Annotated in this window: 106 protein-coding genes and 6 pseudogenes (2 of these 112 only partly in view); 54 read left to right on the top strand and 58 right to left on the bottom strand. The window is 60.5% G+C overall.

Going from position 1 to position 111,804, the window contains the following annotated elements:
• The 3 genes in view from AC4LE2_RS10905 to AC4LE2_RS10895 are tightly spaced (at most 31 nt apart) and all read left to right on the top strand, a layout consistent with a single transcriptional unit that may run on beyond the window.
• Window positions 1–119, top strand: partial view of a RidA family protein gene (locus AC4LE2_RS10905; RefSeq protein WP_491825781.1) — the 3' portion only. Its footprint begins 280 nt before the window's first position; 119 of the gene's 399 nt are visible here — the last part of the coding sequence; its start codon lies off the left edge, out of view; its stop codon occupies window positions 117–119.
• 31 nt (window positions 120–150) lie between these two features.
• Window positions 151–915 carry an IclR family transcriptional regulator gene (locus AC4LE2_RS10900; protein WP_491825780.1) on the top strand — a complete coding sequence of 255 codons (765 nt, stop codon included), beginning with the start codon at window positions 151–153 and terminating at the stop codon, window positions 913–915.
• 17 nt (window positions 916–932) lie between these two features.
• On the top strand, window positions 933–2,138 hold the full coding sequence (locus tag AC4LE2_RS10895) for an amino acid deaminase (protein ID WP_491825779.1): 1,206 nt from the start codon (window positions 933–935) through the stop codon (window positions 2,136–2,138).
• Here the strand turns inward: AC4LE2_RS10895 and AC4LE2_RS10890 are convergent.
• Both AC4LE2_RS10890 and AC4LE2_RS10885 read right to left on the bottom strand, forming a co-directional pair.
• A complete protein-coding gene (locus AC4LE2_RS10890) occupies window positions 2,103–3,128 on the bottom strand; it encodes a dipeptidase (RefSeq protein ID WP_491825778.1) in 1,026 nt (341 codons plus the stop codon). The two genes, AC4LE2_RS10895 and AC4LE2_RS10890, sit on opposite strands and share 36 nt — an antisense overlap.
• A complete protein-coding gene (locus AC4LE2_RS10885) occupies window positions 3,125–4,222 on the bottom strand; it encodes an NAD(P)H-dependent flavin oxidoreductase (RefSeq protein WP_491825777.1) in 1,098 nt (365 codons plus the stop codon). The genes AC4LE2_RS10890 and AC4LE2_RS10885 overlap by 4 nt, the downstream gene beginning before the upstream one ends.
• Before the next feature lie 148 nt (window positions 4,223–4,370).
• On the opposite strand from AC4LE2_RS10885, the gene AC4LE2_RS10880 reads away from it, so the two are divergent.
• Window positions 4,371–7,136 carry a HopW family type III effector protein gene (locus AC4LE2_RS10880; protein WP_491828110.1) on the top strand — a complete coding sequence of 922 codons (2,766 nt, stop codon included), beginning with the start codon at window positions 4,371–4,373 and terminating at the stop codon, window positions 7,134–7,136.
• Here AC4LE2_RS10880 and AC4LE2_RS10875 read toward each other — a convergent pair.
• Window positions 7,120–8,037: an MFS transporter gene (locus tag AC4LE2_RS10875; RefSeq protein WP_491825776.1), complete on the bottom strand. Its 918-nt coding sequence runs from the start codon at window positions 8,035–8,037 to the stop codon at window positions 7,120–7,122. The genes AC4LE2_RS10880 and AC4LE2_RS10875 overlap by 17 nt on opposite strands.
• 229 nt (window positions 8,038–8,266) lie before the next feature.
• On the opposite strand from AC4LE2_RS10875, the gene AC4LE2_RS10870 reads away from it, so the two are divergent.
• Window positions 8,267–10,228 (top strand): putative bifunctional diguanylate cyclase/phosphodiesterase, encoded by a 1,962-nt coding sequence (locus AC4LE2_RS10870; protein WP_491825775.1) that lies wholly within the window; start codon window positions 8,267–8,269, stop codon window positions 10,226–10,228.
• Here the strand turns inward: AC4LE2_RS10870 and AC4LE2_RS10865 are convergent.
• The 6 genes from AC4LE2_RS10865 to AC4LE2_RS10840 all read right to left on the bottom strand — a co-directional run bounded on the left by AC4LE2_RS10865 (window position 10,194) and on the right by AC4LE2_RS10840 (window position 14,494).
• Window positions 10,194–10,811, bottom strand: coding sequence for a cyclodeaminase/cyclohydrolase family protein (locus tag AC4LE2_RS10865; RefSeq protein WP_491825774.1), 618 nt, complete (start codon window positions 10,809–10,811; stop codon window positions 10,194–10,196). The two genes, AC4LE2_RS10870 and AC4LE2_RS10865, sit on opposite strands and share 35 nt — an antisense overlap.
• 60 nt (window positions 10,812–10,871) lie before the next feature.
• Entirely contained in the window at window positions 10,872–11,057 is a 186-nt protein-coding gene (locus tag AC4LE2_RS10860; protein WP_491825773.1) for a DUF1289 domain-containing protein, read from the bottom strand.
• A 108-nt stretch (window positions 11,058–11,165) separates the two neighbouring features.
• Window positions 11,166–11,438, bottom strand: coding sequence for a DUF6555 family protein (locus AC4LE2_RS10855; RefSeq protein ID WP_491825772.1), 273 nt, complete (start codon window positions 11,436–11,438; stop codon window positions 11,166–11,168).
• 106 nt (window positions 11,439–11,544) lie between these two features.
• Window positions 11,545–12,339 carry a sulfite exporter TauE/SafE family protein gene (locus AC4LE2_RS10850; RefSeq protein ID WP_491825771.1) on the bottom strand — a complete coding sequence of 265 codons (795 nt, stop codon included), beginning with the start codon at window positions 12,337–12,339 and terminating at the stop codon, window positions 11,545–11,547.
• On the bottom strand, window positions 12,336–13,583 hold the full coding sequence (locus AC4LE2_RS10845; RefSeq protein WP_491825770.1) for an NAD(P)/FAD-dependent oxidoreductase: 1,248 nt from the start codon (window positions 13,581–13,583) through the stop codon (window positions 12,336–12,338). Before AC4LE2_RS10845 ends, AC4LE2_RS10850 begins: the two co-directional genes overlap by 4 nt.
• The gene (locus tag AC4LE2_RS10840) at window positions 13,580–14,494 is read right to left on the bottom strand and encodes an MBL fold metallo-hydrolase (RefSeq protein ID WP_491825769.1); all 915 of its coding nucleotides are present in this window, start codon (window positions 14,492–14,494) and stop codon (window positions 13,580–13,582) included. Before AC4LE2_RS10840 ends, AC4LE2_RS10845 begins: the two co-directional genes overlap by 4 nt.
• Before the next feature lie 200 nt (window positions 14,495–14,694).
• Here AC4LE2_RS10840 and AC4LE2_RS10835 point away from each other — a divergent pair.
• The 3 genes and pseudogenes from AC4LE2_RS10835 to AC4LE2_RS10825 form a co-directional block, all read left to right on the top strand.
• A pseudogene (locus AC4LE2_RS10835) lies at window positions 14,695–15,828 on the top strand (sigma-54 interaction domain-containing protein); the annotation flags it as partial.
• A 57-nt stretch (window positions 15,829–15,885) separates the two neighbouring features.
• Window positions 15,886–15,975, top strand: a pseudogene (locus AC4LE2_RS10830) (helix-turn-helix domain-containing protein); the annotation flags it as partial.
• A gap of 122 nt (window positions 15,976–16,097) precedes the next feature.
• Window positions 16,098–16,643 carry a hypothetical protein gene (locus AC4LE2_RS10825; protein ID WP_491825768.1) on the top strand — a complete coding sequence of 182 codons (546 nt, stop codon included), beginning with the start codon at window positions 16,098–16,100 and terminating at the stop codon, window positions 16,641–16,643.
• Window positions 16,644–16,671: 28 nt separating this feature from the next.
• Here the strand turns inward: AC4LE2_RS10825 and AC4LE2_RS10820 are convergent, their stop codons facing one another.
• A complete protein-coding gene (locus tag AC4LE2_RS10820; protein ID WP_491825767.1) occupies window positions 16,672–17,103 on the bottom strand; it encodes a hypothetical protein in 432 nt (143 codons plus the stop codon).
• A 140-nt stretch (window positions 17,104–17,243) separates the two neighbouring features.
• Between AC4LE2_RS10820 and AC4LE2_RS10815 the strand changes: the two genes are divergently transcribed.
• From AC4LE2_RS10815 to AC4LE2_RS10805, 3 genes are all read left to right on the top strand, one after another.
• Window positions 17,244–17,486, top strand: coding sequence for a hypothetical protein (locus tag AC4LE2_RS10815; RefSeq protein ID WP_491825766.1), 243 nt, complete (start codon window positions 17,244–17,246; stop codon window positions 17,484–17,486).
• A 99-nt stretch (window positions 17,487–17,585) separates the two neighbouring features.
• The gene (locus AC4LE2_RS10810) at window positions 17,586–19,001 is read left to right on the top strand and encodes an iron-containing redox enzyme family protein (RefSeq protein WP_491825765.1); all 1,416 of its coding nucleotides are present in this window, start codon (window positions 17,586–17,588) and stop codon (window positions 18,999–19,001) included.
• A gap of 2 nt (window positions 19,002–19,003) precedes the next feature.
• On the top strand, window positions 19,004–19,966 hold the full coding sequence (locus AC4LE2_RS10805) for a methyltransferase (protein ID WP_491825764.1): 963 nt from the start codon (window positions 19,004–19,006) through the stop codon (window positions 19,964–19,966).
• A 20-nt stretch (window positions 19,967–19,986) separates the two neighbouring features.
• On the opposite strand, the gene AC4LE2_RS10800 is transcribed toward AC4LE2_RS10805, so the two are convergent.
• The gene (locus AC4LE2_RS10800) at window positions 19,987–20,859 is read right to left on the bottom strand and encodes a LysR family transcriptional regulator (RefSeq protein ID WP_491825763.1); all 873 of its coding nucleotides are present in this window, start codon (window positions 20,857–20,859) and stop codon (window positions 19,987–19,989) included.
• Between the two features lie 91 nt (window positions 20,860–20,950).
• Here AC4LE2_RS10800 and AC4LE2_RS10795 point away from each other — a divergent pair, with 91 nt between their 5' ends.
• Genes AC4LE2_RS10795 through AC4LE2_RS10785 form a run of 3 tightly spaced genes read left to right on the top strand, consistent with a single transcriptional unit; the run spans window position 20,951 to window position 22,405 of the window.
• Window positions 20,951–21,859 carry a DMT family transporter gene (locus AC4LE2_RS10795; RefSeq protein ID WP_491825762.1) on the top strand — a complete coding sequence of 303 codons (909 nt, stop codon included), beginning with the start codon at window positions 20,951–20,953 and terminating at the stop codon, window positions 21,857–21,859.
• A 25-nt stretch (window positions 21,860–21,884) separates the two neighbouring features.
• The gene (locus AC4LE2_RS10790; protein WP_491825761.1) at window positions 21,885–22,232 is read left to right on the top strand and encodes a nucleotidyltransferase family protein; all 348 of its coding nucleotides are present in this window, start codon (window positions 21,885–21,887) and stop codon (window positions 22,230–22,232) included.
• The gene (locus AC4LE2_RS10785; RefSeq protein WP_491825760.1) at window positions 22,229–22,405 is read left to right on the top strand and encodes a ribonuclease HepT family protein; all 177 of its coding nucleotides are present in this window, start codon (window positions 22,229–22,231) and stop codon (window positions 22,403–22,405) included. The genes AC4LE2_RS10790 and AC4LE2_RS10785 overlap by 4 nt, the downstream gene beginning before the upstream one ends.
• A 37-nt stretch (window positions 22,406–22,442) precedes the next feature.
• On the opposite strand, the gene AC4LE2_RS10780 is transcribed toward AC4LE2_RS10785, so the two are convergent.
• On the bottom strand, window positions 22,443–23,105 hold the full coding sequence (locus AC4LE2_RS10780; RefSeq protein WP_491825759.1) for an HAD family hydrolase: 663 nt from the start codon (window positions 23,103–23,105) through the stop codon (window positions 22,443–22,445).
• Window positions 23,106–23,243: 138 nt separating this feature from the next.
• On the opposite strand from AC4LE2_RS10780, the gene AC4LE2_RS10775 reads away from it, so the two are divergent.
• From AC4LE2_RS10775 to AC4LE2_RS10760, 4 genes are all read left to right on the top strand, one after another.
• Window positions 23,244–24,917, top strand: a complete 1,674-nt coding sequence (locus AC4LE2_RS10775) for a VRR-NUC domain-containing protein (RefSeq protein ID WP_491825758.1) — start codon at window positions 23,244–23,246, stop codon at window positions 24,915–24,917.
• A complete protein-coding gene (locus AC4LE2_RS10770) occupies window positions 24,914–27,205 on the top strand; it encodes an ATP-dependent DNA helicase (RefSeq protein ID WP_491825757.1) in 2,292 nt (763 codons plus the stop codon). Before AC4LE2_RS10775 ends, AC4LE2_RS10770 begins: the two co-directional genes overlap by 4 nt.
• 90 nt (window positions 27,206–27,295) lie before the next feature.
• On the top strand, window positions 27,296–28,939 hold the full coding sequence (pgm, locus tag AC4LE2_RS10765) for a phosphoglucomutase (alpha-D-glucose-1,6-bisphosphate-dependent) (protein ID WP_491825756.1): 1,644 nt from the start codon (window positions 27,296–27,298) through the stop codon (window positions 28,937–28,939).
• A gap of 214 nt (window positions 28,940–29,153) precedes the next feature.
• Window positions 29,154–31,385, top strand: a complete 2,232-nt coding sequence (locus tag AC4LE2_RS10760) for a UvrD-helicase domain-containing protein (RefSeq protein ID WP_491825755.1) — start codon at window positions 29,154–29,156, stop codon at window positions 31,383–31,385.
• Between the two features lie 11 nt (window positions 31,386–31,396).
• On the opposite strand, the gene AC4LE2_RS10755 is transcribed toward AC4LE2_RS10760, so the two are convergent.
• From AC4LE2_RS10755 to AC4LE2_RS10745, 3 genes are all read right to left on the bottom strand, one after another.
• Window positions 31,397–31,654, bottom strand: coding sequence for a DUF1652 domain-containing protein (locus AC4LE2_RS10755; RefSeq protein ID WP_491825754.1), 258 nt, complete (start codon window positions 31,652–31,654; stop codon window positions 31,397–31,399).
• Window positions 31,655–31,884: 230 nt separating this feature from the next.
• Complete coding sequence (locus tag AC4LE2_RS10750) at window positions 31,885–32,049, bottom strand: hypothetical protein (protein ID WP_491825753.1); 165 nt, start codon at window positions 32,047–32,049, stop codon at window positions 31,885–31,887.
• 10 nt (window positions 32,050–32,059) lie between these two features.
• Window positions 32,060–32,362 carry a DUF1883 domain-containing protein gene (locus tag AC4LE2_RS10745; protein WP_491825752.1) on the bottom strand — a complete coding sequence of 101 codons (303 nt, stop codon included), beginning with the start codon at window positions 32,360–32,362 and terminating at the stop codon, window positions 32,060–32,062.
• A gap of 117 nt (window positions 32,363–32,479) precedes the next feature.
• Here AC4LE2_RS10745 and AC4LE2_RS10740 point away from each other — a divergent pair, with 117 nt between their 5' ends.
• The 3 genes from AC4LE2_RS10740 (at window position 32,480) to gorA (ending at window position 35,251) form a co-directional block, all read left to right on the top strand.
• Window positions 32,480–32,833 (top strand): hypothetical protein, encoded by a 354-nt coding sequence (locus tag AC4LE2_RS10740; protein WP_491825751.1) that lies wholly within the window; start codon window positions 32,480–32,482, stop codon window positions 32,831–32,833.
• Window positions 32,834–32,976: 143 nt separating this feature from the next.
• Window positions 32,977–33,813: a UTP--glucose-1-phosphate uridylyltransferase GalU gene (gene galU, locus AC4LE2_RS10735; RefSeq protein ID WP_491825750.1), complete on the top strand. Its 837-nt coding sequence runs from the start codon at window positions 32,977–32,979 to the stop codon at window positions 33,811–33,813.
• An 82-nt stretch (window positions 33,814–33,895) separates the two neighbouring features.
• Window positions 33,896–35,251 (top strand): glutathione-disulfide reductase, encoded by a 1,356-nt coding sequence (gene gorA, locus AC4LE2_RS10730; protein WP_491825749.1) that lies wholly within the window; start codon window positions 33,896–33,898, stop codon window positions 35,249–35,251.
• 4 nt (window positions 35,252–35,255) lie between these two features.
• On the opposite strand, the gene AC4LE2_RS10725 is transcribed toward gorA, so the two are convergent.
• Window positions 35,256–35,903, bottom strand: a complete 648-nt coding sequence (locus tag AC4LE2_RS10725; RefSeq protein ID WP_491825748.1) for a response regulator — start codon at window positions 35,901–35,903, stop codon at window positions 35,256–35,258.
• A 34-nt stretch (window positions 35,904–35,937) separates the two neighbouring features.
• Window positions 35,938–36,183: a LuxR family transcriptional regulator gene (locus tag AC4LE2_RS10720; RefSeq protein ID WP_491825747.1), complete on the bottom strand. Its 246-nt coding sequence runs from the start codon at window positions 36,181–36,183 to the stop codon at window positions 35,938–35,940.
• Between the two features lie 429 nt (window positions 36,184–36,612).
• Here AC4LE2_RS10720 and ahpC point away from each other — a divergent pair, with 429 nt between their 5' ends.
• The 5 genes from ahpC to AC4LE2_RS10695 all read left to right on the top strand — a co-directional run bounded on the left by ahpC (window position 36,613) and on the right by AC4LE2_RS10695 (window position 40,311).
• Entirely contained in the window at window positions 36,613–37,176 is a 564-nt protein-coding gene (gene ahpC, locus AC4LE2_RS10715; RefSeq protein WP_491825746.1) for an alkyl hydroperoxide reductase subunit C, read from the top strand.
• 127 nt (window positions 37,177–37,303) lie between these two features.
• Window positions 37,304–38,866, top strand: a complete 1,563-nt coding sequence (gene ahpF, locus AC4LE2_RS10710; RefSeq protein WP_491825745.1) for an alkyl hydroperoxide reductase subunit F — start codon at window positions 37,304–37,306, stop codon at window positions 38,864–38,866.
• A gap of 192 nt (window positions 38,867–39,058) precedes the next feature.
• Entirely contained in the window at window positions 39,059–39,334 is a 276-nt protein-coding gene (locus AC4LE2_RS10705; protein WP_491825744.1) for a DUF1652 domain-containing protein, read from the top strand.
• A gap of 265 nt (window positions 39,335–39,599) precedes the next feature.
• Entirely contained in the window at window positions 39,600–39,935 is a 336-nt protein-coding gene (locus tag AC4LE2_RS10700) for a hypothetical protein (RefSeq protein WP_491825743.1), read from the top strand.
• A 139-nt stretch (window positions 39,936–40,074) separates the two neighbouring features.
• Window positions 40,075–40,311 (top strand): hypothetical protein, encoded by a 237-nt coding sequence (locus AC4LE2_RS10695; protein ID WP_491825742.1) that lies wholly within the window; start codon window positions 40,075–40,077, stop codon window positions 40,309–40,311.
• Between the two features lie 5 nt (window positions 40,312–40,316).
• On the opposite strand, the gene AC4LE2_RS10690 is transcribed toward AC4LE2_RS10695, so the two are convergent.
• The 6 genes from AC4LE2_RS10690 to AC4LE2_RS10665 form a co-directional block, all read right to left on the bottom strand.
• Window positions 40,317–41,102, bottom strand: coding sequence for a sulfite exporter TauE/SafE family protein (locus AC4LE2_RS10690; RefSeq protein WP_491825741.1), 786 nt, complete (start codon window positions 41,100–41,102; stop codon window positions 40,317–40,319).
• Between the two features lie 331 nt (window positions 41,103–41,433).
• Window positions 41,434–42,912, bottom strand: a complete 1,479-nt coding sequence (locus AC4LE2_RS10685) for an MFS transporter (RefSeq protein ID WP_491825740.1) — start codon at window positions 42,910–42,912, stop codon at window positions 41,434–41,436.
• A gap of 94 nt (window positions 42,913–43,006) precedes the next feature.
• The gene (locus tag AC4LE2_RS10680; RefSeq protein WP_491825739.1) at window positions 43,007–44,095 is read right to left on the bottom strand and encodes a lipocalin-like domain-containing protein; all 1,089 of its coding nucleotides are present in this window, start codon (window positions 44,093–44,095) and stop codon (window positions 43,007–43,009) included.
• Window positions 44,085–46,577, bottom strand: a complete 2,493-nt coding sequence (locus AC4LE2_RS10675; RefSeq protein ID WP_491825738.1) for an ABC transporter permease — start codon at window positions 46,575–46,577, stop codon at window positions 44,085–44,087. The genes AC4LE2_RS10680 and AC4LE2_RS10675 overlap by 11 nt, the downstream gene beginning before the upstream one ends.
• Window position 46,578: 1 nt before the next feature.
• A complete protein-coding gene (locus AC4LE2_RS10670; RefSeq protein WP_491825737.1) occupies window positions 46,579–47,247 on the bottom strand; it encodes an ABC transporter ATP-binding protein in 669 nt (222 codons plus the stop codon).
• Window positions 47,248–47,310: 63 nt separating this feature from the next.
• Complete coding sequence (locus tag AC4LE2_RS10665; RefSeq protein WP_491825736.1) at window positions 47,311–48,717, bottom strand: MFS transporter; 1,407 nt, start codon at window positions 48,715–48,717, stop codon at window positions 47,311–47,313.
• A 271-nt stretch (window positions 48,718–48,988) separates the two neighbouring features.
• Between AC4LE2_RS10665 and AC4LE2_RS10660 the strand changes: the two genes are divergently transcribed.
• Window positions 48,989–49,162, top strand: coding sequence for a hypothetical protein (locus AC4LE2_RS10660; RefSeq protein WP_491825735.1), 174 nt, complete (start codon window positions 48,989–48,991; stop codon window positions 49,160–49,162).
• 24 nt (window positions 49,163–49,186) lie between these two features.
• On the opposite strand, the gene AC4LE2_RS10655 is transcribed toward AC4LE2_RS10660, so the two are convergent.
• The 6 genes from AC4LE2_RS10655 to AC4LE2_RS10630 all read right to left on the bottom strand — a co-directional run bounded on the left by AC4LE2_RS10655 (window position 49,187) and on the right by AC4LE2_RS10630 (window position 54,074).
• Window positions 49,187–49,828, bottom strand: coding sequence for a PqiC family protein (locus tag AC4LE2_RS10655; protein ID WP_491825734.1), 642 nt, complete (start codon window positions 49,826–49,828; stop codon window positions 49,187–49,189).
• Complete coding sequence (locus AC4LE2_RS10650; protein WP_491825733.1) at window positions 49,825–51,522, bottom strand: PqiB family protein; 1,698 nt, start codon at window positions 51,520–51,522, stop codon at window positions 49,825–49,827. Before AC4LE2_RS10650 ends, AC4LE2_RS10655 begins: the two co-directional genes overlap by 4 nt.
• Window positions 51,515–52,129 (bottom strand): paraquat-inducible protein A, encoded by a 615-nt coding sequence (locus AC4LE2_RS10645; protein WP_491825732.1) that lies wholly within the window; start codon window positions 52,127–52,129, stop codon window positions 51,515–51,517. The genes AC4LE2_RS10650 and AC4LE2_RS10645 overlap by 8 nt, the downstream gene beginning before the upstream one ends.
• Complete coding sequence (locus AC4LE2_RS10640) at window positions 52,126–52,737, bottom strand: paraquat-inducible protein A (protein WP_491825731.1); 612 nt, start codon at window positions 52,735–52,737, stop codon at window positions 52,126–52,128. The genes AC4LE2_RS10645 and AC4LE2_RS10640 overlap by 4 nt, the downstream gene beginning before the upstream one ends.
• Before the next feature lie 124 nt (window positions 52,738–52,861).
• Window positions 52,862–53,749: an EamA family transporter RarD gene (gene rarD, locus AC4LE2_RS10635; RefSeq protein WP_491825730.1), complete on the bottom strand. Its 888-nt coding sequence runs from the start codon at window positions 53,747–53,749 to the stop codon at window positions 52,862–52,864.
• Between the two features lie 175 nt (window positions 53,750–53,924).
• Entirely contained in the window at window positions 53,925–54,074 is a 150-nt protein-coding gene (locus AC4LE2_RS10630) for a hypothetical protein (protein WP_491825729.1), read from the bottom strand.
• A 281-nt stretch (window positions 54,075–54,355) separates the two neighbouring features.
• Between AC4LE2_RS10630 and hppD the strand changes: the two genes are divergently transcribed.
• The gene (hppD, locus tag AC4LE2_RS10625) at window positions 54,356–55,435 is read left to right on the top strand and encodes a 4-hydroxyphenylpyruvate dioxygenase (RefSeq protein WP_491825728.1); all 1,080 of its coding nucleotides are present in this window, start codon (window positions 54,356–54,358) and stop codon (window positions 55,433–55,435) included.
• Window positions 55,436–55,491: 56 nt separating this feature from the next.
• Here the strand turns inward: hppD and AC4LE2_RS10620 are convergent, their stop codons facing one another.
• Window positions 55,492–56,163, bottom strand: coding sequence for a CSS-motif domain-containing protein (locus tag AC4LE2_RS10620; RefSeq protein WP_491825727.1), 672 nt, complete (start codon window positions 56,161–56,163; stop codon window positions 55,492–55,494).
• A gap of 332 nt (window positions 56,164–56,495) precedes the next feature.
• Here AC4LE2_RS10620 and AC4LE2_RS10615 point away from each other — a divergent pair, with 332 nt between their 5' ends.
• The gene (locus AC4LE2_RS10615) at window positions 56,496–58,550 is read left to right on the top strand and encodes a hybrid sensor histidine kinase/response regulator (protein WP_491825726.1); all 2,055 of its coding nucleotides are present in this window, start codon (window positions 56,496–56,498) and stop codon (window positions 58,548–58,550) included.
• Window positions 58,551–58,555: 5 nt separating this feature from the next.
• On the opposite strand, the gene AC4LE2_RS10610 is transcribed toward AC4LE2_RS10615, so the two are convergent.
• From AC4LE2_RS10610 to AC4LE2_RS10600, 3 genes are read right to left on the bottom strand one after another with little or no spacing between them, the layout of a single operon-like run.
• Complete coding sequence (locus tag AC4LE2_RS10610; RefSeq protein WP_491825725.1) at window positions 58,556–59,608, bottom strand: lysylphosphatidylglycerol synthase domain-containing protein; 1,053 nt, start codon at window positions 59,606–59,608, stop codon at window positions 58,556–58,558.
• The gene (clsB, locus tag AC4LE2_RS10605) at window positions 59,605–60,837 is read right to left on the bottom strand and encodes a cardiolipin synthase ClsB (RefSeq protein ID WP_491825724.1); all 1,233 of its coding nucleotides are present in this window, start codon (window positions 60,835–60,837) and stop codon (window positions 59,605–59,607) included. The genes AC4LE2_RS10610 and clsB overlap by 4 nt, the downstream gene beginning before the upstream one ends.
• On the bottom strand, window positions 60,834–61,646 hold the full coding sequence (locus tag AC4LE2_RS10600; protein ID WP_491825723.1) for an endonuclease/exonuclease/phosphatase family protein: 813 nt from the start codon (window positions 61,644–61,646) through the stop codon (window positions 60,834–60,836). Before AC4LE2_RS10600 ends, clsB begins: the two co-directional genes overlap by 4 nt.
• A 269-nt stretch (window positions 61,647–61,915) precedes the next feature.
• Between AC4LE2_RS10600 and AC4LE2_RS10595 the strand changes: the two genes are divergently transcribed.
• A complete protein-coding gene (locus AC4LE2_RS10595; RefSeq protein WP_491825722.1) occupies window positions 61,916–62,233 on the top strand; it encodes a helix-turn-helix transcriptional regulator in 318 nt (105 codons plus the stop codon).
• Window positions 62,226–63,488 (top strand): type II toxin-antitoxin system HipA family toxin, encoded by a 1,263-nt coding sequence (locus AC4LE2_RS10590; RefSeq protein ID WP_491825720.1) that lies wholly within the window; start codon window positions 62,226–62,228, stop codon window positions 63,486–63,488. Before AC4LE2_RS10595 ends, AC4LE2_RS10590 begins: the two co-directional genes overlap by 8 nt.
• 27 nt (window positions 63,489–63,515) lie before the next feature.
• Here AC4LE2_RS10590 and AC4LE2_RS10585 read toward each other — a convergent pair.
• Window positions 63,516–63,810 (bottom strand): annotated as a pseudogene (locus AC4LE2_RS10585) (NAD(P)H-dependent oxidoreductase); the annotation flags it as partial.
• Between AC4LE2_RS10585 and AC4LE2_RS10580 the strand changes: the two are divergent.
• A pseudogene (locus AC4LE2_RS10580) lies at window positions 63,794–64,018 on the top strand (hypothetical protein); the annotation flags it as partial. The pseudogenes AC4LE2_RS10585 and AC4LE2_RS10580 sit on opposite strands and share 17 nt — an antisense overlap.
• Window positions 64,019–64,152: 134 nt before the next feature.
• Here AC4LE2_RS10580 and AC4LE2_RS10575 read toward each other — a convergent pair.
• The 3 genes from AC4LE2_RS10575 to AC4LE2_RS10565 all read right to left on the bottom strand — a co-directional run bounded on the left by AC4LE2_RS10575 (window position 64,153) and on the right by AC4LE2_RS10565 (window position 65,994).
• On the bottom strand, window positions 64,153–64,506 hold the full coding sequence (locus AC4LE2_RS10575) for a type II toxin-antitoxin system RelE/ParE family toxin (RefSeq protein ID WP_491825719.1): 354 nt from the start codon (window positions 64,504–64,506) through the stop codon (window positions 64,153–64,155).
• A gap of 2 nt (window positions 64,507–64,508) precedes the next feature.
• On the bottom strand, window positions 64,509–64,799 hold the full coding sequence (locus AC4LE2_RS10570) for a type II toxin-antitoxin system ParD family antitoxin (RefSeq protein WP_491825718.1): 291 nt from the start codon (window positions 64,797–64,799) through the stop codon (window positions 64,509–64,511).
• A gap of 280 nt (window positions 64,800–65,079) precedes the next feature.
• Window positions 65,080–65,994, bottom strand: coding sequence for a LysR family transcriptional regulator (locus tag AC4LE2_RS10565; protein ID WP_491825717.1), 915 nt, complete (start codon window positions 65,992–65,994; stop codon window positions 65,080–65,082).
• A gap of 203 nt (window positions 65,995–66,197) precedes the next feature.
• Between AC4LE2_RS10565 and AC4LE2_RS10560 the strand changes: the two genes are divergently transcribed.
• From AC4LE2_RS10560 to AC4LE2_RS10540, 5 genes are all read left to right on the top strand, one after another.
• Window positions 66,198–67,229, top strand: a complete 1,032-nt coding sequence (locus tag AC4LE2_RS10560; protein WP_491825716.1) for a zinc-dependent alcohol dehydrogenase family protein — start codon at window positions 66,198–66,200, stop codon at window positions 67,227–67,229.
• A gap of 135 nt (window positions 67,230–67,364) precedes the next feature.
• Entirely contained in the window at window positions 67,365–68,009 is a 645-nt protein-coding gene (gene imuA, locus AC4LE2_RS10555) for a translesion DNA synthesis-associated protein ImuA (RefSeq protein ID WP_491825715.1), read from the top strand.
• A 7-nt stretch (window positions 68,010–68,016) separates the two neighbouring features.
• A complete protein-coding gene (locus AC4LE2_RS10550) occupies window positions 68,017–69,432 on the top strand; it encodes a Y-family DNA polymerase (RefSeq protein WP_491825714.1) in 1,416 nt (471 codons plus the stop codon).
• Window positions 69,429–72,506, top strand: a complete 3,078-nt coding sequence (locus tag AC4LE2_RS10545) for an error-prone DNA polymerase (protein WP_491825713.1) — start codon at window positions 69,429–69,431, stop codon at window positions 72,504–72,506. The genes AC4LE2_RS10550 and AC4LE2_RS10545 overlap by 4 nt, the downstream gene beginning before the upstream one ends.
• 107 nt (window positions 72,507–72,613) lie before the next feature.
• A complete protein-coding gene (locus tag AC4LE2_RS10540; RefSeq protein ID WP_491825712.1) occupies window positions 72,614–73,255 on the top strand; it encodes an HAD family hydrolase in 642 nt (213 codons plus the stop codon).
• Here the strand turns inward: AC4LE2_RS10540 and AC4LE2_RS10535 are convergent.
• Window positions 73,252–74,601: a cation:proton antiporter gene (locus AC4LE2_RS10535; RefSeq protein ID WP_491825711.1), complete on the bottom strand. Its 1,350-nt coding sequence runs from the start codon at window positions 74,599–74,601 to the stop codon at window positions 73,252–73,254. The genes AC4LE2_RS10540 and AC4LE2_RS10535 overlap by 4 nt on opposite strands.
• A 228-nt stretch (window positions 74,602–74,829) precedes the next feature.
• On the opposite strand from AC4LE2_RS10535, the gene AC4LE2_RS10530 reads away from it, so the two are divergent.
• The 3 genes from AC4LE2_RS10530 to AC4LE2_RS10520 are packed head-to-tail and all read left to right on the top strand — an operon-like array spanning window position 74,830 to window position 78,490.
• Entirely contained in the window at window positions 74,830–76,269 is a 1,440-nt protein-coding gene (locus AC4LE2_RS10530; RefSeq protein WP_491825710.1) for an ATPase domain-containing protein, read from the top strand.
• A 22-nt stretch (window positions 76,270–76,291) separates the two neighbouring features.
• A complete protein-coding gene (locus AC4LE2_RS10525) occupies window positions 76,292–76,660 on the top strand; it encodes a response regulator (RefSeq protein WP_491825709.1) in 369 nt (122 codons plus the stop codon).
• A 15-nt stretch (window positions 76,661–76,675) separates the two neighbouring features.
• Complete coding sequence (locus tag AC4LE2_RS10520) at window positions 76,676–78,490, top strand: monovalent cation:proton antiporter-2 (CPA2) family protein (RefSeq protein ID WP_491825708.1); 1,815 nt, start codon at window positions 76,676–76,678, stop codon at window positions 78,488–78,490.
• An 8-nt stretch (window positions 78,491–78,498) separates the two neighbouring features.
• Here the strand turns inward: AC4LE2_RS10520 and AC4LE2_RS10515 are convergent, their stop codons facing one another.
• From AC4LE2_RS10515 to AC4LE2_RS10495, 5 genes are all read right to left on the bottom strand, one after another.
• Complete coding sequence (locus tag AC4LE2_RS10515; protein WP_491825707.1) at window positions 78,499–78,828, bottom strand: DUF202 domain-containing protein; 330 nt, start codon at window positions 78,826–78,828, stop codon at window positions 78,499–78,501.
• Window positions 78,825–79,217 (bottom strand): YidH family protein, encoded by a 393-nt coding sequence (locus tag AC4LE2_RS10510; RefSeq protein ID WP_491825706.1) that lies wholly within the window; start codon window positions 79,215–79,217, stop codon window positions 78,825–78,827. The genes AC4LE2_RS10515 and AC4LE2_RS10510 overlap by 4 nt, the downstream gene beginning before the upstream one ends.
• A 67-nt stretch (window positions 79,218–79,284) precedes the next feature.
• A complete protein-coding gene (gene aroQ / locus AC4LE2_RS10505; protein WP_491825705.1) occupies window positions 79,285–79,722 on the bottom strand; it encodes a type II 3-dehydroquinate dehydratase in 438 nt (145 codons plus the stop codon).
• A gap of 75 nt (window positions 79,723–79,797) precedes the next feature.
• Window positions 79,798–81,846 carry a mechanosensitive ion channel family protein gene (locus tag AC4LE2_RS10500; RefSeq protein WP_491825704.1) on the bottom strand — a complete coding sequence of 683 codons (2,049 nt, stop codon included), beginning with the start codon at window positions 81,844–81,846 and terminating at the stop codon, window positions 79,798–79,800.
• Between the two features lie 184 nt (window positions 81,847–82,030).
• The gene (locus AC4LE2_RS10495) at window positions 82,031–83,095 is read right to left on the bottom strand and encodes an NAD(P)-dependent alcohol dehydrogenase (RefSeq protein WP_491825703.1); all 1,065 of its coding nucleotides are present in this window, start codon (window positions 83,093–83,095) and stop codon (window positions 82,031–82,033) included.
• 228 nt (window positions 83,096–83,323) lie between these two features.
• Between AC4LE2_RS10495 and AC4LE2_RS10490 the strand changes: the two genes are divergently transcribed.
• The 3 genes from AC4LE2_RS10490 to AC4LE2_RS10480 all read left to right on the top strand — a co-directional run bounded on the left by AC4LE2_RS10490 (window position 83,324) and on the right by AC4LE2_RS10480 (window position 85,830).
• A complete protein-coding gene (locus AC4LE2_RS10490) occupies window positions 83,324–83,749 on the top strand; it encodes a response regulator (protein ID WP_491825702.1) in 426 nt (141 codons plus the stop codon).
• Between the two features lie 485 nt (window positions 83,750–84,234).
• Window positions 84,235–85,008 carry an exodeoxyribonuclease III gene (locus AC4LE2_RS10485; RefSeq protein ID WP_491825701.1) on the top strand — a complete coding sequence of 258 codons (774 nt, stop codon included), beginning with the start codon at window positions 84,235–84,237 and terminating at the stop codon, window positions 85,006–85,008.
• A 504-nt stretch (window positions 85,009–85,512) separates the two neighbouring features.
• Complete coding sequence (locus AC4LE2_RS10480) at window positions 85,513–85,830, top strand: hypothetical protein (protein WP_491825700.1); 318 nt, start codon at window positions 85,513–85,515, stop codon at window positions 85,828–85,830.
• On the opposite strand, the gene modC is transcribed toward AC4LE2_RS10480, so the two are convergent.
• From modC to modA, 3 genes are read right to left on the bottom strand one after another with little or no spacing between them, the layout of a single operon-like run.
• Window positions 85,827–86,915: a molybdenum ABC transporter ATP-binding protein gene (gene modC / locus AC4LE2_RS10475; protein ID WP_491825699.1), complete on the bottom strand. Its 1,089-nt coding sequence runs from the start codon at window positions 86,913–86,915 to the stop codon at window positions 85,827–85,829. The genes AC4LE2_RS10480 and modC overlap by 4 nt on opposite strands.
• Entirely contained in the window at window positions 86,915–87,592 is a 678-nt protein-coding gene (modB, locus tag AC4LE2_RS10470) for a molybdate ABC transporter permease subunit (RefSeq protein WP_491825697.1), read from the bottom strand. The genes modC and modB overlap by 1 nt, the downstream gene beginning before the upstream one ends.
• Window positions 87,576–88,349 (bottom strand): molybdate ABC transporter substrate-binding protein, encoded by a 774-nt coding sequence (gene modA, locus AC4LE2_RS10465; RefSeq protein ID WP_491825696.1) that lies wholly within the window; start codon window positions 88,347–88,349, stop codon window positions 87,576–87,578. The genes modB and modA overlap by 17 nt, the downstream gene beginning before the upstream one ends.
• Window positions 88,350–88,518: 169 nt before the next feature.
• On the opposite strand from modA, the gene AC4LE2_RS10460 reads away from it, so the two are divergent.
• Entirely contained in the window at window positions 88,519–89,244 is a 726-nt protein-coding gene (locus tag AC4LE2_RS10460) for an alpha/beta hydrolase (protein ID WP_491825695.1), read from the top strand.
• Window positions 89,245–89,673: 429 nt separating this feature from the next.
• Here the strand turns inward: AC4LE2_RS10460 and AC4LE2_RS10455 are convergent.
• Window positions 89,674–91,875, bottom strand: a pseudogene (locus AC4LE2_RS10455) (glycosyl hydrolase family 28-related protein); the annotation flags it as partial.
• Window positions 91,876–92,275: 400 nt separating this feature from the next.
• Here AC4LE2_RS10455 and pvdP point away from each other — a divergent pair.
• The 3 genes from pvdP (at window position 92,276) to AC4LE2_RS10440 (ending at window position 96,668) form a co-directional block, all read left to right on the top strand.
• Complete coding sequence (pvdP, locus tag AC4LE2_RS10450; RefSeq protein ID WP_491825694.1) at window positions 92,276–93,883, top strand: pyoverdine maturation tyrosinase PvdP; 1,608 nt, start codon at window positions 92,276–92,278, stop codon at window positions 93,881–93,883.
• Window positions 93,884–94,010: 127 nt separating this feature from the next.
• Entirely contained in the window at window positions 94,011–95,393 is a 1,383-nt protein-coding gene (locus AC4LE2_RS10445) for a Fic family protein (RefSeq protein ID WP_491825692.1), read from the top strand.
• A 114-nt stretch (window positions 95,394–95,507) separates the two neighbouring features.
• A complete protein-coding gene (locus tag AC4LE2_RS10440; protein ID WP_491825691.1) occupies window positions 95,508–96,668 on the top strand; it encodes a Fic family protein in 1,161 nt (386 codons plus the stop codon).
• A 281-nt stretch (window positions 96,669–96,949) separates the two neighbouring features.
• Here AC4LE2_RS10440 and AC4LE2_RS10435 read toward each other — a convergent pair whose 3' ends face one another.
• A complete protein-coding gene (locus AC4LE2_RS10435) occupies window positions 96,950–97,306 on the bottom strand; it encodes a YajD family HNH nuclease (RefSeq protein ID WP_491825690.1) in 357 nt (118 codons plus the stop codon).
• A gap of 203 nt (window positions 97,307–97,509) precedes the next feature.
• Between AC4LE2_RS10435 and AC4LE2_RS10430 the strand changes: the two genes are divergently transcribed.
• Window positions 97,510–97,911 carry a response regulator gene (locus AC4LE2_RS10430; RefSeq protein WP_491825689.1) on the top strand — a complete coding sequence of 134 codons (402 nt, stop codon included), beginning with the start codon at window positions 97,510–97,512 and terminating at the stop codon, window positions 97,909–97,911.
• Here AC4LE2_RS10430 and AC4LE2_RS10425 read toward each other — a convergent pair.
• Window positions 97,908–99,458: a histidine kinase dimerization/phosphoacceptor domain -containing protein gene (locus AC4LE2_RS10425; RefSeq protein ID WP_491825688.1), complete on the bottom strand. Its 1,551-nt coding sequence runs from the start codon at window positions 99,456–99,458 to the stop codon at window positions 97,908–97,910. The genes AC4LE2_RS10430 and AC4LE2_RS10425 overlap by 4 nt on opposite strands.
• A gap of 212 nt (window positions 99,459–99,670) precedes the next feature.
• On the opposite strand from AC4LE2_RS10425, the gene copC reads away from it, so the two are divergent.
• Both copC and AC4LE2_RS10415 read left to right on the top strand, forming a co-directional pair.
• On the top strand, window positions 99,671–100,033 hold the full coding sequence (gene copC, locus AC4LE2_RS10420; RefSeq protein WP_491825687.1) for a copper homeostasis periplasmic binding protein CopC: 363 nt from the start codon (window positions 99,671–99,673) through the stop codon (window positions 100,031–100,033).
• A gap of 18 nt (window positions 100,034–100,051) precedes the next feature.
• Window positions 100,052–100,354, top strand: a complete 303-nt coding sequence (locus AC4LE2_RS10415) for a c-type cytochrome (RefSeq protein ID WP_491825686.1) — start codon at window positions 100,052–100,054, stop codon at window positions 100,352–100,354.
• Window positions 100,355–100,366: 12 nt separating this feature from the next.
• Here AC4LE2_RS10415 and AC4LE2_RS10410 read toward each other — a convergent pair whose 3' ends face one another.
• From AC4LE2_RS10410 to AC4LE2_RS10385, 6 genes are all read right to left on the bottom strand, one after another.
• Window positions 100,367–100,837 carry a copper chaperone PCu(A)C gene (locus AC4LE2_RS10410; RefSeq protein ID WP_491825685.1) on the bottom strand — a complete coding sequence of 157 codons (471 nt, stop codon included), beginning with the start codon at window positions 100,835–100,837 and terminating at the stop codon, window positions 100,367–100,369.
• On the bottom strand, window positions 100,837–101,439 hold the full coding sequence (locus AC4LE2_RS10405) for an SCO family protein (RefSeq protein WP_491825684.1): 603 nt from the start codon (window positions 101,437–101,439) through the stop codon (window positions 100,837–100,839). The genes AC4LE2_RS10410 and AC4LE2_RS10405 overlap by 1 nt, the downstream gene beginning before the upstream one ends.
• 208 nt (window positions 101,440–101,647) lie before the next feature.
• Window positions 101,648–102,559 (bottom strand): metal ABC transporter substrate-binding protein, encoded by a 912-nt coding sequence (locus tag AC4LE2_RS10400; RefSeq protein WP_491825683.1) that lies wholly within the window; start codon window positions 102,557–102,559, stop codon window positions 101,648–101,650.
• Between the two features lie 7 nt (window positions 102,560–102,566).
• Window positions 102,567–103,436, bottom strand: coding sequence for a metal ABC transporter permease (locus tag AC4LE2_RS10395; protein ID WP_491825681.1), 870 nt, complete (start codon window positions 103,434–103,436; stop codon window positions 102,567–102,569).
• Window positions 103,433–104,191, bottom strand: a complete 759-nt coding sequence (locus AC4LE2_RS10390) for a metal ABC transporter ATP-binding protein (protein ID WP_491825680.1) — start codon at window positions 104,189–104,191, stop codon at window positions 103,433–103,435. The genes AC4LE2_RS10395 and AC4LE2_RS10390 overlap by 4 nt, the downstream gene beginning before the upstream one ends.
• Window positions 104,188–104,313, bottom strand: a complete 126-nt coding sequence (locus tag AC4LE2_RS10385; RefSeq protein WP_491825679.1) for a hypothetical protein — start codon at window positions 104,311–104,313, stop codon at window positions 104,188–104,190. The genes AC4LE2_RS10390 and AC4LE2_RS10385 overlap by 4 nt, the downstream gene beginning before the upstream one ends.
• A gap of 161 nt (window positions 104,314–104,474) precedes the next feature.
• On the opposite strand from AC4LE2_RS10385, the pseudogene AC4LE2_RS10380 reads away from it, so the two are divergent.
• Both AC4LE2_RS10380 and AC4LE2_RS10375 read left to right on the top strand, forming a co-directional pair.
• Window positions 104,475–104,654, top strand: a pseudogene (locus tag AC4LE2_RS10380) (epoxide hydrolase N-terminal domain-containing protein); the annotation flags it as partial.
• 40 nt (window positions 104,655–104,694) lie between these two features.
• Window positions 104,695–105,144 (top strand): hypothetical protein, encoded by a 450-nt coding sequence (locus tag AC4LE2_RS10375; protein WP_491828198.1) that lies wholly within the window; start codon window positions 104,695–104,697, stop codon window positions 105,142–105,144.
• 47 nt (window positions 105,145–105,191) lie between these two features.
• Here the strand turns inward: AC4LE2_RS10375 and AC4LE2_RS10370 are convergent, their stop codons facing one another.
• The 3 genes from AC4LE2_RS10370 to AC4LE2_RS10360 form a co-directional block, all read right to left on the bottom strand.
• Window positions 105,192–105,350: a hypothetical protein gene (locus AC4LE2_RS10370; protein WP_491825678.1), complete on the bottom strand. Its 159-nt coding sequence runs from the start codon at window positions 105,348–105,350 to the stop codon at window positions 105,192–105,194.
• A 115-nt stretch (window positions 105,351–105,465) separates the two neighbouring features.
• On the bottom strand, window positions 105,466–105,945 hold the full coding sequence (locus AC4LE2_RS10365; protein WP_491825677.1) for a hypothetical protein: 480 nt from the start codon (window positions 105,943–105,945) through the stop codon (window positions 105,466–105,468).
• A gap of 269 nt (window positions 105,946–106,214) precedes the next feature.
• Window positions 106,215–109,706, bottom strand: coding sequence for a T6SS effector BTH_I2691 family protein (locus AC4LE2_RS10360; protein ID WP_491825675.1), 3,492 nt, complete (start codon window positions 109,704–109,706; stop codon window positions 106,215–106,217).
• Between the two features lie 416 nt (window positions 109,707–110,122).
• Here AC4LE2_RS10360 and AC4LE2_RS10355 point away from each other — a divergent pair, with 416 nt between their 5' ends.
• Window positions 110,123–111,379 carry a leucine-rich repeat domain-containing protein gene (locus tag AC4LE2_RS10355; protein ID WP_491825674.1) on the top strand — a complete coding sequence of 419 codons (1,257 nt, stop codon included), beginning with the start codon at window positions 110,123–110,125 and terminating at the stop codon, window positions 111,377–111,379.
• 145 nt (window positions 111,380–111,524) lie between these two features.
• On the top strand, window positions 111,525–111,804 hold the 5' end (the start) of the coding sequence (gene proP / locus AC4LE2_RS10350; RefSeq protein WP_491825673.1) for a glycine betaine/L-proline transporter ProP. It continues 1,223 nt past the right edge of the window; only the first 280 of its 1,503 coding nucleotides appear in the window; its start codon is at window positions 111,525–111,527; the stop codon falls past the right edge of the window.

The following is a 111,804-nucleotide window of genomic DNA, read 5'->3' as shown; positions in this document are numbered from 1 at the left end:
CCGAGTACTTCAGCCCTGAGCACGCGCCTGCGCGGGCCTGTGTGCAAGCGAGCATGATGGTGGACTGCAAGGTCGAGATCGATTGCATCGCCTACCGCCGCAAGGCGCCTGGGGCATAATCCCAGGCTTTACTTCAACGGACGCTACCCAATGAGCGAAGATCCGATCAAACGTCGGGCCCGTGGCCTGGACCGCGCTTTCGACATCCTCGATTACCTCAAGGCGACCGGCGTGCCCATGCGCCCCAACGAGATTGCCAGCGGCATCGGCAGCCCCAAGTCCACGGTGTACGAGTTGGTGGCGTCGCTGCTGGAGCGTGGCATCCTGCAACCAGTGGGTGCTGACGGGCACCTGTACCTGGGGCGTCAGTTGTACTTCCTTGGCCAGGCTCACTTGCGGCACTTCGATTTCACCCGAGAGGCTGAAACTGCCTTGGGGGAAATCGTCCAGCGCACCCGAGAAACCGCCCAGATGTGCTTGCTCAACGGCCGCAAGTACACCGTAGCGCTGATGAAAGAGGGGGCACGGCATTTCCGTATTTCGTCGGACATCGGCGAAGACGCCGCCATCCCATGGACGGCCTCCGGGCGCTTGCTGCTGGGGCACTTGAGCGATGAGCAGATCCTGGCACTGATCGACCCTGAGGACTTCATCCTCCCCAGCGGCGAACGCCTGCCGGCTGCTGAATTTATCGCCCAGGTGCGCGCAGCCAGCGCCGAAGGCTTCTTCTCTTTTGACAGCATCGCCGACACCTTCACCCATTGCTTCGCGGCGCCCGTACGCGATAGCCAGGGGGTGTGCGTGGCGACCTTGTGCATCGTGGCGCCTCGGGATGACGCCCGCGCCCACTACCAGACCTACCGCCAGGTGCTGATCGACTGTGCCGACCAGCTTGCCCGGCGCACTCAACATTAATTGACGTGGAGAGCCCCATGACCTTGGCCACTATCGAAAAAGGCGCCGCCCAGCCTGGCCAACGCCTGCTGCACGACGTGAGCCTGCCTGCGTTAGTGCTGCATCAAGACGCCCTGGAACACAACCTGCGCTGGATGCAGGCGTTCGTTAGCAAGGCAGGTGCCGCCCTGGCGCCTCATGGCAAGACCAGCATGATGCCAGGCGTGTTTCACCGTCAGCTCGCTCATGGCGCCTGGGGCATTACCCTGGCCACCGCCACTCAGGTGCGCGCGGCCTATGACCATGGGGTACGCCGCGTGATCATGGCCAACCAACTGGTGGGCACGCCCAACATGGCGCTGATTGGCACACTCCTCGAAGACCCTGGGTTCGAGTTCCATTGCCTGGTGGACCACCCTGATAACGCCCGCGCGCTGGGGGCGTTCTTCGCGGCGCGCGGCCAGCGCCTGAACGTAATGATTGAGTACGGCGTAGTGGGCGGCCGTTGTGGCTGCCGGAGCGAAGAACAGGTACTGGATCTCGCCAAAATGATCGCTGCCGAGCCTGGGTTGGCACTGACCGGCATCGAGGGTTACGAGGGCGTGATTCATGGCGCTGAGGCGGTGGAGGGTATCCGCGGATTCGCGGCCTCGCTGGTGAGCCTGGCCACTCGGCTCAAGGCCAACGGCCAGTTCTCGTTGCCACGGCCCATCGTCACCGCTTCGGGCTCCGCTTGGTATGACCTGATCGCCGAGGAATTCGACCGCCAGGCGGTGCGCGATGAGTTTCAGGCGGTACTGCGCCCTGGCAGCTACGTGGCCCATGACCATGGCATCTACAAAGACGCGCAGCAGGGGGTGTTGACCCGTCGTGACGACTTGAGCGAGGGCTTGCAGCCTGCATTGGAGGTGTTCGCCCATGTTCAATCGCTGCCTGAGCCAGGGTTCGCCGTCATCGCGCTGGGCAAGCGAGACGTAGCGTATGACGCAGGGTTGCCTAACCCGCTGCGCCACTACGCGGCAGGGGCCGACGCAGGGCAGGCACAGGATGTAAGCGCATGCCGTGTCACGGCAGTGATGGACCAACACGCCTTTATGCAGGTTGCGCCGGGGTGCGCGCTTAGGGTTGGCGACATCATCGCCTTTGGCACTTCGCACCCGTGCCTGACCTTCGACAAATGGCGTACCGGGTGCGTGGTGGATGCGCAGTTACAGGTGGTCGAAACCCTCAATACGTGTTTCTAGGCAGGTAGGCCAGGTGGCTTGGGCCACGCGCAGGAAGTTCTCACCATAGATTGCGGCGAGGTCCTGGGGCGTGTAACCCAGCCGCCGCAATTCAACCGCCACTTTACCCAAGGCTTCGGGCTGCAATTGGGTATGGCCGTTCACCTGCCCATAATGCGCACGCGGCCACCAGAGGTCTTCGTCCACACCTGCCGGCGTATCGCTATGCTCAGGGTGCAGCTCGGTGTCGAGCCCCAGCCCGATATGGCCGGTACCGACGCGCTCGGCCAGGTAATCGATCTGGCGCACGAAGGCGTCTACGCGAGCGTGGGGGTCGCCGAGGAATATACCGATGCCTGTCAGGCCGATCACGCCTCCCTGGGCAGCGCAGGCCAGGATCTGCTCGTCGTCCAGGGTGCGTGGGTGATCGAACACGGCCTTGACGTTGGTGTGCGAGAAAATCACGGGGCGTTGGGAGCAGGCCATGATGTCCAGGCTGGTGCGCTTGCTGGCGTGCGAACAATCCAGCGTGACGCCCGCCGTATTGGCCGCCAGGACCACCGCCTGCCCAAGCGCTGTCAAGCCGCTGCCTGCGCCGTGGCAACCGCCGGCGCACGGGTTGTCGCGGTTATAGGCCAGCAGCATCTGGCGCACGCCAAGGTGGGCGAACACCTCGACCATGGCGGCGTCCTCCAGCAGCATGTTGGCCCCTTCAAGGTCGAACGAAACCGCCAGCTTGCCTGCCTCACGGGCGCGCTGGAGGGCCTGGGGTGTACGGGCCAACACGAAGCCGTCGGCGTGCTCGGCCAGCCACTGTCGGAACCCTGCAATCACCCGTAGCACCGTGGGCAACGGGGTCATGTCCATGCCTACGTTTACCGACACGTGGTTGAAGCCCGCCGCTTTATAGCGCATCAGGCTGGCCATGCTCTGCCCTGGTATCAACGGCAGGCAGGCATGTGCCTCCCATTGAATCGAAGCGGTTGGGCTGGAGGTGCCGGATAGCATCATGGTGTCACGCTTCCCTGGCAGTTAAAGGAAGGGGTGGGCGGGGTACGCATTTCCAGTACGAGGGCTTCAACCAGCGCGGCGGCGGGCAGTGCCCTGGCCAGGGGGGCGCCTTGCCCGGCCCACTGAGCGGCAAACGCCTCGCAGCCCTTGGCGCTGGCCGCCGAATGCAGCGCCTTGGCCAGGTCATAGGCCAGGGGGTACTCAGCGGGCGGCAGTGGGGCGTGGCCTTCCAGGTACAGGCGGTTAGGCAGGCCACGGGCCGGGCGGCCCGAGAGGTAGCAGGTTACCTGGGTGAGGTGCGCGTCGGGCCCTTGGAGGGCGGCACGGTGGGCCGGGGTCGCGGCGGATTCCGGGCAGCCAATGAAGGCGGTGCCCAGTTGGGCAGCACTGGCGCCCAGGGCCAGCGCTGCGTTGATGCCTGCGCCGTCCATGATTCCGCCAGCCGCAATGAGCGGGCGCGTTATCGAATCACGCAACACCTGCAGCAGCGGCAGCAGGCCCATGCACGCGTCCTCCCCTGGGGCATCGCTGAATACCCCTCGATGCCCACCGGCCTCATAGCCTTGAGCGATGATGGCCTGCACGCCCGCCGCTTCCAGCGAGCGCGCTTCGTGCAACGTGGTCGCGCAGCCGAGGGTAACGATGCCCGCCTGACGCAGCTCGGCAATCCAGCCCGGCGAGGGCACACCAAAGTGAAAGCTCACCACGGCAGGACGTTCTTCCAGCAGCATGTCCAGCATGGCTCGGTCGGCCAGGAAGCTGGTGTAGATTTCCCGAAGCCGAGCGGGGGGCGTGGCGTCGAACTCAGCAAATACCGGCGCCAGGTGGTTTAGCCACGCGTCGTTGCGGGCCTGGTCGAAGCTGGCCGGCCGGTGACAGAACAGGTTCACGTTGAAGGGGTTGCCTGTCAGCTCGCGCGTGTTGCGAATCAGCGCGCGGCCTTGATTCGCCGTGCTGGCACCCAGGCCAATCGAGCCCAGGGCGCCTGCATTGGACACGGCGGCGGCCAGCGTAGGTGTCGAGACCCCCACCATGGGCGCCTGGATAATGGGATGGTCGATGCCCAATAGCGACGCGAATTCGGTGGTGGCCATGGCTGACTGCCTGTAGGTAGATGGGATGCTGGCACACGTTAACCGCGCCGGCGCGCGCCCGCAATGCGCCTTGTGCAACCGGGGCGCTAGGGTGCCGAGGGAACCGCTACCGCCATCACGACACACAGTGCGATCTACGTATTAAGGGCTGCCTACCATGCTTCATGTTACCCGCCATGCCGCGCTACCTACGCCTGCTGCTGCTTCGCCAGCCTCCACCAGCCCTCGCGCGGTGCCTACCCACTGGGCGGCCACGCGTAGGTTTTTGCAGACGGGAGACGTGAACACGGTATTGGGGCGTGACGCGCAGGCACCTGGCCAGGACGTCGCCTCATTGCTGAGCGTGCTGGAACGGCGCTTACAGGTAGCGCAGCCGTCCTACACCGCCATTGCCCAGCTCAGCCAGCAGTTGGCCGAGGGTGCCAAGACCGAGGCAGGCGGGCGGGCCCTGATGGATGAGCCCCATCAGCGCCAGGTGTTGGCCCTGATACGCCTATGCAATGAGGCGTTGGCTAATGCGAAGCCTTTGACCCCCGCCCACGCTGCGCTGACGCAAACGCTCAACGCGTTGAGCGTTACCCGTTTACATCAGGCCATCAGTCAATTCACCACCGACGCCAATGCACCAGTGCGGTGCCTGCCGGACTTATTAGCGCTCACTCAGTTGGCCCCTGAGGCACTGGCTGACCGGCCCGAAGGGCCTGCGCCCTATATGCTGCTAGGCAGCTTCGTGCGCATGGCCAAGCACCGCAGCGACGAGCTGATGGGCAACCTGCGGCGCAACCCTAACGCCATAAGGGAGCTGTTACGCACCCACGCCGATACGGTACACAGCCTGGGCCAATTACCTGGCGTGCTCAGCACATTAGAGGGCCACTGCCCGGACGCGAGCACAAAAGAGGACATCAATCAGTTGGGCGGGGTGGCGGGTAAGCTGCTGGATCTTTTACGCACCGCTTTGGCTGAGCAGGGGCCGGGGGAGGCCGCATCGGTCGCCCAGCCGACCCCTGTACCCCCAGCGACCTCGCGGCGTGAGGCGTTACGTACCACTGCCACTCATCTGTTGCACAAGTTCGACGCCTATGGCGCTCTGGCGCCTATGGACGACAAAGCGTTGCTCACACTGATGCGCCGACCCGCGCCTAAGCTCACCCCCGAGCAAATGCACGCGTTTCTAAACAAACACGTTATTGAGTTAACCGACGATCAGTTCGAGGTGGTGAACCGTACTACGCTGCCTGCGCCTTCGAGCGACCTTGAAGCCGGGCACCTCGCTGAGTTCGACGAAAAATTGCGAGCCGCATTAGCCAACGGCTCGCTGGTGCTGACAGACGAGCAGCGCGCCGAGCTTGGGCAGCAGGCCAAGGTAGATTCGGTTAATGCGGCGGGCCTCAAGCCTTTGTTGGAACAGCCTAGGGTGGCGTTGAGCACAAGCGATCAACAGATGCTCGATACGCTACTGTCAGCAAATGCAGCAGGGCAACTCGACGCCTGGCTGGCACATAACCAGAAGTTGCCTGAGGTGCTGGCGCAGTCTGGGTTACCAGCCTCGGTACGCGCAGAGCTCACCAGCCTCAACCAGGCGATGAATGCTGAGCTGGGCACCTTGAAAAACGGCGCATCGTTCGTCAGCCGGGTAACGGCTAGCCCCGCGATGCTACTCGGGCTTGCGCCGCTACCGCTGGCAGTCGCGTTCCTCAGCGGCGACAAACCCTACAGTTCTTCTTTGGTGGCGCATTTTTCTAAAAATGCCGTTTTCATGGCGGGCCTGATGATGAATGGGCTTACTAACAGCCGTACCAACCTTGACCACGGGCTGAACCGTTATTTCGTCACGGTGTTGGCCAACGTGATCGTGGCACAGCCGACCTTCGCCAAAAATGAGCACCTGCTGGAGAAGGTGGGTTTCGGCATGGCAACTGCCGTAGTGTCTGGCGGGGTGACCTTGGGGGTGTTTAACCGGGATGCAATCACGGCGGCCATCAAGACAGCCAAAGCCAGGTTGTTTGGCGCGCAGGTGGGTGAGGCTGACATCCCTGAGGCTGATCACCAGGCGGTGGTCCGCCATTTCGAACAGGGCGAACAGATTGCTCAGCAATTCAGGCTGGCGGTGGAACTGTTCAAGCAGCACAAGCCCATCAGCGACATCATGAACTCGAACCTGAGCCACCTATTGACCAAAAGCAGCGATATTAAAGCGGCCTATACGCGGGCAGACGCCAAGCGCGTGAACCTGGACGTTGCGGCGCCCCTGCGGACTCACGATCCAGACTTCTATCCCAAGATGGGGCTCGTGGTACTCACGGCAGGGATCAGCGCAGCGCTGGTGGTGCTGATGGAAAGCCTGGTGGGCAAGGCCGATTACGCCGCTGACGGTGCCTGGTGTACCTCGGAAATGCTCAAGCTGGCCCTTAATTCAGAAGTCGACATGCAAAAAGCCGTACAGACCTTTAAGGAGATTGTTGGCCTGAATTTGGTAATGACGGCGTTTCTGGGCGTGAACAAGGCCTGGAATTTCCTGGACAAGGGCGCACAGGGCTATGCAGCCGGGGCCGCAGTATTGACCGCTGCCAACCTTAGTGTGCCGGGCATGGTGGGTGAGGCCGCCGGGAGCGCTGCGGGCAAGGGGCTGAGCTACCTCACGGATAAAGGCAAGGCGGCCCAGGACATGGCCAGCGCTGCGGTCACACGCGCGGGTGCGTATGCCAATACCGCGCGGCGCGGCGGCCTAAGCACTGCTGTGCAGACGGCCCGCGCCCAAGAGGGGCAAGGTGCTGATGCTTTAGTGGGGCGGGCCATGGAGCAGTGGTACGCGTTGGGCCGCCGTCAATCTACGGCGCAACCCACTGCGCAGGCGGCTACTACGACCGAAGAGGCCACCGAGCAGCCGCTTGCCGCTATAAGGCCCGTTTAAGGTGCTGCTCGATCTGCTCCAGTGACTTGCCTTTGGTCTCGGGCAGGCACATGAACACGAACAGCAGCGAGCCGAGGTTGATGGCTGCGAACACAAAAAAGGTGGGGTTACCGAAAGTGCCGATGGCGATTGGGAAGGTGAAGGCCACGGCCGCATTGAACAGCCACTGCATGGCCACAGCCGTGCCCGTCAGCAACCCGCGCACCTGCATCGGAAACAGTTCGGACATCAGCAGCCAGTACACCGGCGATATGCACATCTGCATGAACAGCAGAAACACCAGAATACAGCCCAGCGCGGTGTAGCTTTGTATCAGGTTCTGGGGCATGAAGATCAGCAAGGCGCCAAGGGCCGCCTGCATCAGAATCACCATCACCAGGCCGGTCATCAGCAGGGGCGCCGGCCAATGTGGCCAATCGCCCAGATCCCGAGCAGGGGTTGCGATCACCGAAACCACCCCATTGCCAATGGTCGCAGTGAGGGCCGCATTGGTGCCCATGCCCGTCTGCTTAAGGATGATCGGGGTGTAGTACATAGAGGCATTCACCCCGGTAAGTTGGACGGTAAAGCCTAGCCCGATGCCAATGAACAGCAGCTTGATCACCCAGCCTTGACGCAACAGTTCGCCAACAGGCGGGCGTTTGTGCGCCTGCCGGGCCTGGGTTTTCATGTCCTCCAGTTCGCGCTGGGCGTCGGCCGGGATGTCGCGTAGCTGCTCCAGTACCTGTTCAGCCTCGACCAGGCGGCCTTTGGCGGCCAGCCAACGTGGGGAGGCGGGCACGAAGAAGGTGCCGATCAACAGCAACACCCCCGGCACCATCGCGATGGCCAGCATGTACCGCCAGATACCGGGCGTATGCAGCAGTGCCGCCATCGCCGCGCTCAAGACATAGGCGAGCAATTGGCACTTGCGTATCCACGAAGCGCCCCTGTGCGTGGGCCCAACCCTTACGCAACCGTCGGTTCAAAGGCCCTAGGCTCGCCAGCGAACAGAAGCACCCGCCCCTCACAGCTTGCTAAAGAAAACCCCGCGTCAGGCCGATACGTGTGGAATATAAGGCTGCGCACACTCCGCAAGCTGATGAATCTGACCGCACGGCCCTGTAGGGTCGGCGCCCGAGACGTATTAAATGAGTAGATCCCTGTTGGGCAAATTCGCCAGCCTGATCTCGGTGCCCAGCGACAACCCACGGCTGCTCACGGCTCAGTTCGTCGCGTTGTCCCGTCAGCTGCCAATGATGTACTTCGTGTTGTTAGTCAATACCTGGGCCTTGGCCTTTACCCACTGGCTGAGCGCACCGCCGCTGCTAACGCTGTACATTCCCAGTGCGCTGACGTGCGTCTGTGGCGCGCGGTCAGTGATGTGGTGGCGGCTGGCGGGCCGGCCACCCAGTGCCGCCGCCATCGTGGCCATGCTCAACCGCACCAATCGCCTGTCAATTGTCATTGCCATGGGCTTTACCGCCTGGTCCCTGTCGCTGTACCCCTACGGCAGTGCCTACGCCCAGGCCCACGTGGCGTTTTTCATGGCCATCACCGTGATCGTGTGCATCTTCTGCATGATGCACCTGTTGCCTGCCGCGTTGATTACCACCGTGGTGGTGGACGTGGCCTTTGTGGTGTTTTTCGCCTCTACCCAAAACCCGACGTTCATTGCCACAGCGGTGAATATTCTGCTGGTGTCCATGGCCCTGCTGGTGGTGCTGCGCAGCAACTACCGGGACTTCACCCGGCTGATCAATATCCAGGCTCAAACTGAACAGTTGAGCAATGACAATCTGCGCCTGGCGAACCAGGACAGCCTCACAGGCCTGCCTAACCGCCGGCAGTTTTTCACGACCCTTGAGCAGGCCCTGGCCGAGGCGCATCGCCAGGGTAACCGTTTGGCCGTGGGTATTCTGGACCTGGACGGCTTCAAGCCGGTCAACGACCTCTACGGCCATGGGGTGGGGGATAAATTGCTACAGGCCGTGGGCGACCGGCTCTCGCGGCGGGTGACCTCAGACGTGCACGTCGCCCGCCTGGGTGGTGACGAGTTCGCCCTGATCATCGGCGGTAACCTGACCTCCGACGCCGTCCAGGCGCTGGGCCAGAGCGTGTGCCAGCAGTTGCGCAGCGAATTCGTCATGGCCGGTGTGCCTATCCAGATTGGCGCCACCCTGGGGATCTCAACCTATCCTGAAACCGCAGATACCGCTGCCGAGCTGTTTGAATACGCCGACTATGCCCTGTACCAAGGCAAGCGTCAGAGCCCAGGTACCTTGTGCCTGTTTTCAGCCGCGCACCACGAGCAGTTGCACCGGGACGCCATGACCGAGCAGGCGCTGCGCCGAGCCGACCTGGACGCCGAGTTTTATGTTCAGTTCCAACCTATCGTGGATGCCTGCAGCCACGCCACGGTTGGCTTTGAAGCCTTGGCCCGTTGGAACAGCGCAGAGCTGGGCGCGGTGCCCCCTGCACGGTTTATCGCGGTGGCCGAACGCAGCGGGCTAATCAACCGCCTGACGTTGCCCTTGTTACGCAAGGCCCTGCATCACGCCTGCGCCTGGCCACCCGGCATGCGCCTGGCGTTTAACCTCTCGGCGCACGACTGCGCCTCGTGTGAGAAGGTTGCGCAGATCATCGAGGTTATCGCGGGCAGTGGCTTTGCGCCTGACTGCCTGGATCTTGAAATCACTGAAACCGCCATCGTGCAGGACCTTGGTCAGATGCAGCTGGCCATCGCCCACTTCCGGCAATTGGGTTGTGGTATTTCCCTGGATGACTTCGGCACCGGTTACTCCAGCCTCAGCCAGTTGCACGCTCTGGCGCTGACCAAGCTCAAGATCGACCGCAGCTTCGTCAGCGGCATCCACCAAAACCCGGCCAGCTACAAAATCGTCAAGTCGCTGATCGCCCTTACCCTGGACATGGGGCTGGAGTGCGTGATCGAAGGGGTCGAAACCGAAGACGAAATGGCCGTGCTCCGAAACCTGGGCTGCACCCTGGTACAGGGTTACCTGTTCAGCCGGCCCATGCCGTTCGACGACACACTTACCTGGCTGGCGCGGTCTTCGCCTACGAAGCGGTGGGCGTTTGGAGAAGGGCCTTGAGCGCCGCATCAGCCCGTTGGCACAGGGCGGCATGGCTGTGCTTGAACGCGTGCACCACAGCGGAGTCGGTGAGCAGGGGCAGGTCTTCGGCCATGTTCAGCAGCAGGGCTTGCGCGCTGGCGTGAATCAGTTGCCCCCCCGCCAGCACATCGCAGCGAAGGCCTGTGTGCACGCGCGCGCGCACCCTGGCGGCCAGTTCCAGCGCAGCCAGGGTGTCTGCAGCGGCAGCGCGCGCACCTTCGGTGATGCGGGCGACGTCAGCCTGGCGCAGGTCATCGTCGGGTACGGTTAGCGGCAGGTCAGCAATGAACCGGCCGAAGGCGCGCATGTCGGCGTCGGCGTGCCCGGCGAGCGTAGGCAGGAGTGCCTCGGCCTGGGTTAAGTCATGTGCCAGTTGAGCCTGGGGACGGCGGGCCTGGCTCTTGGTCATGGCCATCACGATCAGCGCCAGGCCCAGGTTGCCACACACCGCTGCGGTGGCGCCGCAACTGGGGACCGGAGCGTTACCGGCCAACGCATCGCGGAAGCCGGCCAGTGACCATGACCAGACACTGGGTTCGTGCTCAGAGGTGGGTTCGGCCATGGGTGATCTCCAGGGAGGGGCAGCATGGAGGCAGGCGCCGGGCCGCACGGATGGCGGGCGTTATTTCTTCTTTTTGCCACGTATCTCTTTGAGCCGCTTGCGAGCGCGTTCTACAACCGCCGATTTTTCAGAGCGCTTCAGGCCTTTCCAGCTCTTTATTTCATCTTTGGCGCGCCCGCAGCCTTGGCACACGCCCTCGCTGAGTTTGCACTTGGAGGTGCAGGGGTTTTCAACATCTTTGCTCACAGGGCGTACACCCGTAGTAGGAAGAGTGGGGCAGTGTTACGACTGAGCCTGAAGGAATAACCCCGGCGCAAGGCCGGGGTCGTTAACCGCACACACGACCCGCCAGCATCAGCCAGCGGCACGGTCCGCGACAGGCGCTTCCTGAGGCGGTTGCATGCCGGCAGCGCGCCACCGCACTTCAGTGATCCCGAACTTCTCCGCCATCGGCTTCGAGGTACGTTTGATCTTATCGTGACGGTGGCGAGGGATATGCCCTACGCCCGCGTCGCAACTGGCCCAATGCCACGCTTCGGCGTTGTCCATGCGATCAAGACGGATTACAAAGTGTTTAGGGGTGCCATGAAGGCAATAGTCGATAACAAAAAGTGTTGGGCTAGGCATTTCTAATCAGTCCCGTTGATCCTTACCGACTTAACGGAGCATTGAACCCTGCGCAAAATTCCATCGAATGTACAAACGGCGCGCAATAGGCCGATTAACGGTGCGCTCATCCTAAAAAGTGGCTACGTGCCAGCAACGCCAGCGCCGCCGCGAACCCCGCAACCGCAAACACCCGCTGCAAGGCCATGCCGCCTACCTTGGGTGCAAGCCAGCGGCCTACCAGCAGGCCGGCGCTGGTGCCTAATGCAAAGGGCAGGGCCAACGCAGGGTTTACCCAGCCGCCTGCAAGCGTAGCGCCCCCCGCTGCCAGGGCGACCAGCGCAATCACCGCCAGTGATGTGGCTACCACCGCGTTCATGGGCAAGTCAGTGAAATGGCGCAACGCTGGAACGATCACAAACCCACCGCCCACCCCTAGCAGCCCTGACAGCAACCCTGCGAAGGCGCCCGTGGCTGCGAGCGCGCGGGCACAAGGCAGTGTCCAGTGGAGGCGGTGAGTGGAAGGGTCTAGCAGGCAAGGGCAACGCGCCTGAGTGACTGGTGCTGCGCTCGCCCCTCGCCAGAGCCGCACACTGACCAGGACTTGCGCGACGCCAAAGCACAATGCCAGAGGAACCGCAGACAGCCGATGACCAAGCCATAACCCCAAGGGCGCCGTGAGCAGGCCGCATAGCCCGACCAAGCTGGCGGCCCGGTAGCGCACGGTGCCCTGTCGCAGCCCCAGGCCGGCGCCCAGCGTGGCGGCCAGCCCCACCGCAAGCAAGGCCACGGGCGCCGCCGCCGGGATACTAAGCCCCAGGCCGAACACCAGCAGGGGCAGCGCCAATACGCCCCCACCGGCCCCGGTCAGGCCCAGCACCAATCCAGCCACCAGGCCCAGCCCTGTGGCCAGCAGCGTCATGGGTGCTGTGCCACCTCGGGGCGTGCCAGCCACTCGCGGCCTTTGAGCATGCCGTGCCAATACAGCCACGGCAGCCCATTGGCTTTGAGCCACCAGGCTAGCCGAGTGGGCTCGGTGCCTTTTAACAGCCATTGGGGGAAAGAGGGCGCCAGATGGCCACCATAGGCGAACTCTGCCAACACAATGCGGCCGCGCTCGACCGTGAGGGGGCAGGCGCCATAGCCGTCGTACCGTGCGCTTCCAGTTGCACGGCCCAAGGCCGCGCTGACGTTATGGGCCACCACCGGTGCCTGCTTGCGGGCCGCCGCGACGGTCTTGGCGTTGGTGGTATTGACCACGTCGCCGAGCCCGTGAATGTTGGCGAAACGCAGGTGGCGCAAGGTATAAGGGTCTACTTCCAGCCAGCCCGCAGCGTCGGCCAGGGCGCTACCGCGCAGTACGTCCGGCGCGACTTGCGGCGGCACGACATGGAGCATATCGAAGGTGCAGGTGTAGGCGCTTAGCGCACCCTCGGCGTTGCTCACCTCGAAGTGAGCCTGACGCGACGGCCCGTCTACCGCTACCAGGCGGTGACGCAGGCGCAGGTCCACGGCATACCGTTCAATGTAACGCTCAAGCGCCGGTACGTAGGCTGCCACACCGAACAGGCTCGGGTTGGCGTTCATGAATGACGCTTTGATCGCGCCCAGCCTGCCGTGGCGGCGCCAGTGGTCGCACGCCAGGTACAGGGCTTTTTGCGGCGCCCCTGCGCATTTGATAGGCATGCCCGGCTGGGTGAACACCGCGTTGCCGCGTTGCAGTGAGCGGGTGAGTTCCCAGGTGTAAGGCGCCAGGTCGTAGCGGTAATTGGAGGTTACGCCGTGTTGCCCCAGTGTCGCTTCCAGGCCTTCGATTGCCCCCCAATTGAGTTTGAGCCCAGGGCAGACGATCAACTGGCGATACCCGAGAGGGCCTTGCGCGCCCAGCACGATACGGTTGTGGTCCGGGTCGAAGCCGGTCACGGTCGCACGCAGCAGGCGAGCGCCACGCGGTATCAGGGTTTGCGTGTCACGGCGGGTGCTGGCGGGCTCGAACTCCCCGGCGCCTACCAGGGTCCAGCCTGGCTGGTAGTAGTGCTCAGGGGCGGGGTCCACCAACGCCACATCCAGGTCGGGCAGGCGCTTGAGCAGGCTGGCAGCGACGGCGATACCCGCCGCCCCCGCGCCTACGATCACGACGTCATGAAACGGCACGGTCTGGCTCATGAAGGGTCCTTGAATTGATTGAGCGGAATTCGCAGGTAGCGTAGGCCATTGGCGTCGGCAGGCGGCAGTTGGCCGCCCTGCATATTGACTTGAACGGCCGGCAGCATCAGCGCAGGCATGGCCAGCGTGGCGTCGCGTGCCTGGCGCATCGCAACAAAGGCGGCTTCGCTCACGCCCGCATGTACGTGCACATTGTGGTCGCGTTGTTCGGCCACGGTGGTGCGCCATACCAGCGCCCGGCCGCCTGGCCGATAGTCGTGGCACAGCAGCAAGGTGGTTGCGGCGGGCAAACTCAGCACGCGCTGCACGGAGCGGTACAGCACATGAGCGTCACCGCCCGGAAAATCGCACCGTGCGGTGCCATAGTCGGGGCTGAACAGCGTGTCTCCGACAAACGCCAGCGGGGCCTGCGCCACGTCCAGCACGTAGCTGATGCAGGCCGGGGTGTGCCCGGGCGTGTGCATCACCCTTAAAGGCAGCGAGCCCACGGTCAAGCGGTCTCCCTCGTTGAACAAGGTATCGAACGGTTGACGTTCAGCACCTTCAGGCTGTGCACAGAACCAGCGGCCGAACGTTGTTTGTACCTCACGTATGTGAGCGCCAATGCCAATGCGTGCACCGAGCGCCTGCTTAAGGTAGTGAGCTGCGGACAAGTGATCGGCATGCACATGGGTTTCAAGAATCCAGGTCAGGTGCCCTTCCAGTGCGTGGATTCTGGCAATCAGCCGGTCCGCGCCCTCGGTGGCGGTATGCCCGGTGTTGGGTTGGTAGTCCAGCACGGCATCCACCACGGCGCAGGCCCGGGTTGCCGGGTCAAATAGCAGGTAGCTGAGGGTGGACGTGTGGGTATCGAAGAAAGGCTCTACGCGATACCTCGCCTCGACCAAGGGTGCAATGGGGTCATACGCCATAGGTGAACTCCTGAAGCGGTCAGAGTAGGGCGTGGTGACCGTCAGGGTATGACGGTCAAGAACCGTGCCATCCGGGTGGGAAGCCTTTAGCCCAGTGCCGCCTGCGTGTTACAGCCAGGGATGCTGCCATTGACTGCCACTTTCTGCCAGGCAATGGCAGCGGGTGGCAGTAATTGGCAGTATGCTGACGGCTTGATTCTATCGGGAGCGACCCCTTGGCTTCGTTTGATCCACTGGCCCTTGGCGCCTACCTGGAACATGACCCTCAGCCTGCCATCGTGCTGGATACGCACTACGGCATCGTCGCCGCCAATCGCGCCTATCGCCTGCAATTTGGGGTCAAGGGCGAGGCGCCGCTTGGGCAAACCTGCCATCAGGTCTCGCATGGCTACAGCGTGCCGTGTGACCGCGCAGGCGAGCACTGCCCGATGCGCAAGGCGCGCGAAACCGGGCTGCCGGAGCGTGTGCTGCACGTTCACCACACCCCGCGCGGGCCTGAGCATGTGGATGTGGAACTGCGGCCTTTGGTGGACGCCAATGGCGTGCTGCTGGGCTATGTGGAGCGTTTGCGCTCTGTCGCGGTGGCGGTGGCTCAGCCCAGCGAACATGGGCTGGTCGGCCGTGCCCCTGCATTTCAGCGCACGCTGGCGGGCCTGGAGCGCGCCGCGCCGTCGCAGATTCCTGTGCTGTTGCAAGGGGAGTCGGGGACGGGCAAGGAGCTTTTCGCACGGGCATTGCACGCCGCCAGCCCTCGATCCAGTGGCCCGCTGGTTGTGGTGGACTGCACGGGCCTGAGCGAAACCCTGTTCGAGAGTGAGCTGTTCGGCCATGAAAAAGGCGCGTTCACCGGGGCGGCTACCCGCAAGACCGGGCTGGCCGAGGCTGCGCATGGCGGTACGCTGTTCCTGGATGAGATTGGAGAAGTGCCCCTGGCGACACAGGCCAAGCTGTTGCGCTTGATCGAATCAGGCAGCTTCCGCCCGGTAGGCGGGCTGCGCACGCTGCATGCCGATTTTCGCCTGGTAGCCGCGACCCACAAACCGTTGGCCGACATGGTGGCCCAGGGCACGTTCCGCCAGGATCTGTTCTACCGCATCAACGCCTTCACCTTACGCCTGCCCGCGTTGCGCGAGCGCGCCGAGGACTTGCCACTGCTGATTGACAGCCTGCTACGCCGCCATGCTCAGGGCGGGCCCTGGCAGGTGGCCGAGGACGCTATGGCGTGGCTCGTGGCCTACCACTACCCTGGCAACATTCGTGAGCTGCGTAACCTGCTAGAGAGGGCTCAACTGCTGGCCAGCGACGGCGTGATTCGCCGCCGTGACTTGCCCGTGGACGAACTACCCGCGGCACAGGCAGGCGCGCAAGACTTCCTGCAAACCGTGGCCAGCTTCAAAGGCTCACGCAAGGCGTTGGCGCTGCACCTGGGGCTGAGTGAGCGCACGCTGTATCGACGCCTCAAGGCGCTAGGCATTGAGTAACCCCGCAGACAGGGCGCCTCATAGCTAACCCGACGCGTCAACCTGACAGCTCTGCCAGCTGTGGGAGGGGGGCGAGTGGCTGAAAATAGTGGCTGTCACGTTTCATGACGGGGTAGCGCGCCATGTATGCCTATGAGCGAATCAAGGCTTTGCTGACACTGGAGTTTGCCGTTGCGCCTCATCAGGTTGAGGCGAGCACCCGGTTCTCAGGCGATCTGCAATGGGATGCGCGGGACAAAGACGTGTTCCTGGCTCAGGTCGAGAACGCGTTTTGTCGCGCTTCGTTGCTGCGCAGGGCGCCGGCGCTGGCGTGTGTGGGCGATGTGGTTATAGCCGTCGAAGACGCCTATGACACGTCCCTGGACAGCCTCTTCGAGGCGATTCGGCCTGTGTTGGCCGCACGACTCGGCACGCAGGTGCTGAGTTTCTCCACTCCGTTGGGGCCAGGCTTCAACTGCCACGACCGCGCCGCAATCGCCTATATAGTGCAGCCACTGATCGACACGGAGGGGTTGGTCAAACGGGTGTTCAGCGCGGTGGGCGACCTGGTGTTTTACCTGGAGCAGCAGCGTTACCGCAGGCTGCTGTGTGCGGACTTGTACCCGCCAGGCTATGACGTGACTGTCTGGAATGCCCGCGTGCCGATGACAGATCGCCCGTGCCGCTGAGGGGTAGCACAGGTTTACACACCGGTGCTCATGCTTCTACCGGCATCACCAGCCTCCAGCCCTCATCCGTTTGCCGCACCAGCCCGCTGGCGGTGAGCAACGGAACCAGCCTGCTGTGAACCTCCGGCGCTACAAAGCTGTGCACGACTGCAAGGTCCAGGGGGCTACTTAGGGGCAGCTCGGCCTTGGTGTAGGACAACCAGGCTTTTTTCAACATCATCAGCACATCACTTGCGCTGCTCACCGCAAACCGCCGGTGCGCCGTGGTGCCCTCAAATTCAAAGGTATGCCGGTGGGTGTAGCCGGCGTCCAGCCCGCCACTTTGCTCGCACCGGATGCAGACGCAGGGCCCTTCGCCAAAGCTTGTACGCAGGTAGGTATTAAAATCGGCAACAGGTTTGAGGGACAGGCGCTTGTCGACCTCGAACAAATCGGCGGTGAAGGATTCTGGCACGGCCAAGGGGCCCTCCTGGGTGAAGCGCTAGGGAAGTGGGGGCGTTACCTTATCAGATAGACGCTGGCCAAACCTGGCAGAACTGTCAGGTGTGTTCGGGCACGCGCGTGCAGGAAGATAGAAGCCACCAAGGGAAGGGGAACGCCATGAGTTACGAATTCAAAAAAGTGAAGGCTGCATTGACTCAAATAATTGGCAGTGGTGTGGCCGACGTAGGCTTGGAGACCGGGCTGGTAGACACGCTAGGCTTGACGCAAGCACAGATAGAGACGCTGATCGAGACGCTGGAGGACGAGGTATTAAAAGGTCAGCGATTGGCCCTGACAGGCTCGGTGTCTACGGTAGGAGACCTGGTATCAGGGGTGAGGGCAAGCCGTAGGCGAGGCTGATCCTGGATCTCGCTCCATTCATCGCCCCTGAAACGCACAGCGGAATTCCTGCACGCAGGCGAGTTCGAACTTGCACGACAAGACGTTCTCGAGTTGCTTATGACTGCCTTGCAAAACCTTGCCTGCTCGAACTCACGCGCGCTGCCTGCGGCAACCCTCGCGCGTGATCTGTACAACGCACTGATGCGTCAGCCGGACGATGAGAGCCTGGAAAAGGCCCGCGTCTATTTAAGTGATCGCCTGGACGAAGCGGCTCAGTTGCCGGGTGGGCTGCCCGCCCGCTTCGATGACTTGGAACAGTGGGTATCGGCCAATGCTACCCAGGTCGCCGAGCGTTATGCGGCATACCTCAAGGCCCGGCACGAAGGGGCGCCTCGTCGCTACTTCACTAACCGTTCCCATGCGCTGTTCTTCCTGCGCGCGGTTGCGCCGACCAAGTTGGTAGATGGAGCATGGCTGTACGGCACCCTGGCCCACTGGAGTGACGTGCGCTACCACGGGCTGATCCGCACCTACCTGGAAGAGCTGGGGGACGGGCAGCCGGCCCAGAATCATGTGGCCCTATACCGCCGCCTGATCGCCGACCTGGAATGTGAACCTCAGGCAGACCTTGATGACCGTTACTACGAGCAAGGGGCCATTCAAATTGCCCTGGGTATGTTGGGCAAAGACCTGCTGCCTGAAATCATCGGCTTCAATCTAGGGTATGAACAACTTCCCCTGCACTTGCTCATTACCTCGTTCGAGCTCAACGAACTGGGGATTGACCCCTACTACTTCACGCTTCACGTGACCATTGACAATGCCAGCACCGGCCACGCCCAGAAGGCCGCGCAAAGTGTCTGTGAGCTGTTGCCGACGGTAGGGCGTGAAGCCTTCATGGCACGGGTACGTGCCGGGTATCAGCTCAATGAGTTGGGCCTGGGCACCCAGGACGCTATTGCCGCCTTTGATCTCGAAGAAGAGGTGATGGGCATGCTGGAGCGCAAGCAGGCCTTCGCGCAGCACATGCACTCGGATTACTGCAAAATCGAAGGCCGTACGGTCAATCAGTGGCTGGCCGAACCCGGTGGGGTCCGCCCGTTTTTAGCTGCTTTGGAGCATAAAGGCTGGATCAAGCGTAGGGCCGACCCTGCTCAGAGCCGATTCTGGCAACTCATCGAAGGGCCGGGCGCTGCCATGTTTGGCGTGTTCAGTGCCTATGAAAAGCAGCTATTGGCTGACTGGATCGCCGACGGCTTCACATCGGAAGACGGCCAGCGCCGCGGTAGCGTCAATCCCTTCCGCTTGAAGTTCCGCCAGCATCCTCTGGCCGATTCCCTCGCGCAGGGCGGTGGCCCCTCTTTGGAAGAGCGCGCTGAGGTGCAGGCTGCCTTGGCACACGCAGGCCCCAACGCTCGCCTGGAGCGTCTGATTCCTTTCCTGGCGCCCCAGTGCCATGCGACGCCTTCAGGGCTCTACGCCACGCGGCTGTTTGCTCGCGAGTTGGCCGGCGAGCCGGGGGTGGGGCGATGACCATGGCCGAACACTTTGTGCCTGCACAGCAGGCTCCCCAGGGCGCCGCACTGTTGGCGTTGGGCACGTATCTCAAGGGTCACGACTATCACTTCATTACCCCCACGCCACTGACCCACCAACGTAACCTTGATCGTTTTGCAGGCCCCGCTACAGACCTGCGCGGCGCCTTTGGTTGGAACCGCCCGTTTGCCGCAGACCTGCTGCCGACCGAGCTGTTCAACCACTTGCGCGACGCGGACGTGTTGAGGGTGGACACCCCAGGGTTCTGGCGATCCAGTGTTCGCTGTTCCAGCTTGGGTGGCGAACTGCTGTTGCATTCCGGGTACCCTACCGACGCCGCTGACGCGGTGTTTTTCGGGCCTGACACCTACCGCTTCGCTGCGGCGATTCGAGCCCACTTGGCGCGGCGCACCGCACCACCGGCCCGGGCGGCGGACATCGGCTGTGGCAGTGGGGCGGGGGCGTTGGTAATCGCCACGACGTGCCCAGGCACCCAGGTCTGGGGCACGGACATCAACGCTAAAGCCCTGGCATTGACGGCTATCAATGCCCAACTGGCAGGTGCGTATGGCCTCACGGCGCGCGCTAGCGATGTGCTCAACAGCTTGCCAGGGGAATTTGACCTGATCGTGGCTAACCCTCCGTACATGCAAGACCCCAAGGGCAGGGCCTACCGCGACGGTGGCAGCGGGCTGGGCAGTAGCCTGTCGCTGCGTATTCTGCAGGAAGCACTGGGCCGATTGGCTCCAGGTGGCACCTGCCTGCTGTATACCGGCGTTGCCATCGTCGGCGGTCAAGACCCGTTCCTGGCCGCTGCCCGCCCAAGCCTTGAGGCCTTCGATGGGCACTGGCGCTACCAAGAACTCGACCCCGACGTGTTTGGCGAGGACCTGGAGCTGCCTGGGTACGCCGAAGCCGAGCGCATTGCTGTGGTGCTGGTGGAAGCCACGCGGTCTGCCTGATGCCTTACTGAGGCGGCGGGCTACGCGTCGCCTTGCAGCCAGAACCGCTGTTGCAGTGTTGCCCTTAACGCCGCCATTGCCTCTATGGCCATCCCAGCCGTCGGCCTGCCCTCAAAAATGACGATTTCATGCAGGGGCAGCACAGGCAGGCCTTCCATCCGCCTCATATCAGCCGACATCCGCCAGGGGTCGACCACGCTCACGCCAATGCCGGCCTCGATGCAGGCCCTTACTGCTGTGCTGGAGGAGGCATCCAAGATGACCCGCCATGGTCTGCCCATGCGGTCCAGTGCCTGGATCATGACGTCCCTATAAGGACATGGGGCAGCGTACAACGCCAAAGGCAGCGGGGCATCGGGTTCGAGCATGAATCGAGCGCCGCTCACCCAGATTGGCGTGGTGGTCCGGAGTAGCGGATTGTCATGCTCCATGCCCGCTGCCTGCGCGATTACCGCCATGTGCAACGTACCTCGCTCAACCTGCTCACGCAGCGTGTCACTGGGCAGGGTGATCACTTCCAATACGACGTTTGGCCACACCTTGGTAAAGGTGGGGAGGATGTCGCGGATGACATGCACCACGTATTCATCTGGAACGCCCAGAAGCACACGCCCGCTCACCTCGGCACCCCGTAGGTCGCTGAGGGCACGGTCGTGTACCGTCAGCAGTTGCTCACTGGAGGCCAGCAGTCGGCTACCCATGGCAGTTAGGGTTACGCCTTGGTTATCCCGCTCCAGCAAGCGGGCACCGGCGATAGCCTCTAAACGCTGAATATGCACGCTGATTGCCGCCGGGCTTTTATGCAACTGCCTGGCTGCTGCGCGAAATTGCTTCAGCCGGGCAACGGCCTGAAAGGTACGCAGCAGTTCGATCTCGAGTGTTGACGTGCTCATTTAATAAATCCGAATCATAAGATCATTAAGATTTGATTTATTAAACTATGGGCGTGGGCTAGTTTCAACGTCTGCCACCAAGGAATGATCAATGATGCTCAAGCTTGGGTTGTCTCTTGCCCTGTTACCCCTTCCAGTCATGGAAGCCGGGATGGTAGTGACGTGGAGTTCAGGGTTTATCGGTGCTCGCTACTCTATCGATCAGGCACCTGCCTTTCTGGTGGTGTTCTGGCGCTGCTTATTGGTGTGTCTGGTGCTCATGCCTTGGGTGTGGAAGCCGCTACGGTCCATGCCCTTTAAGGTGTTGCTGCAACAGGCGGCCATTGGCTTGCTAGCGATGGTCGGGTACCTCGCAGGTGTCGTGCAAGGCATCGCACTAGGTGTGCCTGCGGGTTTGGCAGCCTTGATCGCCGACCTGCTACCCATCGGCACTGCGTTGATCGCCGTAGCGGTAGGCCAGCAGCGGCTACCATCTACTGCCTGGCTAGGGCTCGGGCTTGGATTGGCAGGCGTGCTGGTTGTCACGCAGGATGCCCTGCACGCCGGAACTGCACCATCCTGGGCCTATGCCTTGCCCTTGCTCGGGATGGTGTCACTGGCGATCGCCAGCGTCTGGAAAAAACACGCGGGCGATCCCGTCTCGTTGAACCTCTTGGCCAGCTTATGGGTGCAGTGTTTAGTGTCCGCGCTGTGCTTTGGTGGGGTATGCCTGTTCGATACAGGGTTACCGCCTGTCATGAGCAGAGGTTTTATCTACAGCGTAGCCTGGACCGCCTTGAGCACCTTGGGTGGCTACGGCCTGTACTGGGTGTGCCTGAAGCGCTCGTCACCTACTCGGGTCGCCAGCGTGCTGTACCTGAGCCCAGCACTTACCCTGGTCTGGGCCTGGGGCATGTTCAAAGAGCCTTTGTCCTGGATCATCGCCTTGGGGGTGTTGCTGTCCATGGCCGGGATTGTGCTGGTTATCAAGGGTGAGGGCGGGCAGCGCCGGCATGTGTAAGGGGCATCTGTCACTAGAGCAGCGCATGATGCGGTATTTATGGTTTCATGTCGGTACTGAATTGATGGACAAGGAAGGCGTGATGCGCCCCTCGGTAGTGCTTGATCTGAATCGCAGCGCGGTGCGTGAAACTGTTACACGCTTCGCTACGGCTAACCCACGTGTTTTTGGCTCTGTGCTGCATGGTACCGACCGCGATGGTAGTGATATTGACCTCTTGGTTGACGCCCTCCCTGGTGCAACACTGTTTGACTTGGGCGGTTTGCAGTTGGAGCTGGAGTCGCTGCTAGGCTTGCACGTGGATCTGCTCACGCCTGGCGATCTACCGGAGTCATTTCGGGCTCAGGTTCTGGCAGAGGCGCTGCCCGTATGATCAAAAATCGCTTAAGTGACTACCTTGGGCATATGCTGCAGGCCGCGACTGATGGGTGCGCGTTTGTAGAAGGGCTTACTTTTGATATCAATCTTGATGTGGTGTGGGAAACTGTGCAAGCAGCGCTTCCTCAGCTGCTCAGCGAATTAACCGTGGCGCAGAAGGACGCTTAACAAACCTAGCTGGGCACGTGTCTTTATCCGCTACAGATCACCTCGTACGCCGCGCCTCTACCTCTTCCCACAACCTAGGGTCGGTGAAGTCGTCGATCACCAGGTCTGCGCCCGCTGCGAGCAATGCCTGGGCGGGTTGGCTGGTGGCCAGGCCTACCGTGAACAGCCCGGCGGCCTTGGCGGCGGTCAGGCCTGGGATGGAATCTTCAAAGGCCATTGCTTCTGTGGCCTGGGCGTGCAAGCGCTCCAGGCCCGTCAGGTAGGGCAGCGGATGAGGCTTGGCCCAAGGGAGTTCTTCGGCAACCACCACGCTGGCAAAGGTGTCAGCTAGGCCCAGGGCGGCCAACATATGGTCGGCGTTGGCACGCGGCGCATTGGTAACCACGACCCGGCCAATCCCGTGCCGCTGCGCATAGGCCAGCAGGTCCATCAAACCGGGGAGCGGTGCCAGTGACTGGGACAGATGGCGAAAGCGTGCTTCCTTGCGGTCGGCAAAAGCCCGGTGTTGCGCTACGGTGCGTTCCGGAAAGAGCAGCGCGCACAGCTCGGGGTTGGCTCGGCCGCTGCACAAGGCTTCGAACTCTGCTTCGGTAAACGGCCTGCGGTCTTCTTCCCAGAGCAACTGCTGGATTGCAATCAGGTGCAGTTTGTCCGTATCGGTCAGGGTTCCGTCGAGGTCGAACAACAAAGCATTGAGCATAGGTGCGTCCCGGTAGGCAAAGCGCGGAGGTTAGCAGGCGCGCCGAGCCCACTCAAATACCGCTGACCGGGAGGATTGCCACCGACCAGCGGCACGCGGTTGTACGTGCTCAAAACTGTATGTATAAACAGCGCATAGATGACTGAGGACCCCAGGCGCGTGAACCCCCTCGACAACCCCTTCTACTACTTGCACAACTTCGAACAGGCGCTGACCTGGCTGCGCGCACGTTACATCGATGTGCTCGATGCCACCGAGCGCCAGTTCCTGGAAGATTTCGCAGGCCTGCCGCAGAACGCTCGCGCGTTGTTGGTAAGGCTGGTGATGCGCAAGGGGGATCATTTTCGAAGCGACAAGCTGGCCTATGCCGAAATTGGCGCGCCTGAATCCGCGGCGGCGCCGATGCATGCGCTAGGCTGGTTGGAAGAGCAGGCGCCGTTGAGCCTGAGTGACCTATTTACCTTGTTTGGCAAAGTTGAGTTGCGCGCCGGGTTCGCCCAGGAAGCCCTGCCAGCAGGTGATCGCAAAGCACAGTGGTATGACGCCCTGGGGCACTGGCATGAGCATCGTGCATGCGTGGGCGAGTGGTGGCCCGCCTATAAAGGGCAGGTATGGCGGCTTGAAGTGCGCCCGCTGTGCGAACGCCTGCGCCTGCTGTTTTTCGGCAACCTGCGCCAGGACTGGTCCCAGTTCGTGCTGGTAGAGCTGGGCATCCAGCGTTATGAGGCCGTGGAATTCTCCCTCGCCTCCAGGGCCTTTCGTCATCGTCGAGACCTAGAAGTGGCGCTGGGGCTGGCCGAGTGTCGGCAAGCCATGGAGGAGGGCGCAGACACTGCGGCGCTGCTGGCGGCCCTCGATACGCTGGCCTCGGATAACCCCTGGCTTGCCAGCCGCCACCAAAAAACCCTGTTCAGCCTTGGCCAGCGCTGCGAACGCGCAGGTGACTGGGCTCAGGCTGCCGAGTTGTACACGGCGTGTACCTGGCCTGGCGCACGCTTGCGGCGCCTGCGTATGTTGGAGCGCACCGAGCAGTTTCAGGCGGCCTTGACACTGGCCGAGCAAGCCAGTGCTGCCCCAGAGAGCCCTGCCGAAGCCCAAGGCCTGGAGCGGTTGTTGCCCAGGGTACGGCGGGCCTTGGGCGAGACCGTCAAGGTGCGTCGGGCCTCAGCGGCGGTGGCACGGCTGGACTTGTGCCTGGCGCACCATGGCAGTGTCGAGCGGGCAGTCTGCGAGGCATTGGGCACCGAGCAGGCGCCTGTGATGTATGTTGAAAACACCCTGTTCAACGCGCTCTTTGGGCTGCTGTGCTGGCCTGCACTGTTCGCACCCGTCGCCGGTGCGTTTTTTCACCCCTTCCAGGCCGCGCCGCTGGACCTTCATCAGGCCGACTTCGCCCAGCGTCGACACGCTCACCTGGAGCAATGCCTGGCAGCGCTCGACGATGGCCGCTACAAAACCCTGATGCTCGAGTGCTTCACCGCCAAGTACGGCCTGGCTAACCCCTTCGTGCACTGGGGGGCCATTAATGAGCCGTTGCTTGCACTGGCGCTGGCGTGTATCCCGGCAGCACACCTGCGGGTGTGCTTTGAGCGTCTGCTGCAAGACCTCAAGGCCAACCGCACCGGCATGCCTGACCTGATTCAGTTTTATCCATCCGAGGCCCGCTACCGCATGATTGAGGTAAAAGGGCCGGGCGATCGTCTCCAAGACAATCAGCTGCGGTGGATGGCGTTTTGCCAAACGCACGGGCTGCCGGTGAGCGTCTGCCATGTACGCTGGGACGCACCTGTGCCCCACGCTGAGCCTGCATGACGCTGACCGTGGCCGTGCGGGCCTTGTGTGAGTTCACCGCGCGCGAAGGGGACCTCGACCTGCGATTTACCCCGTCGCCTACCGCTCTGGAAGGTATCGCCGGGCACCGCTTGGTGGCGGACCGACGCGGCCCGGATTACCGCCGCGAAGTGTCACTGGCAGGCGAATATCAGGGGCTCAAGGTACGCGGCCGCGCCGATGGGTTCGATCCGCAGCGCCAGTGCCTGGAGGAGGTCAAGACGCACCGCGGCGATCTTACCCGCCAACCGCTCAACCAACGCGCCCTGCACTGGGCCCAGGCCAAGGTCTACGGCGCGTTGCTGTGCGTAGCCGAGGGCCTGGCGAGCGTCAACCTGGCGCTGGTGTACTGGAATGTCGACACCCACAGCGAGACCCGTTTCGACGAGGCCTACAGCGCCGAGGCGCTTACTGCGTTTTTTTACACCCAGTGCGAGGCATTCCTGGCGTGGGCCGCACGCGAGGCGGCGCATCAGGTGCGCCGCGATACCTTCCTGGAGGCGTTGGCCTTCCCCTACACGGCGATGCGCCCTGGTCAACGCCAGTTGGCCGAAACCGTCTACAAAGCGGCCAGCACCGGCCGTTGCATACTTGCGCAGGCGCCTACCGGTATCGGTAAAACCCTGGGCACGTTGTTTCCCTTGCTCAAGGCCATGCCGCGCCAAGGTGTGCAGCGCGTGTTCTTCCTGACCGCCAAGACACCCGGCCGGCAATTGGCCCTCGACGCATTGCGCCAGCTTCAGCCCCCCACGACGCTCAGCACAGTGCCTGCTAGCGCAGCGTCTGCTCAGCCGCTTCGGGTGCTGGAGCTCACCGCCCGCGACAAGCTGTGCCAATACCCAGGCACTGCCTGCCATGGGGACGCTTGCCCGTTAGCCAAGGGGTTTTATGACCGATTGCCAGCGGCACGTGTGGCGGCGGCGGATCAAGGGGTGCTCAACCAGCGCACCCTGCGCGAGGTGGCCAGCGCCCATCAGGTATGCCCCTATTACCTGAGTCAGGAAATGGCCCGTTGGGCCGACGTCATTATCGGTGACTACAACTACTACTTCGACCTCAACGGCTGGCTGTATGCCTTGGCGCAGGCGCAGGAATGGACCACTGCGGTGCTGGTAGACGAAGCCCACAATCTGGTGGACCGTGCCAGGGGCATGTACAGCGCCAGCCTGGATCAGCGCCTGCTGACTACGTTGCGTGAAGCACCTCTGGCCGGCACCAGTAGCGCGTTGCGCACCCTGACGCGGCACTGGAATGCGTTGTCACGTGCCCAGGGCGTAGGCCATCACAGCCAGCCTGGCGTGCCGGGTCAATGGCTGAACGCGTTGCAACGGTGCACGGCCGTCGTGAGTGAGTGCTTGAATCAATCGCCTGCGGGCGTGCCCCCAGCATGGCTGGAGTTCTATTTCCAGGCCCTGCAATTCATTCGCGTGGCAGAACTGTTTGACGACGGGTTTGTGTTCGATGTCGAGGTGTACGCTGTAAAGCGGGCCCTGCGTGCCACGCTTAACGTGCGTAATGTCGTACCTGCCTCGCAGCTGGCGCCTCGGTTTGCCAGTGCCCGCAGTTGCGTTCTGTTCTCTGCCACCCTTACACCCTCCCACTACTTTGCCGACGTGCTAGGGCTGCCTGCGGGCTGGGGGTGGCTGGATGTGCCATCCCCCTTCGAGGCCGGCCAGTTACGCATACGCCTGGCGAGTCACGTGTCTACCCGGTATGCCGACCGTCAGCGTTCCTTGCAGCAGGTGGCCCAAATACTGGCGCAGCAGTACGAGCAACAGCCGGGCAATTACCTGGCGTTCTTCAGTAGTTTTGACTACCTCAATCAGGTGGTGGCGTGTCTTCAGGCCTCCTACCCTGAGGTGCCTGTGCGGGCGCAGCGCAGGGCCATGGACGAAGCCGAGCGCCAGGCGTTTATCGAGGGTTTCGAGGTAGGCGGGTGCGGCATAGGGTTCGCAGTGCTGGGCGGTGCGTTCGGCGAGGGCATCGACCTGCCCGGTAAGCGGCTGATCGGTGCCTTTGTGGCCACCTTGGGCATGGCCCAGGTCAACCCTGTGAATGAGCGATTCAAGCAACGGATGCAGGCCCGCTTCGGCAGTGGGCACGATTACGTGTACCTGTTCCCAGGGCTGCACAAGGTCGTGCAGGCGGCGGGGCGGGTGATTCGTGCAGAGGCCGACGAAGGCACCATTGTGTTGATCGATGACCGCTACGCCCAGCCCCGTATCCAGCAATTGTTGCCCAGTTGGTGGCCACAGCCCGAGCCCTTGTGAGGATAACGGCGGCACGGTGGATCAATCGTTTCCCTCAGCGGTCGAAGTGTCAGTAAACTGCCACCGATTGATACCCAACTGAGGTTTTGCATGACGCACAGTCCGTTAGCGGGCAAGCCGGCGCCGGCCGAATTGCTGATCGATATTCCTGCCCTGGTGACCGCCTATTTCGCGCGCCGCCCTGACCCCGCCGTGGCGACCCACCGCGTAGCCTTCGGCACCTCTGGCCACCGAGGAACGTCGTTCGATAACAGCTTCAACGAGTACCATGTGTTGGCGATTAGCCAGGCCATCTGCCTTTACCGCAAGGCCAAAGGCATCGACGGGCCGCTGTACCTGGGTATCGATACCCATGCCCTGTCGACCCCTGCCGGTGCCAGTGCCCTGGAAGTGTTTGCCGCCAACGGCGTAGACGTGATGCTGGCCGCCGATGACGAGTACACCCCTACACCAGCGGTATCTCACGCCATCATTTGCTACAACCGTGGCCGCACCAGTGGATGGGCGGATGGGGTTGTCATCACCCCGTCGCATAACCCTCCGCAAAGCGGCGGCTTTAAATACAACCCGCCCAATGGCGGGCCTGCGGACAGCGATGTAACCAAGTGGATCGAAGCCAAAGCCAATGAGCTGCTGGAGGCAGGGCTTGCCGGCGTAAAGCGTACGCCCTACGAACGCGCACTCAAGGCCGCGACTACGCACCGCCATGACTACCTCAATACCTATGTCAACGACCTGCACAACGTGATCGATTTCGATGTGATCCGTAACGCGGGCCTGAGCCTGGGTGTTGACCCGCTAGGTGGTGCCGGAGTGCGCTACTGGCCTGCAATCGCTGAGCAGTATTCGCTGTCGCTGGATGTCGTTAATTCGCACACTGACCCTACCTTCCGCTTCATGACCCTGGACTGGGACGGGCAAATCCGCATGGACCCGTCCTCGCGTGATGCCATGCAAGGGTTGATTGGCCTCAAGGACCGCTACGATGTGGCCTTCGCCTGCGACCCTGATCATGATCGTCATGGCATCGTTACTCGCAGCGGCGGCCTGTTAGCGCCCAACAACTACCTGGCCGTGAGCATCGACTACCTGTTCCGCCACCGCCCCGACTGGCGTGCAGACGCTGCCGTGGGTAAAACCGTCGTTAGCAGCGGCTTGATCGACAGGGTAGCGGCTCGGCTAGGCCGCACGTTGTATGAAGTACCTGTAGGATTCAAGTACTTTGCCGACGGCCTGTTCAAGGGCACCCTCGGCTTTGGAGGCGAGGAGAGCGCCGGCGCGTCGTTCCTGCGCCGCGACGGTACAGTATGGAGCACCGACAAAGATGGGCTTATCCCAGGCTTGCTGGCGGCAGAGATGACCGCGCGGCTGGGTAAAAACCCGCATCAGCTGTACCAGGCGATGGTTGCCGATCTCGGGGAGCCCTATGCCACGCGTGTAGACGCCAAGGCAGATGCTCGCCAGAAAGCAGCCTTGGGCAAGTTGTCGGCTGAGCAGGTGACGTCTACTTCATTGGCGGGCGATACCATCGAACAGGTGTTAAGCAAGGCGCCGGGCAATGACCAAGCCATTGGTGGCGTAAAGGTGAGCACGGCCAATGGCTGGTTCGCGGCACGGCCGTCAGGCACTGAAGACATCTACAAAATCTACGCCGAAAGCTTTACTAGCGAAGCCCATCTGCAACAACTGGTGAGCGAAGCGCAGGCCTTGGTAGACAGCGCGATTAGCGCCTAAGCCTGCTAGCCCTTTGGCCCGGCCAGCGTGTGGTGGTCGGGCCTCGCAGGTCGGGCCGCGCAGGTCGGGCAAGGTAAGCGTGGATTACAGTAAAGCGCTTAATCTAACATCTAGAATTTCGATTTATGCGATTGAAAAATAAGATTTTATTGTGGTGATCTCGAAACTACTTCAAGTTCTAATCGGTTGGCTCTCAGGGCGTCAGGCTGAGCAGATGTCTCCCGCTATAAAGCGCAAGCCCGCCCGCCTCGCGTCGAGCACTGGTCAAAAGCGTGCCTCGGCACCCAGTAACAAGCCCTCTCCAAGCCCAGCCGTTACGGCAGGCGCGCCCCTGCTGTTCGCTGACCTTCCTCTTAACATCACGCCCGCCATACGCAAACAGATGAGGGCCGATGCCTTGCGGTATTTGCCTGAAGGCAAGCAGCCGTCCGTCGCTCAATGGAAAATGATCTTCAGTACCACCATTACCACGTGTGTGGTAGCTGGCGCGGGTTCGGGCAAATCCAGCTCGCTGGCACTCCGGGTGTTGTTGCTGCACCACTACCTGGGGATACCTATGGCAGATATCAGCGTGGTCACCTTTACCCGAGCGTCCCGCGCAGACTTCGCTGAGCGTCTGGTCGACCTGTATGGGCGCTGGCAGTTAGCGTTGTCGCTCCCTCAAGCATTGGAAAGGGTGACGACGTTTCACGCCACGGTGCTGGGTTGGGCGCGAACCATGCCGGGCTTTGGCCAATTGCAAGCGTTCGAAAGCCTCGGAGCAGGTGAGAGCAGCGGCACTCCTTTGCAGCTGCAAATCAACGCCACACAGCGCGAACAGCTAAACCGGTGTTATCACCGTTTAATGGCAGAAGACCCCGCTTTCGCCCAGTCAATACAAAGCCTTAGGCTGCGAGCTGATGCATTGCCAAAGCGTTCGCCCAGTCACCCTGACGTACAAAGGCGCTTGGCGGCGCTGATCCCCGCGTCCCAGCGTGACGCCGAACTCTGCACGCTGATTGAAGCCCACTGGCAGCAAGCCGGCCAGTGGCCGATTGCGGGTATTGAGCCCACTTCGCAACCCCATGTGATCGAGGGCCAAGTGTTCCGCTGCCATGGTTACCACGCACAAGCGGGTGCCTGGGTGATGTTAGGTGCAGAACCGGGGCTGGGCGATCGAACCCGCTCAGGGGCACGCCTTACAGCCCGCGCAGAATGGGCAGTGAAGCGAACCCTGTTTCAAGCTTTCTTCGATAAACCATTGATCTGGCTTGAAAGCTTCGAGCACGCGGCAGGTTCCTTCAATGACAGCGTGCAAGGGGCAGGCTTCGATTATCGGCTGGCGGGTGAATACGCCAGTTTGCCATTGCTGGATGCCTTTACCGCGATGGCAGGCTTTATTGAGAACCTTGGCCTAGAGGTGCCTACGGCAGCCGTCAGCTTACAGGACGGCGAAGAAGCGCTGTTTTTTAGTGCGTTGGGTACCTATTGGCGAGCCCTGGAAAAACAACTGCTGGGGAGTGTTCCTCCCGTGCTTACCTATAACCGCATGTTCGCCATCTTCTCGGATGCTGCGGGGAGCGCCCTGTCAAGGCTGCCGGATGACAAGCTCCAGGGTATCCGCCACCTGCTAGTGGACGAGTTTCAGGATGTCTCGCCGCAGATTGCCAAGTGGCTTAGCGCAGGGCTTGCAGAGCGTCTGCGGCGAGACGGTACCTCACCCGCTACCTTGATGTGCGTAGGGGACGACTGGCAGTCGATATACGGATGGAGAGGGAGTTCGCCGCGTTTCTTTATTGACTTCGCCAAAGCCTTTTCAGCGCCTTCCTACCGGCGGCTAATGCTGAAAGATAACTTTAGAAGTACGCAGCAAGTCATTGATGCTGCTGAATTAATAGTTAAAGGCGTGCCTTCGATTGAAGGTAAAAGGGCTACTGCAGTACACACCGCTGAAGCGATAAGGGGCGACCTTTGTCTTCATTGGAAAGACCCCGTTGAAATCGCTGCTACCCTTGAGGCAGCGCTTGGCAAGGGGCGGAGCGTACTGATGCTTCACCGCCAAAGTAAAGACGATCCACGGCACCTACTGCCAGTTGCCGACCTGTTGAAGGCCCAGCACTCGGGTGGGCTTGAAGCACGGCAGGTGCGCTCTATGACGATACATGCAGCCAAAGGCCTCGAAGCTGACGTGGTGATCCTGCTAGGGGACTGCGAGGCACGCTCTCAATCCTCATCGCGCAACCGCTTGTATGCATTGGCAGGCTTGGCGGACCAACAAGGTTCACAGGCCTATGACAAAGCCCAGGCTGACGAAGCACTGCGCTTGGCGTATGTTGCCGTTACGCGCGCAACCCGGGAAGTGTACTGGTTTATCGACAGGCCAACGGCGGGGCGGGAGAGTGAGAGCGGGGGTGCATCGGCACGAGTAACGGGTACAGCTGGTGCGTTTCTCGATAAACGAAGCTAGCGGGGCGTTTATCAGCAAGCTTTCAGGAGTTGGGGAGGAATAAAAGCCTCAAGCTCCGCTTCGATGGCTTCGATCATGCGCTCGACGTCTGCCGCACTCATCACGGTCGCACAGGGGATGCCCGCGATGGCGATAAGCGTCTCGCCTGAGCCACGGTCGAAAAGCCTGGCCACCATGCTACTGGGAGTGTCCATGCTGCCCTCAAACCCCAGTGGGTGGAAATGCCACCGCATGACTTGGCAGGCATTGGGAAAAGTCATTTTGTTCATTCGAGGTACCTCTGCATCATGCAGCGGCCAATTGCCAAAAGGGCACGGCCTCGACAGTCGATCAGTGATAAGAAACATAGCACCGGTACGCAACGAGCAGCGGACTATTTTGAAACGATACGGCACTTTTTGGTTGAAAATTGATCGGTGTCATTAGCTTGACGACGAACGGCGCTGGATAGCGAGCAACAGGCGCGTAGCACTCATGCTACGCCCGTGCTCCACACGCGCTAAAGCGCCTTGGTAACCTTCGTGACTTCAAGCGTTTCGGCTTCAGTGTCGCCATGAAGGGCGCGCAGCGCTTGGGCAGCTTCTTCGAATGTGCCCTGTTCAAGATGAGCAAAGTCCCAACGACGTTGCCCTTCGAGGGTGTAGTGAATCACGTACTTAGCCATGGGGCGTGCCTCAGGTAAACGAAGAGGGTGATCGACGGATCAGCTTTATTCCATGCTTGAACGGCGCCTTTTTAGCAGCCTTGTTCAAGGTACTGCCTGCCGTGTCCAAGGTAATGTTCCAAAAACCTGTACTGGGCACGGTGATGCGCGCAGGGAACTGATCGAAGGCACCACCGTGGTAAGTATGCCGCGCACCGTTTTTGAACGCTCTGAAGTTGGCATCGCTCATAAGGCGTATATTGCAGCGCTGTGAACACTCGATGACGACCACGTCATCCTCATTCAGGTGTTCGCGCTGGTGAACGAATTTCATGCTGGCTCCACGCTTGAATAATGCCCAAACATAGCATGTTGGTGTCTAGGCCCCAAGCATCACGCCGCCGAACGTTCTAGAGCGGGTACGGTCCTAGGTTCTTTTTTGGAGATAAAGATGAAAGCGGTTGGGATCTTCTTGGCACTACTTGCGTTAGGGGGTTGTGCAACGGTCGCAGAGATCGAGCAAACCCATGAAACCATGGACGTTATGTCCGGGAAGGACCCTAAAGACTACACTCAGTGCCTGGCGCGCAGATTGGCCGAAACCCGGCGGCCCGTGGCCATTGACCGGAGTGGCGGCGGCTACAAGATCGTAGTGCCACGCAAGTTAAGCTCCGGGCCAGCCGCAGTGGTGGATGTGCAAGAGCGCTCCGGGGGCAGCACGATCAAGGTGCATGAACGCTTGTCGAACTTGCCCTTGCGTTTCAAGGACGTACAGAAGGCGGCTACCGATTGCATCTCGGGGTGATTCGGCAGGAAGTTGCGGAACTATCGCGAAAGGTTTTTTTCTACTAATGCAGCAGCCGCTTCGGTACGCCATTGTAAGGCGCGAGGCGCGTGATTAGACTGCGATAAATGCGTACGAAACGCCCTAAGAACCAAGGACATTCCATGATCAAGAAATGCTTGTTCCCGGCCGCCGGTTACGGTACCCGCTTCTTGCCAGCTACCAAGGCCATGCCCAAGGAAATGCTGCCGGTGGTCAACAAGCCGCTGATTCAATACGGCGTGGAAGAGGCACTACAGGCAGGCTTGAACGGCATTGCGATCGTTACTGGTCGCGGCAAGCGTGCACTGGAAGACCACTTCGATATCAGCTACGAATTGGAAAACCAGATCCGTAACACCGATAAGGAAAAGTACCTCGTCGGTATTCGTAAATTGCTAGACGAATGCACCTTCTCCTACACACGCCAGATCGAGATGAAGGGCCTTGGCCACGCGATTCTCAGCGGCCGCTCGCTGATTGGCGATGAGCCATTCGCCGTAGTGCTTGCGGATGACCTGTGCGTCAACCCTGAAGGTGAGGGCGTGCTTGAGCAGATGGTCAAGCTGTACAACCAGTTCCGCTGCTCTATCGTTGCCATCCAGGAAGTCGACCCTCAGGAAACCAGTAAGTATGGGGTGATTGCGGGCGAAATGATCCGCGATGACATCTACCGTGTTAACAGCATGGTAGAAAAGCCCAAGCCTGAAGATGCGCCCTCCAACCTGGCGATCATTGGCCGCTACATTCTCACCCCGGATATTTTCGACCTGATCGCTCAGACCGAGCCAGGCAAGGGTGGAGAAATCCAGATTACTGACGCCCTGATGAAACAGGCGCAGAATGGCTGCGTATTGGCCTATAAGTTCAAGGGCAAACGCTTCGATTGCGGCAGCGCAGAAGGCTACATCGATGCTACCAACTATTGCTTTGAAAATTTCTACAAGAAAGGCCAGATGTAAGGCACCGACTTAACGCTATTTTCGAGGTAAGCAAACGCCGCCATTTCATGTAAATGGCGGCGTTTTCGTATGAGGATTTTTTATGACCTATGATTTTGACCTGTTCGTCATTGGCGCCGGCTCTGGCGGTGTGCGCGCAGCACGCTTCGCGGCAGGCTTTGGCGCCAACGTGGCCGTGGCCGAAAGCCGCTATTTGGGTGGCACCTGCGTCAACGTAGGCTGCGTGCCTAAAAAGTTGCTGGTGTATGGCTCGCACTTCCATGAAGACTTCAAGGACGCTCGCGGATTCGGTTGGGAGCCAGGTACGCCGTCTTTCGACTGGCGCACCCTTATCGCCAATAAGAATCAGGAAATCGAACGTCTGAACGGAATTTACCGCAACCTGCTGGAAAACAGCGGCGTAACGGTACTGGAAGCTCATGCGCGGATCCTGGACCCTCATACCGTTGAGGTGGCAGGCGAACGCTATCGCTGCGAGCGGATACTGATCGCGACTGGCGGCTGGCCTTCCATTCCTGACATCCCAGGCCGCGAGCATGCGATCAGCTCCAATGAGGCTTTTTTCCTAGACCAATTGCCCAAGCGTGTGCTGGTAGTAGGAGGTGGCTACATCGCCGTAGAGTTTGCGGGCATTTTCAACGGCCTGGGGGCCAAGACTACCCAGCTGTATCGAGGTGACCTGTTCATGCGCGGGTTCGATGATGCCGTGCGCAAGCACTTGGCCGGAGAAATGCGCAAGAAGGGCGTCGACCTGCAGTTCAATGCGGACATCGTTTGCATCGACAAGCGCGAGGGGGCACTGCACGCCACCCTCAAGAGCGGTGAAGTCGTGGTCGCCGATTGCATCCTCTATGCGACAGGGCGCCGGCCAATGGTCGATAACCTGGGCCTTGAAAACACTCAGGTAACGGTGAACGACGAAGGCTTCATCAAGGTAGATACGCTGTACCAGACTCAGGAGCCATCCATCCTGGCGCTGGGGGATGTCACAGGAGGGGTTCAACTCACGCCAGTGGCCCTGGCCGAAGGCATGGCCGTTGCCCGGCGTCTGTACAAGCCCGAGCAGTACCGCCCGGTGGATTATGATCATATCCCTACGGCCGTGTTCAGCCAGCCCAGTGTGGGCACCGTTGGCCTAACCGAGGCTCAGGCGCGAGAAGCCGGTTATGACGTGCGGGTTTTCGAAAGCCGCTTCAGGCCGATGAAATTAACCCTCACCGAGAGCACTGAGCGCACCTTCATGAAGCTGGTCGTGGACGCAGCCTCGGATAAGGTCGTAGGTTGCCATATGGTAGGGCCGGAAGCGGGAGAGATCATTCAAGGCTTTGCGGTAGCACTCAAGGCCGGCGCTACCAAGGCGGTGTTCGATGAGACCATTGGCGTACACCCTACCACCGCTGAGGAGTTCGTGACCCTTCGCACCGCCGTTGGGGAATAGCGCTTTATCGGCTGGCCGCTCGAGGTGGGTCAGGCAAAGCGTCGGCGTGCAGGCCCAGTTTGTCCAGGGCCGAGCGCCGTTGCCGGCTAATGGTTTTCTCGCTGCGCGCCAGGCGGGCGGCGACCTCGCGCCCACTGTAGCCTTGAGCGCAGAGGTTGATTACCTCCCGCTCCCTGGGCGTGAGTACGTGCTGATTGTCTACGCCCCAATACCGAGGGCTTAGGTAGTGTCGCGCCAGGATGGCTTCGAAACCCGGGCTGACGCAGCGCTTGCCTTGTGCTGCCTGCATCAGAACATGCCGAAGCTGCTCGGCATCGCCGCGTTTGTCGTAGAGCCCTTTCACCCCAAGATTCAGGCAGGCGCCCAATAGCGTAGGGCGTTGTGAGGCGGTCATGACGACCAACGCCACCTGTGGGAAGGTATGCCGTACCTGCTGCACCAGCGCGTAGCCATCGAGGCCGTCGGCAGCAGGCATGTGCCAATCGATCAGCGCCAGGTCACAGTGCCTGCCGCGTAAACTGCGCAACAGCTCCCGCCCGCTGTGCGCAAGGGCGCACACCTCGAACCGCCTGCGTGCGCTGCTCTGAAGCTGCTCAGTGAGCCCCTGTAGTACCACGGGGTGGTCATCCGCGATAACGATGCTCAGTACCATGGGGCGTCCTGTGGGGGGGTGAAGGGCAGGCCTTCTAATGGAGGTGAATCAACTCGTGTTCAAGGGCCAGCAGTACAGCGACGTGTCTTGACTTCACCCCAAATTTTCGCCGGATGTTACAGAAGTGGAAGTTAACTGCAGATTCGCTACATCCCAGTATTCGGGAGATTTCCCAGGAGGATTTGCCACGGGCGCTCCATTCCAGGGTAATGATTTCTCGCTTGGTGAGGTGAATGGGACCAGCTTGCTTGACGTAGGTGCTCAGTGCGGTACTCGGCATGGTGATACTCCCTGGAAATCCATAACGGGGTCTCATCAATTGAAAGCCAAGTACGACAAATTGTTATGGTAAATAAATATTTGGCTTGACAGGCAAGTGAAGCGGGTGGCCCGATGACGTTTTTTTTCTTAAAAAAACACAACTAAATCAAATAGATATGAAAATCCATGTAAAGCCCACAGGGTAGTCAGCCGCTTGGAAAATCTTGGTACAAAGCGGCTGGAGGCCTCAACGGTCAAAGATTGTAACGAGCTTTACGACAGGCCTGTGGTGGTATACAAAGCCTTCGCTGCCACGGTTCTTTGCATAGGCCTAAGCCATCTTCATAGGCAAAACCAATGATTAAGATGCGTATTGCCAATGAGCTTGAGCCAGGAAACGTGGCTACCATTGCTCCAGTCAGATTTACTTACCAAGGAGATTCACCCGATGCCTATCATCAACAGCCAGATCAAACCTTTTAAAGCTCAGGCGTTCCACAACGGCAACTTCGTTGAGCTGACCGAAGCGGACTTGAAGGGCAAGTGGTCTGTGGTGTTCTTCTACCCCGCTGACTTCACCTTCGTTTGCCCAACCGAGCTGGGTGACCTTGCTGACAACTACGCACAGTTCCAGAAAATGGGCGTAGAGATCTACAGCGTTTCGACCGACACGCACTTCACCCACAAGGCATGGCACGACACGTCCGACACCATCCGCAAGATCCAGTACCCAATGATCGCGGACCCAACCCACGTGATCTCCCGCAACTTCGACGTGCTGATCGAAGACGCCGGTATCGCTGACCGTGGCACCTTCGTGATTAACCCCGAAGGCCAGATCAAGGTTGTGGAAATCACTGACGGCGGTATCGGTCGTGACGCACTGGAGCTACTGCGCAAGGTCAAGGCTGCTCAGTACATTGCTGCCCACCCAGGCGAAGTGTGCCCAGCCAAATGGCAGGAAGGCGAGGCTACCCTGGCTCCGTCCCTGGACCTGATCGGCAAGATCTAACCGTGACTGAGTACGCGGCGGTGAGCCGCTTCATCTAAGCAACACCGCTGCCCACCACAACGCCCGGGCGGTCATCGCCTGGGCGTTGTGGTGTCTGAACCGGATTCAAGTAAAGGAAATCGCCCGTATGTTGGACGCCACTCTCAAATCCCAGCTCAAATCCTACCTGGAACGGGTTACCCAACCCATCGAGTTGACTGCTTCGCTCGATGACGGTGCGAAATCCCGTGAAATGCTGGAACTGCTTCAAGAAATCGAAAGCCTGTCTCCGCTGATCACCCTGCGTGATGACGGCAACGACGAGCGTCGCCCGTCGTTTAGCATCAACCGGCCCGGTGGTGACATCAGCCTGCGTTTCGCAGGTTTGCCCATGGGTCACGAATTCACCTCGTTGGTACTGGCGCTGCTGCAAGTAGGCGGTCACCCCTCCAAGGCCAGCGCAGAAACACTGGAACACGTCGCCTCGTTACAAGGTGAGTTCCATTTTGAAACCTATTTCTCGCTTTCCTGCCAGAACTGCCCAGACGTGGTCCAGGCGCTGAACCTGATGGCGGTGCTCAACCCTGCGATCAAGCACGTAGCGATTGACGGTGCACTGTTCCAGGCTGAAGTCGAACGTCGTCAAGTGATGGCAGTGCCCAGTGTCTACCTCAATGGCGAGGTGTTTGGCCAGGGCCGCATGGGTCTGGAAGAGATCCTGGCCAAGCTCGACACCAACGCTGGCGCCCGTCAGGCAGAAAAGCTCAATGGTAAAGAAGCCTTTGACGTCCTGGTGATCGGTGGTGGCCCTGCAGGTGCTGCGGCTGCGGTCTACGCCGCCCGTAAAGGCATTCGTACGGGTGTGGCTGCCGAGCGCTTTGGTGGTCAGGTACTTGACACCATGGCGATCGAAAACTTCATCTCGGTTCAAGAAACGGAAGGGCCGAAGCTGGCCATGGCGTTGGAAGAGCATGTCAAGCAGTACGAAGTTGACATCATGAACCTGCAGCGCGCTGAACAGTTGATTCCTGGCCGCAACGGTGACCTTCACGAAGTACGTTTCACGGGTGGGGCCTCGCTGAAGGCCAAATCCTTGATCATTGCCACCGGTGCACGGTGGCGTGAAATGAACGTGCCCGGCGAGCAGGAATACCGCAACCGTGGCGTGGCCTACTGCCCCCACTGTGACGGCCCCTTGTTCAAAGGTAAGCGTGTTGCGGTTATTGGTGGAGGTAACTCCGGCGTAGAAGCAGCCATTGACCTGGCGGGTATCGTGTCGCATGTGACCCTGATCGAATTCGACAGCCACTTGCGTGCCGATGCGGTGTTGCAGCGTAAGCTGGCCAGCCTGCCCAACGTCACAGTTATCAAGAGCGCCCTGACCACCGAGGTAAAAGGCGACGGTCAAAAGGTGACGGGGTTGATGTACAAGGATCGCCAGACCGGCGACCTGCATACCGTAGCCCTGGAAGGCATCTTTGTGCAGATTGGCTTGCTGCCCAACACTGACTGGCTCAAGGGCGCCATTGAGTTATCTGCACGAGGGGAGATCATGGTCGACGCTCGCGGTGAAACCGATCTGCCCGGCATTTTCGCCGCAGGGGATGCGACCACCGCACCCTATAAGCAGATCATCATTGCCATGGGCGAAGGCGCCAAGGCATCGCTGGCGGCGTTCGATCACCTGATCCGCAGTTCAGCACCCGCCTGATTGCGTAGCCTGCCAGCCCTTGACCACGAACGAGGCCGGTCACCTTTCAAGGGGTGACCGGCCTTCGTGCGTTAGGGGTAAGCCAAGCCGTTACCGGCGTGCGCTCATGGAACGGTCGGCCAGGCCGATACTGTTATAGCGGAGAAGGGCATTCGCAGATAACACCGCGCCCGTCGAGGGGAGGGAGTGTAGGTGATACCCAAGCACGAAGTACTCAAGATCATCCAGTCAAGCTTCCTGCCGCTGCACTGTACCTGCACCCCACAGGAAGGTGGAACCTTAACGATTGAAGTGACCGACCCCGCTGCCAATGGCCATATTGATCTATTGGTCGTGGGCGTGCCCTTGGCGCCACTGACCTCGATCCGGGCGATATCGAACCTGGTCGCGGAGTTGCGTCAAGAGCTTCAGGCTAACCAGGATTGGTTTGCTGTGGACCAGCGCCAGGGGCTGTGGCCCAGGCGCTAAGGGGCAAAAGCCTAAGACTTGCGGCTTTCTTTGTGAATGAGGTACATGACATAGCCAAAGGAACTCAGTGTGGCCAATACGATGACGAGCATGATAATACCGTCCATTTCGCTGTTCTCTCTTTAAAAGAAGATGTGGCCAGCGTGCGCGTATTGGGCGAGGCATAACAGCAGCAGATTGTTAATAACAAAGCGGATCAGAATAGGGTGGTGCCCAAGCGTGCGCCGCCTGCTAAAGTGCAATGACCATTGGAGAGTGAGGGAACATGATGCGCGGGCTGATAATGATAATGGGCGCTATGGCGCTGGCAGGTTGCGCTGGCAAGCCTGCGGACCCCAGGGCACCGCTGGATGCCACGAGCACTAAAAGCGCAGAAAGCTATGCGCAGTGCCTGGCCCCTAAATGGGCCGCGTTCAAGCCGGGCTTACGGCAAGAACAAACCGACACCGGCTACAAACTGACAGTAGAGGCTGCCTACACTGCTGCACCGGCTTGGGCGCAAATCGATCGCGCGGGCGAAGGCGCTCACGTACGGATATTCCTGCCACCAGAGTGGGCAGGCACCAACGGTTGGACAGACATGGCGCGCGACTGCCTATAAGCACGCCGGGCGTGTGGTCCAAGCGGTACCCCCGGCGTCACGCGCCGGGCTTCCCTCATGACGATGCCACTTGCCATAGGTAATTGGCACGTTGTGCTGTACGCTTCCCGAACACCTAGCACCACCAAGGATGGCGTTCGTGACGCCCGGCAGTGATGAAGTGCGTTCGGTGCATCAGCGCATGGCTGAAGAGCTATCGGAGTGGGGGCGTCAATGGCGGCTGGATGCCGATATGGTCCGCTGCCCTTACTGTCATGCCGTGCAGATGGCGACCCAGGCCAACCGCCCCATGCTGCATGACCCGAGCGGCGCTGCCAGCGCGCTGGGTGAGCAGTACCCCTGGCGTAGCCTGGCCTGGACTCTCAGAAGCCTGTAGCCCCATCAATACATCAACTTCACGCCGATCATCCCCAGCATGATCGCAAGGCACGGGCGTAGTACCTTGTCTGGCACCTTTCCGGAGAGGTGACTGCCCAGGTAAATGCCAGGGAGAGAGCCAATCAACAGATACCCCAACAGGCCCCAGTCCATGTTGCCCATGCCCGCGTGGCCGAGGCCCGCTACCAGGGTCAGCGGGACAGCGTGGGCGATTTCGGTCCCTACCAGCCTGCGCGTGGCCAGCGCAGGGTACAGCATGAACAACGCCACCGTGCCGAGCGCGCCCGCGCCGATGGAGGTCAGGGAGACCATGATGCCTAGCACCGCACCCGTAAGTACCGTGGAGGCGTTGAGAAGGCGAGGGGTCAGGCGGTAGCGGTCGCCCGCGTGGCGGCTGGCAAACGCCAGCAAGCGAGAACGAAAGAGAATCGCCAGCGCGGTAAGCAGCAACACATACGCCAATGCAGACTTGATAAGCTCATTCAGCACCTGGGTATCGGCGTTTAGCCCTTTGAGCAACCATAAGGTGAGGGCTGCGGCGGGCACACTCCCCAAGGCCAGCCACCCGGTGATGGCCCAGTCGATGTTTCGGTTGCGGCCATGCACCCACACGCCGCTGCATTTGGTGATCGCAGCGTAGAGCAAATCGGTGCCTACCGCCGTGGCGGGGTTAACGCCGAACCAGAGCAGAATAGGCGTCATCAATGACCCACCACCCACGCCGGTCATGCCCACAATAAACCCGACGATCAGCCCTGCCACACTAAACGCTAAACCACTGGTGTCCATGTTCACAGCCTTACTGCTTATTCCTGATCGGGCGCAGCATAACGAGAATCCATATAACCCACCATAACCTTATCGAATGTACTTATTCAGATTAGCTATATGAGCAGCAAGGAACTCCTGCTCGCTGGGTTAGCCCAACGATTAATCCCAAAGGAGTTGCCCTATGAGCGATGAGCCAGAAAAAAAGCAGGAAGACACCCCCGCGCATTCCACACCGCAGGAGCAAGAGCGCCTGAAAGACTTCAATAAGGGTGGCATTCCGCCCGGCAGTTCTTAACGCCCATACGGTACTCGGCAGCCCTGAGCCGAGTACCGCATCATGCGCCGGCGCTTACCCGGCGTGCGACAAAGGCTTGGCCACGTTCTCCAGGGATTTTCCTTCAGCCGCCACGCCCCATATCGCCTGCACTACACCGGCAATCACCATCAGCCCCGCCCCAATCAGATACCCAATAAACACATTGCCACGGTCATGGCTTTCGATCAGTTGGCCAAACAACATCGGCCCTATGATCCCGCCAAGGGCAGTGCCGAACGCATAGAACACTGCAATGGCCAGGGCCCGTATCTCCAACGGGAAGGTTTCGGCCACCGTGAGGTAGGCTGAGCTGGCCGCTGCGCTGGCGAAGAAGAAGATCACCATCCAGGCTGCCGTCTGTTCGATTACCGTCAGTAGGCCTTGTTCGAACGCATAGCCTGCAATCGCTAGCAAAACCCCTGAGAGCACGAACGTGCCGCTGATCATCACCTTGCGCCCCACCACGTCGAACAAGCGGCCTAGCAGCAATGGCCCGCAGAAATTGCCTAAGGCGAAGGGCAATACGTACCAGCCAATGTGCGTGGAAGGCACGCCGTAGAAATCGGTGAGTACCAAGGCATACGTGAAGAAAATCGCGTTGTAAAAAAACGCCTGCGCAGTGAGCAGGGTCACGCCCACGCTCGCTCGCTGCCGGTGCCCCACGAACAGGGTGCGCATCACTTCGCTCAAGGGCGTGTGGCCGCGGGCGCGCAAGCGAAGGGGCGGTTCCGTGAGGGGCGCGAGCTCATGACCTTGGTCGCGCAACCGCTGTTCTATGTGATTAACGATGCGCTCAGCCTCTTCAGGCTGGTTGTGGATCATTAGCCAGCGAGGGCTCTCGGGCACCCACAGGCGCATGAATAAAATCACCAGGCCCAGTGCAGCACCTATGCCGAAACACAGCCGCCAGCCCACGTCACCGCCGGCCACGGAAGGGTCCAGCAGCACAATAGAGCCTACCGCGCCCAGCGCAGCGCCTACCCAGAAGGTGCCATTGATCGTGAGGTCGACCCAGCCTCTGAACCGTGCCGGTGTAAATTCCTGGATGGTCGAGTTGATCGCCGTGTATTCACCGCCGATGCCTGCACCGGTTAAAAACCGGAACGCTAGAAAACTCCAGATATTCCACGAAAACGCTGTCAAGGCAGTTGCCCCTACGTACAGGAACAGCGTGATGAAGAATAATTTGCGCCGCCCCAGGCGGTCAGTAAGCCAGCCAAAGAACAATGCCCCGATCACGGCGCCCGCGATATACACACCGCCTGCAAGGCCGATGTCAGCATTGGTCATCTGTAAGGCTGGGCTGCCCTTGAGGGCGCCGGATACCGAGCCTGCCAGGGTGACTTCAAGCCCATCCAGCAACCAGGTGATACCCAGCGCGAACACCAGCAACGTATGAAACCGCCCCCAAGGCAGACGGTCCAGCCGTGCCGGCAAGTCAGTTTCGTATAGGCGCTCACCACCACCATGGCCCGGCGCCTCGTGCTTGCTTGCAACTTCCCGGTGGGTCATCCCATGCTCCCGTACGTGGCCTCGCGGCCGTGTTGTTATTGTTAATGCAGGAGCGTAGGTGATCTGTCACCTACGGTGCCGGCTTAATGAGCACTCAATACCCGGTCATTTCCAAGTAGCCTACGCCTTGATGAGTGCCTTTCAGGGTAATCGGCCCCTCCCAATACGGGATACGCACGTTCATCCAGGCGTTAGGGTTGAGCGCCTCGGCGGTAATGTCCAGGCCTTTGCGGGGTACCTTTACGGCCCAGCGGGTGGGCATGTTGTGCCCATTAACGGCGGTGATGGCACTCGGGGTAAGGCTGATGTCGTCAGCGGCCAGGGCTTCAGTGCTGCCGTCAGGGTTGATCCAGGTGCCGGTGAGGTAGGGCGGCCCTTGCTGTTGGCGCATACGATAAAGCATGAGCTGGTGACCATCGTCCAAGTGCACGGAGAACCAGTCCCACCCCGTTTGATTAGCCGTCAGCGGCTGACTGCTCCATTCCCTGTCCAGCCAGGCGGAGCCTGTGACTGCTAAGGTTTTACCCTCCAGGGTCACGTTGCCGCTGGCCGTGAAAAAAGGCTGGCTGTAGTAGTACGAGGCCTGGCCCGCTTCAGATTTTTGGCTAAAGCCATTCTGCCCCTGCAACACTAGGGGCTTGTTTGAGGTGAGGTGCAGGTCATAGCTAAACGCCGGGCCGCTGGCGCGCAGGTGCAGGTCGGCCAATGGGTTGGCATGGCCTGGGGTGGACGACAGCGACCAGTCGTCTATCCAGGCCGTCAGCGGAGGCTGGGTAACGCCCGCCTGGCCCACGCCACCGCGTGCGTAGCGCTCTGCGGCATAGTGCCGATCGGCTGAAGTAACGGCGGCATGGCCCATCCACAGGTTACGGTTTTTCCAGCCGTCGTTGTCACTCAGCGCAGCAGTCGCACGGGGCAGGGCATTACGAAAGAGCGTCCACTGAACGCCCAACGGCTGGCCCTCGGCACCTTTGAGGTTGGCCGTGATGTACCACCATTCAATGCGATAGTCGTCGTGCGGGCCGTGATCGAGGGGGAAGACGAACACTTTGCCTGGGGTTACCTGGGCATAGGCCGTGGCGTCATCGGCCAAACCGGCAAAGCCTTTGGCCGGTGGCGGGGCCTCGCCGCAGCCGGCAACGAGTGTTATCGCCAAGGCGCAGGCGGCCCATTCAGTCTTCATTGGCGAACGTCCTGAGCAGGTCAGCAGGTTGGGTACGGAACAGCCGGTACAGAGGCCACGCCGATGCCAGCAATGTGGCGATCAACGCCAGGCCCATCAGTTGCAGCAATTGCAAAGGGAACACCGCCAGCGGCAGCCGCCAACCAAAGGCTTGGACGTTAATCACCGCGTCCAGGCACCAGGCCAACAGCAGGCCCAAGGGCACTGCCAGCACTAGGGTTAGTACCGCCAACAACCAGGTCTGCGCCAGGTTCAGCAGCATCAGCTGGCGCCGGGTCACGCCCAGCGCCCAGAGCGGTGCAAGCTGGCCTAACCGGCTCTGACTCTGGGTCAGCAGGCTGATGAACAGCGCCACGCCGGCCACGCCCAGCGTAAGGCTGTTGAGGGCAGCCGTGGCGGCGAAGGTACGCTCGAATACCTGGCTGGACCAGGTTTTAAGCTGGGTCTGGTCAATGATATGGCTGTCATCCAGCGCAAAGCGGTCATGCAGGTGAGCGATCAGGTCAGGCACCGCGCTGGGTGCCATGCGTAAATTGAAACGGTTAGGTACGACGTCAGGCCAGTGGGTAAGCAGGTGGTCGGCATTGACCAGTAGGTGACCTTTAGGGTTGCCATAGTCGGCATAGATGCCCACCACATGCAGCGACCAGTCACCGGTCGGCGTCGGGAGTTTCACGTCATCATCCACGGTGACCTTGAGCCGCCGTGCCAGTTGCTCACTAAGCATCAGGGTTTGCCCACTGGCCAACTGCGTCCAAGCGTCGCCTTTGCCGTGATTTGCAGTGGATTCAAGCAATGGCCAGTGCTGCCGGTAGTTCGGGTGGTCAATAACCCCAAATAGCTGCGCGGGCCAGCCCTGAAGTTCGATCGACACTTCCCAGTTGGGTAACACCGCCGCGACAGTGGGCTGGTCTGCCAGCCAGTGCTGTAATTCCGGGGCCTGTTCAGGGGTGGCCGGATTGATGTACAGCTCAGCCGACAGCCGTTGCGCTAGCCAATGGTTGAAGGTTTCTCGAAAGCCTGAGGTCATGCTGCCCGCGCCAATATTGGCTGCCATGGCCAATAGCAGCGCCATCAGGGCAAGGCTCAAGGCGGGCAGTTGTTGCCTGCAGTCTGCCAAAAACCACTGAGCCAGAACTGAACGAGTGCCGCCAAGCAGCCCTCTGAGCAGGGCGTTGAGCACTACCGGCAACGCCAACGCAGCCCCTAGCAGGAGGGCTGCCATCAACACAAAGCCCAGGGCCAGGCTGTTGCCCCACAGGGCGGCCACCAGGGCAATCACCAGGGCAATTGCCGCCACCCACCCCTGCCGCCGTAGCCAACGGGCGTGTGCTTCGTGCCACGCTTGGGCGTTGCCCAGCGCCAACAAGGGCAAGCGCGCCGCCCGTAGAAGGCTGTTGCTGCCTGCCAGGAAGGCCCCTAGCAGGCTTACGCCCAGCCCGCTTAGCCACCACACCGGGCTAAGGGTCAACTGGCCGGCCACCTCCGCACCATAGAGGCCGCGCAAGCTGGCGGCGACGTCGGGTAGCAGCGCAGTGGCCAGTCCATAGCCGCTGACAACACCCGCCATGCCCCCCAGCAAGGCCAGCGCCCCGAGCTCAACGGCCAGGCACAGGATCAATAGCCGCGCACTTACCCCACACGCCCTCAGGTTACGCAGCAGGCCCCTACGCTGTTCCAGCGCCAGGCCAATGGCGGCATGGACAATGAAAAGCCCTACGATAAAGGACAGGAAACCCAATGCGTTGAGGTTGAGGTGAAAGCTTTCGGTGAGCTTGCCCAAGTCGTTGTCAGCGCTGGCGCGCTTGAGCACCAACTGGCCTGCCAAGGTGCCGGGTAGCGCCGGGGCATCGTCAGCAAAGGCTTTGGGTAACAGCAGCCTTGATACCTGCCCTGGTTGATCCAGCAGCTGTTGGGCGAAACCGATGTCAACCAGCAGTACACCCGGCGCCATGTCAGCTTTCACGGTCAGCGGCGGCAAGGCGTGGCCTGTCTCGGTCAAGGGCTGGTCGCCTTCACGCAACCCAAGCGCTTGTAAGGTGGCGCTCGCGATCCAGGTACTCCCCGGCGGGGTAAAAAAGGCAACGGTCTGTTCAGTGTCCAGCGTTTGCCCAGCCAGTGGCGTGCCACCGGGCATGGAGACGGGTTCGATACCCATCACTTGCAGACGCTGGTCAGCGTGGCCCTGAAGAGAAATCCGGCCCCGTAGCACAGGTGATACCGGCCAGCCTGCGGTGCGCAAAGCCACGAACAACGATTGTGAAAATGGCGCGCCGCTCGGAGCTGCCAGGCTTGCCTGGGGTTCGCGGCCGATCAGTTGGCTGGCCTTGGCGTAGCTGTCACGCGCCTGGCTGTTGAGTGCCTGCACACCAGTGAGCAGGCTGGTTGCCAACCATAACCCCGCCAAAACACTGAAGAACTGCACTGGGTGGCGCCGCCAGTGGCTGATCAGTGCGCGCAGTGTCCAATAAAACACCCGCACCTTACTTCGCCTCGCTGGCAGCGAGGCAACCTTGCCGCAGCACCACCTGGCGCGACAACCTGGCCGCTACCCGTGGGCTATGGGTCACCATCAGCAGGCTGGTAGGGCTGTCGGCCAAGAGGTCGAGCAACAATTGCAACACGTCGTCGCTGGTGGCCTCGTCCAAATTGCCCGTGGGCTCGTCGGTTAGCAACAAGGCGGGGCGTGAGGCCAGCGCCCGGCCGATGGCAACGCGCTGCTGCTGGCCGCCTGAGAGTTGCTCTGGGTAGCGCTTGAGCAAGGCGCCAAGGCCCAGGCGTGCTACCAGATGGGCCTGCCAGGCTGGATCATGGCGCCCGGCCAAGCGGGCCTGAAATGCCAGGTTGTCTTCAACCTGCAGGCTGCCGATCAGGTTGAACTGCTGGAACACCAGGCCGATCTGGGTACGGCGCCAGTTGGCCAACTGAGCTTCGTTCATGCGGTCGAGGCGCTGCCCCGCGATGTCGATGCTGCCACTGTCGACCTGGTCCAGGCCCGCCACCAAGTGCAGCAGGGTGCTTTTGCCGCTGCCGGATTCCCCCATCAACGCCAGGCTGTCCCCTTGGGCCATGTGCAGGTTGACCCCGCGCAGCACCTCAAGTGGGCCTTGGGCGGTGGTATAGCGTTTGAAAACGTCTTGAACGCGCAACATGAGGCTTGGCCTTAACGGGGGCGGGCAGGGGCAGGGCCGACAACCCGCACGTGCAGGCCCTGCCTATCGGGCAATGTCCTCAAGGGCAAGGTTCCGTGTACGTGGCCCGAAACCGCCGATGGTGACCATCACGATCAACATGCTTGAGACGATAAAGGCCAATACCCCAGGCGTGCCCCACAGCTCCAGGAAGAAGCCAATCAGCAAGCTGCTGAACACCGTGGACAACCGGCTGAACGAGTAGCAAAAGCCAACGGCCCGGGCGCGGATATGGGTGGGGAACATCTCGCTTTGGTAGGCATGGTAACTGAAGGTCAGCCAGGCATTGGCAAAGGTCACCATGATCCCGCACGCCACCAGCCCCAGCGGGCTGGTTTGATAAGCAAACAGCGAACCGAATATCACGGTACACAGGGCTGAGCCTACGATGCCCCATTTGTTCTCCACCCGATTGGCCAGCCCCATGCACAGCAGTGGGCCTAATGGGTACGCCAGGGTGATGATGAAGGCATAGCCCAGGCTATGGGCCGTGGCCATGCCCTGACCATTGAGCAGCGCCGGCAACCAGTTGCCGAAGCCGAAAAACCCGATTGCCTGGAAGATGTTGAAGACAATCAACATCCAGGCGCGTCGACGGTAGGGCGGCTGCCAGATGTCAGAGAACCGGCCTGCGGGCTCTATCCGGATAGCCTTGGCTTCTACCGGAGGCAAGGGTGCGCCCATGTCCTGTTCGCAGCGCGCTTCGATCATTCCAAGGGCGTGTTCCGCTTCATCCAGGCGGTTGTGTTGCGCCAGCCAGCGGGGAGATTCAGGCAAGCGTTTACGCAGCCACCAGATAAACAGCGCAAACACTGCACTGGCTAACACCACCCAGCGCCAGCCCGCGATCCCGAACGGGGCCTGGGGGATGAGCCACCAGGACATCGCGGCCACTGCTGGCACCGACAGGAACTGTACGAAAAAAGCAAACGCAAAGGCCGCACTGCGTAGCCGCTTGGGCACCAGCTCGCTGAGGTAGGTGTCGATCGTGACCAGCTCGATGCCTAGGCCGATCCCTACCAGAAACCGGCACAGGATGATGCCCATGGCAGTGCTTTGTAAGCCCATCAGCACGGTTGCCAGGGTGTACCAGATCAGCGCAAAGGTGAAGATGGCGCGGCGACCAAAACGGTCAGCGATAGGGCTTAACAGGCTGGCACCAATGAACAGCCCCAGGAAGGTGGACGACGCGAAAGCGGCCTGGTCAGACACGCCAAAGGCGCCCTCGGCACCCTTTTTGAAGATGCCCGCTTCGAACAGCCCTGGGCTGATATAAGCCGTCTGAAACAGGTCGTATAGCTCAAAGAACCCGCCAATGGACAGAAGCGCCACCAGGCGCCACAGGGTTGCCACTGAGGGCAGCCTGTCGATGCGTGCCGAGATACGGGCAGCGCGTTCAGGAGTGTGATCAGCGTGAGGTACGGACGTCATCAGGTGGCTATCCGGCAAGGAAAAGAGCTACCAATGGTACAGAATGTAAATGAGCAAAACGTGCAAAGACTTACCGGTAATGGGCAGATTGCGCAATATTAAACTCGTTATTGTCACTAAGGTAGCGTTAATCAGCGCAGCTTAGGGTGGTTTAAGTTCCTGGAGCAATCATCGATTTCGATGATTGTTACCATTGCGGCAATGAAATTCCGTATTTGCGCCAGGGGCGTAGCATTGGCTTCACGAAATCACTGTCTTGAAGGAAAACACCATGAACAGCAAAATTCTAGTCGCCGTTGCCCTTACCTTGATGGCCAGCACCAGTGCATTCGCACGGTCCCATGCCGAGCACCAGGTTGGCCGCGTGACCAGCACGGCTATCTCGACCTACAGCCAAGCCGTCGCCCAAGATGGTGCTGAGCGCCAACTGAACAGCGTTAGCTGATCAAGCTGTTAGTGGTCATGCGCATTACTCCTGCGCACGTTGGCTGGCCCTTGGGCAGCTACTGGAAGGGTTGACCACCCATTGACTGGCGGTCTTGGCCACTGCGACCGAGAGCTGATCGATAAGCCCCTGATGAGCGAGCACCAAGTCGTTTATTCCGCCTGTCGAGGCTTGCTGAAGCAGGGTGGAACAGGTGAGGTTACGTCGGCCCGTTGTGCCGGGCGTGGCCAGCCCCAGGCTCCAGACCACATCGACTAGCGCGTAGTGCCCAGGCACGGTTTCGAACCGGCGCACATCGGTGCGCACAGTCAGCAAGGCCATGCCTGGCGTGCGTGGTAATCCTGCGATATCACGTGTCCCTAGCCGCTGCTCTAGCCGCTGCGTAAGGGCATCATGAAACTCATCCGCCAAGGGTGCGCCCCAGCGTTCTGCTTCCAGAATCGCCAACGTGCCTTGACCTTGGCGCACCACCAATTGAGGTTGGTCTACCTGTACGGGCATGCGCACCTGTTGCATTTCGAACTGGTAGCCTGGTGTTGCAACGGGGTGTGCGTCAGGCACGGTTTGCGGTGCCAGCAGGGTGTGGTAGCCAGTAGGTGCCGAGGCGCAGGCGGCCAATGTGAGCGGCGCGATCAGCGCCAAAGCGCGAAGGGGCAGGGCGTTCATCGTGCTTCAGACTCCCGGGATGAGGACGAGGTGGAACGGTAGGCGTCGGGCTGCCCTTCACGGGTGCGCCCGCGAATCAGGGATTCCGGATGCCGCCCCAGGTAATCGGTTAGGGCGCGCACCGACTTGGCGGTACGTTCAACTTCGTTCAGAGCATCCCCCAGTTGCTGACGCTGCGGCGAGTCCTCGCCCAGGGTCTGTTCGGCGGCGGCCAGTGTCTTGCGGGTCTGGGCCAGCGTCTCGTTCAGCTGCGGCAGCATCTGGGCGTTGACCTGATGCAGCGTTTTGCTCATTTCGCTCAAACTGCCATTGAGGTTATTGGCGATCTGGTCCATGGGCAACTTGCTGAACTTGTCTACGATGGCTTGCAGCTGCTCTTGCAGTTTATCCAGGCTGCCCGGCACCGTAGGAATCAGCAATGGGCGAGCAGAGGCGTCGAAATTGACCGGCGCAGCCCGAGGCACGAAATCCAGCGACACGTATAATTGCCCCGTAATGAGGTTGGCCGTGCGTGCCTGCGCGCGTAACCCCTGTTTGACGAAGGCGGCCATGAGCAGGGCCGAGCGGGTGTCGTCTTCACCTCCCCACTGGGACAGTATCTTCTCGTGGGCTTCCCCCAGCCGAGCGGGATAGATCACCGCGCCAACCATGGTGGGGAAGGTCTTTTTGGTCTGGTCGTAGTCCAGGTCGACTGACACGACGCGGCCAAGGTTGACCCCGTGGAATTCGACTGGTGCATTGACCGTAAGCCCCCGCAACGGCTGCTCGAAGCGCATGCGAATGTAGCGCGGCTCGCCATCAGGCGGCGCCAGGGCGGACTCCTGGTCCCGGTACAACTGAAACTGTGCGTGTTCCTTGGCAGGCGTGGCATCCGGGCTCCAGCGCGGCTCCACAAAGGCTATGCCACCCGCCAGAATCGCGGAAATCGACTGAGTGTTCACTTTCAGGCCATTGGCGCCCAGGGACACATCAACCCCGCTGGCATTCCAAAAGCGGCTGTCAGAGGACACAAACTTGTCGTGCGGCGCATTGATGAAGACCTGCACATCCACGCCCTTGCCATCGTCGGCCAAGGTGTAGGAGATGACCTGGCCCACCTGAATACGTCGGTAGTACACCGGCGAGCCAATGTCCAGAGAGCCTAAGTCTTCGGTATGCAAGGTAAAGCGCCTGCCTTGCTGGCCGTAGGTGATGGCCGGTGGGGTTTCCTTACCGACAAAATCCTTGCGTTTCTCTTCAGACGTGCCGGCATCGGCACCGATGAACGCACCCGACACCAGGGTATCGACCCCTGTGATGCCTTGGGCGCCAATGCGCGGACGCACGACCCAGAACACTGAATCAGCAGCGGTAAACCCTTCGGCAGACGCATTGAGCGATACGCTGGCCACCACATGGGTGCGGTCAGGTGCCAGTTCGATGTCGGTCACATGGCCGATCACGACATTCTTGTACTTGACCTGGGTTTTGTTGGCTTCAAGCCCCTCGGCGGTCTGAAACTGGACACTGATCCTCGGGCCTGCGGAGAGGCTGTCGTGCACGAGCATGGACATCCCAACCAGTGCGGCCACGATGGGCACCAGCCACACCAGGGAGACGTTGAAGCGCCGCTTGCGTACCTCAGGCGTTGGAACATGCGGGCCGCCCGGTGTTGGCTCGCCCTGAGGTTCATCGGTGTGGCCTTTGTCAGTCATCGTCAACCTCTGCGTCCCAGATCAACCGGGGATCGAAACTCATGGCGGCCAGCATTGTTAACACCACCACCACACCGAAAAACAAGATACCCAGGCGCGGCTCGATTGAGCTCAGCGAATGGAACTGCACCAGTGCAGCCACCAAGGCCACAACCAGCACATCCAGCATTGACCAATACCCAATCAGCTCGATGAAACGGAACAGCTTCGAGCGCTCTCGCATTGCCCATTGGCTACGTCGTTGAACCGTGATGAGCAGCAACCCCAAGGCAAAGAATTTAAGGCTGGGCACCACCACGCTGGCAAAGAAAATCAGCAGCGCGATGTCCCACGAGCCGCTTTCCCAAAACTCCAGCACGCCACTCATGATGGTGTTTTCACTGGCGTTGCCGAACATGTTGGTGTTCATCACCGGCAGCAGGTTCGCCGGTATGTAGAAAATCAGCGCGGCAATCAGGAATGCCCAGGTACGGGCCACACTGTTGGGCTTGCGTGGGTGCAGGCTGGCTTCACAGCGCAGGCAGCGGTGGCTCGTCAGCGGGCAGGCTTGGCCGCAGAAGTGACACAGTTGCAAACCTGCCTGGCGAGCGTAGGGTAAGGGCTTCATCGCAAGTGCCCGTCGAAATCGGCCCACAGATGGCGGACGCCACGGCCCCCCAAGGCGATCAGCAGTACGGTGAGCATGGCCAAGGCCCACAGCCCGACGCCTGGGTGCACGTTAAGCATGCCGCCGAGCTTGATGATAGCCACGAGGATGCCCAGCAGGCAGACCTCCAGCATGCTCCAAGGGCGCAAGTGCTCAAGGGTGCGCATGCACAACCTGAAACCCGGTGCAGCCTTACCCCGGCAAGCAAAGCCCAGTACCCAACACAGCAAGGTGACCTGCATCAAGGGGGCCAGGATGATGGTCAAGGCCGTGACCGCCGCCAGCGGGCTGATGCGGCCTTGATTGAGCGCCTGGACCGACTGGTACAGGGTCGCGGCGTTGTTCAGACCTTCAAGGCTGATGCCCATTACGGGGAAGGCATTGGCGAAGACGAACAGAATGGCGGCTGTCAGGGCCAGGGCAAAATGCTGTTGGACGGACAGGCGCCTGGCCCGCTGCAGCACCGCGCCGCAGCGCCGACACGTAGTGGTTTCGCCACGTTGTAGCGGTACCGCCTGATAGAGGGTGTCGCAGTGCTCGCAGATCAGCCGGGGAAGGGGTTCTGTCATGGTGTTCGGCGGTGGCAAGCAAGGGTCAATAACATGGGATGCATTCTCGTTAAACTTACTTGCCCTGTCTAGCCGCGGCCGCGCAGGCTGTGAACGCGTAAAGGGGTGAAGGAACCCATGCGCGTCAGGGGGTTTTCATCCCTCGCTTGAGCACGTGCCGCGCCCCTGCAACCACCAACACCCCAACGGCTGCCCAGATGGCTCCATACATAGGCCATTGCTGAGCGCTGATAGTTTCACCCAGCAGCAACGACACCGCCACCAGCAATACAGGCTCGACATAGCTGAGCAGGCCGAACAGGCCGAAGGGTAACTGCCGGCTGGCCATCACGTAGCTCACCAACGCCAGCGCGCTGATAAGGCCCAACCCCGGTATCAGCACCCATAGCGCAGGGTGAACGTCCACATCACAGGGGGACAAGGGGCCGGTGAGAATGAAATACAGCGCCAGCGGGGTCATCAGTAACATGTCCGTCCATAGGCCACCCAGGTGGTCGTTATGGCAGCGCCGACGCACAATGAAGTACAGCGGGTAGCCCAAGGTGACCACGAGGGTTTCCCAGGCGAAGCTGCCCTGTAGAAGCAGCTCGTAACCCACGCCAGCGGCTGCCAAACCTACCGCCAGGGTTTGAGCGTTTGAAAGCGATTCGCCCCATAGCAGTTTGCCGGTGAGGACCATTGCCAGCGGCAGCAGAAAATAGCCCATGGACACTTCCAGGCTGCGGCCGTGTAGCGGTGCCCACAAAAACAACCACAGCTGTACCCCCATCAGGGCCGCAGTGGCCAGCGAACCGAATACGCGGGCGGGGCGTTGCCTGATACGGCGCAGCACGCCCACGGCCAGACGCCAGTCACCCGTTAATAGCAGGAATAGTGTCGCGCACGGCAACGTCAGTAGCATGCGCCAACCGAACACCTCTTCGCCGGTGAGGGGGCTTAGGAGTGAGGTGTAGTAGTACATGAGTGCGAACAAGCAGGACGCCAGCACGGATAAAGCGATACCTCTGGACACAACGACCTCATGACGACCGGGAAACGGCGGGGGCGGCACGTTACCGCAGCTTAGTCGTCGATACCAGTAGGCTCGCAAGGCCTTGACGAAAAGAGGCCAGCGCTACCCTGACCACACAGGTCGGGCGTGCGACGCCCGGCGTGCGACGCGCGACCTGGATGGTTTTGAGGGCGAGTTACTTTTTCTGCTCATCCTTTTGTTGCATTTGCACAGAGCCAGGTGCGCTGTCTGCGTTTTGCTGGGTGGTTTTTTTCTCACTGCTGTCAAAACAACCAGCAAGCAACAGGCAGCAGGTGAGGGCTAAAGTAGTGGTGAGGGTCTTCACGGCGTAAGCCTCCTAGTAAGGGGTGCTTACTCTCTGACCCGCAGTGCTGGTCAGGGTTGCGCAAAGATCGTCAGCGACAAACGTTATTACGCTCAGTAGAATTGTGTTACGCATAAAATAAAAATCCCCTCGGAGGCGTACATGCAGCGGTTCGGCTTCCAGCTCCTGCTCGGTGACTATCTTGCCCGTACCACGCGCGGCCTGCCCGGCGCACCCCCTCGTTAACTGTGTCAAGCGCAGTGCTCACGCTATGCAACGCAGATCGCTACGAGGTTTACGCCATGCCTGAACTCTACGACAACCCTATGGGCCTGATGGGCTTTGAATTTATCGAACTGGCGTCTCCTACGCCTGGCCTGTTGGAGCCTGTACTGGCCATGATGGGCTTTACCCATGTAGCTAACCATCGCTCCAAGCACGTGCAGCTTTACCGCCAAGGTGAAATCAACCTGATCGTCAATAGCGAGCCTCACAGTGTGGGGTCGTACTTTGCCGCCGAACACGGGCCATCGGTGTGTGGCATGGCCTTTCGCGTTGCCAACGCTCAACAGGCCTATGCCCAAGTGCTTGCGTTGGGTGCCCAGCCTATCGATGTGCCTACCGGGCCCATGGAACTCCGCCTTCCGGCCATCAAAGGGATCGGTGGCGCACCGCTGTACCTGATCGATCGCTACGGCGAAGGCAGCTCGATCTACGACATCGACTTTGTTTTTATCGAGGGGGTAGAGCGTCATCCCAAAGGTGCAGGTTTGAAAGTGATCGACCACCTGACCCACAACGTGTACCGCGGGCGCATGAGCTACTGGGCGGGGTTTTACGAAAGGTTGTTCAACTTCAAAGAGATTCGTTACTTCGATATCACAGGCGAGTACACCGGTCTGACCTCAAAAGCCATGACCGCACCCGACGGTTTGATTCGTATTCCGCTCAACGAAGAATCCTCACGTGGCGCCGGGCAGATCGAGGAATTTTTGCTCAAGTTCAACGGGGAAGGCATCCAGCACGTGGCGTTTCTGACGGACGACCTGATCGCTACCTGGGATGCCCTGAAAGCGCTCGGTATGCGGTTCATGACCCCACCGCCTGCCACGTACTACGAAATGCTGGAGGTGCGGGTACCGGGGCATGGCGAAGCCACGCATGAGCTTGAGCAGCGAGGCCTCCTGCTAGATGGCGCAGCGGATGCAGGGGATAAGCGCCTGCTCTTGCAGATATTCTCGGAAACCGTACTCGGCCCGGTATTTTTCGAATTCATCCAGCGTAAGGGGGACGATGGGTTTGGCGAGGGCAATTTCAAGGCGTTGTTCGAGTCCATCGAACGTGATCAGTTGCGGCGAGGGGTGTTGACCGCGCAGCCTTGACCGGTAGCCCTGGGGGCGGAGGTGCGGGCATGGCGAGCCCGCACCCTTTGATACCGCTAAGCTGGCATTGGCCTGTGACGCGTCAGCACCCAGTGGCACAGGCCGCCTGTAAGGATAGACAACATGGACAACGCCCCCAGGGCGGTAAGCAACTTGCGGGTCATCAAGGTGAAGATGTCTTCGGCCGTCACGCTGCTGTGCATGTGGTAATCGAATAAGGTTGAGGGAGTCATCGCCCTGTAGCGAGGGTTTTGTCGCAGCTCGCCCCGTAGCAGGGACCCATCGTCCCAGAGGTACACCCCATCTACGTACATAGCGACGTCAGTCGTGCCGCTGATCAAATGCAAGCGTTCGACTAGTACCCGGTTGTCAAGGGTGAGCTCCACACCGTAGTTGGTGCCTGCCTTGAGCAATTTTATCGAGCCGTAATCCTGATAAAGGTCATCCGGCCCCTTGAACTTGAGGCTGGTCATTTCCATGGTGTCGGGTGTTTTGGGGGCGGCAGTTGGCAGTGAAGTGAGCCGGCCGGCAAGGCTGTCACAATAGGGGGCGTCTTTATAAAGCAAGGCGGCTGAGCGTAGCCAGGGATTGGCGGCTACGTGCTGACGGAGGCGGCTCAACACCGATTCACACCGTTGCGCAGTGAGGGGTTTCAAGGTCTCTGCCGTGGCCAGTGAGAGTTCAAGCAACTTGTCTATCTGCTGCACAGCCTTTGCACCTACTCGCACATTCTCATCGTGTAACGACTCGTCTGCCAGGGAGAGTGTGAGCCCTATCCCAACGACAAAAGGGATGACGCCTGCGGCTAACGATATCAATGCCGTGCTAACTGTTGAACGTTGCTTGCCTGTCCGTGACATGTAATGCCCCTGTAATAAAGTGCTGGCCCAGGCTAGGTTCGCGCAGGCCCGTCGGCAGGGGTGACAAGGGATCTAGGGCTATCAGAAATGTCGCTTTGTGTTGAGCGACGTCTATAAAACAGCTGAAACGGATCCCGTTCGTTGCGGCACGCCGATCAATGGTCGAGAATGCGGGGTTCGCCGCGTTAAAGAGCCTCGCCATGCCCATAACAACACCGGTGCCGTTCCCCTATTCATCAGGGGTGATGAGTGATCGTATCCGCCGTTACCCCTGGCCTCGCAGCGCACTAGGCCCCTGGGAGCAGTGGCCAGAGCCCTTGCGCCTGACCCTGGTCTCATTGCTGGAATCAAAGTTCGCGCAGTGCGTGATCTGGGGCGAGCATCAGCTCACGCTGTATAACGACGCCTTTGCAACGGTATTGGGCCAGGGCGCCCCTGTGGTAGGTGAAACCCTTGAACGGCTGTGGCCCCACGCGGGTGCACGGTTGTCGCCGATGATCCAGCAGGCGTTCACCGGCCAGGCCAGCCAGGGCGTAAACCACTGCCTCCCCGTGGAGCGTAACGGCCGCCGTGAGCCTGCCTGGTACACCTTTTGTTTCAGCCCGTTGCGTGATAGCACCGGCAGCGTGATAGGGGTGTTAGGCACCTTGATTGAAACCACGTCGATCGTAGAAACCGAGCGCGAGCTTAAAGCGTTGGCACTGGGCTTTGAGCGGGAGGTAGCCGAACGTACCGCCGACCGCAACCGCCTATGGAAATTGTCCACCGACATTATGTTGGTCACTCGGGCAGACCTCACCATCACAGCAGTGAACCCAGCGTGGGAGGCGGTGTTGGGATGGGCAGAGGCCGAACTGATAGGGGCCAATGTCCTTACGTTGCTTCACCCCGAGGACGTTCCGGTCTGTCAGCAGGCCGCGCTGGACCTTATCGCCGGCCGGTTGCTACGGGACATGGACTGCCGCCTCCAGCACAAGCTAGGAGGGTACCGCTGGATAAACTGGGCGGCCGTGCCTGGCGGCGGGTTTTTCAATGCGGTAGGCCGTGATGTCACCGTAGAGCGTGAGCGGGCGGCAGCGTTGGAGCAAGCTGAAGAACTGCTGCGCCATAGCCAGAAAATGGAAGCGGTCGGGCAGCTTACCGGGGGGCTGGCGCATGATTTCAATAACCTGCTAACGGCGATTTCCGGCAGCCTGGAGTTGATGGGGCGGCGTATCGAGCAAGGCCGCATTGACCAATTGGGCCGCTACCTGGGTGCCGCTAAAGGCGCCGCAGACCGTGCCGCGGTGCTGACACACCGTCTATTGGCGTTTGCTCGTCGCCAGACCCTGGACACGCGCCCCGTCAATGTCAGGGAGTTGGTCACAGGGCTGGAAGCCTTGATTCGCCAAACGCTAGGGCTCGCGATTCATTATGAGCACCAGTTGGGTGATCAGCCATGGTGCGTACTGGCCGATACCAACCAACTGGAAAGTGCATTGTTGAACCTGTGTATCAATGCCCGTGATGCCATGCCGGAAGGTGGCAGCTTGACCCTGACGTGCTGTGCGCATGTACAAATTGGCTCAGAGGCAGAGCCTGATGCCTTGTCGCCGGGTGAATACGTGGCTATCGGGGTGACTGACACCGGCCTTGGCATGACCGCCGACGTACTCGCCAAAGCCTTTGACCCCTTTTTCACCACCAAACCCTTAGGCCAGGGCACAGGCCTTGGGTTGTCCATGGTCTATGGCTTCGCCAGGCAGTCCGGGGGGACGGTGCGCATTGACTCCGCGCCAGCGCAAGGCACGCGGGTAAGCCTGATACTGCCGCGCCACTCGCTGATCATCGAAACGCCTGAGCCTGGCCCTACGGTGGATGTGCCGGAACCAGCAGGCGGCGGTGAATGCATCCTGTTGATCGACGACGAGAGGACGATCCGCGAACTGGCCGCAGAACAACTGGAAGGATTGGGCTACACCGTGATTACAGCAGAAGATGGCGCCAGCGGCCTGGCCGCTTTGGGCCGTGCGCCCCGGGTAGACTTGCTCATTACGGACATCGGCCTGCCGGGTGGCCTGAACGGCTTGCAGGTGGCGCAAGCAGTACGTGCCATCAAGCCAGCGCTGCCGGTGCTATTTGTAACCGGCTATGCCGAGCAGTCGTCCCTGGGCAGCGCGCCACTGCAAGCGGGCATGGAGATACTGACCAAACCCTTCACGCTCAATGAACTGGCATTGCGGGTGACGCAACGGCTGCGCCCGCCCGCTGTGTAGTACCGTCAACCCTTGTGGGGCTGGGCTGCGTCCGTACTGCTGTCGCCTGCTGCAGGTTGACCGGGCGTAGGTTCCGAACCGTTGCGGCGAGTCTTGCGCTCTAGAACCAGGTACACCACGCACGCAATGGCCAGCGGCATCAGGAAGTACAGCGCTCGGTAGGCGATCAGCGCAGCCAGCAGTGCGCCTTTGCTGTACTGCCCTTGGAGCAGGGAGATGAAGATCGTTTCCAACACGCCCAACCCAGCGGGGATGTGGGTGATAACGCCGGCAATACTGCTGATCAGCAAGATGGCCAGAACGGTCAGGTAATCCACTTTTTCTGGCAGCAAGGTGAAGATCAACGCCCCCATCAAGGCCCAGTTACACGCCCCGAACATGGCCTGCAACGCGGCCAGACGGAAGGAAGGCAGGGTAATTTCCTGTTTGCGCACGGTCCAGGTACGTTTTTTAGCGAACGCACACGCCAGCAGGTACGCAATACCCACCGCAACCATCGCCACACCGATCAGCCGTAGGCCTGTGGTTCCGATCTTGACGCTATCAGGCAGGGCGGGTAGGCCCATGGCGAACACGGTGCCGCCTATGAGCAGGTAGCCCAACCAGTTGGTCACCAACCCCAGGCTCAGAATCTTGGTGATGGTACTCACGCTCAAGCCCAACTTCCCGTACAGGCGGTAGCGAAGCGCTATTCCACCTACCCAAGAACTCAGGTTGAGGTTGAAGGCGTAGCACACGAACGCCAGTGGCAGGACCTTAGTAGTGGGTAATTTGTGACCGGTATAGCGCCGAGACAAGAGGTCATAGGCGCTGAATACCCCGTAACTGGCCAGCGCAATAAGGGCGCCAAGGGCAAGGGTGCCGCCTTTATAAGAGCGCAGCGCGTGGCTGACCTCTTGCCAGTCCAGGTTACGCACCAGCATGAACAGCAAGACCGGCACGAGGATAAAACAGCTCCAGGTCATGAGGCGCCGGGCCCATAGCCATTTGCGTGAACGGGGCTTGTTCTGCTCGCTGGGCGTTTTAGCAGGGGCGGCAGGGTCTACGGAGGGGTTCATAGGTTTTTCTCCGCGTTCATGGACGTGTCGGCTGGGCTTTCATTGACGGTGGTCCAAGGTTTTAGCCGGGGCGAATGAGCGGGCAGCAACCCGATCCAGGCCGGGAAATGCCGCAAGAAGTGAAAGCTTAGGAAAATAAGCGGCGCTCGCCACCAATAGCCTCGCAGCACCCGCTGCAAGGTGATGCTTTTACACTCATGCTCAGCCAGCGGCGCCAAGTGGTCGTGTAGGCGTTTGTTGAACGCCTTGTCGTCGATCACCAGGTTCGCTTCCAGGTTGAGTGACAGGCTCAAGGGGTCAAGGTTGCTGGAGCCTACCGTGGACCAACGGTCATCTATCAGCGCGACTTTGCCGTGCAGCGGGCGAGTGGTGTATTCACGAATGCTTACCCCGTCGCGTAGCAGGTAGTTGTACAACAGCCGCGAACACAGTCGCACCAAGGGCATGTCCGGCATCCCTTGCAGGATCAACGTCACTTTCACGCCACGGCGGGCCGCATTGCGCAGCTCACGCAGTACGCGGTAGCCAGGGAAAAAATACGCGTTGGCGATCAACACCCGATCTTTGGCCGCCATGATGGCGTTCAAGTAATGGGTCTCGATGTCGTCCCGGTGATCGTTGTTGTCACGGATGCTCAACAATACGCGGGCCTGTGCAGTGTCTGCCTCCAGCGGCAGGCGTTCAGTAAGCCAAGGTTTGGGCTTGCGCGTTACCCGGCTGGTCTGGTCCATCAGCGCCAGGGAGGCCTTGTGCAAGTCTGCCACGATCGGGCCGCGTACCTGCACGGCATAGTCCTGCTTCGCCATCGGGCCATAGTCGCCGAGGTGGTCGGCACAAAAATTGATGCCGCCTACAAAGCCGATCTCGCCATCCACTACCACGATCTTGCGGTGCAGCCGCCTGAACAGGTTGGTGCGCATACCCAGCATGCGCTTGCTGGGGTCGAACGCCAGCACCCGCACGCCCGCTTCAGACAAGGCCTGCAAGGTGGCTGGCAACAGCTCGGCACTGCCATAGCCGTCTACCAGCACCTCTACGCGTACCCCTCGGCTGGCGGCGTTGGTCAGCACTTCTTGCAGTTGGCGGCCTACCTTGTCATCCCTGAGGATGAAGGTCTCGATCAATACTTCTTCCCGCGCCTGGCCGATGGCTTCAAACACACTGGGATAGAACTCTTCGCCATTCATTAGCAACTGAATGGCATTGTTTTCGCGCCATTGCTCTTTCACAGGCACACCTCCACGGCCAACGGCACATGGTCAGACAAGTGCGACCAGGGTTTTCGGGCAAGGGCCAAGGGCGCCTTGGCTTTGGCGTTGCGTAGATAAATGCGGTCCAGGCGCAGCAGTGGCAGGCGGGCCGGGAAGCTACGTGCGGGCGCGCCGTAGGCCTCGACGAACGCTTCATGCAACCCGCAACCGGCCAGCAGCCTGTCCGCTTGAAGCCGCCAGTCATTGAAATCGCCTGCCACGATCACCGGCTCGTTGGCGGGTAACCCTTCCAGCAGTTGGCAGAGCAGCCTCAGCTGCTGATGGCGTTGGGTTTCACGCAGGCCCAAGTGAACGCAAATGGTGTGAACCGGGGGCTGGCCAGGTACGGCCAATACCGAATGCAACAGGCCCCGTTCTTCTTGGCCGGCCACGGTCACGTCATGGTTCTGATGATGCAAGATGGGAAACTTGGACAGCAGGGCGTTGCCATGATCGCCATCGGGGTACACCGCATTACGCCCATACGCAAACACCGGCCAGATGCTGTCGGCCAGGAACTCGTATTGAGGCACGTCGCTCCAGTTGTCATAGCGCTCGCCATGACGTCGATGTACGCCCAGTACTTCCTGCAGAAAGACCACGTCGGCGGAGGTCGCGCGTACAGCCTCCCGCAACTCGGGTAACACGAAGCGGCGATTGAGCGGGCTGAACCCTTTATGCGTATTGACGGTAAGTATGTGTAACGAATGTACCGGCGGGGCTTCCTCTGGAAGCACGTCCGCGGCCGTGACCTGTTGGTCTAGCGGCCGGAAATCCCGTGTTGCCATCGGCCAAGCTCCCAAGTGCTATCAAATTATCCTGATAGTCGGACTGGCTCGGGAGGGGATGGTTCAGCAACCGAAACCGCAGAGCGCGGCTGTGGTGAGGGATGGGCTGAAGGCTGCTGGGGTCGCTGTAGGTAATTCCATTAAAGTGTGGCTTAACGGTTGAATTAGCTAATAAGCCACAAAATAAGGGATTTGATTAGGTTGATGAGGCCGGCCGCTAATTCTATAATCCCAGGCACTTACCAGCGCAGATGGGTTGGGCACGCACTATGTTAGACTTCAGCTTCAGTAAGCCGGGCGAGGTCGTCAAGCGTCTTTGCAATCGCCTGCGCATAGAGCGCTTGGCATTAGACATGACGCAATCCGACTTGGCCGGGCGTGCTGGCCTCAGCACAAATACAGTGTCCAACCTTGAAGCCGGGCGCAATGTTGGATTTGAGAGCGTCGTTCGTGTGGCGATGGTTCTTGGACAGACCAAAGAGCTTGAAGGCCTATTCCTGCCAAAGCTAGACACCATCGAGGATATTCGGCGCTACGAAAACAGTGCCAATCGTCTGCGTACCAAGAAGAAGTCCGGCAATGCTTGAGCAGGTGAACGTCTTTTACGAGGGCTGGGGTGAGCGATGGCAATGGGGCACGCTGGTCTCCACGACGGCCCTGACCGGTCGCCCGCTGATCGCGTTCGAGTACAGCAATGAAGCCAGACAACGGCGTTTGGAGCTGTCCTCCTACAGGCTCCCGTTAGAGGGGGCTCAGTTGCGCCGCGATTTTCCAGACCACCAACTGTACTTGCCAGGGCCTGTTTACGACGCCTTGCCGGATGGCTGGGGCCTGTTGCTGATGGACCGCCTGTTCAGGCGCCGTGGGCTCACCACAGCGCGCATTGGCGCACTGGAACGGCTGGCCTACATCGGTAGCAATGCAATGGGGGCCATGACGTTTGAGCCTGTGGCACCCGAAGGGCAGGCGTCCGAGGTCGATATTCCACTTGAACAGCTTGCCGCCGACGTGCAGGAAGTGCTCCAAGGAGACGGTGGCGAGTTCCTGCACACATTAATGTTGGTAGGTGGCTCGCCCCAGGGTGCAAGGCCTAAGGCCCTCGTTTATCGTGATCCTGAAACCGGCCGGTTCACCACTGCCGTTACGCCGGGCTGTGAGGCGTGGTTGGTCAAGTTCCCGGCGAAAGAAGAACATGCCGAGGTGTGCGCTATCGAAATGGTTTACGCCCAAGCGCTGCGCCTGTGCGGTATCGAGACCCCTGACACGCAGTACTTCAGCCTACCTAATGGATTGGCGGCCTTTGCCAGTAAGCGATTCGACCGCCGAGATGGGCTGCGCGTACCCATGCAAAGCCTTGCAGCCTTCACAGGAGCGAATTACCGCACTCCGGGGGTGTTGGACTACGTCAACGTCGTGCGGGCGACACAGATGTGCACCAACGATGTGCGACAGATGAAGGTCGCCTTCGAACGTGCCGTCTTCAACGTTGCGTTCAACAACAGAGACGATCATCCCAAAAACTTCGCCTACCTGATGTCGCAAGAGGGCCAGTGGAGACTGTCGCCGGCCTACGACGTGACGTTCTGCGAGGGGCCAAGTGGTTACCACCAGATGGATGTGATGGGGGAGGCGCTGTCGATTTCCCGCACGCACCTGCTGCGGCTTGCCGAAGAGGCCGAGGTTCCTAAGGACGTTGCAGGCACAATGATTGACAGTATGTGCGAAGTCGCCAGCCAATTTACAAGCCTGGCTGAGAACCTCTACCCCCAGGTTATTATTCCAGACACCTTGCGCACGATCCAAGACCGCATCGATCAGAACGTGGCCCGGTTACGACATTGATCGACGTGTTCTCAGAAGCTGGGCCTTTCAAATGTCGCTTTCACGGAGATGAATGCCCAAATCGTCGCGGCCGGGTGCAAGATGTGGCTTAAGCGTCAATCCCGGAATTTCATAGTCTCCGGCATTCTGGCGACGGAAAGGTAAAGGCTTATCATCGAACAGGTTATCCAGTCGGGCAGCATAGGCCGTGCACAGCTGTTCGGAACGAGCAGCATCCATTTTTCCGATTTTATAGATTGGGAAAGGCGGCATCACTGTGAAACCAGGGTAGAAAAGGATCCCATGCTGGATGGGGAATAAACAGATTATCCAGCGCACCATTCGCTTTCAACTCGCTTGTCTCAGCATTGGCGCACAGCGACTTGGTTGCGGCGGTACCAGAAAGGCTGGTGCGAGCTGAGCCGGCACTTCACGTCCAAGCGCCTCCACTCGCCATTCCGGGTTTTGAAAAGCTTATGTTATGGCCTGAACGATTGCACCGGGATCCCGCCCATATGTGGCTTCGTGTTTCTGGTCGTGGATCTCGATAGCCCGGCCGGGCCCAGAACCTGGCGCTTCAGTTGGCCGCCGAGCCGGGTGGCAGAGGGGGCCCGGGTTGAGATGCAGAGGGGGCACCTTACCTTCGCTGTTCATGGCCGGTTCAACCATTGGGCCAGGTCGCTGATTAGTCGTTCGGCAAGTGCAACTGCACCTCCATGGCGTCATGAAGGAGCCTGACGACTTCGATCACTTCGTCGTTTGCAACACGATAAAACACGATATGGCGTGGGCTTTTGACTGTTCCATGGGGTTGTTTGGCCTGCTGACGTGAATAGATGAGGTGATAGCTGCGAAGGCCCGGCGCAAGCTCGCGGTTGTGGCTGCCAATCCGATGAGGCGTGTCGGCAAGCGCTTGCAGCGCCGCGAGGATCAGCGCCTGGTAGCGCTGGCGCGCTTGATCGCCGAACTGTGTTTGGGAGAGCCTGAGGATATCGACAATGTCGACGCGCGCCGAGTTGGAAATCCGATACTGCGGCATGCTCAGTGTTTCTCTCTCGCGGGGAGGGTTGCCTCCAGGCTCAAGCCCTCAAGGTAGTGCTCCAGATCCCCTTCGTTCGCCTGAGTAAAGCGCCCATGCTCAAGATCCATGATGCCGATTGAGGTCGCCTGGCGCAGTGCCTCAATTTTGGCGGTGTCTTCCGCGACGCGCTGCTCCAATAAACGCAAACCCTCTCGCATCACTTCGCTGGCATTCTGATAACGGCCGGACTGCACCAGGTCATGGATAACCTGATCCTGGTGAGGGGTGAGCACAACGTTTCGGGTCGCCATAACTAGCTCCAGCTCCATACAAACAGGTACTTTTGACTGTTGGCATATTATGCCATTTTCACTCAGGAGAATAGTTTGGGGCCGACATCCGGCGATCAGAGCTATGAAAGTGATAAGGAAGATTCCGGTTTAGGTAAGAGCTGCGTGGATGATCAAACCATGCCCTCAGATATGCCCCAATGTAGCAATCCACTGGAAGTGGATGGATCTCCACGGTCTATGAAAAGGCAAAAATGACCTGATAAACAGCCTTTCCAACGACGCCTGAAGACTCAAAGACTCAAAGACTCTCAGGATCCCCAAAAAACATCTGCAGCCGGGAGCGCAGCCAGCGCTCACTGGGGTCGTTGTCCTGGGAGCCGCGCCAGGCCATGTGCAGCTCGAAGGTTTGGATGTCCAAGGGCAGCGGCTCGGCCCGCAAACCACCTGCTGCGGTCAACGCATCGGCCGTGTAATCGGGCACGATGGCTAGGATATCGGTGCCCGCCAGGATCGTGCCCAGGCCGTTGAATTGGGGCACTGCCAGCACCACGTGGCGCTTGCGCTTCAGCTTTTCGAGGGCGGTGTCGATGAACCCACTCAGGTCGCCTGCGTACGAAACCAGCGCATGAGGGCGTTCACAGAAGTCGTCCAGGCTCATGGCGCCTGGCATGCTGTCGGCGCGCAACAGTCGGGGCACGCTGCGCCGCAGCACCTTGCGCTTGGCGTTGGCAGGCAGTTCGCTGGTGTAGCTGACCCCTACAGAGATTTCCCCCGACGCTAGCAGCGCGGGCATCAGAATGTAATTGGCTCGGCGCACCACCAACACGATCCCTGGCGCCTCGGCTCGGAGCCGCTTGAGCAAGGGTGGCAGCAGGGCAAATTCCACGTCATCGGACAGCCCAATGCGAAACACCGCATTGCTGGTGGTAGGGTCGAACTCGGCTGCCCGGCTGACGGCCGTGGAGATGGAATCCAGCGCAGGTGAGAGCAGGGCGAAGATCTCGCTCGCGCGGGCGGTGGGCTCCATGCTGCGCCCGGTGCGCACGAACAATGGGTCGTCGAACAGGCTACGCAGCCGAGACAGCGCGGCACTGATGGCAGGCTGGCCCAGGAATAGTTTTTCGGCGGCCCGTGTCACGCTGCGCTCGTGCATCAGGGTTTCGAAGACAATCAGCAAATTCAGATCGACACGGCGAAGGTCGTTACGATTCATCTGGACCGCTCTGGCTAGGTTTTTCTGCGCTGAGATAGTACGGGTAATGCTTCCCTTGGTGCACGGCAAATATTAAATCAACGCGATAGCGATTGAAGTGGGGATCAATATTAGGCATGTTGACTATCAATTTCCCTCGGTGGTTAACCGGCTAAAGCCCGGATAACCTACGGGGTAATAGCAGTGATCTGACGAGGTTAGCGATGTCCCGCACAATCCGTTTTCACCGGTTCGGCCCTGCCGAGGTGCTCAAGTGTGAAACGCACGACGCAAGGCTGCCGGGGCCTGGCGAAGTGCAGGTGCGGGTCGCAGCCATTGGCATTTCGTGGTACGACATCCTCTGGCGGCAGAACCTTGCCCCTTCTCAAGCGCGCCTACCGGCGGGCTTTGGTCAGGAAATGGCCGGCATCGTCACGGCCGTGGGGGCTGGGGTCACCGAATTCAGCCCAGGGCAGGCAGTGGCCAGTTTTCCGGCAGCCGATGCTAACGATTACCCTGCCAGTGCAGAGTGGGTAGTAATGCCGGCCGAGGCGCTCATCCGTTACCCAAGCGTACTTACCCCGTCGCAGGCAGCCGTGCACTACACCCCTTTGCTAATTGCCTGGTTCGGGTACGTGAAGCTCGCCAATGCGCAGCCGGGCCAGGTCGCCTTGATTACCGATGCCAGTCATTGCTCAGGCCCAGCCTTTGTGCAACTGGGCAAGGCGCTGGGTGTCAAGGTCATTGCCGCTACCCGCAGCGAAGCCCAGCGCGAAGCCGTGCAGGCGCTGGGTGCCGATAAAGTGGTGGTCACGGATGACGAAGACTTGCTGATGCAGGTGAGCAAGTTTACCGATGGCAAGGGCGTGAACATGGTGTTCGACGGCCTGGGTGGCCCCCAGATGTCGTTGCTGGGGGATGTATTGGCGCCTCGGGGCAGCCTGGTGCTCTATGGCCTGCAGGGCGGTAACCAAACGCCATTCCCGGCGTGTGCGGCCTTCCAGAAGAATATTCAGTTTCACGTTCACTGCCTGGGCAATTTTACAGGCAAGCCTGAACTGGGCATCACGCAGGACCAAGAGGCTGTACGCCAGGCCCTCACCCAAATCAATCAATTGACGGCCGACCGCGTATTGTCGCCCCAGGCGATCCGGGCGTTCCCGTTCGACCAGTTCGTGGAAGCCCACCGTTACATGGACGCTTGCCCTTGCTGCGAACGGGCAGTGCTGGAAATAGCAGATCCAGAGATCAGCTAAAAGCGAAGTAGCGTCGCTTAAAAATACTGGTCATCCATACAGTTATGGGGTACAAATGTGCCCCATGGACACCTTACCCCTAACCACTCGCCCTTACCCCAGCCCTGCGCGCCTTGCTTACGCGGGGTACCAGGCGTGAGCGCGACTGTCGTCAGCCTCGACGCCCTCTTAGTGGGGCGGCAGGTATGGAAGGGCCGCAGTGGCCCTGAGCATGCTCACGACCGTCCTGTCCAACCCACAGGCCATACGCAACTGGACCACCTCTTGCCTACCGGGGGCTGGCCGCCCTCAGCCTTGAGTGAAATTCTGCTGCCCGCTCAAGGGTGTGGCGAACTGAGGTTGCTTTGGCCTACGTTGGCCCGGCTCACTGCTGCCGCTCAGCGCGTAGTGCTGGTAGCGCCTCCCTATATTCCCTACCCACAGGCGTGGCAGGCCGCCGGCGTAGACCTAACCTGGCTCACCCTTGTTCAGGCCCAAGGCGCTGATGCGTTATGGGCCGCCGAGCAATGCCTGCGTTCTGGCAGCTGTGCAGCGGTAGTGTGCTGGCCCTGCCTTGAGGGCAAGGGCACGGGGGACGACCGCGCGCTGCGCCGGCTGCAGGTGGCCGCCGAGGCAGGCCAGGCCCTCGGGTTCGTGATTCGCCCCCATAACGCCGCGTTGAACCCGTCACCCGCCGCACTGCGCATTGCGGTCAGTGTCGAGCCCAGCGGGTGGCGCGTCCTCAAGTGCCGTGGTGGGCAGATTTCAGGCCGCCTCGTGGCTTCACCGGCGTTCGCCTGAGGTTGCCATGCTTTGGGCCTGCATCCTCTTCCCGCGCTTGGCCATGGACATTGCCCTCAGGCAGCAAGCCGACCCACTGGCCCCCTTGGCACTGGTGACGGGCCCGGCCCAGCGACGAGTCTTGCACGCGGTCAACCCCGCAGCCAGGGCACAAGGTCTGCGCCCAGGGCAAAGCCTGAGCGCGGCCCATGCCTTGAGTCACACCCTCATTACCCTTGACTATGACCCAACTGCCCTTGAGCACGCCGAGCGCTTATTGGCGGCCTGGGCGTATGGGTACAGTTCGCAGGTGAGCCTGCACTATCCGCGGGCGTTACTGCTAGAGGTTGCTTCGGGGATGGGCCTGTTCGGCCCGTGGCCCAGGTTCGAGGCACGTTTGCGTGAAGAGCTGGCCGCTCTAGGGTTTGCCCACCGCATCGTATTGGCGCCCAACCCGGTAGCGGCACGGATGCTCGCCAATGCCCACGATGGCCTGGCCCTGGCCACGAAGGCGCAGCTGCAGGGCGCCATTGCGCGTTTACCGGTCGACCGCATTGGGCTGGCGCGCGAGCAGGCAACGGCATTGATGCGCATGGGGCTGCGCGATGTTGGGCAGTTGTTGCGCCTGGAGCGCGCTGCCCTGGCGAGGCGGTTTCCGGCGCACGTGCTCGCACAGCTCGACGCACTGCAAGGCTTGCGCCCTCAAGCCCTTGAGTTTTTCACGCCGCCTGAGCGCTTCGACAGCCGCATCGAGCTCAATTTCGATGTGGAATCCACCCAGGCATTGCTGTTCCCCTTGCGCCGCCTTATTGCAGACCTCGGGGTGTACCTCACCGGGCGTGATGGCGGCGTGCAGCAATTTGTGGTGCACCTCGAACACGCCGAGGGTGACGACACGCAGGTGCCGGTAGGCTTGCTGAGCCCGGAGCGCGACCCGGCGCTGCTGTTCGAGCTGGCCCGTGGGCGGCTTGAACCGGTGCAGGTTGAACGGCCGGTACGCAACCTGCGGTTGCTGGCGGAGCAATTGCCGGCCTACACGCCTACCGTTCAAGGGCTGTTCGATGCCAGGGCCGGGGCGGGGCAGGGCTGGGAACAGGTGCGAGAACGGCTGCGTGCCCGCCTGGGCGATGAGGCCGTCAGTAGCCTCAGTTATCAGGCGGACCACCGCCCTGAATGTGCCTGGGCTCTTGCCGAGCACCCTGCCAGCGGCCAGGTACTCGGCACGCTGGCGCCGCGCCCAGGGTGGCTGTTGCCTCGCCCCGAAGCGCTGCCCTCCGGCGGCTGGGTGTGCCTGGCGGGGCCAGAGCGTATTGAAAGCGGGTGGTGGGACGGCGGGGACGTGCGCCGTGATTACCTGCGGGTGCAGATGCCGTGTGGGCGCCAGGCGTGGGTGTACCGGGCAGTGGGGGATGAGCGCTACTGGCTGCAGGGGTGGTTCGGGTGAGCACCTACGCTGAATTGCACTGTGTTTCCAACTTCAGCTTTCAACGCGGTGCGTCCAGTGCCCAAGAGCTGTTTACGCGCGCCAAGCGGTTGGGGTATGAGGCCTTGGCCATCACCGACGAGTGCACGCTGGCAGGCATCGTCCGCGCGTGGCAGGCAGCCAAGGCCTGCGGTATGCCCCTGATCGTGGGCAGCGAGGTACAGGTCAGCAACGGTGTTCGCGTGGTGCTGCTGGTACGTGACCTCGGTGGCTATCAGTCGCTTTGCCAGCTCATTACGCTGGCGCGGCGCCGCGCCAAAAAGGGCAGTTACCAACTGTTTGCAGAGGATTTTCAGGCCCTTGACCTGTCGGGCCTGCTGGCGCTATGGCTGCCGTCAGAGGGGGCAGCCCCTCAGCAGGGTGAGTGGCTGGCGCGGCTGTTCGAGCGCCGTGTATGGCTGGCGATCGAGCTTCACCGTGGCCCTGACGACGCCCGGCGCCTGGCGCATCTGCAAGCCCTGGGCGCCCAACTGGGCATCTCATGCCTGGCCAGTGGCGACGTGCACATGCATGCCCGTGGCCGGCGCGCGTTGCAGGACACCTTAACGGCGGTGCGTCATCACCTTACCGTGGCGCAGGCGGGCCCCTGGTTGTTCGCCAATGGAGAGCGCCACCTGCGCAGCCTTGAACAGCTTGCTGAGCTTTACCCCCCTCATTTATTAGCTGAAACCTTGAAGGTGGCCGCGCATTGCACCTTTGACCTGGGGCAGTTGCGCTACCACTATCCGCGTGAAGTCGTGCCTGCGGGGCAAACCCCTGACACCTGGCTGCGGCACCTTAGCCTGCAGGGTGCCGCGCAGCGCTGGCGCACGGGTGTACCCCCAGCGGTGGTCACCCAGATGGAGCACGAACTGCAAGTCATCGGCGAACTGGGGTATGCGTCCTATTTCCTCACCGTGCACGACATCGTGGACTTCGCTCGGCGCCAAGGCATTCTGTGCCAGGGGAGGGGGTCAGCTGCCAACTCGGCCATCTGCTACGCACTAGGGATTACCTCCATCGACCCGGCCCGCGCCAGCCTGTTGTTCGAGCGGTTTATCTCAAGGGAGCGTAACGAACCGCCTGATATCGACGTAGATTTCGAGCATGAGCGGCGCGAAGAGGTGATTCAGTACGTATTCACACGGTACGGGCGTCACCGCGCGGCGCTGACGGCTGTTGCCAGTACCTACCGCGCCACCGGTGCGATCCGCGACGTGGCCAAGGCCCTTGGGCTACCGGTAGACCAAATCAATACGCTCGCCGCCTGCGTGGGGCGGTACAGCGACGAACTGCCGCCCCCGCAACGGCTGGCCGAGGCGGGCTTCGACCCGGCAAGCCCGGTGCTGCGCCGGGTAATGGTGCTTACGGGTGAACTTGTCGGCTTTCCGCGGCGCCTGTCCCAGCACCCTGGTGGCTTCGTCATTTCCGAGCACCCCTTGCAAACCCTGGTGCCGGTTGAGAACGCCACCATGGCAGACCGCACGGTTATCCAGTGGGACAAAGATGACCTGGACGCCGTGGGCCTGCTGAAGGTCGATATCCTGGCGCTGGGCATGCTCAGCGCTATCCGCCGCTGCTTCGACTTGATAAAGGCTTATAGGGGTGAGGTGATGACCCTGGCCGGGATACCCCCTGAATGCCAGGCCACCTACGCCATGATCGGCCGGGCCGATACCGTGGGTGTGTTCCAGATCGAGTCACGGGCGCAGATGGCCATGTTGCCTCGGCTCAAGCCCCGTAACTTCTACGATCTGGTGATCGAGGTGGCTATTGTGCGGCCGGGGCCAATCCAGGGCGACATGGTGCACCCTTACCTGCGCCGACGTAATCAGGAAGAGGCGGCGACCTATCCTTCGCCTGCGCTCCAAGCCGTGTTCGAACGCACCTTGGGTATTCCCCTGTTTCAAGAGCAGGTCATGCAGCTTGCCATCGTCGCGGCCGATTACACGCCAGGGGAGGCTGACCAACTGCGCCGCTCAATGGCAGCCTGGAAACGCCAGGGTGGCCTGGGGCCGCATCAGGAGCGACTGCGTCAAGGCATGATGAAAAACGGCTACAGCGAAGCCTTTGCCTTGCGTATTTTCGAGCAGATCAAAGGCTTCGGCAGCTATGGATTTCCAGAGTCCCACGCCGCCAGCTTTGCCCTGCTTACCTATGCCAGCAGTTGGCTGAAATGCCATGAACCGGCCGCCTTTGCCTGCGCGTTGATAAACAGTTGGCCCATGGGTTTCTATAGCCCGGACCAGATCCTTCAGGACGCTCGGCGTCATGATATCGAGGTGCGCCCGGTGGATGTACGCCATAGCACGTGGGACTGCTCGCTAGAGCCCGGCGAGACGGCCCAGCCCGCGCTCAGGCTGGGCCTGCGGATGGTGCGGGGGTTCGTCGAGTCAGCTGCACACCGGCTGTGCCGTACACGCGCCGATCGGCCGTTCACCAGCGTGGAGGATGTCGTGGTGCGGGCTGAGCTGGACCAGCGCGCCAGGGCCTTACTGGCCGACGCGGGCGCGCTGCAAGGGTTGTCTGGGCACCGTTATCGCGCCCGCTGGGACGTGGCCAGCGTAGAGCGGCAGCTACCCTTGTTCGCCGGAGTCGAGGCATTACCCGAGCGGGAGGCAAGCTTGCCGGTGCCCACGGTCGGCGAGGACATGCAGGCCGATTACGCCGTATTAGGCACCACGCTGGGTGCTCACCCCTTAGCCCTGCTGCGTCGTGCGCTGGGTAAGTGGCGCTGCCGGCATTCACGCGACCTGGCTAGCCTTGCCCACGGCCGGGCAGTGGCGGTCACCGGCCTGGTCATCAGTCGTCAGCGACCGGGCACCGCCAGTGGGGTCACGTTCGTGACCTTGGAAGATGAGTTCGGCATGGTCAACGTGATCGTCTGGCGCAGCCTTGCCGAGCGTCAGCGCGCCGTATTGGTCGGTGCGCGCCTGTTGCAGGTGCGTGGGCGCTGGGAGCGGCAGGGGGAGGTGTGCCACCTGATCGCCCACCAGTTGCTGGACATGACAGCCCTGCTGTCCGGGCTTGACGTACGCAGCCGGGACTTTCACTAAGGCGCCACGCGCATCGCAGTCCGGCGCGCCTGGTAGTGATTCGGCCACCGGCAACCTGTAGCCTTATGTGCTGTCACAGAGGGTTGGCACAGCACAGTGGAGTAACAGTGGACATCAAAGGCGTCATTTTCGATTCGGACGGTACCCTGGTAGACAGCGAACGCATCGCGGCCGGCCTGCTATGGGAAATGCTTATCCAGCGTGACATCACCCTTTCTCGGGAAGAGGTGTTACAGCGTTTTCGCGGCGTGCAATTTGCCGTCTTTACCGAGCGTCTTGCACACGCATACCCCTGGCTGGAGCCCGAACCGTTCATGGCTCAGTTCCGTCAAGACAGCCTTGGCCTGTTTGCCCGGAGCATGGCACCTATGCCCGGCGCGTTGGCATTTGTGCAGGCATTGGCGTTGCCTAAATGCGTGGCCTCCAACGGCCCTCGCGCGAAGATCGAAACCTGCCTGGGCGCGGCAGGGCTACTGCCTTATTTCACGGGCCATATCGTCAGCGCTTATGAAGTAAAGGCCTGGAAACCGGCCCCAGGGCTGATACTCGAAGCCGCCCGTGTGCTAGGGCTGGCGCCTCAACAGTGCCTGTTGATCGAAGACAGCCATGCAGGTGTCGAGGCCGGGCTTGCTGCGGGCGCATGGGTAGCAGGGTATGGCGATGAAGACTTCGGCGCCTATAGCCAGGAGGCCCGCTTTCACCTCACGCCGCACTACGATGACGTAGCGCGGTTGCTCAAGGCGGCCTAGCTCAGTTTCTTGCGGTTGCGTCGTTCGTAATGGTCGAGCAGGGGTTGGGTGCTAACCCCATGGACCATGATGCTCAGTGCAATCACCGTAAGGGTGAGGCTGATACAGGTTTGAGCCATGTCTTTGGGCAGGCCATGTTGCAGGGCGTAGCACAGGTAATAGATCGAGCCGATGCCGCGTATGCCGAACCACCCTAGCAGCGCCCGCTGGTGCCCGGTCAACAACGCCCGCCCGCCGCCAAACGCCCACACGGCCAGTGGGCGTATTACACAGAACAGCACCGCCCCAAGCCCGACCCCGCGCCAGTCCCAGTGGCCCCAGACTATAGCGCCTAACAGGGTAATGAGCAGCACCTCCATGGAGCGCTCCACCAAGCTACCGAATACCATCATGTCGCTCATCATCACGCCTGCCGCCACTTGAGGTGGGGCCAGTTTGCTCACTTCGCCCGCCAGGGCCTGGTCTGGAGACAGCTCGCGATGCCCAAGCTTGGGCTGCGTCAAGTGCTCGGACGGTACCTCGGAGCCGGTAGAGCGGACCTCTGCCTGGCGCAAGCCCAGGCCCGCCGCGAAGACTGCAAGGAAGCCGTATCCCCCTAGCGTCACGGCGAGCGCATAGGCCAGTGCGATCAATGCCAGTGCCAGGAAGTCATTGGGTGACAAGGTGCTGTCCTGGTGACGAACCCGCAGGAAGATCATCACATTGCCTACCAGCCGGCCTAGGCCATAGCCAACGAGCAACCCGGCTGCAACACCCCATAGCACATCCTTGATAACCCAATGCGAAACCCATTGGCTGTCGATGCCGCCGTGCTCAATGAGCAGCAGGGCAAAAATCACGAAGGGGAACGCGGTACCGTCATTGAGGCCAGCTTCGCCTGATAAACCAAAGCGCACACGGTCGAAGTCCTGAGCGCTGTTGACTTGCACCATGCTTGCTAATACCGGATCGGTAGGCGCCAGCATGGCCCCTACCAACATCGCCACCCCCCAGTCCAAGCCCAGCGCGTAATGGGTCACCGCTGCCACCCCCAGAATCGACGCGATCATCACTGGCCCGGCCAGCAGGTACGCGCAACGCCAGGCACTGCGACCAAAGGTAAGCCTCAACTTGATGCCGGTGCCGAACAACGAAAACAGCACGGCCGCCTCGGTCAAACGCTCCAACCAGTGGCTAGATTCAGCAATATCGATATCTACTAACGCTAGCCCGGCAGGGCCAAAACCAAGGCCCAAAAGCAGGCAGACCGCCGATGTAGTAACAGGCAGCCAGCGCAGATACGCGGAAGCGAGGGCGAGCAGGAGCAAGATCGCCCCAAAAATTGCAATTGCGGTAATAAAACTCATCAGTGCTCAATCGTTACGACATGTTGATTTGTGACTGCACCCGGCCAGGTTAGTTGACCTTGATTGCAGACGTCTGCCTTAGATCGAGGCTCGCAGCCGCCGTCGCGTCATGACGAATGGCGGTATACAAGTGTGTTCCGCAGCCGCGCAGTATAGAATTGCGCTTTTCGATTCTGGCTGGCGGGCGATTGCTGGCACTGGCTCACTACACACAGGCAGGTTTTGAATTTGGAACAGCTAAAACGCCTAGCGACAGGAATATCAGGCCTGGATCACCTGCTCAAAGGAGGCTTGGTCGCCGGCGCCTCCTACATCGTGCAAGGGCGCCCAGGCTCAGGGAAAACCATTCTGGCCAACCAGTTGAGCTTTCACCACGCCCGACAGGGTGGCAAGGTGCTGGTTGCCACCTTGTTGTCCGAGTCCCATGAGCGGCTGTTCCAGTACTTGTCCACCCTCAGCTTCTTCGAGGCCAGTTACATCGGCGCGCAAATCCAGTTCGTCAGCGCGTTCGATACGATGCAAAACGAGGGGCTGGAGGAGGTCGTCAAGCTGTTGCGACGCGAAATCGCCCGGCAAAAGGCAACCGTGATGGTCGTGGACGGGTTGCTCAACGCCCGTACCAAGGCTGACTCACAAATCGACACCAAAAAGTTTATTTCCGAGCTGCAAGGTCACGCCGCGTTCGCCGGGTGCACTGTGCTGTTCCTTACCAGTTCTCGGCTTGATGACGGCAGCCCCGAGCACACCATGGTCGATGGGGTGATCGAGATTGGCGAAGCCACCATTGGTACGCGTTCGGTGCGCCGTATTCAGCTGCGTAAAACCCGGGGCAGTGGTGCGCTCTCCGGGCTCCACGACTGCGAAATCACTGACGAAGGGCTGGTGGTCTACCCCCGCCTCGAAAGCCTGTACAGCCATCCCTCGCGCCCCGACTCTGCCGATCAGACCAAAGTGAGCAGTGGCGTGGCTAGCCTTGATGCGTTGATTGGCGGCGGCCTGGGCCGTGCCTCCGCGACCTTGGCCATGGGGCCGGCCGGAGTGGGCAAAACCACGCTGGGCCTGCAGTTTCTGGCCCAAGCCACGCCAGAAGAGCCCGCCCTGCATTTCGGTTTTTATGAAAGCCCCCAACGGCTGATGCTCAAGGCCGCGGCTCTGGGCCTGGACTTCAACGCCTTGCAAAGCAGCGGCGCCTTGCACATTTGCTGGCACCCTACCACTGAGGGGCTGCTCGACGGCCTGGGCGCCAAGTTGCTGACCATGATTGATACCTACGGCATCAAGCGGCTGCTAATCGACAGCTTGGGCGGCATGACACGTGTCACGACCAACCCCGCGCGCCTTGGCGATTTTTTCAGCAGCCTCACCGGCGAGCTGAGGGCCCGCGGCGTAACGCTGATGATCACCAGCGAGATGCAGGGGCTGATCGGGCCCGAGATCAAAGCCCCGCTTCCCGATATGTCATGCCTGGTGGACAACATCTTCGTGATGCGCTTCGTTGAACATGTGGCTGAACTAAAGCGAATGATGACGATTCTTAAAGTCAGGGACAGCATGTATGACGCCTCTTTGTTAGAGGTTGTGATCGATGCGCACGGTATGGGCTTCAAGAAAGCCTTCAAACACGCGGAGGCAGTGCTGACGGGCAGCGCCTCGTCCACAAGCAATTGACGTTGATCGGGCCGAATTAAACATGACGACCATCCTTATAGTCGACGACGAGTATTTGATCGCCGATATCCTTGGGTTTGCGCTTGAGGATGAGGGTTACATGGTGGTCAAGGCTGGCAATGGTCGCAAAGCACTCGAAGTCCTCGACCGCGAACACCCGAGCTTAGTCATCACCGATTTCATGATGCCGGTGATGGATGGCTTGGAGTTTGCGCGTGCAGTGCGCCAGCGCCCTGCCTTTACCGATTTACCGTTATTTCTCATGAGTGGCGCCCAAGCCAACATCGGCCGCGCAAGCCCCGAGCTGTTCGCGGTTGTCTTCGACAAACCGTTCGATATCGACCAGGTGATTCATCAGGTAGTGACGTTCATTGGGCGCCCCGCACTTTAGTAAGAGGGGTGTTGAATGCCACACGATGGCAATCTGTTAGGGGCCGCCGTAGTCTTCCTGCTGGCTGCGGTGCTGGTGGTGCCGCTGGCCAAGCGGCTGCAGTTGGGCGCGGTATTGGGGTATTTGCTGGCGGGTGTCGCCATCGGGCCAGCCGCGCTGGGGCTAGTGGGCAACAGCCAGAGCCTGAACCACTTGTCCGAACTGGGCGTGGTGCTGTTGCTGTTCATCATTGGCTTGGAGCTGTCTCCCAAACGCCTATGGCTCATGCGCAAGGCGGTATTCGGGGTAGGGCTTGCCCAGGTGATGGCCACGGCGGTAGTTATAGGCACTGTGGCCATGCTGCTCTTCAACCAACCCTTTAACAGCGCGCTGGTGCTGGGCTTTGGGCTGGCCCTGTCGTCCACCGCCTTCGGCCTGCAAAGCCTGGCGGAGCGGCACGAGCTCCACAGCCCCCATGGTCGGCTGGCCTTTGCCATCCTTCTGTTCCAGGACATCGCTGCCATTCCGCTCATTGCCCTCGTGCCGCTGTTGGCACAAGGCTCGGCCAATCAGGCGCCAAGCCTTGAACATGGCTTGCAGGTGTTGGGCAGTATCGCCTTGGTGGTCGTGGGTGGACGCTACCTGCTGCGGCCGGTGTTCCGAGCCGTGGCACGTACTGGCTTGCAAGAGGTGTCCACGGCCACAGCCCTGTTGGTGGTGATCGGCACTGCCTGGCTGATGGATCAGGTTGGGGTCTCAATGGCGCTGGGCGCATTCCTCGCCGGGCTGCTGCTGGCGGATTCCGAATACCGCCACGAACTGGAAGCCCAGATCGAGCCCTTTAAGGGGCTGTTGCTGGGATTGTTCTTCATCAGTGTGGGCATGGGCGCCAACCTGGGCCTGTTACTGGCAGAGCCTGCCACCGTGATCGGGCTCACGTTCTTGTTGCTGGGCCTCAAATTCCCATTGCTCTTCGTACTGGGGCGTCTGGCAGGGGGGTTGTCCAAGATCTCCGCCATACGCCTTGGCTTGGTGCTTGCCACAGGCGGGGAATTTGCGTTCGTGGTGTTCAAGCTGGGCCATGACAGTGGTTTGTTCGATGAGCGCCTACACGACCTGTTAGTACTGGCCATTACCTTGTCCATGGCGGTAACACCGTTGCTGATGTTGGCGGCTGGGAGGCTGCTCACCCGTACAGCGCCGGCCACGCCAGTTCCAGAGGAGTACCGCCATATCGACAGCGGTTCGCCCCGCGTGGTGATTGCCGGCATGGGCCGCATGGGGCAGATCGTTGCGCGTATTCTGCGCGCCCAGAAAATCCCTTTCGTCGCGCTGGATACGTCTGTAGAAAGTATCGAGTTGTCGCGCAGTTTTTCCGGGGTTCCGGTGTTTTACGGGGACCCGCTGCGTGCAGAAATCCTGCGCGCGGCCAAGGTTGAAGAAGCTGAGTACTTCGTGATTGCCACCGACGACCCGGACACCAATATCAAGACTGCCGAAATGGTCAAGCGGCTCTACCCGCACCTGAAGATCATTGCCCGCGCACGTAACCGTCAGCATGTTCATAAGCTGATCGACCTGGGCGCAGATGCGGTACGTGAAACCTACTACTCAAGCCTTGAGGTAAGCCGCCGCACCTTGATTGGCCTTGGGCTGAGCGAGGCTCAGGCTCAGACCCGCATCGCGCGGTTCAAGGCGCATGATGAAAGCGTACTGCGTACCCAGCACCGGCTGTACGACGACGCCGCCAAGGTGATTCAGAGTAATCAGGAAGCACGTGCCGAACTGGCGCGCCTGTTCGAAGCGGACGAGGCCCGGGAAGCCGGTGAGCTGGACGAGGCGAATACCTGAGGCGGCGCTTAGAAAAACAGCACCACGTACAGGCCAATCAGCCCCAGGAGTACACAGACCAACGCCAGAGCCGCCACCTCACCCAGAGGGGGCAGACCTGGCTGGCCGTTAAGGGCGTCGACGCCTTCCCGGTAACGTCGCTGTTGGCCAAGCCCAATGCCCAAGGCCGCCAGCAGTGACAGCCCCACCATCATTACCGCAAAGGGCCCATGGTGGGGTATCCAGCGCAGGAACAGCAGGCTGGCAGCGACCAGCGACAGCAAGGTGCGCCGCCAGGCCAGCAACGTGCGCTCCGGCTGCAGCCCCAGGTCGGTGTGATGCCCAGCGCGTGGCGTCATGCCGGGCGAATAACGATAAATACCAACAGCACGGCCGTGGCCAGTGCGCCGCCCATGGCCAGGACCGGCACCAGCCACGGTAAGGGCAGGGGGCGACCGTGACGCATGGCGCGCTCTACGTTCAACCACCGTACGCCCGCACACGCGCTGAGCAACAGCCCAAGGAACAACAGCAACACGGCCAGGGCCTTACGGGCATCCGGGGCGAAGACCTGAGCGGTGAACGCTTCTACCGCGATGCCCCCTGCCATCAGCGCCAGGGCGGTACGAATCCATGCCAGAAACGTGCGCTCGTTGGCCAGGGTGAAGCGGGGGTCCGGCTCTTTGCCACCGCCTAGCAGCGTATTGCGTAACGATGAGCGAGGGGGTGGGCTAGCAGGCTGGTTCATCGATCAATCCCGTTGACGGGTCACGTGAATGGCGGCGCCCAGGCGAGCAGGCCGCCCCGCAAAGACGTTACTTGAGCAGCTTGGCGAAATGCGCTACCGCCAGGGAATAACCATGGGTACCGAACCCCGCGATCACGCCTACAGCTACGAGCGAAACATACGAGTGATGCCGAAAGCTTTCACGTTTGTGCACATTGGAAATATGCACTTCGAGCACAGGTATCTCAGCGGCGATCAGGGCGTCGTGCAAGGCAACCGACGTATGCGTCCAGGCGGCCGGGTTGATGATGATACCCGCCACACGCCCACGCGCCTGGTGAATCCAGTCGATCATCTGACCTTCGTGGTTGGTCTGCTCGAACTCCAGCGCAAACCCATGGGCCTGTGCGGCGGCCGTACACTGGGCCTCCACGTCGGCGAGGGTTTCGGTGCCGTACACCGCAGGCTCCCGGGTGCCCAGCAGGTTAAGGTTCGGGCCGTTGAGTACCAGCAGGGTCAGTGGCATGGGCGGTGAGTCTCGTTTATAGGCAAGCGGTAGAGCGTGCCATGGTAATGGTCCCTTGCACTGCCCGCCAGCGCTTCACACTTTTGCAGGCACAGGTGGCAGGTAATACTGCGCAAAGCGTACGTTATCCGCGCCGTCTACCAGCTTTTTAAGTTTCTCGTTGAAGGCCCGGCCTACCGCGTACTGACCGCCAGACGAGGTACGGAACTGCGCAGTGAGGGTGATGCCGTTGAGGTCCATCTTATCCACGCCAAACACTTGCAGCGGGCCCTGCAGGTTGGTTTTGAGCAACAGGTCGTCGGCGATCTGGTCTGCCGCCTGCTGGATAAGCGCCAATGCAGTATCGATGTCGCTGTCGTAGGTCACCTGTACGGAGAAGAAGGCGTTCGCAAACTGGCGAGACTGGTTGGTTACCGCCTTGATTTGACCAAACGGCACCGAGTGTACGAAGCCTTTGCCATCGCGCAGGCGAAGGGTACGGATGGTCAGGCTTTCAACGGTGCCAGCGTGCCCCGAATCCAGCACCACCCAGTCTCCGATGGCGATGGTGTCTTCGATAAGAATGAACAGGCCGGTGATCACATCCTGTACCAGCTGTTGCGACCCAAAGCCGATGGCCAACCCCACCACCCCGGCACCGGCCAACAGCGGTGCCACGTTGATGCCTAGGTTCGCCATGGTGGTGATGGTGCCAATGACCACCAGCACGATCTTGGTGGCATTGCGTAGCATGGGCAGTATGGTTTTTACCCGAGTGCTGGGCTGACGGCTGGCACGCTTGCCAACTGCAGGCTTGAGCGCCTGCTGGATCGCAGTGTCGATTACGACCCAGACCATCCAGGTGACCAGCAAGATCAACCCGATGCTGCTCAAGGAATTGCTAATGGCTCGGCCCACGCTATTGCGGGCCGCAAATTCAAGCACCGACACGCCCCAAATGCGGGCGAACAGCTCGATGAACACAATAGCGATGACAATGCGCGACAGTGCATGGCCCAGGCCGCGCAGCAGTTCCAGGTAGGGCCGTGCGCGCTCGGGGTCACTAGGGCCTTGAGGCCTGAGGATGTGGTGCATCATGGTGCTGGCGAACACAGCGGCAATCAGCAGCACGGTGCTCATCAAGGCCCGTTGCAAGGCCTGCTGGCTCTGTTCACCCGCACCGATCAGGTTGATGGCCGAGACCAGAATCATCAGCAGAATGGGGAAGTACCAGACGGCGGAGAAGACCCGTAGCGTCTCTTGCACAGCGCGGTGATCGTGGCGCTGGCGATACCCGCGGTTGCGTATCAGGTGTGCCACCGGGCGGCGCATGCGAATCACCAGCACGGCGAAGGTCAAGGTCGCGAGTAACCCGCTGACCACGGCGATGCTGCCAGTGAGGTTGCTGCCCAGCTGGCGGGCGATCTGGCCGGTGGTGAGCGCATCACCCAACGCTGCCAGAAAACCGATGACGAACAGCAGGGCCGGCGCCGACCGGCGCAATACCCGGACAGCGGCGCGCTTGTGACCCACATTGAACAGAGTAATCAAACACAGAATGAGGGTGGTCGAAAACAAGCCACTGGTGGTCGCATACGCAAGGCATAGAGCCAGCGCCCGTGCATCTGAAGGCTGCAGGTATTGGCGCAGCAGCAGGCACACCCCGAAGCTCAACAAGGCCGGCAGCGTGAAACGAAGCAGGTAGCCCAGTACTTCACGCAAGCGTGCGCGTCGGTGCAGGAAACCCCGTCGGCCTACCTGCGACCATGCCAGGCGGGCGAGGGTATAGAGCGCCAGGAAGGTGCCGATCCACGCTAGGGTAAGGATCAGAAAGTCGCGGGTCAGCACGACCCCGGAGGTGCGTGCCTGAGGGTCGAACAACCGGCCTGCTTCAGCCGCCGCGCGGTCGGTGCGTACCCGCCAGGTATCGACCAGGTGTTCGTTAATGTCCAGCTTGTCCTGCACGTCATCCAGGCTAGAGGTCAACGTGCCTAACAATCCGCCCTGCACCAGTACCTCTTTTTCAGGCTCCGCAGGCTTTTGCTCGGCCGCAGGTGTAGCGGCCGCGGGTGCTGCGGCGGGCGCATCGGCAAACACAGGAAAGGCAAGTAGGGCAGTCAGTAGCAAGAGGGCAAGACGAGGCACGGGGGCGCGGCTCCGGAGAAGATTCCCCTACTAGATCGCCGTCGGCCAGGCAAGTTCGGCGCTCAAGTGCGCCTGTCGAGATTTTAGGTGGACGCAGGGCTGTGGGGGTGATGCTACCGACATAACCCCTGCTGCGCTGGATGCAGATGCACCCGGTACAACAGGGTGTAACACAAGACGGTGCTTAGACAGCCGCATCCTTGGCCAGGCTGGCCATGTCGATGACGAACCGATACTTCACGTCGCTTTTAAGCATACGGGTGTAGGCATCGTTGATGTATTGGATGTCAATCATCTCGATGTCCGAGACGATGTTGTGCTTGGCACAGAAATCCAGCATCTCCTGGGTTTCCTGGATGCCACCGATCAATGAGCCAGCCACGCTACGGCGCTTGAGGATCAGGTTAAAAACGGTAGGCGCCGGGTGAGGGTATTCAGGTGCGCCCACCAGGGTCATGGTGCCGTCACGCTTGAGCAAGTTAAGGAACGGGTCCAGGTCGTGCTGGGCAGCCACCGTGTTGAGGATAAAGTCCAGGCTGTTGGCGTGGGCATTCATTTCCTCGACGTTGCGCGAGACCACCACCTCCTTGGCGCCCAAACGCAAGCCATCTGCACGCTTGCTTTCGGAGGTAGTGAACAGCACCACATGAGCGCCCATCGCAGCAGCAATCTTCACGCCCATATGGCCCAGGCCGCCCAAGCCCACGATCCCTACTTTTTTGCCTGGGCCTACTTTCCAGTGGCTCAGCGGGGAGTAGGTGGTAATGCCTGCGCAGAGCAGGGGCGCAACGGCCGCCAGGTGCTCTTCACCGTGGGTGATGCGCAAGGCGAATTTTTCTTTGACGACGATGCGCTCGCTATAACCGCCGTAGGTGTTCTCGCCCCCGAACAACGGGCCGTTATAGGTGCCGGTGAAGCCGTTTTCACAGTACTGTTCTTCGCCCTCGGCGCACGAGGCACAGTGCTGGCAGCTGTCGACCATACAGCCGACGCCAGCCAGGTCGCCTACCTTGAACTGGGTGACCTTGCTGCCGACTGCACTCACGCGGCCGACGATTTCATGGCCAGGCACGGAAGGGAAAAGGCTGTTCTGCCACTCGTTACGTGCCGTGTGCAGGTCTGAGTGGCACACGCCGCAGAACAGGATTTCGATCTGAATGTCGTCCTCGTTGGGCGCCCGGCGCTCAATGGCAAAGGGTTTAAGCGCGTCGGTAGCCGACTGCGCTGCATAGGTAAGGGTATTGCTCATGCCTGATCTCCAAGTGAAGAGTGATCGAACCGATAAGGTTAATTACGCTGAAACCATTAAGGTAATGAAACTTGCGATACCTTAGGGTTCAACCTGACGCATACATCAGCTACCTAAAGAATGCGACCGTCCGTCGAATTGAGGAGGGAGGTGGCAGAATCATATTCGTTGGCTGTTGACGAAGGAGTAGGGGCGAAAGGCCCAGTTCAAACGCCAAGGACCTGAACAATGCTTAACGTACCATTCCCAGCCAGTGTCGATATCCCCGCCGAGCCCCGCGGCAAGGTCATGGTCGTCGAGGATGAGCAGATCATTCGAGAATTTGTGTGCGAAATCCTCCAGTTCGAAGGATTTGATACCGTCGAATATGCCACCGCCGATGATGCATGGAAGGCGTTTGGCGAAGGTATGGACCTTAGCCTGTTGATTACCGATATCCGCATGCCGGGCGAAATCGACGGTGCTCAGTTGTCCAAACGCGTACATGATACCTGGCCGAAACTGCCAATTATCGTTATGAGCGGGCATGAGACGCCCGAAACGGCAGACATCGCAAAAGATGTGGCGTTCCTGCCCAAGCCATGGACTATCGGCAAGTTGACAGACGAAGTACTAAGAGCTGTGTGCCAGGAAGAACTCAACGCGGCACGTTGAACGCAAGGGTTACGCTTGGCGCGTAGTTGCCGGCCTTTGGCAGAACACATTCGCTACACCTGATTAAGTTAGGGCTTTCCTCACTCGGAGCCTCGGCATGAACATACGCCTCGTTTCAGTCTAGGTTTTTTAGTGGTCCCTGGCGTCCAGCCTTTGGACCTTGCAGGGCCTCGTGATACCTTTGCAGCCCTATCTCTGTTTTGGAAACTCGTAAGGCCGGTCGAGGGAGCGAGCGGTTTGAATCGCTTTTAACCGATGCCCTACGCTAGCCTTCATTGCCCACCAAGTGCAAACGGCACGTCACGTCACGTCAGTTTGCGTTGGCGCGCTTGTGTTAGGGGTTGCCGGGCTTTTGAAGAACCACCCACTAGGCTTACCACGAACTGCTTAGCCTGTTTGGCGCAGGGCCCATAGGCGCCATTGCAACGCCGATCAAACCCTCGGTCATGTCGCAGGTCTTACGAGAAAGCGCTTAAGGCCTGCGTATGAAGATCGCCACATTCAACATCAACGGAATCCGCGCCCGCCTTCCGGCACTGCTTGCCTGGCTTGAAAAAGAAGCCCCGGACATTGCCTGTCTTCAGGAGCTCAAGGCTACGGATGAGGCGTTTCCACAGGCAGAGCTGGAAAAGGCCGGGTACACAGCGCTGTGGCACGGGCAGGCACGCTGGAACGGCGTGGCCATTTTGTCCAAGGGTGGCGTGCCGCTGGAAATCCGGCGCAGCCTGCCGGGCATGGAGGCCGATACCCATAGCCGCTACCTGGAGGCGGCCGTCCAGGGGGTGATCGTGGGGTGTCTGTACCTACCCAACGGCAACCCGCAGCCCGGCCCCAAGTTTGACTACAAACTGCGGTGGTTCGAGCACTTCATCGCTCATGCGCAGAGCCTGTATGACAGCGGGCACCCCGTTATACTGGCCGGTGACTACAACGTAGTGCCTACCGATGCCGATATCTACAGCCCTAAATCCTGGCGCAAAGACGCGTTGCTTCAGCCTGAAAGCCGTGCGTGCTACCAGCGCTTGCTGGATCAGGGCTGGACAGACGCTCTGAAGACACACTCTCCTGATGAGCCGGTGTACACCTTCTGGGATTATTTCAGGCAGCACTGGGCTCAAAACAAAGGGTTGCGTATTGACCACCTGCTCTTGAGCCGCGAACTGGCCTCGCGGTTCAAAGCCGCAGGGGTGGACCGGTGGGTAAGGGACCGACCCCACGCCAGCGACCATGCGCCTACCTGGGTGCAGTTGAAATCCTAACGGCAATCCTTACTACCCAATAACGGCAGTCGCGAGCAAGCTCTGCTGCTACGAGACGTATGATTTTGCACCTGCGCACCCCTGTAGCAGCGTGGCTTGCTAGCGACCGGCCTCAACACGCACTAACGGCAGTCGCGAGCAAGCTCTGCTGCTACGAGACGTACGATTTTGCACCTGCGCACCCCTGTAGCAGCGTGGCTTGCTAGCGACCGGCCTCAACAGGCACTAACGGCAGTCGCGAGCAAGCTCTGCTGCTACGAGACGTACGATTTTGCACCTGCGCACCCCTGTAGCAGCGTGGCTTGCTAGCGACCGGCCTCAACACGCACTAACGGCAGTCGCGAGCAAGCTCTGCTGCTACGAGACGTATGATTTTGCACCTGCGCACCCCTGTAGCAGCGTAGCTTGCTAGCGACCGGCCTCAACACGCACTAACGGCGGTCGCGAGCAAGCTCTGCTGCTACGAGACGTATGACGTGCATTCACTTCAACCGGGAGTACAGCATGGTAAGCCTTACATCGAAGCGGTATCGCCACCGCGTCAGTTACCTCTATAACGAACAGCCACGCCAGCAGGTAGTGGAATACCCCACCGCGCAGTTGCCTCCAGAGGCAGCAGCCTTGCAACTGATAGCGCTCCACCAAGACCAGGACAGCGGCCGTGCAGTGGTACCGGCCGACGACGACTCACCTCAAGCCATCATGGACCAAGCCCAACTAATGGGGATCACCGCTATCGAAACCCAAAGCCAGGGCACCTTGATACAAGGCTCGGCCGAGGCCGACGACGGTGATCTCGACCCTGAGATGAGCCACCTTTAGGCTAGAACCGCTACGCCCTTGATTTGGGCCCAGACCTGCGCGCCTGGCCCAACGCCCAGGTGCGCCAGGGAGTAGCGGGTGACCCGCGCTAACAAAACAGTGCCCTGACAGTCTAGCGATACCATCACGTCCGCACCGCCAAGGTTGGGCTGTACTGCCACCACGACGGCGGGCAGGCGGTTGAGGATGCTGCTGCGCACGTCGGGAGCCAAGCTCAGGCTCACGTCACGGGCCAGCACCCGTACCCGCAGGCGAGCACCCATGGGCAGCGTGGCATGCGGCACCGTGAGGGTGCCCTGGCCGGCGCCAAGGCTCAGGTGAAGCAACTGCCAGTGAGGGTCAACGGCGGTCACTACGCCCTCGATAACCACCCCGGCGTCAAGGCTGTGAGCCAAAGGCAAATCGAGGCGGGTTAGCAGCTCGTTCAGCGCACCACTTGCCACTACCTGGCCGTTGTCCAGCAACACCAAGTGGTCGGCCAGGCGCGTGATCTCTTCGGGGGCATGGCTGACATACAGCATCGGTATCGCCAGGCGGTCTCGCAACCGTTCCAGATAAGGCAGTATTTCAGCCTTGCGCGCACCGTCGAGCGCCGCCAGCGGCTCATCCATCAATAACAGTTTGGGCGCGCGTAACAACGCACGAGCGATGGCCACTCGTTGCCGCTCACCCCCCGAAAGCCCTTCAGGCCGGCGATCCAGCAGTGGTTCCAGCCCTAAGAGGTTGCACAGCGCATCCATCGTGGTAGGGCGCCGAGTGGCCGGTAAGCGCCGCCAGCCGTAGGTCAGGTTCTGGCGAACACTCAGGTGCGGGAACAGGCTCGCCTCCTGGAATACATACCCGATGGCGCGTTGGTGAGTAGGCAGGTTGCGTGCGGTGGTGGTATCCAGCCAGGTGTCGCCGGCCACTTGGATAAACCCCTCGTCGGCCTGCTCCAGCCCCGCCAGCCAACGGAGCACCGTGGTTTTACCCGAGCCGGAAGGGCCGCTTAGTGCACAGACACCGCTGCCGGGCAGGGTCAGCTCCAGTGCCAGGCTAAACCCTGGGCGTGTCAGGCGCAGACGCAGCTCAATGGGCTTGGCCATCACACCCGCCCCTGATGGCCGGCCCGCCTGCGATACAGCACCAGCAATACGACCAATGAAAACGCCACCATCAACGCGGCCAGGTAATGCGCTTGAGGGTAGGCCATCGCCTCGACGTGATCGAACAGTTGCACCGACACCACCCGGGTTTTGTCAGGTATGTTGCCGCCAATCATCAACACCACACCGAACTCGCCCACCGTATGGGCAAAGCCCAGCACAGTTGCGGTAAGCAGCCCTGGACGCGCAAGCGGCAGCGCTACGCTAAAGAACTGGTCAAGGGGGGAAGCGCCCAAGGTGGCGGCCACTTCAAAGGGGCGGCTGCCGACTGCGTCGAAAGCGTTTTGCAGAGGTTGCACGACAAAGGGCAGGGAATAGATGACCGACCCCAGCACCAGCCCAGGGAAGCTGAACACCAGGGTCCCCAAGCCCAAGGCTGACGTGGCCTGGCCCAAGAAGCCGTGGGGCCCCATGAACAACAGCAGGTAAAAGCCGATGACCGTGGGCGGCAAGACCAGGGGCAGGGCCACCACAGCGTTGACCAATGGGCGCCACCTCGACGAGGTGCGCGCCAGCCACCACCCAATAGGCAGCCCTATCAGCAGCAGGATCAGGGTGGTGACGGTGGCCAGCTTGAGGGTCAGCCAGATCGCGCCATAATCACTGGGGCTTAGCATCGAGGGCGTAGCCATAGGCAGTAATGATGCGTGCAGCCTCTGGGCCTTGCAGGTAGTGAGCGAATGCCTGTGCGGCAGCGGTCTGTGCGCCGGTGCCAAGCAGGATGGCGTCCTGACGGATAGGGTCATACAGCGTTTGAGGTACGACCCAGGCCGAACCGGACGTGATCTTGCCATCCTTGAACACCTGGCTCAGGGCAACGAAGCCCAGTTCGGCATTGCCGGTTTGTACGAACTGGAACGCCTGAGTGATGCTTTGCCCCTGAACCAGCTTTGGCTCCAGCCTAGCGGCAAGCTTCAGGTGAGCAAGCACTTGGGTGGCCGCCAAGCCATAAGGGGCGGTGGCCGGGTTGGCAATGGCCAAGTGTTTGAACGCACTGCCTTTGAGCACTTCCCCTGCATCGTCCACGTAGCCGGGGGTGGGCGACCATAACGTCAGGGTGCCGATGGCATAGGTAAAGCGAGACCCTTTGACGGCTGCGCCTTCGGCCTCAAGTTTAGCGGGCGTGGTGTCGTCGGCCGACAAAAACACCTGAAAGGGCGCCCCGTTTTTGATCTGCGCGTAAAGCTGACCGGTTGCTCCCGGCGAAGCAACCACATGATGGCCGGTGTCGCGCTCGAACGCGGCGGCGATGGCTTGAAGGGGGGCGGTGAAATTCGCGGCCACCCCCACATTCACGTCATCGGCCTGGGCATGGGCCGCGCCTAGGCTGGCCAGGGTGAACAATGCACAAGGTACAAAACGGGTAGGCAGCATTTAGCATCCTGAGAGGTAAAAGAGGTGCGGTGGACTATATAGCGGGCAGCGCACAGGGTCGAGGGCAGGGCGGCATGCGCTTGGTAAAATCGGCTGGCCGCGCGGGCCGTGGCGTTCCGGGCCAGCGGTGATACCCTCAAGCGGTCATTCCCCAAGGAAACCTTGTCCGATGAAGTGGTTAGTCGCCCTCGTATTGCCGTTGATCGCTACCTTCGCCCAGGCGCAGCCGGTGCTGCAAACCGACCTGGCCCTTAGTTATCTCGCCCAGACAGGCGCCCACCCCGAAACCCAACCACTGGTAGTGTTTTTGCACGGCTACGGGGCGAACGAAGAAGACTTGTTCGAGCTGCACCCCCAGTTGTCCCCCGAGTTCACCTACCTGTCAGTACGTGCGCCCATGCCCTTGGGGGAATCCCGTTACCAGTGGTTCAGCAAGACGCCCATCGAGGGGCCCTACGAAGGTGTTCCCGCCGATATTGAACGAAGCCTGGCGCAACTGCGTACCTTCCTCGCCCAGATAGGCAAGAAGTACCAGGTGCCGCCCAAGCGCATTTACCTGGTCGGCTTCAGCCAGGGCGCCATGATGAGTTACGAACTGGCCTTGCACACGCCCCAGGCCGTGGGAGGTATTGCGGTGCTCAGTGGCAAGCTCCCGGCACCCTTGCGCACTGAAGTACCCGACTTGCGCGGGCTTGGAAAGCTGCCAGTATTTATTGGCCACGGCACGGCAGACCCGGTTTTGACCTACCAGGAAGCCATGGATGCCCGTGAGGCCCTGATCGGCGCTGGCGTCAATGTGGAGTTTCATGCTTACCCCGGAATGGGGCATGGCATCAGTCAGCCGGAGGCTCTGGATCTGGCGAAGTGGCTGCTAAGTGTGACGGGGGAAGGTTAACCACTAGATAGGCTCGCCCCTCCGTGAAGGGGCGGGCCTTAGGCCTTAAGCCTGAGTGGTGTGGTGCTCGGTATCGGTGGTCGTGCCGAGGATCACCACGTCGGTGGCGGCAGAAGTGGTGGTTGCGGTGGTAGCGTCCGTCGAGGCAGTGCTGGCTGGCGTGGTGCTGGCGAACACGAAGTTGGCCGCGGTCAGGTCGGTAGAGTGGTCGCCCGTCAGCGCGACTTCAAAACGATTACCGTTGGCGTCCGCGTCCAGGTCCTTGATGTAGGTACGGTTGCTAGTGGCGTTATAGACGATGGACAGGGTGTCGGCATGGCCATCGCCCAGTGCCGTGAAGCCCAGTGCTGAAACGTCAAGCTTGTCGGCGCTAGCGTTGAAGTCAAGGATCAGGTCGTCATAACTGGCGGTGGCCGTGCGGTAGCTGTCGGTGATGGTGTCGAAGCGGAACGTATCAGCCCCTTCACCACCGGTCAGCCGGTCACTGCCCGCGCCGCCTACCAGGATGTCGCTACCGGCGGTGCCGGTCAGCGAATCGTTGCCCGCTGTGCCCTGCACCAGGGTGCCGGTCACAGGCGTGGCAAACACGAAATTGGCGGCCGTCAGGTCGTTGAGATGATTACCTGCTACAGAGAGTTCGAAGCGATGTCCATCGGCATCGGCCTCGCGGCTCTTGATGTAGGTACGCGTACCATCGCTATTGAGCACGAGTTGCACGGTATCGCCAAGGCCGCTGCCCAGGCCAGTGATGCCCAGCGCCGACAAGTCGATCTTGTCCTGGGTTACGTCGAAGTCCAGGATTTGATCACCCTGGTTCACGCCGCCGGTGCTGTAGTCGCGGAAGCTGTCGCTCAAGGTTGTGTACACGAAGGTATCGGCACCTGCACCACCGGTGAGGGTATCCGCGCCCGCGCCGCCGACGATCACGTCATTGCCAGCGCCACCGTTAATGGTGTCCGCACCACCCAGGCCGTACAGGGTTTCGTTCTGTGCGGTGCCGGTGAGCGTATCTGCTTGCTCGGTGCCTTGCAGCACGTACTTGAACACGAAGTTGTCCGCCGTCAGGCTGGAAACCAGGTTGCCCGACAGCGCCAATTCGAAGCGATTGCCTGAAGCATCGGCTTCAAGACTTTTCACGTAAGTGCGGTCGTTGCTGCTGTTGTACACCACCGACAGGGTGCCGTTGTAGCCGTCACCCAGGCCGCTGAAGCCCAATGCGCCAAGGTCCAGTTTGTCTTCACTGGCGTTGAAGTCGGTGATCAGGTCGCCAAAGCTTGAAGTGCTGGTGCGGTAGCTGTCGGTCAAGGCGTCGAAACGGAAGGTATCGGCACCGTCACCACCGGTGAGGGTGTCTTTGCCAGCGCCGCCGACAATCACGTCATTACCGCCCGCGCCGTTGAGTACGTCATTGCCCGCGCCGCCCAGCATCAGGTCAGCCACTGCCGTGCCGGTGAGGGTGTCCTTGCCTGCGGTCCCGTCGATCTCGTTTAGAGGTACCTGATCGCTTACATAGCTACCATCGCCATACAGCAAGGTAGTGCCCTTGGTGGTGTTGGTGATGGTGTTGCCGACCACGGCATTGCCGTCGGTGCCATCTTCGTTGCGCTCGGCCACACCATAGGTGGAGTTGCTGCCACCGGTGATGGTGTTGCTTTCGATGACGTTACCACTGCCGGCGTAGAAATCACCGGACACGCCTTTAGTATCGTCATACGACTGAATGATGATTTCGGGAACAGGGTTGTTCTGCCCGTTGGCGGTCAGGGTGTTGTCCACCACGGTCACGTCGGATGAGCCGTACAGGCGGATACCTGCGCTGCCGTTGTTGTAGACGTCCACGCCGCTGACGGTCACGTCGTTGGACATCTTGATCAGAATGCCTTCGGCAGCGTTGTCATACACCGCGCCGCCGGTAATGGTAATGGCGGTCGGGGAGGCGATGTCCTCGCTGCCGCGCTGGACCACGATGCCACCACCGCTGTTGCCATAGGCGATGTTGTCCACCAGGCTGAAGTTGTTGGTGCTGGTCACGATGTTGAAGCCATGGCGGTCGTTGTCGTAAGCCACGTTGTTTATGAACGTGCTGTCGATCAGGTAGTCGGCCACAAAGCCGTCCAGGCCGTTGCCATGGGACACGCAGTTCTCGATCACCATGTTCACCGTCTGCTCATGGGGGTCGAAGCCGTAACCGGAGCAGTTGAGAATTTCCACGCCATCGAGGGTGACGTTGGTGTCCTGACCTTCCTGGCCGGGAATGTAGCCGTTGAACCAGCCATCCACCTTCGCGGTGGTGTTGTCGCGGTTACCGTCGATGGTCAGGTTGCTCACGCCGAAGTCGTGGGTCTCTTCGCCGTAGGCCGAGCGGATGATCCCGGTGATTTCCTGGCTGGAGCCATCCGCCAGCTTAACAGTGGTGGCGCCCATGCCATCACCGGACAGGTACACGTTGCTCTTCAACATCAGGCAGCCGTCGGAGGCTTCCTCACCACCCGACACAATAAACGTGCCCGAGGGAATATAGACCTGGCCGCCACCTGCGGCGGACGCTGCATCGATAGCCGACTGGATGGCTGCGGTATCGTCTGTCACGCCGTCGCCTACGGCACCATAGTCTTTAACGTTGAAGATCATCGTTCGCTCCTTCATCACTATAGAACCGCGGGCACCGGAGTGGCCCCGTCGTCAATTCGTCAGTGTCAAATGTTTGTCGTTTTAAGGAAAGCCACACTAGCCCAATCCTTCGCAGACCCTGTGACCGAGCGAATTGAAGTAAGTTGCTGTCTTAATGCTACTACTTGATATTTTTTATTGGATCCGCAATTTATGAGCCGAACCCTAATGATTTCGGGCACTTGGCAGCGTTAAGTTACATATTAAAGGTAGACGCCAGCGAAAAGTCAGCATCGTAATAGGTAATAGCAATGTGCTATGATCGCTGTCAATCAATCGGCTCGTGACTAAATTTTCTAGAGAAATATAGTCAATTTATTGATTTATAAGACTATTTTATTATTCAGCAGGAAGCCACGCGATGCGACTCTCACGCCGCACACTCCTCGCCGGTGCAGCCCTGGGCGGGGCACTTATTCCGGCAGGTTACGAGGGGGCGCGCCGCGTGAAAAAGTGGTGGGCCGAGGGCGGTACGCCTAATGAAGCGCACGTTGAACTGGCCGATGTTCCCACCCAACGTCTGGCCGACCTGCTACGTGGCGTCTGGGTAGTAGAGGCCCCTGATGTGCCTGAGCTTGATGGCGCGACCTTGCTGTTAGACGTGGGAGAACGCGGCAGAGGGCTGCGCGGCTACCTCGATACTTACGACGTATTGGCCAGCGGCCAGACGCCCAGGTTTCAGGTGATAGGTGACTTGGTAGGGGCGACCGTTCAACAGGTGCGCTGGCGCCTGTTAGGCACGGCGTCGGCTTCAGCCAGCACGGGCTATTCGGTGCGCGTGGCCCTTACCGATGTGTGGGGTGGCGTCGGGGTGGCAGACAACGACCTCCTCAACGGCCAGGTCATAGCCCTTAGCCCAGAGGCGGGCCTGGTAGCGTCTGGCTTTACGGCGCGCAAGCTGGCCTTTCCAGAAGCCCGTGATCGAACCCCCTTGGCCCCGGCCTTCATGGACTGGCTTATCACGCCGCAGCACCGGCTGGCCCACCAGCTCTGGCACACGGTACGTGATAAATGGCACCTGATCGGGGATGACCGCCGTGAGGCGCTGCGCGGCCTGGGCTGGCAGCCGGGCCCACGAGGGCAGGAACGCGACTCACGCGGGCGCCACAAGGACCGCAACGGCTCGGGCATAGACTTCCTGTACATGCACCGGTACATGCTGGCTAAGGCCGCCAAACTGAATGCACCTGCGGCCTGGGCGTTTTTCCCATTGGCACGGCCGGCGGTTGAAACCGACCGGGTAGCGTTCCTGCGTTATTTCGAGAACCACGACGGCCGTTCCGTACCGCCCGCCTGGCTGGCGCCCGGGGACGAAAGCTACAGCCAGGGCATGGCAACGATCAAAAGCCGTGACACCTATGAGGGCAACTTTCAGGTGTGGGAGTCACGCTACCGCGACCCTGAATACCTGGCACGCTTGACCTTGGGTCAACTGGGGTCGGAGCTAGAGCTCAGCCTGCACGACTGGTTGCACATGTGCTGGGCCAGCGTGGCCCGCGAACCGCAGAGCGGCAAACCGGTGCCCATGGCGCGGCAGCCAGACGACTTCGATGCCGGCTGGTTCGAGGCGCACAATGACTTTTTAGGGGACCCGTTTTCCTCCCACGTACACCCGTTGTTCTGGGGCTTCCATGGCTGGATCGACGCCCGTGTCGAGGATTGGCATATCGCCCACAGCCTGTATCACCCAGGTGAGGTGCAGGCAGCCGAGCTGCGCGGGGTGCGCTGGTTCGGCAAAGGTGCATGGGTGGAACAGGACGACCCCTGGATGGGCCCCATCAGCCACGCTTGCGCCACCGGGCCTGGCATCTGGATGGGTACGGCCGTGGAAACCGATGTGGAACTGATGAAGCTGGCGCTGGACATCGCCGTGGAATCGCGCAGTGCCCTTGGCAATGCTCTCGACCGGGCCCAGGAGCGACCCTGGTATGCACGTAACCTGCCGGCGGCCCCCATGCAGCGAACATAACCTTGTACCAGTATCCAGTGATGATGCCCTAAAGGTGAGGTGCTCAGCGTGGGGATCGGAACCGCTTGCCCAGCATCAGCCACCCACGTGCCTGGTTTTTATTTTCGCACCCACTCAGGAGCAGCCAATGACCCCCGTTTCTTCTGGTGCCGTGCCGCCGAGGCCGTTACCCGTGTCAACCGCTCATGCGTCTTCGCCCGCCGACTTCCCTAGCACCAAGATCGGCACTAAAAGCGTCGACCAACTTATGCAAGGCGTGGCCAAACGGCTGAACCAAGACATGGAAGATACCTTCAATCAGCTGGACCAGGAGGGCATGGCTGCACGGCGCATTAGCGAGGAGAACGCTTGCATGATCGCCACGCTGCAGGCGGTCAATGGCGCGCTTAAGGACGCGCGTATTCATCTCTTGCCCCAGCAGGCCATACCCTTAGGTGTCGAGGAGCTGATCAAGCGCACCGCCGCGATGACGCTGGAAAATCTTGAACAACGTTATCAACAGCGCGGTGAGAGGGAACAGGGCACATCAGCGACGCCTAACTTTGACCCTGGCCGCATTGCGCTACACCTTGACGCGCTAGATCAGTTGCAAAATCGACTGAGCACCAACCAGTTTTCGCCGTTCGTGAACGTTCAGCGCCATCAACGCTGGCGGATGTGCCTGGACCCTTTCAAGGTTCGCTTCGTTGAGGCCCATGTGGTCGGCGCCCGTGATAATCCCCTGCTGCCGTTCATGTTCGACAGTACGCCGGGCTATTTGCACGGGGTTTTGAATGGCTGGCAAACCTCCATGACGAGCTTGAACTATCCCCTCAGTGCCCGATTGGTATGCGACCTGCACCGCGCCTGTTACCAGTCTAATGACGCGTATGAACAGCAGACGTTTAGCTCCCGATTTCCGCTCCACCAGGGTTCTAACATGAGCCTGGACGGCGCCAAACAGCTGCGAGCTTTCGCCAAGGAACTGCGCGAGGTGTTGCCGGAGTATGCGGTAGTGCAGTCTGAGAAGGCCTATCAAGCGTTCATCGAAGCGCGCAAGACCCAGCCTGACGCTCAGCCCGATGACAGCTTTACTGACCACGCACTGGTAGTGAACCCTGATGTCCACTTTTCCGTGATGCGCAAGCACATGGCGGTGTTGATCGATGAATATAACGCTCAGCGAAGCAAGACACCTAAGGCCTCCCCTCAACAGCGTCAGCTCCAGGCCATTGAGCTGTGTCAGAAGCTTGAACAACTGCACCCATTCCCCGACGCCAATGCGCGAACTTTCGCCATCTTGTTGCTCAACCACTTACTGGCACGGGAAAAGCTACCACTGACCATGCTGGACGATCCCAATATCCTCGATGGCTGGTCGACTGCGGAAGTCGCGCAGGCGCTGGAGGAAGGGCAGGCGCGCGCTGCCGGCTGGTCGGTAGGGGGCGCGGCCAAAGCGAAGGCCCCATCGTCGAAAAGCAATTTGAGCGCCTTGAGCAGTCTGAGTAAATATTTTAAGAAAAGGCCTTAAGATCATTGGCCAAACACTGTAGTTGGAACCGCCGAGGGGCTCGCAGCCACCCAACGATGTGTGCGCTTCTTGGCCTAACTTAAGACAATCGTTGATAGCTGCCTGATGGACGGGATGAGCCGCACGTTCGACCAAGCCCGCCATACCCCCGTTATTGGCAGTGCACATAACCACGTGATGTTGAGTGCGCTGCAAACCGTGCATCGAGCATTGCGCACCAAAGGCATCAGCCTGCCAGCGCATGCAGCGTTTCCGCCTGAGGTTGAAACGCTGGTGAAACATGCGCACGAGCAGGGGTTAGCGATGTTCAACCAGAGGTTCCCTTCCGAGGCGATCACGCCGCAGCCGATCGACCTGCGCCTTGAGGCTATCGAACAGTTACACCACTTTATTGATAGGTCAGCGTCACCCTTAGCGGACATTCTTCCCCAGCACCGTTGGCGGATGTGCGTGGACCCTAAGGTCATTGATGCCATTGAACGGCACATCAGTGACGCGCACGAAAACCCGCTATTGTGCTTCGCTTTTGACAAGGAACCGGCCTACCTGAGCGGCGTTCTTGAAGGGCTGGCGGTGTCGATGGAACACCTGGACACCCCCCTTAGTGCCGATTTCCTTGCGGACCTGCACGAAATATGTTGTGAGCACCATGCCTTTGAAACCAGCACGCGGTTTTCCAGTGGGTTCGAATTGGCACTTGGCAACAACATGACTGATGCCGGGCGGCATGAAGTGCTTGGTTTTATGCAAGAGTTAAGGCGAGAGCTGCCGGCCTATGGGCTGTTCGATAACGAGCAGCAATTCGCCTCGTTCAGGCGCGCATTCGAGCAACGCGCCTCGGGTACGCCCCTGCCGGTCCCGGTGGAGCCCACGGGCGATTCGATTCTGTTCAAGCATGCCTTCGTTACCCACGGCCGGTTACTGATGAAAGCAGACGACTACATCAAAGCGTATGAGCGAGCGATGTCAGCACGTCCCGATCAAAATGAAGACCAAAAGCTTGAGCACATCGTAGGTTTATGCCAGAAGCTGGAACGCCTGCATCCCTTTAAGGATGGGAACGCCCGTGCGATCTGCATCGTTTTTTTGAACCACTTGCTCGTCAGAAATGGCATGGGAGTCACCATGCTCCATGACCCTAATATCCTCGACGGCTGGTCACGCAGCGAGGTGATCAAGGAAATCAAGGACGGATGGGCGCGCGTGGAAGGCTATTCCCGCCCCCAGGGCCGCACGGTGCCGCGACAGTCAACACTTAGCCATAATGCAGTCTGATCCAGAACTGTAGGAAAATCTTGATCTTACGGAGAGGTGGCACAATAACATCGGCCATTTATAGCCAATGGCTTACACGACAGCGCAGCGTTTCGCTCTCGTGGTCTAGTTTTGAAGCCTGTAATCTATGTTCATCAACTGGAGCGAAGGAAGCGCTTCAGGATCATGGATGATCGGCCATGGCCTCGGAGGCCGGCAGCAGGACGCTGAATGGCATTGGAACAAAAACCCGCCTCGGCGGGTTTTTTGTTGCGCGCGTTTATTAAGCCAGGTGTGAAGGCCTACTCTTTTTTCATGAGCCCCGCCAGCGCGGCGAAGGGGTTGTGAGTGGCCTTGGCCACCGAAGGCGTACTCAGCGACCCGTCCGAGAAGTACTGCTGGTCGGTGTAACGGGAGTGCTCGTTGTCATGGCAGTACAGGCACAGTAGCTCCCAGTTGGAGCCATCCTGCGGATTGTTGTCATGGTTATGGTCCCGGTGATGCACCGTAAGCTCGCTCAAGCGCTTGCCAGCGAACTCACGGGCGCAGCGGCCACATACGTGAGGGTACATCTTGAGGGCTTTGTCACGGTAACCGCGTTCACGCTCGCGCTGGTTATCGGCAAGGATTTTATCGAGCTTGGACGTGTCGGTAGCCATGCTGCACCCGTGGTGTGTAAAGGTTGCATTTTATAGGGTCATCGCAGGTTGTGCCATGGGAGCGATACTGGGGTGGCTGCGCCTTACTTTGTGGCCGTTGAGGTGTGCGCTAGGCGAGGTGCTTCTCCCAAGGGGCTCATAGATCACCAGTCGCCTTGAGCACATAGGTCGGTAAGGTTATTGTTACCACCTGGCCTATGGCCGTGGACAGCGAAGAGGGCACTGTGGGTATACGGATAGTGCTGGTTGAGGATGACGAGCTTCTGCGATCAGTCTTGGCGAGCGTAATTAACGACCTGGGCGCGACGTGCGTAGCGTTCGGTAATGCTGACGATGCCTTGATGTATTTGCTCAAGGCAACGAAACCTACCGCCCTGGCGATCCTCGACCAAAATACGCCTGGCCAGCTTACCGGGGCCGAACTGGCAGGCATGATCAAGCAACGCTGGCCTGCGCTTGAAACAGTATTAATGAGCGGCCATCGCGCTGATGATATTCAACACGTGCCCGCCGATGTCCACTTTATTCAAAAGCCGGTGCAGGGCGCTGAGGTAGCGGCATTTGTTACCCGCGCCCTGGCCCGAAGCGCCGATGCCCAACGCTAACGCTTGAAGCGCACCTGGATGGTACTGGTTTTAGCTGAGCGGTCTACCGTGACGGCCTGAGCGCCATAGCCTGAATAACTCCTGACCAGCCTCATGCCCAAGCCCGTGCCACTGGGCTTGGGGTAGGTAATCGGGAAGCCATCTCCTTCGTCGGTCACGGTGATCAAGGCGTGATCGCCGGCGTCTTCTATCGTTACGTCGATGGTGCCTTTGCCGTATTTAAGTGAATTGGTCACCAACTCCGAAATCACCAGCCCCAGAGGCGCCAGCCGTTCAACCGGTACTTTCAGGCCCTCTGCCGCCAATCTAATGCGCCGCTCACCGAAGGCATTGCTGATATCCCCCAGCAACCCTTCCAGGTAGGCAGGTGCGTTGCCGCCGTCTGTATCGGTGCTTTGGTACAAGCGCTCATGAACGGTAGAAATCGTCAGCACCCGATTGGCCGCAGTCTGGAGCTGCAACTTCACCGCGTCTTCTACTGCCACGTTGGCTTGTAGCAACAGCAGGGTATTGACCAGGTGCAGGCTGTTTCTAACCCGATGGTGAATCTCCTCGATGCGCAGGTCGCTTTCGATGATCTTGCCGTTCTGCGCTTCGATCAATGAGGCCAACTGCGCCTCATGGGTGCGACGTTCAGTGATATCCCGTGAGATGGCGATGATTTTCTCGACGGTGCCCGACGCGCTGTAGACAGGAGCGGTGGTCACGTCCCACCACATCGGCTCACCGGTCGGGGCAGGGCAGAAGGCTTCGAAACGCACGAATTCACCCTTGCTTACACGGGCGAGGGCGTCGTCAATCGTGGGGGTAGCGTTCTTGGGCCACAGCGCTGACCACTTCGTGCCCAGTACGCCGTGCACGTCGCGGATGTGCATCTGGCACAGGCCGGCCTCATTAAGAAACTCTACCTCGCCCGCGAGGGAGAGAATCTGCACGCAGTCTGGGCTAGCGTTGAGGATGGTCTCTGAGTACAGGAACGGTTTTTGCGCTTCGGTATCCGCCGCCACGCGCTCTACGGCCATGGAAATGACATTGGCTATGCCTTCCATGAACACAAGGTCACTTTCGGCAAAGTGCTCGTCGTTGCCGCTGTCCGCCTCCAGCACGCCGAAGGTCTCGGAGGTGCCACGGATAGGCACGTTGATCGCGCGTTTAATACCGTACTTCTTAAGCAACGAGGGCGTTCGGAATCGGTTCTCCTCCCCTAGGTGGTTGGAAATTACCGGGCGATTGGTTTGGAAGGCATAGCCCGCGGGGCTCGCGTCATCAGCGCCTACAGTCGCGGTGCCAATGTCAGTCGAGTCCCACCCCACCCCATATGCCAGCCTGAAACAGCGCTCGTCTATCTTAGGCTTCAGCACCTTGGCGTAACGCGTGCCCATCCCATGGGCCACGGTGGCGCAGGCTTGCGTGAGCAGCTCATCGATGCTGGAAGCCTTGAGGGATTTGACCCCAAAATCAACCACCATCTCATGCTGCTTGCGCAACCGGGCATGGGACATTTGAAGAGCTGCGCGGACAGTCTCCTCAGGCGACATGTTAGACATAGAACAATCCGGGTAGCGTTGACTAAAGGCGGGAATGAGAGGGAGGGCTTCACGCTCAGGCCCAAGCCGAAAACGCGGCTAATTTACACACATGCTGCATTAATAAACAGACGCGGGCTCTGCTATACGTCGGCGGGGATGCCGCACACGCGCTATCGAGCCACGGGCCTGGCCCCGTTAAACTAGCCGCTTACCTTTGGAGATTACCTACTATGTTCAAACGACTCATCAGGGCCGCAGTTTTTTTTACAGCACTGGGTACCGCAAGCGCCGCCTTGGCCCACGCCCACCTCGTGACCCAGGTCCCGGCTGCTGATAGCAGTGTTCAGGCCCCGCAGGCCCTGCGACTGAGTTTTTCCGAAGGCGTGGAGCCTGCGTTTTCCACCGTGACCCTCACTCGCGACGGCTCAGCGGTCGCGGTTCAGGCAGTCGCGGTGGAACCAGCCGACCACAAGCAATTGATCGTCACTCCCCAGCAACCCCTGGTGGCAGGGCACTATGACGTGAAATGGCATGCGGTGTCAGTCGATACTCACCAGAGCGACGGCCATTACACCTTCGAGATCACTCGTTAAAAGGGGGGTGACGGACAGGTGAAACGCAGTTATCTGAGTGTATTGGTGTGTGCCCTGAGCCTGTGCCTGGCAGGCCTGGCCCAGGCCGCGCAGTCGCCGGAAGCAGTCTTCAAAACGAGCTGTGGCATTTGCCATGACGGGCAGTTGGACGCCGCGCCCAGCAAGGGCGATGCCGCCGCCTGGCAGCCTCGGCTAACCAAAGGTAATGACGTGCTGCTGGAGAATGTGCGCAACGGCTACAGCGTGATGCCACCCAAAGGCATGTGCATGACCTGCACCGACGACGACCTCAGGGCCGTGATCGAGTGGATGTCCCATTAGCCGGAGTACGTTTCAGTGAGCCATTGCCCCATGGTCATGGGGCGCGCCTTCGGCGTCCAGAGGTTGGACCGGCGCGTTTACCTGAAGCGTTTGCCGCACGCCCTTGGCGGTTTCCACCGTGAGCGTCAGCGCCACGGTACCGCCAGCGTTCACCGGGCCGGTCAGGCCCATCAGCATTACGTGGTAACCGCTCGGGCTGAAGGCAACGGGCTGGTGAGCGGGCAGCGCAACGGCCGCTAAGGGCCCCATGCGCATTACATCGCCCGTCGTTTGCATTTTGTGAATCTGCGCCTCGTGGGCAATGGGGGCCTGGACCGAGAGCAAGCGGGCATCTTCGTCAGCCGTGAGGGTCATGAAGGCGCCGGTGGCGGGCTGCCCTGGCACGGCGGCACGCACCCAGGCATCGGTCACGGTGGTATCGGCCATGGCGGGCCCAGCCAGGCAGGCAAACCATCCGAGGGCGGCGAACAGGGGGCGCTTCATTAACAGATCTCCATGAGGGTGAGCAGGTCGTCCGCACACTCGCGCGCAGTGAGCGAGTGTGACAAGCCAAGGCGCAGGTTGCCTCGGGCGTCGTACACGAAACAGGTGGAGGTATGAGAAATGGTGTAGGTATCGCCTGCCGGTACCTTTTCGTAGAACACCTTGAACTCCTTGGCGGCCGCAGCGATTTCGGCTGGGCTGCCGGTCAGCGCCTCGAAGGAGGGGTGGAAGGTTTTCACGTATTTATCCAGCACCTCGGGGGTGTCCCGCTCGGGGTCCAGCGTGATGAACACCACCTGCAAGGTATCGCCATCACGGCCCATCAGGCGCTTGGCCTGCGCGGCCCTGGCCAGGGTCGTGGGGCACACCGCCGGGCACTGGGTGAAACCGAAGAACACCATGGGCATCCGCCCCCAGTAGCTGGAGACGGTCGTGGGGTTGCCCTGGGTGTCCTTGAGCTTGAATGTGCGCCCGATAGGCTCGTTGCTGAGGTTTTTGCCGTACTTGAATTGCAGGCTGCTGCCCGCGTCACAGCCTGCCAGCGCGCCCAGCGCGAGGACACCGCTGCCGGCCAGTAGTTGACGCCGTGTGAGGTCGAACATGGTGAGGTCTTCATCGGTGGTTCAGCATGGCGCGGCTGACGCGCCTGGGGCGAGCAGTGCAAGGTGCCCGCGCCAGGACGGCTAGCGTGGGCTGCTCGAAACGTGGGGCGGAATCTAACATTCCTGAAGGGGGCTGCCTACCGTGGCATCCTGTCTCAGGGGCGTAGAGCGGGGCGCTGTACTGGCAGCCAAGCCTTGCCCCTGTGGGTTATTTTCCCGCTGGCGCCGCGGGTTGTTTCATTGCCCTGACCAGGGTATCCACGTTGTAACGAAACATATCGGCGTAGGTGGCCGCCGGCCCACCTTCAGGGCTGAGTGATTCCACGTACAGCTCACCTCCAGGCTGCGCACCGCTGGCCATGGCGATCTGCTTGACCAGGCGCGGGTCGGTGGAGTTTTCGAAGAAGTACGCACTGACGTGCTCACCCCGGATCTGCCGGATCAGCGTTGCAACATCGGCGGCCGAGGCCTCGTTCTCGGTGGAGAACCCCAGTGGCGCCAGGAAGGTGACCCCATACGCGTCACCAAAATAGCCGAACGCGTCATGGGAGGTGAGCACCTTGCGCTGCGCCGTCGGCACTGCCTGCACCTGGGCGCGAGCGTAATCATCCAGCGCCTGGAGTCGGGCGAGGTAGGCATGGGCATTGCGGTCATACGCCAGGGAGTGGGCGGGGTCTGCCTTATCCAGGGCGGCGTTGATGTTGCGAACATACTGCAATGCATTGCTGGCGCTGTTCCAGGCATGAGGGTCGAGGACACGCTCGCCGTCCTCGTCCATGCCTCGCACCTTCACGCCATTGGACAGTACAACAGGAGCGCCAGGGTACCCGGAGGCCTTGATCAAACGGTCCATCCAGCCTTCCAGATGCAGGCCGCTGACGAAGGCGATGTCGGCCTGTTGCAAGGCTTGGGCATCTGCAGGGGAGGGTTCGTATACGTGAGGGTCGCCATTGGGGCCGATCAGCGACCTGACCTGAACATGTTCACCCCCCACGTTACGAACCATGTCTGCGATCACCGTAAAGGTGGCCACGGCTTGAAGCGGGGCAGCGAAGGCCAGCGCCGGCGCAGTTGCAAAGGTCAGTGTCGCCAGGGCGGTCATCCGTGATCGGAGGCTCATAAGGCTATCAACTCGCATAGTGAGGTTTAGACAAGGCACGGCGGACCAGGCCGGTACGCCCGAACAGTAAGGACACCGCGCAAAAGGCGCCTGCGCACAGCACGATGGCCGGGCCAGAGGCGACGCTCAGGTGGTAAGACAACATCAACCCCAGGTACCCCGACACGCTGGCGATGAGGGTAGCGGTGAACATCAAGCCTGAAAGGCTCTGCGCCCAGAAACGCGCCGCCGTGGCTGGAAGCATCATCATGCCCACCGCCATGAGCGTGCCCAGCGCCTGGAACCCAGACACCAGGTTGAGCACCACCATCAGCAAAAACAGCACGTGGTACAGCGAGCCTTTACCGCCTACCGCACGCAGAAAGGCAGGGTCAAAACACTCCATTACCAGCGGCCGGTAGATCACCGCCAGTAGCACCAAGGTGAGGGATGCAATGGCCGCCACCAGGCTGATAGACGCAGCGTCGATTGCCAGGATGCTGCCGAACAGCACGTGCAGCAGGTCTACGCTGGAGCCATGGGCCGACACGATCATCACCCCAGCCGCCAGAGACGTCAGGTAGAAGCTGGCAAAGCTTGCGTCTTCGCGCAGCGCCGTGAACCGGCTGACCAGCCCTGCCAGTAGGGCAACCGTCAAGCCCGCCACCAGCCCGCCAACGCCCATGGCCGGCAGCGATAGCCCGCCTAGCAAAAACCCCACCGCCGCGCCAGGGAGCACCGCATGGCTCATGGCATCACCGACCAGGCTCATGCGCCTTAGCATCAGCAGCACCCCCACCGGGCCCGAGCCTACGCCCAGGGCCAGACAGGCCACCAGCGCGCGGCGCATGAAGCCAAACGCCACGAAGGGCTCAAACGCCACGGCATAGAGGGTCATGAGAAGGCCTCGACCTGACCAGCACGCTGGCACAGGTGAGTGTCCTGGCTCCAGCCCTGCGCCATGATCCGCGCGCGCTGCAGGTTGTCCGGGCGCAGCACCTGCGCGGTGTCGCCCCAGCCGATGAGGGTCCGCGCCATCAGCAGGGTGGTGGGGAAATGCAGACGAACCTGCTCAAGGTCATGCAACACCGCGATCACGGTGCGCCCCTGCTGGTGCCAGCCAGCCACCAGGTGCAGCATGTCTTCAGTGGTTTGGGCGTCGATGGCGGTAAAGGGTTCGTCCAGCACAATAACGGGCGCGTCCTGAAGCAACAGCCGTGCGAACAACACCCGTTGTAGCTGGCCGGACGACAGCGAGCCCACGCTACGGTCGTCAAAGCCTTGCAAACCGACCACGCACAGGCAGTGAGTGACCTGAGCGCGGAGTGCGGCACTCAACCGCCCCAGCCCACCGATGCGGCCCCAGGCACCCATGGCCACCGTATCCTTTACGCTCAACGGGAAGCTGCGATCAAGCTCGGCCGCCTGAGGCAAATAGCCAATGCTGCGCCTGTTCAAAGCTCCCAACTCCACACGGCCTTGTGCCGGGCGAATGAACCCCATCAGCGCTTTCAACAGGGTGGACTTGCCCGCCCCGTTGGGACCAACCACTGCCGTCAGGCTCCCGGCCGTGAAACGGCCGTCAAGGTGGTGCACGGCGGCGTGGCGATCGTATGCGACGGTCAAGTTCGACAGCACGATGTCTGCGCTCATGAGATAGCGACCGCCCAGTACACCGCGCCCCACAAAGGCACCAGGATAAGCAGGGCCAGCAGCACACGCTGCCCGGCTGAAGCTGCGAACAGGGAGCCAGGGTCGGGCCTTGGGTGGGTCATGACGGGGTCTCAGATAAGCAGGTGATAAAGCCTAACACGGATACGTTATATAGTAACATTACGTTTTGTTCACGCTTGTGGAGCGGGGCGCAACTGCCCCGGATAGATCAGTGAGGTTGCGCAGTCCAGGCTTAAGCCTATTCGCCCACGACGACACGCTCATGGTTTCGCCCTATCGCATTCACATACCTGATGAACGCTTGACCCTGATCCAGGCCAAAGTTACCGCTTATGACTGGCACCAGATACCCGATGCTGGCGGCTGGTCAGCGGGGGTCGGCTTGGCCGACCTCAAGCGCCTGGTAGATTATTGGCAAAGTGTTTACGACTGGCGCGCTGTAGAAGCTCGGTTAAATCAATTGCACTTCACCACTGAGGCCGATGGGCCAGCGGCTTCATTTCATCCACTTGGAGGGCGATGGCACCAAGCCGCCGCTGTTGTTGCTGCATGGGTTGATGACGCAGGTATGCGGGCCGGCGCGTTACCTGGTGCAGGGCGGGGACTGGGGGGCGTCGATTGCGGGTTGGATGGCCTATGATCAGCCACTGTCGCTTTTAGGCATTCACCTCAACATGGCAAACCTGATGGCCGAAGGCACCGAAGACACCACGGACGAAGAACGCGCCTTCTTCGCTCAGCAACGTGAGCTAGAGACTGGGAAACAGGCTACAGCCACCAGCAGCAAACCCGCCCTCAGACCCTGGGCGTGGCCCTGGCGGACAGCCCGGTCGGCGCAGCGGCCTGGATTCTGGAAAGGTGCGGCAAGTGGGCGGACCTGCCCAAGACCGCTAACGGCGACCCCGACCTGCGCACGTTCGTGGCGTCTATGACTTCGACGCACGAATAAGCCCAGTGGTTACACGTGGCCTTGGCGGGGTTATGCAATGCCCTCCAGCACAAGGCATGAGGCCACATTACCGTGGATCATGGTGGATTCCAGGGTTTCGAGGCCTACGGCGTAGCCGATGACGGCCTCTCGGCAATCGGCTTCGATCAAGGTAAGAAAGCTCAAGCGCTGCGTCTGTAGCCTCAGCATCCAAGGCTCCTTGTGGGGTAAATGTGGAAACAGAGGTTGTACGTGACGGCAGGGGGCGGGCGTGTTGGCTTGCGCGCCCGCCATGCTGATGCCGGTTAAGGGCCGGGCGTTGGCGCTATGAAATGGGCTCGCCTTCTTGAATGATCATTATGTTATTGACTCTTGCCCTGACAAAGGGCACGTCTGGAGAAAGGTGAGACCTAATAAATTGTGCAACTTGTTCTTTTTCGCCCCGCTTGCAGAAAATATTATCGCACCGAAGTTTTCGCTGAATGTTGACTGCTTCTCTATTGGTAACTATGGCTAACTGCGTCGTCTGGCCCCACTCATAGGATAGGTGGTGGTACTCGGTCTGCAACTGCTGATATTCCTGCGAATTGGCCATGGACAGATAAACCATCGCCATGCCACCTGGGCCGATGAGTGCGCCGAGCATAAAGCCTGGGTCGATGCTGACCAGATACAGGGAGACCACAACTATGAACCCTGTAGCCCATTTCGCCATCGTTAGATGCCATTTAGGTGTGTCTTTCCATTCGCAGTATTCCCAGCCTGTTTTTGTGAATCGGTAGGCGATATTAATAGTCTGACCCATGAGACTCCATGCTGTTAGAGTAGGAATTCCAAAGATTAAGGTGCTTGAGAAACTGAGCCAAGGCTCGCTAAAAGCTTTGTTATTGAAATATACGTATAGGGCTATCACAAAGGCAATTGAAGTGACTATTGAGAGCCCTATGTTGGCCAAGAAGGTGCTGTAATTCCGTACCTTTAGCGTCCAGGCAAGAAGCTCAGGCTCACGCGTGTACTTCCAGGTAAGGCGAGGAGGGAGGGCGATGGGTCTTCTGAAGTTAAACATAAGCACACTCATTTAGACTGCACCGGCACGCTGAGCGTCAGGGCTTTAACCCTTTCTCGGTACCCTGTGTTCAATAGCATGATGTCGCCCGTATCCGCAGGCTCTGCGCTGAAGGCGGTGTTCAGGCGGTCGGCTTCTTTAGTGTCTGTCAAAGGCTCCAGGCGGAATAGGTAGCGCAAACGGCGTTCATCCTGGTGCGTTTCCAGGGGGTACAGGATTTCAAGCTCAAGAACAGGTGTGGGCAGGGTGGTCGCTATCCACACCTGCCAGAGGCGGTGCTCGTGTTTCTCGCTGTACGGGAAGTCTGTTTGCCGAGTAGTTGGCCCTGGGATGTTGGGCAGCTTACCGAGCAGGTCGGGGTCTACCCAATGGCCCTGGAGGAACTGTTCGGTCACCTCCCAGCGTTGGTTTTCCAGTTGGTCCGGCACCAACACATGCTGACGGCCGAGGGCAGGCCTCAGCGTGACAGTGTTACCGGCCAGCCGCTTTGGTAGCAGCACCTGCACCCACACGCCTTGGGAGGTAGGGTAGGTGCGTTCCCGGGCGAGCCTCAGCGTTTTGGCCAGTACGCTGGGGCGGTTGAGGAGGTGCATCAGGGCCTGCATCTGCTTGGCATGGCCGTATTTACCCTGCCATTCGGCAATGGCGCCACGGCCCCACTCACACCGGTAGAGCCATAGCCGCAGCCCTTCACGCTTGTAGCGGTAGGCTTCTTTTGTAATCCAAAGGTAGGCGACGCCCAGGACAGCGATGATGATGGCGACCGGTGTGGACATTAACCAACTGAAGGGGAACCAGGCGCCAAAGCCAGCGCCCAGCATCTGAACTGAAGTAACAAAGGTCATTCCACCGACCATGCCAAACTTAATCCACAACAGACTATTTTCGATGGCACTGCTGGCTTTATCGATATCCTTCCCTATTTGCCAAGCCTCCAGCCCAGCCGCAATCGCTCCCAGCGCAGCCCAGGTAGCCGTGCGCACTATCAACCCTCTTGAAATCGCTGCAAACTCGTCTGCCATTGCCGCTTTAGCGTGTTGGCCCTCTCCCACCAAACGGTGCGCTTCCTCTAGCCACCTTGTGTGCCCTGCCTGGGTCACTTTCAACAATTTGTCTCCATACTCCATCACCCCCATCCCACCCGCCCGACTCCACGCAGGCGCCACCCATAACGCAGCCAGGGCGTTAGCGGCATAGGCGCTGTTGGCGCCCAGCGTGCGCAGCTCATCTGCAGTAAATCTGCCGTCGTTGGCGGCACTTTGTGCGGTGTGGTGGAGGTTCCACAGGTTCAGCGCCACGACCAGGGAGGGCAGTGCCGTGCCCAGGTCCAGGTTGAACCAGTATTTGAGGTGCTGCGCGGGCGAGACGCGGTCCGCACCCTTTACCTGAGCGCGCGCTTCGGCCTGGCCCATGTCGCTCAACCAGCCGTTGAGGTCTGTTATCGATGCATTCACCTGAGTGTGACCGGTGACCTTGGCGGTGACCTGAAGCGGGCGCTGCAGGAAAAGGGTATTGAGGCGCTCGTTCAACCGGAACAGCCGGATGCGCGCGGCGTGGTGGTCGTGGGCCGGGGCGGGCCGCTGCAGCAGCGCGTTAAGGTCGTTGACCTGGTGTTGCAGGCCCCTGAGCTCAAGCAGCCACGCTTGGAATTCGCCTGCGTAATTACCATTGAAGATCAGCTGAGTACCGCTGGACAGCTCCTTGGAGATCAGGGCGTGGGTGACCGCCTGTATCAGTGCGGTCTCGGCAGTCAGGGTACCCACATAGAGGCTGACCAACCCATGCCAGGCGGTTTTCGCCAGGCCGTTGGCCACCTCCAGCAGGGTGCTGAGGCTGCGTTGGGTGACCTTGCTGGCGGCTTGATAGGGCGGGCTGTCGCGCAGCACCACCAGGTCGAACACGGCGTTGAGTTCATTTACCCGCGTGCCCACGTTGGTTACGTCCCCTGGGTTGCCGATGGCCAGGCCCGGGGTGCTGCCATCGCCGTGGCCTTTGCCGTCCAGGCTGCCCGTGGTGCTAAAGCGATGCGCCACGGTAGTGAGCAGCTCGGCAAGCTCGGGGGTGAAGTTGAACCGCGCCAGGGCAAACAGCGTGGTCGGCTGCCGGGCTTGGTCGGTCAGCCACTGTTGACCACCCGTCACGCCGCTGAGGGTTTGGCAGACGGCGTGGGCCGTGCCCATCAACGCTGCGGCCTGGGTGGCGTTGCAGGGGTCGTGGAACACGGCCTCAGCGTGAGGAGGCAGCGCCTGGAGCCAGGCGGTGAGGTCTTCCCTGCTGCGCTCACAATGCGCATGCAGGCGCTCCATCAGGGTGCTGTTGCGGTCAAGGTAGTGGCGCGCGTCGTCGAGGCGCACGTCCTCTCTCCAGGTACGCCGGGCGTCCCACCGTTGCAGGTGCTCTTGCCATAGGCGGCGGTCGGGCAAGCGGCCCCATGTGGCGATGAACGCGTCGTCTGCGGCTTTCAGGTAGCCTGCATCGGCGAGCGACAGGCTCTGTACGCCGGGCTCGGTCAGGCTGTTGCGTGCATGCACCGCGTCATAGGCCTGGAATAGCGCATACAGGTCGTCGGTGTAGGCTTGTTGCTGAGTGCGGCCCTTAAGCTCGGCGGGGATGAGCGCCTCGGTGTCGCCGCCGCACAAGCGCTCCACCACCGCGGCGCTCTGCATCCGGTACTGGTGCTCGTTCTGGAATTGCTGCACCTCCTGCACCCGGCCACTCAGGCTCATGGTCAGGTCATCGATCAGGGCCAGGGGGTCGTCCAGGGCCACGAACAGGGCGGTGTCCTGGTCGGGTACGCCGCCGCGAACCCAGCACTCCTCGAACCCCGCCTTGAACGGCCCATCCGGCGCGGTGGGCCCTGTAGGCAGCAGGGTGCTGGTGAAAAAGGGTGGTGTTTCGCCGAAGGCGAAGATGTCCGCCACGCACCGGCTCAGCTCGGTAATCATCGCGCCGTGCGGCACGCTGGCCTCGGTGCAGAACTGGGGCAGGCTCAGGCGTCTGGTCCAGTGCGCCTGCTCGGGGTGCTGGCGAAAGCGCTCGCACAGACGCCAGGTCCACTGCACCGGCGAGTAGGCCATGCGCAGCTGGCTGCGGCGGGGGTACAGCACGTAGGGCAAGGGCTCGCCGGGGTTGTGGCGCACGTCCTGGTTGAGCTGGGCGTCGGTCCATTCGTGGCGGGTGAACTGGTGGCCCGTCACCTCGTATTCGTGGAAAGTCTCGTCGGTGCTGTTCCACACGTACAGCCAGCCGTCACGCAGTTGGCGCAGGGTGTAACTGCGGGTGACCAGCGCTGGCAGGTGGCTTGCCCAGCCTTTAGGCAGCGGGTGCGGGCCCTGTGGGCTGCCGGGCTGGCTGGGGGCTTCGTCCAAGGCATAGCGCACCGGGAAAATCGCCACCTCCGCCGATTGAAGTGGGCACAGGCCCATGCCGAAGGGGGCGTTGCTGAAGGCTTGGTTGCGCCTGGCCCGGTGCAGTTGGGCGCGGTATTCAGGGTCGTTCATTGGACCTCCTTGGCAGCGTGCGACGCGAACATCCCTTGATCCTTACAAGTCGCCGATAAACAAGGGTGCGAGGTTAACTAAAAATGATTAACGGGCAGCCGTGCCTGTGTCAGATGAGCGCAAAGGATAAACAAATAATGGAGTCACTCCTATAACTAATACGGGTGTTAGGTATTTGGCAGTTAGTTTTAAGTAATTCCTACAGCGATAACTACAAGAACTTACAGGAAGTGCGCAAAAAGTTGTACATAGCTATGCGGTTTTATGCGCACTATTGTCCTCAGATAACTTCGCTAGTGCCTGGTAATTAATGAACGTTAATTGCTAGGAAAAGAGCGCCTGGTGGTTGCCTACTGGAACCGAACCCACGGCGTCTACCACCTAGCCACTCCAGCACCGCTCATTAAAGGTCACCGATGGTGGGTTTCACTGCGCAGTTCAACGCGTTCCTCAACCTGGCCATGGCCCAATGCGGCGTGCCTGTTGAGGGGCCTTCAGGAAAGCTGCCTGCTGAGCTGCGCCTTAAGATCGCCCAGCAGGTGGTGGCCGATGAGCTAACACCCGCGCAGCAGGGTACCGTTTCGCGGCAGCATGCCGAGGTCATGGCAGGCAAGGCACTGGCTGGCTTGGCATTGCAAAATCGCGCCTGGGCAGGCTGTGCCTATAGTGCTGAGCAGGCTCGACCTTCGCTTGGCCGGGCTGTTACTCAACAGGCGATTGCTCGGTTGGCGCGGCGCCTGCCTAACGACGTGGCTCAGTTTCGTAAAGCGTTCGCTCAACGGGTGGGCACGCGCGCGCATGTGGCCGTGGCCTTCAACGGGCTTACGCCGGCCCAACAGGCGGCGGCCCTGGACGTGCTGGCCGCAGCGCCGCCTTCGGGTTCGCTCACCTTGCGCGGCTTTTCGCCCAGCAACGGCACTAAGGTGGCGCAGATTGCCCGTAACGCGGCGCCGTCGCTAAAGTTGTCACTGGATCTGGCGGGGCAGGGTTTAGCTACCCAGCACCTTCCAGCCCTGCGGGCTCTGTTGTCACACGCTTATCCCCCTTCCGTCAGCCTTGATCTGCGATGGAACCCCTTGTCTGAAGATCAGGTCGCGGCACTGGGCACAGGGCACGGCACCACGCAGGTAACCCACGGCTGGAATTCGATGAGCCTGAACGCCGCCAATATTGTGAGGGCCGTACTGAACCAGGAAAAAGACGGTGCGAGCCTGGACCTGTCCCGCTACACGGGTTTGACGAGCGAAGACGTCGCAGCCGTGATAGGGGCGTTAGGGAAAAATGTTGGGCGCCATACGGCGCTGTATCTAAATGTAGGCCTGGACGAGCCAATCACCATCGATGTGGAGGCGGTGAAAGCGTTGGCATCACTGCTGACCCATCCCGATTGCAGGTTAGCAAGACTCAACCTCGCCAGTGGCAGCGTCGAGGATGGAGGCGCGGAGGCGCTGGCCAGGGCCCTTGCTCATGAGCAATGCCCGCTGACCCACCTGAACCTTAGAAGCAACTTCATAACACCCGCCGGCGGTATTTTGCTTGCTCAGGGTATCGAGACGTCTAACGGGCGGTTGAGGTCGGTGAACATCGGAGCTAACCCGTTGGATGGGCCTACTCGAGAACGTCTGATCGCCGGGGCCCAGTTGCGTGGGGTGAGTCTGCACTGCATACCCTAACAGCGCCTAACGCCCGGTTTAAAAGCAGAAGAAACGTTCCAGCCAGTGAATTATTCAGCATGCAGTGCCTCTGAGCATCATCTGCAGGGTCTGCCCATGCGGCGACCCTGCATCCAGATGGCCGGTTAGCTCCCAGGTAATGTGTATGAAATCAAGGAAAAAACCCCTCAAACCCTATGGTTTGAAGGACATCACCATTGTGGATGATGCCAAGATGCGTAAGGCGATCACCGCCGCTGCCTTGGGTAACGCCATGGAATGGTTCGATTTTGGCGTGTATGGCTTTGTGGCCTATGTACTGGGCAAGGTGTTCTTCCCCAGTGCAGACCCCGGTGTGCAGATGATCGCCGCGTTGGCCACCTTTTCCGTGCCCTTCCTTATCCGCCCTTTGGGCGGGTTGTTCTTCGGTGCCGTAGGGGATCGCT

The organism is Pseudomonas sp. 9.3L, from assembly GCF_058536285.1.
This window is presented reverse-complemented; position numbering and strand designations above follow the sequence as displayed.

Coding starts and splice junctions, on each gene's coding strand:
- AC4LE2_RS10900 (WP_491825780.1), top strand. CDS start 151: ATGAGCGAAGATCCGATCAAACGTCGGGCCCGTGGCCTGGACCGCGCT.
- AC4LE2_RS10895 (WP_491825779.1), top strand. CDS start 933: ATGACCTTGGCCACTATCGAAAAAGGCGCCGCCCAGCCTGGCCAACGC.
- AC4LE2_RS10890 (WP_491825778.1), bottom strand. CDS start 3,128: ATGATGCTATCCGGCACCTCCAGCCCAACCGCTTCGATTCAATGGGAG.
- AC4LE2_RS10885 (WP_491825777.1), bottom strand. CDS start 4,222: ATGGCCACCACCGAATTCGCGTCGCTATTGGGCATCGACCATCCCATT.
- AC4LE2_RS10870 (WP_491825775.1), top strand. CDS start 8,267: ATGAGTAGATCCCTGTTGGGCAAATTCGCCAGCCTGATCTCGGTGCCC.
- AC4LE2_RS10865 (WP_491825774.1), bottom strand. CDS start 10,811: ATGGCCGAACCCACCTCTGAGCACGAACCCAGTGTCTGGTCATGGTCA.
- AC4LE2_RS10855 (WP_491825772.1), bottom strand. CDS start 11,438: ATGCCTAGCCCAACACTTTTTGTTATCGACTATTGCCTTCATGGCACC.
- AC4LE2_RS10850 (WP_491825771.1), bottom strand. CDS start 12,339: ATGACGCTGCTGGCCACAGGGCTGGGCCTGGTGGCTGGATTGGTGCTG.
- AC4LE2_RS10845 (WP_491825770.1), bottom strand. CDS start 13,583: ATGAGCCAGACCGTGCCGTTTCATGACGTCGTGATCGTAGGCGCGGGG.
- AC4LE2_RS10840 (WP_491825769.1), bottom strand. CDS start 14,494: ATGGCGTATGACCCCATTGCACCCTTGGTCGAGGCGAGGTATCGCGTA.
- AC4LE2_RS10825 (WP_491825768.1), top strand. CDS start 16,098: ATGTATGCCTATGAGCGAATCAAGGCTTTGCTGACACTGGAGTTTGCC.
- AC4LE2_RS10815 (WP_491825766.1), top strand. CDS start 17,244: ATGAGTTACGAATTCAAAAAAGTGAAGGCTGCATTGACTCAAATAATT.
- AC4LE2_RS10810 (WP_491825765.1), top strand. CDS start 17,586: ATGACTGCCTTGCAAAACCTTGCCTGCTCGAACTCACGCGCGCTGCCT.
- AC4LE2_RS10805 (WP_491825764.1), top strand. CDS start 19,004: ATGGCCGAACACTTTGTGCCTGCACAGCAGGCTCCCCAGGGCGCCGCA.
- AC4LE2_RS10800 (WP_491825763.1), bottom strand. CDS start 20,859: ATGAGCACGTCAACACTCGAGATCGAACTGCTGCGTACCTTTCAGGCC.
- AC4LE2_RS10795 (WP_491825762.1), top strand. CDS start 20,951: ATGATGCTCAAGCTTGGGTTGTCTCTTGCCCTGTTACCCCTTCCAGTC.
- AC4LE2_RS10790 (WP_491825761.1), top strand. CDS start 21,885: ATGATGCGGTATTTATGGTTTCATGTCGGTACTGAATTGATGGACAAG.
- AC4LE2_RS10785 (WP_491825760.1), top strand. CDS start 22,229: ATGATCAAAAATCGCTTAAGTGACTACCTTGGGCATATGCTGCAGGCC.
- AC4LE2_RS10780 (WP_491825759.1), bottom strand. CDS start 23,105: ATGCTCAATGCTTTGTTGTTCGACCTCGACGGAACCCTGACCGATACG.
- AC4LE2_RS10775 (WP_491825758.1), top strand. CDS start 23,244: ATGACTGAGGACCCCAGGCGCGTGAACCCCCTCGACAACCCCTTCTAC.
- AC4LE2_RS10770 (WP_491825757.1), top strand. CDS start 24,914: ATGACGCTGACCGTGGCCGTGCGGGCCTTGTGTGAGTTCACCGCGCGC.
- pgm (WP_491825756.1), top strand. CDS start 27,296: ATGACGCACAGTCCGTTAGCGGGCAAGCCGGCGCCGGCCGAATTGCTG.
- AC4LE2_RS10760 (WP_491825755.1), top strand. CDS start 29,154: ATGTCTCCCGCTATAAAGCGCAAGCCCGCCCGCCTCGCGTCGAGCACT.
- AC4LE2_RS10755 (WP_491825754.1), bottom strand. CDS start 31,654: ATGAACAAAATGACTTTTCCCAATGCCTGCCAAGTCATGCGGTGGCAT.
- AC4LE2_RS10750 (WP_491825753.1), bottom strand. CDS start 32,049: ATGGCTAAGTACGTGATTCACTACACCCTCGAAGGGCAACGTCGTTGG.
- AC4LE2_RS10745 (WP_491825752.1), bottom strand. CDS start 32,362: ATGAAATTCGTTCACCAGCGCGAACACCTGAATGAGGATGACGTGGTC.
- AC4LE2_RS10740 (WP_491825751.1), top strand. CDS start 32,480: ATGAAAGCGGTTGGGATCTTCTTGGCACTACTTGCGTTAGGGGGTTGT.
- galU (WP_491825750.1), top strand. CDS start 32,977: ATGATCAAGAAATGCTTGTTCCCGGCCGCCGGTTACGGTACCCGCTTC.
- gorA (WP_491825749.1), top strand. CDS start 33,896: ATGACCTATGATTTTGACCTGTTCGTCATTGGCGCCGGCTCTGGCGGT.
- AC4LE2_RS10725 (WP_491825748.1), bottom strand. CDS start 35,903: ATGGTACTGAGCATCGTTATCGCGGATGACCACCCCGTGGTACTACAG.
- AC4LE2_RS10720 (WP_491825747.1), bottom strand. CDS start 36,183: ATGCCGAGTACCGCACTGAGCACCTACGTCAAGCAAGCTGGTCCCATT.
- ahpC (WP_491825746.1), top strand. CDS start 36,613: ATGCCTATCATCAACAGCCAGATCAAACCTTTTAAAGCTCAGGCGTTC.
- ahpF (WP_491825745.1), top strand. CDS start 37,304: ATGTTGGACGCCACTCTCAAATCCCAGCTCAAATCCTACCTGGAACGG.
- AC4LE2_RS10700 (WP_491825743.1), top strand. CDS start 39,600: ATGATGCGCGGGCTGATAATGATAATGGGCGCTATGGCGCTGGCAGGT.
- AC4LE2_RS10690 (WP_491825741.1), bottom strand. CDS start 41,102: ATGGACACCAGTGGTTTAGCGTTTAGTGTGGCAGGGCTGATCGTCGGG.
- AC4LE2_RS10685 (WP_491825740.1), bottom strand. CDS start 42,912: ATGACCCACCGGGAAGTTGCAAGCAAGCACGAGGCGCCGGGCCATGGT.
- AC4LE2_RS10680 (WP_491825739.1), bottom strand. CDS start 44,095: ATGAAGACTGAATGGGCCGCCTGCGCCTTGGCGATAACACTCGTTGCC.
- AC4LE2_RS10670 (WP_491825737.1), bottom strand. CDS start 47,247: ATGTTGCGCGTTCAAGACGTTTTCAAACGCTATACCACCGCCCAAGGC.
- AC4LE2_RS10665 (WP_491825736.1), bottom strand. CDS start 48,717: ATGACGTCCGTACCTCACGCTGATCACACTCCTGAACGCGCTGCCCGT.
- AC4LE2_RS10660 (WP_491825735.1), top strand. CDS start 48,989: ATGAACAGCAAAATTCTAGTCGCCGTTGCCCTTACCTTGATGGCCAGC.
- AC4LE2_RS10655 (WP_491825734.1), bottom strand. CDS start 49,828: ATGAACGCCCTGCCCCTTCGCGCTTTGGCGCTGATCGCGCCGCTCACA.
- AC4LE2_RS10650 (WP_491825733.1), bottom strand. CDS start 51,522: ATGACTGACAAAGGCCACACCGATGAACCTCAGGGCGAGCCAACACCG.
- AC4LE2_RS10645 (WP_491825732.1), bottom strand. CDS start 52,129: ATGAAGCCCTTACCCTACGCTCGCCAGGCAGGTTTGCAACTGTGTCAC.
- AC4LE2_RS10640 (WP_491825731.1), bottom strand. CDS start 52,737: ATGACAGAACCCCTTCCCCGGCTGATCTGCGAGCACTGCGACACCCTC.
- hppD (WP_491825728.1), top strand. CDS start 54,356: ATGCCTGAACTCTACGACAACCCTATGGGCCTGATGGGCTTTGAATTT.
- AC4LE2_RS10615 (WP_491825726.1), top strand. CDS start 56,496: ATGCCCATAACAACACCGGTGCCGTTCCCCTATTCATCAGGGGTGATG.
- AC4LE2_RS10610 (WP_491825725.1), bottom strand. CDS start 59,608: ATGAACCCCTCCGTAGACCCTGCCGCCCCTGCTAAAACGCCCAGCGAG.
- AC4LE2_RS10600 (WP_491825723.1), bottom strand. CDS start 61,646: ATGGCAACACGGGATTTCCGGCCGCTAGACCAACAGGTCACGGCCGCG.
- AC4LE2_RS10595 (WP_491825722.1), top strand. CDS start 61,916: ATGTTAGACTTCAGCTTCAGTAAGCCGGGCGAGGTCGTCAAGCGTCTT.
- AC4LE2_RS10590 (WP_491825720.1), top strand. CDS start 62,226: ATGCTTGAGCAGGTGAACGTCTTTTACGAGGGCTGGGGTGAGCGATGG.
- AC4LE2_RS10575 (WP_491825719.1), bottom strand. CDS start 64,506: ATGCCGCAGTATCGGATTTCCAACTCGGCGCGCGTCGACATTGTCGAT.
- AC4LE2_RS10570 (WP_491825718.1), bottom strand. CDS start 64,799: ATGGCGACCCGAAACGTTGTGCTCACCCCTCACCAGGATCAGGTTATC.
- AC4LE2_RS10565 (WP_491825717.1), bottom strand. CDS start 65,994: ATGAATCGTAACGACCTTCGCCGTGTCGATCTGAATTTGCTGATTGTC.
- AC4LE2_RS10560 (WP_491825716.1), top strand. CDS start 66,198: ATGTCCCGCACAATCCGTTTTCACCGGTTCGGCCCTGCCGAGGTGCTC.
- AC4LE2_RS10550 (WP_491825714.1), top strand. CDS start 68,017: ATGCTTTGGGCCTGCATCCTCTTCCCGCGCTTGGCCATGGACATTGCC.
- AC4LE2_RS10535 (WP_491825711.1), bottom strand. CDS start 74,601: ATGAGTTTTATTACCGCAATTGCAATTTTTGGGGCGATCTTGCTCCTG.
- AC4LE2_RS10525 (WP_491825709.1), top strand. CDS start 76,292: ATGACGACCATCCTTATAGTCGACGACGAGTATTTGATCGCCGATATC.
- AC4LE2_RS10520 (WP_491825708.1), top strand. CDS start 76,676: ATGCCACACGATGGCAATCTGTTAGGGGCCGCCGTAGTCTTCCTGCTG.
- AC4LE2_RS10515 (WP_491825707.1), bottom strand. CDS start 78,828: ATGACGCCACGCGCTGGGCATCACACCGACCTGGGGCTGCAGCCGGAG.
- AC4LE2_RS10510 (WP_491825706.1), bottom strand. CDS start 79,217: ATGAACCAGCCTGCTAGCCCACCCCCTCGCTCATCGTTACGCAATACG.
- aroQ (WP_491825705.1), bottom strand. CDS start 79,722: ATGCCACTGACCCTGCTGGTACTCAACGGCCCGAACCTTAACCTGCTG.
- AC4LE2_RS10495 (WP_491825703.1), bottom strand. CDS start 83,095: ATGAGCAATACCCTTACCTATGCAGCGCAGTCGGCTACCGACGCGCTT.
- AC4LE2_RS10490 (WP_491825702.1), top strand. CDS start 83,324: ATGCTTAACGTACCATTCCCAGCCAGTGTCGATATCCCCGCCGAGCCC.
- AC4LE2_RS10485 (WP_491825701.1), top strand. CDS start 84,235: ATGAAGATCGCCACATTCAACATCAACGGAATCCGCGCCCGCCTTCCG.
- AC4LE2_RS10480 (WP_491825700.1), top strand. CDS start 85,513: ATGGTAAGCCTTACATCGAAGCGGTATCGCCACCGCGTCAGTTACCTC.
- modC (WP_491825699.1), bottom strand. CDS start 86,915: ATGGCCAAGCCCATTGAGCTGCGTCTGCGCCTGACACGCCCAGGGTTT.
- modB (WP_491825697.1), bottom strand. CDS start 87,592: ATGCTAAGCCCCAGTGATTATGGCGCGATCTGGCTGACCCTCAAGCTG.
- modA (WP_491825696.1), bottom strand. CDS start 88,349: ATGCTGCCTACCCGTTTTGTACCTTGTGCATTGTTCACCCTGGCCAGC.
- AC4LE2_RS10460 (WP_491825695.1), top strand. CDS start 88,519: ATGAAGTGGTTAGTCGCCCTCGTATTGCCGTTGATCGCTACCTTCGCC.
- pvdP (WP_491825694.1), top strand. CDS start 92,276: ATGCGACTCTCACGCCGCACACTCCTCGCCGGTGCAGCCCTGGGCGGG.
- AC4LE2_RS10445 (WP_491825692.1), top strand. CDS start 94,011: ATGACCCCCGTTTCTTCTGGTGCCGTGCCGCCGAGGCCGTTACCCGTG.
- AC4LE2_RS10440 (WP_491825691.1), top strand. CDS start 95,508: ATGAGCCGCACGTTCGACCAAGCCCGCCATACCCCCGTTATTGGCAGT.
- AC4LE2_RS10435 (WP_491825690.1), bottom strand. CDS start 97,306: ATGGCTACCGACACGTCCAAGCTCGATAAAATCCTTGCCGATAACCAG.
- AC4LE2_RS10425 (WP_491825688.1), bottom strand. CDS start 99,458: ATGTCTAACATGTCGCCTGAGGAGACTGTCCGCGCAGCTCTTCAAATG.
- copC (WP_491825687.1), top strand. CDS start 99,671: ATGTTCAAACGACTCATCAGGGCCGCAGTTTTTTTTACAGCACTGGGT.
- AC4LE2_RS10410 (WP_491825685.1), bottom strand. CDS start 100,837: ATGAAGCGCCCCCTGTTCGCCGCCCTCGGATGGTTTGCCTGCCTGGCT.
- AC4LE2_RS10405 (WP_491825684.1), bottom strand. CDS start 101,439: ATGTTCGACCTCACACGGCGTCAACTACTGGCCGGCAGCGGTGTCCTC.
- AC4LE2_RS10400 (WP_491825683.1), bottom strand. CDS start 102,559: ATGAGCCTCCGATCACGGATGACCGCCCTGGCGACACTGACCTTTGCA.
- AC4LE2_RS10395 (WP_491825681.1), bottom strand. CDS start 103,436: ATGACCCTCTATGCCGTGGCGTTTGAGCCCTTCGTGGCGTTTGGCTTC.
- AC4LE2_RS10390 (WP_491825680.1), bottom strand. CDS start 104,191: ATGAGCGCAGACATCGTGCTGTCGAACTTGACCGTCGCATACGATCGC.
- AC4LE2_RS10385 (WP_491825679.1), bottom strand. CDS start 104,313: ATGACCCACCCAAGGCCCGACCCTGGCTCCCTGTTCGCAGCTTCAGCC.
- AC4LE2_RS10375 (WP_491828198.1), top strand. CDS start 104,695: ATGGGCCAGCGGCTTCATTTCATCCACTTGGAGGGCGATGGCACCAAG.
- AC4LE2_RS10370 (WP_491825678.1), bottom strand. CDS start 105,350: ATGCTGAGGCTACAGACGCAGCGCTTGAGCTTTCTTACCTTGATCGAA.
- AC4LE2_RS10365 (WP_491825677.1), bottom strand. CDS start 105,945: ATGGGTCAGACTATTAATATCGCCTACCGATTCACAAAAACAGGCTGG.
- AC4LE2_RS10360 (WP_491825675.1), bottom strand. CDS start 109,706: ATGAACGACCCTGAATACCGCGCCCAACTGCACCGGGCCAGGCGCAAC.
- AC4LE2_RS10355 (WP_491825674.1), top strand. CDS start 110,123: ATGGTGGGTTTCACTGCGCAGTTCAACGCGTTCCTCAACCTGGCCATG.